The 113381-nt window shown below is 53.4% G+C and carries 114 protein-coding genes and 3 pseudogenes (2 of these 117 running past the window's edge); 66 read left to right on the top strand and 51 right to left on the bottom strand.

Annotation, left to right across the window (positions count from 1 at the left end):
• Positions 1 to 331 carry the 3' portion of a helix-turn-helix domain-containing protein gene (locus ACXI0A_RS24245; protein ID WP_476146546.1) on the top strand. It extends 452 nt beyond the left edge of the window, so 331 of the gene's 783 nt are visible here — the last part of the coding sequence; the start codon falls outside the window, past its left edge; its stop codon occupies positions 329 to 331.
• Positions 332 to 352: 21 nt separating this feature from the next.
• Here the strand turns inward: ACXI0A_RS24245 and ACXI0A_RS24240 are convergent, their stop codons facing one another.
• A complete protein-coding gene (locus ACXI0A_RS24240) occupies positions 353 to 1084 on the bottom strand; it encodes an SDR family NAD(P)-dependent oxidoreductase (RefSeq protein WP_476146548.1) in 732 nt (243 codons plus the stop codon).
• A 160-nt stretch (positions 1085 to 1244) separates the two neighbouring features.
• On the opposite strand from ACXI0A_RS24240, the gene ACXI0A_RS24235 reads away from it, so the two are divergent.
• Positions 1245 to 2177, top strand: coding sequence for an AraC family transcriptional regulator N-terminal domain-containing protein (locus ACXI0A_RS24235; protein ID WP_476146550.1), 933 nt, complete (start codon positions 1245 to 1247; stop codon positions 2175 to 2177).
• Position 2178: 1 nt separating this feature from the next.
• On the opposite strand, the gene ACXI0A_RS24230 is transcribed toward ACXI0A_RS24235, so the two are convergent.
• Complete coding sequence (locus ACXI0A_RS24230) at positions 2179 to 2310, bottom strand: hypothetical protein (protein WP_476146552.1); 132 nt, start codon at positions 2308 to 2310, stop codon at positions 2179 to 2181.
• A 194-nt stretch (positions 2311 to 2504) separates the two neighbouring features.
• Positions 2505 to 3209 (bottom strand): SDR family oxidoreductase, encoded by a 705-nt coding sequence (locus ACXI0A_RS24225; RefSeq protein WP_476146554.1) that lies wholly within the window; start codon positions 3207 to 3209, stop codon positions 2505 to 2507.
• A gap of 106 nt (positions 3210 to 3315) precedes the next feature.
• On the opposite strand from ACXI0A_RS24225, the gene ACXI0A_RS24220 reads away from it, so the two are divergent.
• The 19 genes and pseudogenes from ACXI0A_RS24220 (at position 3316) to ACXI0A_RS24130 (ending at position 21678) form a co-directional block, all read left to right on the top strand.
• The gene (locus ACXI0A_RS24220) at positions 3316 to 4209 is read left to right on the top strand and encodes a LysR substrate-binding domain-containing protein (RefSeq protein ID WP_476146556.1); all 894 of its coding nucleotides are present in this window, start codon (positions 3316 to 3318) and stop codon (positions 4207 to 4209) included.
• 270 nt (positions 4210 to 4479) lie between these two features.
• Positions 4480 to 5667 (top strand): amidohydrolase, encoded by a 1188-nt coding sequence (locus ACXI0A_RS24215; protein ID WP_476146557.1) that lies wholly within the window; start codon positions 4480 to 4482, stop codon positions 5665 to 5667.
• A gap of 21 nt (positions 5668 to 5688) precedes the next feature.
• Positions 5689 to 6537 carry a transporter substrate-binding domain-containing protein gene (locus ACXI0A_RS24210; RefSeq protein WP_476146559.1) on the top strand — a complete coding sequence of 283 codons (849 nt, stop codon included), beginning with the start codon at positions 5689 to 5691 and terminating at the stop codon, positions 6535 to 6537.
• A gap of 12 nt (positions 6538 to 6549) precedes the next feature.
• Positions 6550 to 7269, top strand: a complete 720-nt coding sequence (locus tag ACXI0A_RS24205) for an ABC transporter permease subunit (RefSeq protein WP_476146561.1) — start codon at positions 6550 to 6552, stop codon at positions 7267 to 7269.
• A gap of 9 nt (positions 7270 to 7278) precedes the next feature.
• Positions 7279 to 7965 (top strand): ABC transporter permease subunit, encoded by a 687-nt coding sequence (locus ACXI0A_RS24200; protein ID WP_476146563.1) that lies wholly within the window; start codon positions 7279 to 7281, stop codon positions 7963 to 7965.
• Positions 7962 to 8738 (top strand): ABC transporter ATP-binding protein, encoded by a 777-nt coding sequence (locus tag ACXI0A_RS24195; RefSeq protein WP_224932772.1) that lies wholly within the window; start codon positions 7962 to 7964, stop codon positions 8736 to 8738. Before ACXI0A_RS24200 ends, ACXI0A_RS24195 begins: the two co-directional genes overlap by 4 nt.
• A gap of 364 nt (positions 8739 to 9102) precedes the next feature.
• The gene (tssB, locus tag ACXI0A_RS24190) at positions 9103 to 9600 is read left to right on the top strand and encodes a type VI secretion system contractile sheath small subunit (protein WP_160866980.1); all 498 of its coding nucleotides are present in this window, start codon (positions 9103 to 9105) and stop codon (positions 9598 to 9600) included.
• 28 nt (positions 9601 to 9628) lie between these two features.
• Complete coding sequence (gene tssC, locus ACXI0A_RS24185; RefSeq protein WP_479485300.1) at positions 9629 to 11176, top strand: type VI secretion system contractile sheath large subunit; 1548 nt, start codon at positions 9629 to 9631, stop codon at positions 11174 to 11176.
• Between the two features lie 14 nt (positions 11177 to 11190).
• Positions 11191 to 12528 carry a type VI secretion system baseplate subunit TssK gene (gene tssK / locus ACXI0A_RS24180; protein ID WP_476146568.1) on the top strand — a complete coding sequence of 446 codons (1338 nt, stop codon included), beginning with the start codon at positions 11191 to 11193 and terminating at the stop codon, positions 12526 to 12528.
• Positions 12525 to 13175 (top strand): type VI secretion system protein TssL, short form, encoded by a 651-nt coding sequence (gene tssL, locus ACXI0A_RS24175; RefSeq protein ID WP_476146570.1) that lies wholly within the window; start codon positions 12525 to 12527, stop codon positions 13173 to 13175. Before tssK ends, tssL begins: the two co-directional genes overlap by 4 nt.
• A gap of 39 nt (positions 13176 to 13214) precedes the next feature.
• Positions 13215 to 13907 (top strand): annotated as a pseudogene (locus tag ACXI0A_RS24170) (type VI secretion IcmF C-terminal domain-containing protein); the annotation flags it as partial.
• Positions 13907 to 15487, top strand: a complete 1581-nt coding sequence (gene tssA, locus ACXI0A_RS24165) for a type VI secretion system protein TssA (RefSeq protein ID WP_476146571.1) — start codon at positions 13907 to 13909, stop codon at positions 15485 to 15487. The pseudogene ACXI0A_RS24170 and the gene tssA, both read left to right, overlap by 1 nt.
• A gap of 80 nt (positions 15488 to 15567) precedes the next feature.
• The gene (locus ACXI0A_RS24160) at positions 15568 to 15915 is read left to right on the top strand and encodes a hypothetical protein (protein ID WP_476146573.1); all 348 of its coding nucleotides are present in this window, start codon (positions 15568 to 15570) and stop codon (positions 15913 to 15915) included.
• Between the two features lie 191 nt (positions 15916 to 16106).
• Positions 16107 to 17870: a type VI secretion system baseplate subunit TssF gene (gene tssF / locus ACXI0A_RS24155; protein WP_476146575.1), complete on the top strand. Its 1764-nt coding sequence runs from the start codon at positions 16107 to 16109 to the stop codon at positions 17868 to 17870.
• Complete coding sequence (gene tssG, locus ACXI0A_RS24150) at positions 17825 to 18922, top strand: type VI secretion system baseplate subunit TssG (protein WP_476146577.1); 1098 nt, start codon at positions 17825 to 17827, stop codon at positions 18920 to 18922. Before tssF ends, tssG begins: the two co-directional genes overlap by 46 nt.
• Positions 18897 to 19436: a type VI secretion system lipoprotein TssJ gene (gene tssJ, locus ACXI0A_RS24145; protein ID WP_476146579.1), complete on the top strand. Its 540-nt coding sequence runs from the start codon at positions 18897 to 18899 to the stop codon at positions 19434 to 19436. Before tssG ends, tssJ begins: the two co-directional genes overlap by 26 nt.
• Complete coding sequence (gene tssE / locus ACXI0A_RS24140; protein ID WP_224932770.1) at positions 19436 to 19876, top strand: type VI secretion system baseplate subunit TssE; 441 nt, start codon at positions 19436 to 19438, stop codon at positions 19874 to 19876. The genes tssJ and tssE overlap by 1 nt, the downstream gene beginning before the upstream one ends.
• A 19-nt stretch (positions 19877 to 19895) precedes the next feature.
• Positions 19896 to 20987 carry a VasL domain-containing protein gene (locus tag ACXI0A_RS24135; RefSeq protein WP_476146581.1) on the top strand — a complete coding sequence of 364 codons (1092 nt, stop codon included), beginning with the start codon at positions 19896 to 19898 and terminating at the stop codon, positions 20985 to 20987.
• 301 nt (positions 20988 to 21288) lie between these two features.
• Positions 21289 to 21678: a response regulator gene (locus ACXI0A_RS24130; RefSeq protein ID WP_476146583.1), complete on the top strand. Its 390-nt coding sequence runs from the start codon at positions 21289 to 21291 to the stop codon at positions 21676 to 21678.
• 21 nt (positions 21679 to 21699) lie between these two features.
• Here the strand turns inward: ACXI0A_RS24130 and ACXI0A_RS24125 are convergent, their stop codons facing one another.
• From ACXI0A_RS24125 to ACXI0A_RS24115, 3 genes are all read right to left on the bottom strand, one after another.
• Positions 21700 to 22479: an ABC transporter permease subunit gene (locus ACXI0A_RS24125; protein ID WP_476146585.1), complete on the bottom strand. Its 780-nt coding sequence runs from the start codon at positions 22477 to 22479 to the stop codon at positions 21700 to 21702.
• Positions 22479 to 23402: a substrate-binding domain-containing protein gene (locus ACXI0A_RS24120; RefSeq protein ID WP_476146587.1), complete on the bottom strand. Its 924-nt coding sequence runs from the start codon at positions 23400 to 23402 to the stop codon at positions 22479 to 22481. Before ACXI0A_RS24120 ends, ACXI0A_RS24125 begins: the two co-directional genes overlap by 1 nt.
• A gap of 114 nt (positions 23403 to 23516) precedes the next feature.
• Positions 23517 to 24077, bottom strand: coding sequence for a thioredoxin (locus ACXI0A_RS24115; RefSeq protein WP_224932765.1), 561 nt, complete (start codon positions 24075 to 24077; stop codon positions 23517 to 23519).
• Positions 24078 to 24364: 287 nt separating this feature from the next.
• Between ACXI0A_RS24115 and ACXI0A_RS24110 the strand changes: the two genes are divergently transcribed.
• The 3 genes from ACXI0A_RS24110 (at position 24365) to ahr (ACXI0A_RS24100) (ending at position 26977) form a co-directional block, all read left to right on the top strand.
• The gene (locus tag ACXI0A_RS24110; RefSeq protein WP_476146589.1) at positions 24365 to 24634 is read left to right on the top strand and encodes a hypothetical protein; all 270 of its coding nucleotides are present in this window, start codon (positions 24365 to 24367) and stop codon (positions 24632 to 24634) included.
• 110 nt (positions 24635 to 24744) lie between these two features.
• Positions 24745 to 25761 carry an NADPH-dependent aldehyde reductase Ahr gene (gene ahr / locus ACXI0A_RS24105; protein ID WP_476146591.1) on the top strand — a complete coding sequence of 339 codons (1017 nt, stop codon included), beginning with the start codon at positions 24745 to 24747 and terminating at the stop codon, positions 25759 to 25761.
• 199 nt (positions 25762 to 25960) lie between these two features.
• Positions 25961 to 26977, top strand: a complete 1017-nt coding sequence (gene ahr, locus ACXI0A_RS24100) for an NADPH-dependent aldehyde reductase Ahr (RefSeq protein WP_476146593.1) — start codon at positions 25961 to 25963, stop codon at positions 26975 to 26977.
• A gap of 43 nt (positions 26978 to 27020) precedes the next feature.
• Here the strand turns inward: ahr (ACXI0A_RS24100) and ACXI0A_RS24095 are convergent, their stop codons facing one another.
• Complete coding sequence (locus ACXI0A_RS24095; RefSeq protein ID WP_476146594.1) at positions 27021 to 28784, bottom strand: DUF2534 family protein; 1764 nt, start codon at positions 28782 to 28784, stop codon at positions 27021 to 27023.
• 62 nt (positions 28785 to 28846) lie between these two features.
• A complete protein-coding gene (locus ACXI0A_RS24090) occupies positions 28847 to 29263 on the bottom strand; it encodes a DUF2946 family protein (protein ID WP_476147145.1) in 417 nt (138 codons plus the stop codon).
• A 186-nt stretch (positions 29264 to 29449) separates the two neighbouring features.
• Between ACXI0A_RS24090 and ACXI0A_RS24085 the strand changes: the two genes are divergently transcribed.
• The gene (locus ACXI0A_RS24085; RefSeq protein WP_476146595.1) at positions 29450 to 30391 is read left to right on the top strand and encodes an NAD(P)-dependent oxidoreductase; all 942 of its coding nucleotides are present in this window, start codon (positions 29450 to 29452) and stop codon (positions 30389 to 30391) included.
• Positions 30392 to 30395: 4 nt separating this feature from the next.
• Here ACXI0A_RS24085 and glsB read toward each other — a convergent pair whose 3' ends face one another.
• Positions 30396 to 31322: a glutaminase B gene (gene glsB, locus ACXI0A_RS24080; RefSeq protein ID WP_476147146.1), complete on the bottom strand. Its 927-nt coding sequence runs from the start codon at positions 31320 to 31322 to the stop codon at positions 30396 to 30398.
• Between the two features lie 264 nt (positions 31323 to 31586).
• Here glsB and ACXI0A_RS24075 point away from each other — a divergent pair, with 264 nt between their 5' ends.
• Positions 31587 to 31934, top strand: coding sequence for a cupin domain-containing protein (locus tag ACXI0A_RS24075; protein ID WP_476146597.1), 348 nt, complete (start codon positions 31587 to 31589; stop codon positions 31932 to 31934).
• A 100-nt stretch (positions 31935 to 32034) separates the two neighbouring features.
• Positions 32035 to 33438: a H(+)/Cl(-) exchange transporter ClcA gene (gene clcA, locus ACXI0A_RS24070; RefSeq protein WP_476146599.1), complete on the top strand. Its 1404-nt coding sequence runs from the start codon at positions 32035 to 32037 to the stop codon at positions 33436 to 33438.
• On the opposite strand, the gene ACXI0A_RS24065 is transcribed toward clcA, so the two are convergent.
• Positions 33435 to 34631 carry an L-talarate/galactarate dehydratase gene (locus ACXI0A_RS24065; RefSeq protein WP_476147147.1) on the bottom strand — a complete coding sequence of 399 codons (1197 nt, stop codon included), beginning with the start codon at positions 34629 to 34631 and terminating at the stop codon, positions 33435 to 33437. The two genes, clcA and ACXI0A_RS24065, sit on opposite strands and share 4 nt — an antisense overlap.
• A 200-nt stretch (positions 34632 to 34831) precedes the next feature.
• Between ACXI0A_RS24065 and ACXI0A_RS24060 the strand changes: the two genes are divergently transcribed.
• Positions 34832 to 35845: a substrate-binding domain-containing protein gene (locus tag ACXI0A_RS24060; protein WP_476146601.1), complete on the top strand. Its 1014-nt coding sequence runs from the start codon at positions 34832 to 34834 to the stop codon at positions 35843 to 35845.
• 93 nt (positions 35846 to 35938) lie between these two features.
• Positions 35939 to 36403 carry a heme-degrading domain-containing protein gene (locus ACXI0A_RS24055; protein ID WP_224932755.1) on the top strand — a complete coding sequence of 155 codons (465 nt, stop codon included), beginning with the start codon at positions 35939 to 35941 and terminating at the stop codon, positions 36401 to 36403.
• Between the two features lie 220 nt (positions 36404 to 36623).
• Here ACXI0A_RS24055 and ACXI0A_RS24050 read toward each other — a convergent pair whose 3' ends face one another.
• From ACXI0A_RS24050 to ACXI0A_RS24030, 5 genes are all read right to left on the bottom strand, one after another.
• Entirely contained in the window at positions 36624 to 37937 is a 1314-nt protein-coding gene (locus ACXI0A_RS24050; RefSeq protein ID WP_476146603.1) for a c-type cytochrome, read from the bottom strand.
• Positions 37938 to 37939: 2 nt separating this feature from the next.
• Positions 37940 to 39709: a GMC oxidoreductase gene (locus ACXI0A_RS24045; RefSeq protein ID WP_476146605.1), complete on the bottom strand. Its 1770-nt coding sequence runs from the start codon at positions 39707 to 39709 to the stop codon at positions 37940 to 37942.
• Positions 39710 to 39727: 18 nt separating this feature from the next.
• Complete coding sequence (locus ACXI0A_RS24040) at positions 39728 to 40456, bottom strand: gluconate 2-dehydrogenase subunit 3 family protein (RefSeq protein ID WP_476146607.1); 729 nt, start codon at positions 40454 to 40456, stop codon at positions 39728 to 39730.
• Positions 40457 to 40730: 274 nt separating this feature from the next.
• A complete protein-coding gene (locus ACXI0A_RS24035) occupies positions 40731 to 41555 on the bottom strand; it encodes a TIM barrel protein (protein ID WP_476146609.1) in 825 nt (274 codons plus the stop codon).
• A 17-nt stretch (positions 41556 to 41572) separates the two neighbouring features.
• Complete coding sequence (locus ACXI0A_RS24030) at positions 41573 to 42586, bottom strand: substrate-binding domain-containing protein (RefSeq protein ID WP_476146611.1); 1014 nt, start codon at positions 42584 to 42586, stop codon at positions 41573 to 41575.
• 456 nt (positions 42587 to 43042) lie between these two features.
• Between ACXI0A_RS24030 and ACXI0A_RS24025 the strand changes: the two genes are divergently transcribed.
• The 3 genes from ACXI0A_RS24025 to ACXI0A_RS24015 all read left to right on the top strand — a co-directional run bounded on the left by ACXI0A_RS24025 (position 43043) and on the right by ACXI0A_RS24015 (position 45609).
• Positions 43043 to 44221: a Gfo/Idh/MocA family oxidoreductase gene (locus tag ACXI0A_RS24025; RefSeq protein WP_476146612.1), complete on the top strand. Its 1179-nt coding sequence runs from the start codon at positions 43043 to 43045 to the stop codon at positions 44219 to 44221.
• A gap of 8 nt (positions 44222 to 44229) precedes the next feature.
• Complete coding sequence (locus ACXI0A_RS24020; protein ID WP_476146614.1) at positions 44230 to 45171, top strand: TIM barrel protein; 942 nt, start codon at positions 44230 to 44232, stop codon at positions 45169 to 45171.
• 87 nt (positions 45172 to 45258) lie between these two features.
• The gene (locus ACXI0A_RS24015; protein ID WP_476146616.1) at positions 45259 to 45609 is read left to right on the top strand and encodes a helix-turn-helix domain-containing protein; all 351 of its coding nucleotides are present in this window, start codon (positions 45259 to 45261) and stop codon (positions 45607 to 45609) included.
• On the opposite strand, the gene ACXI0A_RS24010 is transcribed toward ACXI0A_RS24015, so the two are convergent.
• Positions 45606 to 46451: an MBL fold metallo-hydrolase gene (locus tag ACXI0A_RS24010; protein ID WP_476146618.1), complete on the bottom strand. Its 846-nt coding sequence runs from the start codon at positions 46449 to 46451 to the stop codon at positions 45606 to 45608. The two genes, ACXI0A_RS24015 and ACXI0A_RS24010, sit on opposite strands and share 4 nt — an antisense overlap.
• Before the next feature lie 128 nt (positions 46452 to 46579).
• On the opposite strand from ACXI0A_RS24010, the gene ACXI0A_RS24005 reads away from it, so the two are divergent.
• Positions 46580 to 47473: a LysR substrate-binding domain-containing protein gene (locus ACXI0A_RS24005; RefSeq protein WP_476146620.1), complete on the top strand. Its 894-nt coding sequence runs from the start codon at positions 46580 to 46582 to the stop codon at positions 47471 to 47473.
• Here the strand turns inward: ACXI0A_RS24005 and ACXI0A_RS24000 are convergent.
• The gene (locus tag ACXI0A_RS24000; protein ID WP_476146621.1) at positions 47454 to 47906 is read right to left on the bottom strand and encodes a GNAT family N-acetyltransferase; all 453 of its coding nucleotides are present in this window, start codon (positions 47904 to 47906) and stop codon (positions 47454 to 47456) included. The genes ACXI0A_RS24005 and ACXI0A_RS24000 overlap by 20 nt on opposite strands.
• Before the next feature lie 218 nt (positions 47907 to 48124).
• Between ACXI0A_RS24000 and sfnG the strand changes: the two genes are divergently transcribed.
• Positions 48125 to 49213 (top strand): dimethylsulfone monooxygenase SfnG, encoded by a 1089-nt coding sequence (gene sfnG, locus ACXI0A_RS23995; protein WP_476146622.1) that lies wholly within the window; start codon positions 48125 to 48127, stop codon positions 49211 to 49213.
• Between the two features lie 2 nt (positions 49214 to 49215).
• Here the strand turns inward: sfnG and ACXI0A_RS23990 are convergent, their stop codons facing one another.
• From ACXI0A_RS23990 to ACXI0A_RS23980, 3 genes are all read right to left on the bottom strand, one after another.
• Entirely contained in the window at positions 49216 to 50406 is a 1191-nt protein-coding gene (locus tag ACXI0A_RS23990) for an MFS transporter (RefSeq protein ID WP_476146624.1), read from the bottom strand.
• A 130-nt stretch (positions 50407 to 50536) separates the two neighbouring features.
• Positions 50537 to 50845: a CcdB family protein gene (locus ACXI0A_RS23985; RefSeq protein ID WP_476146626.1), complete on the bottom strand. Its 309-nt coding sequence runs from the start codon at positions 50843 to 50845 to the stop codon at positions 50537 to 50539.
• Between the two features lie 2 nt (positions 50846 to 50847).
• Positions 50848 to 51087, bottom strand: coding sequence for a type II toxin-antitoxin system CcdA family antitoxin (locus tag ACXI0A_RS23980; protein ID WP_476146628.1), 240 nt, complete (start codon positions 51085 to 51087; stop codon positions 50848 to 50850).
• A 154-nt stretch (positions 51088 to 51241) separates the two neighbouring features.
• Here ACXI0A_RS23980 and ACXI0A_RS23975 point away from each other — a divergent pair, with 154 nt between their 5' ends.
• Complete coding sequence (locus tag ACXI0A_RS23975) at positions 51242 to 51772, top strand: sterol desaturase family protein (protein WP_224932739.1); 531 nt, start codon at positions 51242 to 51244, stop codon at positions 51770 to 51772.
• On the opposite strand, the gene crtB is transcribed toward ACXI0A_RS23975, so the two are convergent.
• Genes crtB through ACXI0A_RS23950 form a run of 5 tightly spaced genes read right to left on the bottom strand, consistent with a single transcriptional unit; the run spans position 51711 to position 57475 of the window.
• The gene (gene crtB / locus ACXI0A_RS23970; protein ID WP_224932738.1) at positions 51711 to 52640 is read right to left on the bottom strand and encodes a 15-cis-phytoene synthase CrtB; all 930 of its coding nucleotides are present in this window, start codon (positions 52638 to 52640) and stop codon (positions 51711 to 51713) included. The two genes, ACXI0A_RS23975 and crtB, sit on opposite strands and share 62 nt — an antisense overlap.
• Positions 52637 to 54118: a phytoene desaturase family protein gene (locus tag ACXI0A_RS23965; RefSeq protein ID WP_476146630.1), complete on the bottom strand. Its 1482-nt coding sequence runs from the start codon at positions 54116 to 54118 to the stop codon at positions 52637 to 52639. Before ACXI0A_RS23965 ends, crtB begins: the two co-directional genes overlap by 4 nt.
• On the bottom strand, positions 54118 to 55284 hold the full coding sequence (gene crtY, locus ACXI0A_RS23960; protein WP_476146631.1) for a lycopene beta-cyclase CrtY: 1167 nt from the start codon (positions 55282 to 55284) through the stop codon (positions 54118 to 54120). The genes ACXI0A_RS23965 and crtY overlap by 1 nt, the downstream gene beginning before the upstream one ends.
• Positions 55284 to 56555, bottom strand: coding sequence for a glycosyltransferase (locus ACXI0A_RS23955; protein WP_476146633.1), 1272 nt, complete (start codon positions 56553 to 56555; stop codon positions 55284 to 55286). The genes crtY and ACXI0A_RS23955 overlap by 1 nt, the downstream gene beginning before the upstream one ends.
• A 14-nt stretch (positions 56556 to 56569) precedes the next feature.
• Positions 56570 to 57475 (bottom strand): polyprenyl synthetase family protein, encoded by a 906-nt coding sequence (locus ACXI0A_RS23950; protein ID WP_476146635.1) that lies wholly within the window; start codon positions 57473 to 57475, stop codon positions 56570 to 56572.
• A gap of 242 nt (positions 57476 to 57717) precedes the next feature.
• Here ACXI0A_RS23950 and ACXI0A_RS23945 point away from each other — a divergent pair, with 242 nt between their 5' ends.
• The 5 genes from ACXI0A_RS23945 to ACXI0A_RS23925 all read left to right on the top strand — a co-directional run bounded on the left by ACXI0A_RS23945 (position 57718) and on the right by ACXI0A_RS23925 (position 62016).
• Positions 57718 to 58659: an NAD(P)-dependent oxidoreductase gene (locus ACXI0A_RS23945; protein ID WP_476146637.1), complete on the top strand. Its 942-nt coding sequence runs from the start codon at positions 57718 to 57720 to the stop codon at positions 58657 to 58659.
• 117 nt (positions 58660 to 58776) lie between these two features.
• The gene (locus tag ACXI0A_RS23940) at positions 58777 to 59958 is read left to right on the top strand and encodes an FAD-dependent oxidoreductase (RefSeq protein ID WP_476146638.1); all 1182 of its coding nucleotides are present in this window, start codon (positions 58777 to 58779) and stop codon (positions 59956 to 59958) included.
• A gap of 119 nt (positions 59959 to 60077) precedes the next feature.
• On the top strand, positions 60078 to 61103 hold the full coding sequence (locus tag ACXI0A_RS23935; RefSeq protein ID WP_476146639.1) for a Gfo/Idh/MocA family oxidoreductase: 1026 nt from the start codon (positions 60078 to 60080) through the stop codon (positions 61101 to 61103).
• Between the two features lie 101 nt (positions 61104 to 61204).
• On the top strand, positions 61205 to 61696 hold the full coding sequence (locus ACXI0A_RS23930; RefSeq protein ID WP_476146640.1) for a GNAT family N-acetyltransferase: 492 nt from the start codon (positions 61205 to 61207) through the stop codon (positions 61694 to 61696).
• Between the two features lie 101 nt (positions 61697 to 61797).
• A complete protein-coding gene (locus tag ACXI0A_RS23925) occupies positions 61798 to 62016 on the top strand; it encodes a hypothetical protein (RefSeq protein WP_476146641.1) in 219 nt (72 codons plus the stop codon).
• A gap of 96 nt (positions 62017 to 62112) precedes the next feature.
• Here ACXI0A_RS23925 and ACXI0A_RS23920 read toward each other — a convergent pair whose 3' ends face one another.
• Positions 62113 to 62883 carry a DeoR family transcriptional regulator gene (locus ACXI0A_RS23920; protein ID WP_476146642.1) on the bottom strand — a complete coding sequence of 257 codons (771 nt, stop codon included), beginning with the start codon at positions 62881 to 62883 and terminating at the stop codon, positions 62113 to 62115.
• A gap of 136 nt (positions 62884 to 63019) precedes the next feature.
• On the opposite strand from ACXI0A_RS23920, the gene ACXI0A_RS23915 reads away from it, so the two are divergent.
• Positions 63020 to 64180, top strand: a complete 1161-nt coding sequence (locus ACXI0A_RS23915) for an MFS transporter (protein ID WP_476146643.1) — start codon at positions 63020 to 63022, stop codon at positions 64178 to 64180.
• Positions 64177 to 64560, top strand: coding sequence for a VOC family protein (locus ACXI0A_RS23910; RefSeq protein ID WP_476146644.1), 384 nt, complete (start codon positions 64177 to 64179; stop codon positions 64558 to 64560). The genes ACXI0A_RS23915 and ACXI0A_RS23910 overlap by 4 nt, the downstream gene beginning before the upstream one ends.
• Before the next feature lie 165 nt (positions 64561 to 64725).
• On the opposite strand, the gene ACXI0A_RS23905 is transcribed toward ACXI0A_RS23910, so the two are convergent.
• The 6 genes from ACXI0A_RS23905 to ACXI0A_RS23880 form a co-directional block, all read right to left on the bottom strand.
• Positions 64726 to 65814, bottom strand: coding sequence for a mechanosensitive ion channel family protein (locus ACXI0A_RS23905; protein ID WP_224932723.1), 1089 nt, complete (start codon positions 65812 to 65814; stop codon positions 64726 to 64728).
• A gap of 292 nt (positions 65815 to 66106) precedes the next feature.
• Positions 66107 to 67615 (bottom strand): glycine betaine/L-proline transporter ProP, encoded by a 1509-nt coding sequence (gene proP / locus ACXI0A_RS23900; protein ID WP_224932722.1) that lies wholly within the window; start codon positions 67613 to 67615, stop codon positions 66107 to 66109.
• A gap of 302 nt (positions 67616 to 67917) precedes the next feature.
• Entirely contained in the window at positions 67918 to 68562 is a 645-nt protein-coding gene (locus tag ACXI0A_RS23895) for a Qnr family pentapeptide repeat protein (protein WP_476146646.1), read from the bottom strand.
• 176 nt (positions 68563 to 68738) lie between these two features.
• Positions 68739 to 69221 (bottom strand): glutathione peroxidase, encoded by a 483-nt coding sequence (locus tag ACXI0A_RS23890; protein WP_476146647.1) that lies wholly within the window; start codon positions 69219 to 69221, stop codon positions 68739 to 68741.
• An 84-nt stretch (positions 69222 to 69305) separates the two neighbouring features.
• A complete protein-coding gene (locus ACXI0A_RS23885) occupies positions 69306 to 69536 on the bottom strand; it encodes a hypothetical protein (RefSeq protein WP_224932719.1) in 231 nt (76 codons plus the stop codon).
• Positions 69537 to 69540: 4 nt separating this feature from the next.
• Entirely contained in the window at positions 69541 to 70341 is an 801-nt protein-coding gene (locus ACXI0A_RS23880; RefSeq protein WP_476146648.1) for a YggS family pyridoxal phosphate-dependent enzyme, read from the bottom strand.
• A gap of 70 nt (positions 70342 to 70411) precedes the next feature.
• Between ACXI0A_RS23880 and ptsJ the strand changes: the two genes are divergently transcribed.
• Both ptsJ and ACXI0A_RS23870 read left to right on the top strand, forming a co-directional pair.
• Positions 70412 to 71740: a MocR-like B6 salvage transcription factor PtsJ gene (ptsJ, locus tag ACXI0A_RS23875; protein ID WP_476146649.1), complete on the top strand. Its 1329-nt coding sequence runs from the start codon at positions 70412 to 70414 to the stop codon at positions 71738 to 71740.
• Positions 71741 to 71774: 34 nt separating this feature from the next.
• The gene (locus tag ACXI0A_RS23870; protein ID WP_476146650.1) at positions 71775 to 72494 is read left to right on the top strand and encodes a glutamine amidotransferase-related protein; all 720 of its coding nucleotides are present in this window, start codon (positions 71775 to 71777) and stop codon (positions 72492 to 72494) included.
• Positions 72495 to 72659: 165 nt separating this feature from the next.
• On the opposite strand, the gene pckA is transcribed toward ACXI0A_RS23870, so the two are convergent.
• Complete coding sequence (gene pckA, locus ACXI0A_RS23865) at positions 72660 to 74279, bottom strand: phosphoenolpyruvate carboxykinase (ATP) (RefSeq protein WP_476146651.1); 1620 nt, start codon at positions 74277 to 74279, stop codon at positions 72660 to 72662.
• Positions 74280 to 74435: 156 nt separating this feature from the next.
• On the opposite strand from pckA, the gene ACXI0A_RS23860 reads away from it, so the two are divergent.
• The gene (locus ACXI0A_RS23860) at positions 74436 to 75329 is read left to right on the top strand and encodes a LysR family transcriptional regulator (RefSeq protein WP_224932712.1); all 894 of its coding nucleotides are present in this window, start codon (positions 74436 to 74438) and stop codon (positions 75327 to 75329) included.
• 28 nt (positions 75330 to 75357) lie between these two features.
• Here the strand turns inward: ACXI0A_RS23860 and ACXI0A_RS23855 are convergent, their stop codons facing one another.
• Positions 75358 to 76110 carry a FadR/GntR family transcriptional regulator gene (locus ACXI0A_RS23855; RefSeq protein WP_224932711.1) on the bottom strand — a complete coding sequence of 251 codons (753 nt, stop codon included), beginning with the start codon at positions 76108 to 76110 and terminating at the stop codon, positions 75358 to 75360.
• Positions 76111 to 76305: 195 nt separating this feature from the next.
• Here ACXI0A_RS23855 and ACXI0A_RS23850 point away from each other — a divergent pair, with 195 nt between their 5' ends.
• From ACXI0A_RS23850 to fucP, 7 genes and pseudogenes are all read left to right on the top strand, one after another.
• Positions 76306 to 77046: an SDR family oxidoreductase gene (locus ACXI0A_RS23850; protein WP_476146653.1), complete on the top strand. Its 741-nt coding sequence runs from the start codon at positions 76306 to 76308 to the stop codon at positions 77044 to 77046.
• A gap of 13 nt (positions 77047 to 77059) precedes the next feature.
• A pseudogene (locus tag ACXI0A_RS23845) lies at positions 77060 to 77909 on the top strand (fumarylacetoacetate hydrolase family protein).
• The gene (locus ACXI0A_RS23840) at positions 77906 to 79192 is read left to right on the top strand and encodes an enolase C-terminal domain-like protein (RefSeq protein ID WP_476146657.1); all 1287 of its coding nucleotides are present in this window, start codon (positions 77906 to 77908) and stop codon (positions 79190 to 79192) included. The pseudogene ACXI0A_RS23845 and the gene ACXI0A_RS23840 overlap by 4 nt, the downstream one beginning before the upstream one ends.
• Before the next feature lies 1 nt (position 79193).
• Positions 79194 to 80048 carry an amidohydrolase family protein gene (locus tag ACXI0A_RS23835; RefSeq protein WP_476146659.1) on the top strand — a complete coding sequence of 285 codons (855 nt, stop codon included), beginning with the start codon at positions 79194 to 79196 and terminating at the stop codon, positions 80046 to 80048.
• Positions 80026 to 80802: an L-fucose dehydrogenase gene (locus ACXI0A_RS23830; protein ID WP_476146661.1), complete on the top strand. Its 777-nt coding sequence runs from the start codon at positions 80026 to 80028 to the stop codon at positions 80800 to 80802. Before ACXI0A_RS23835 ends, ACXI0A_RS23830 begins: the two co-directional genes overlap by 23 nt.
• Entirely contained in the window at positions 80799 to 81149 is a 351-nt protein-coding gene (locus ACXI0A_RS23825; RefSeq protein WP_476146663.1) for an L-rhamnose mutarotase, read from the top strand. The genes ACXI0A_RS23830 and ACXI0A_RS23825 overlap by 4 nt, the downstream gene beginning before the upstream one ends.
• A gap of 36 nt (positions 81150 to 81185) precedes the next feature.
• The gene (fucP, locus tag ACXI0A_RS23820; RefSeq protein ID WP_476146665.1) at positions 81186 to 82412 is read left to right on the top strand and encodes an L-fucose:H+ symporter permease; all 1227 of its coding nucleotides are present in this window, start codon (positions 81186 to 81188) and stop codon (positions 82410 to 82412) included.
• Between the two features lie 316 nt (positions 82413 to 82728).
• Here the strand turns inward: fucP and ACXI0A_RS23815 are convergent, their stop codons facing one another.
• Positions 82729 to 83082, bottom strand: coding sequence for a carboxymuconolactone decarboxylase family protein (locus ACXI0A_RS23815; RefSeq protein ID WP_476147148.1), 354 nt, complete (start codon positions 83080 to 83082; stop codon positions 82729 to 82731).
• Positions 83083 to 83166: 84 nt separating this feature from the next.
• Positions 83167 to 83424, bottom strand: a pseudogene (locus ACXI0A_RS23810) (carboxymuconolactone decarboxylase family protein); the annotation flags it as partial.
• Between the two features lie 173 nt (positions 83425 to 83597).
• Between ACXI0A_RS23810 and ACXI0A_RS23805 the strand changes: the two are divergent.
• Positions 83598 to 84491: a LysR substrate-binding domain-containing protein gene (locus ACXI0A_RS23805; protein WP_476146667.1), complete on the top strand. Its 894-nt coding sequence runs from the start codon at positions 83598 to 83600 to the stop codon at positions 84489 to 84491.
• 564 nt (positions 84492 to 85055) lie between these two features.
• Entirely contained in the window at positions 85056 to 85337 is a 282-nt protein-coding gene (locus tag ACXI0A_RS23800) for a hypothetical protein (RefSeq protein ID WP_476146669.1), read from the top strand.
• 423 nt (positions 85338 to 85760) lie between these two features.
• Here the strand turns inward: ACXI0A_RS23800 and ACXI0A_RS23795 are convergent, their stop codons facing one another.
• A complete protein-coding gene (locus tag ACXI0A_RS23795; protein ID WP_476146671.1) occupies positions 85761 to 86162 on the bottom strand; it encodes a winged helix-turn-helix transcriptional regulator in 402 nt (133 codons plus the stop codon).
• Positions 86163 to 86247: 85 nt separating this feature from the next.
• Here ACXI0A_RS23795 and ACXI0A_RS23790 point away from each other — a divergent pair, with 85 nt between their 5' ends.
• Positions 86248 to 87183 (top strand): NmrA family NAD(P)-binding protein, encoded by a 936-nt coding sequence (locus ACXI0A_RS23790; RefSeq protein ID WP_476146673.1) that lies wholly within the window; start codon positions 86248 to 86250, stop codon positions 87181 to 87183.
• Positions 87184 to 87506: 323 nt separating this feature from the next.
• Here the strand turns inward: ACXI0A_RS23790 and ACXI0A_RS23785 are convergent, their stop codons facing one another.
• Entirely contained in the window at positions 87507 to 88073 is a 567-nt protein-coding gene (locus ACXI0A_RS23785) for an NAD(P)H-dependent oxidoreductase (RefSeq protein WP_476146675.1), read from the bottom strand.
• Positions 88074 to 88442: 369 nt separating this feature from the next.
• Between ACXI0A_RS23785 and ACXI0A_RS23780 the strand changes: the two genes are divergently transcribed.
• Positions 88443 to 88964 (top strand): DJ-1/PfpI/YhbO family deglycase/protease, encoded by a 522-nt coding sequence (locus ACXI0A_RS23780; RefSeq protein ID WP_476146677.1) that lies wholly within the window; start codon positions 88443 to 88445, stop codon positions 88962 to 88964.
• A 99-nt stretch (positions 88965 to 89063) separates the two neighbouring features.
• On the opposite strand, the gene ACXI0A_RS23775 is transcribed toward ACXI0A_RS23780, so the two are convergent.
• Positions 89064 to 90071: a zinc-binding dehydrogenase gene (locus ACXI0A_RS23775; RefSeq protein WP_476146679.1), complete on the bottom strand. Its 1008-nt coding sequence runs from the start codon at positions 90069 to 90071 to the stop codon at positions 89064 to 89066.
• A 95-nt stretch (positions 90072 to 90166) separates the two neighbouring features.
• On the opposite strand from ACXI0A_RS23775, the gene ACXI0A_RS23770 reads away from it, so the two are divergent.
• A complete protein-coding gene (locus ACXI0A_RS23770) occupies positions 90167 to 91069 on the top strand; it encodes a LysR substrate-binding domain-containing protein (protein ID WP_476146681.1) in 903 nt (300 codons plus the stop codon).
• Between the two features lie 112 nt (positions 91070 to 91181).
• Here ACXI0A_RS23770 and ACXI0A_RS23765 read toward each other — a convergent pair whose 3' ends face one another.
• Positions 91182 to 92036, bottom strand: coding sequence for an MmyB family transcriptional regulator (locus ACXI0A_RS23765; RefSeq protein WP_476146683.1), 855 nt, complete (start codon positions 92034 to 92036; stop codon positions 91182 to 91184).
• 116 nt (positions 92037 to 92152) lie between these two features.
• On the opposite strand from ACXI0A_RS23765, the gene ACXI0A_RS23760 reads away from it, so the two are divergent.
• Together ACXI0A_RS23760 and bamA are read left to right on the top strand one after the other, a co-directional pair.
• Positions 92153 to 93562, top strand: a complete 1410-nt coding sequence (locus ACXI0A_RS23760; RefSeq protein ID WP_224932698.1) for an MFS transporter — start codon at positions 92153 to 92155, stop codon at positions 93560 to 93562.
• Positions 93563 to 93767: 205 nt separating this feature from the next.
• A complete protein-coding gene (gene bamA / locus ACXI0A_RS23755; protein ID WP_476146685.1) occupies positions 93768 to 96206 on the top strand; it encodes an outer membrane protein assembly factor BamA in 2439 nt (812 codons plus the stop codon).
• A gap of 189 nt (positions 96207 to 96395) precedes the next feature.
• Here bamA and ACXI0A_RS23750 read toward each other — a convergent pair whose 3' ends face one another.
• Genes ACXI0A_RS23750 through ACXI0A_RS23730 form a run of 5 tightly spaced genes read right to left on the bottom strand, consistent with a single transcriptional unit; the run spans position 96396 to position 101426 of the window.
• Positions 96396 to 97478, bottom strand: a complete 1083-nt coding sequence (locus ACXI0A_RS23750; RefSeq protein ID WP_476146686.1) for a sn-glycerol-3-phosphate ABC transporter ATP-binding protein UgpC — start codon at positions 97476 to 97478, stop codon at positions 96396 to 96398.
• A gap of 3 nt (positions 97479 to 97481) precedes the next feature.
• On the bottom strand, positions 97482 to 98423 hold the full coding sequence (locus tag ACXI0A_RS23745) for a PfkB family carbohydrate kinase (protein ID WP_476147149.1): 942 nt from the start codon (positions 98421 to 98423) through the stop codon (positions 97482 to 97484).
• An 8-nt stretch (positions 98424 to 98431) separates the two neighbouring features.
• On the bottom strand, positions 98432 to 99271 hold the full coding sequence (locus tag ACXI0A_RS23740; protein ID WP_476146688.1) for an ABC transporter permease subunit: 840 nt from the start codon (positions 99269 to 99271) through the stop codon (positions 98432 to 98434).
• On the bottom strand, positions 99261 to 100169 hold the full coding sequence (locus ACXI0A_RS23735) for a carbohydrate ABC transporter permease (protein WP_224932694.1): 909 nt from the start codon (positions 100167 to 100169) through the stop codon (positions 99261 to 99263). Before ACXI0A_RS23735 ends, ACXI0A_RS23740 begins: the two co-directional genes overlap by 11 nt.
• A 9-nt stretch (positions 100170 to 100178) precedes the next feature.
• On the bottom strand, positions 100179 to 101426 hold the full coding sequence (locus ACXI0A_RS23730) for an extracellular solute-binding protein (RefSeq protein WP_224932693.1): 1248 nt from the start codon (positions 101424 to 101426) through the stop codon (positions 100179 to 100181).
• A gap of 261 nt (positions 101427 to 101687) precedes the next feature.
• On the opposite strand from ACXI0A_RS23730, the gene ACXI0A_RS23725 reads away from it, so the two are divergent.
• On the top strand, positions 101688 to 102857 hold the full coding sequence (locus ACXI0A_RS23725; RefSeq protein WP_476146690.1) for an ROK family protein: 1170 nt from the start codon (positions 101688 to 101690) through the stop codon (positions 102855 to 102857).
• Between the two features lie 128 nt (positions 102858 to 102985).
• Here ACXI0A_RS23725 and ACXI0A_RS23720 read toward each other — a convergent pair whose 3' ends face one another.
• From ACXI0A_RS23720 to ACXI0A_RS23710, 3 genes are read right to left on the bottom strand one after another with little or no spacing between them, the layout of a single operon-like run.
• Positions 102986 to 103687 carry a GNAT family N-acetyltransferase gene (locus ACXI0A_RS23720; protein WP_476146691.1) on the bottom strand — a complete coding sequence of 234 codons (702 nt, stop codon included), beginning with the start codon at positions 103685 to 103687 and terminating at the stop codon, positions 102986 to 102988.
• Positions 103688 to 103746: 59 nt separating this feature from the next.
• Complete coding sequence (locus ACXI0A_RS23715; protein WP_476146693.1) at positions 103747 to 104121, bottom strand: hypothetical protein; 375 nt, start codon at positions 104119 to 104121, stop codon at positions 103747 to 103749.
• Positions 104093 to 104329, bottom strand: a complete 237-nt coding sequence (locus tag ACXI0A_RS23710) for a hypothetical protein (protein ID WP_476146695.1) — start codon at positions 104327 to 104329, stop codon at positions 104093 to 104095. The genes ACXI0A_RS23715 and ACXI0A_RS23710 overlap by 29 nt, the downstream gene beginning before the upstream one ends.
• A gap of 365 nt (positions 104330 to 104694) precedes the next feature.
• On the opposite strand from ACXI0A_RS23710, the gene ACXI0A_RS23705 reads away from it, so the two are divergent.
• The 3 genes from ACXI0A_RS23705 (at position 104695) to ACXI0A_RS23695 (ending at position 106298) form a co-directional block, all read left to right on the top strand.
• Positions 104695 to 105153 carry a DapH/DapD/GlmU-related protein gene (locus ACXI0A_RS23705; RefSeq protein ID WP_476146697.1) on the top strand — a complete coding sequence of 153 codons (459 nt, stop codon included), beginning with the start codon at positions 104695 to 104697 and terminating at the stop codon, positions 105151 to 105153.
• 108 nt (positions 105154 to 105261) lie between these two features.
• Positions 105262 to 105723 (top strand): helix-turn-helix domain-containing protein, encoded by a 462-nt coding sequence (locus tag ACXI0A_RS23700; RefSeq protein ID WP_097118777.1) that lies wholly within the window; start codon positions 105262 to 105264, stop codon positions 105721 to 105723.
• On the top strand, positions 105723 to 106298 hold the full coding sequence (locus ACXI0A_RS23695; RefSeq protein WP_476146699.1) for a VapC50 family PIN domain-containing toxin: 576 nt from the start codon (positions 105723 to 105725) through the stop codon (positions 106296 to 106298). The genes ACXI0A_RS23700 and ACXI0A_RS23695 overlap by 1 nt, the downstream gene beginning before the upstream one ends.
• Positions 106299 to 106340: 42 nt before the next feature.
• Here ACXI0A_RS23695 and ACXI0A_RS23690 read toward each other — a convergent pair whose 3' ends face one another.
• Genes ACXI0A_RS23690 through ACXI0A_RS23680 form a run of 3 tightly spaced genes read right to left on the bottom strand, consistent with a single transcriptional unit; the run spans position 106341 to position 110714 of the window.
• On the bottom strand, positions 106341 to 108131 hold the full coding sequence (locus ACXI0A_RS23690; protein ID WP_476146701.1) for a dipeptide ABC transporter ATP-binding protein: 1791 nt from the start codon (positions 108129 to 108131) through the stop codon (positions 106341 to 106343).
• The gene (locus tag ACXI0A_RS23685) at positions 108128 to 109570 is read right to left on the bottom strand and encodes a M81 family metallopeptidase (protein ID WP_476146703.1); all 1443 of its coding nucleotides are present in this window, start codon (positions 109568 to 109570) and stop codon (positions 108128 to 108130) included. The genes ACXI0A_RS23690 and ACXI0A_RS23685 overlap by 4 nt, the downstream gene beginning before the upstream one ends.
• A gap of 10 nt (positions 109571 to 109580) precedes the next feature.
• Positions 109581 to 110714: an ROK family protein gene (locus ACXI0A_RS23680; RefSeq protein ID WP_476146705.1), complete on the bottom strand. Its 1134-nt coding sequence runs from the start codon at positions 110712 to 110714 to the stop codon at positions 109581 to 109583.
• Positions 110715 to 110914: 200 nt separating this feature from the next.
• On the opposite strand from ACXI0A_RS23680, the gene ACXI0A_RS23675 reads away from it, so the two are divergent.
• The 3 genes in view from ACXI0A_RS23675 to ACXI0A_RS23665 are tightly spaced (at most 3 nt apart) and all read left to right on the top strand, a layout consistent with a single transcriptional unit that may run on beyond the window.
• Positions 110915 to 112450, top strand: coding sequence for an ABC transporter substrate-binding protein (locus tag ACXI0A_RS23675; RefSeq protein WP_476146707.1), 1536 nt, complete (start codon positions 110915 to 110917; stop codon positions 112448 to 112450).
• A gap of 3 nt (positions 112451 to 112453) precedes the next feature.
• Positions 112454 to 113374 carry an ABC transporter permease subunit gene (locus tag ACXI0A_RS23670; RefSeq protein WP_476146709.1) on the top strand — a complete coding sequence of 307 codons (921 nt, stop codon included), beginning with the start codon at positions 112454 to 112456 and terminating at the stop codon, positions 113372 to 113374.
• Positions 113374 to 113381, top strand: partial view of an ABC transporter permease subunit gene (locus ACXI0A_RS23665; protein WP_476146711.1) — the 5' portion only. Its footprint extends 859 nt past the window's final position; the window shows 8 of its 867 coding nt (coding positions 1–8); the start codon lies at positions 113374 to 113376; its stop codon lies off the right edge, out of view. Before ACXI0A_RS23670 ends, ACXI0A_RS23665 begins: the two co-directional genes overlap by 1 nt.

Genomic DNA, 113381 nt, shown 5'->3' with positions numbered 1-113381 from the left:
TCTGCCGCTACCCAGCGACCGCCGTTTACTCAACATTTGCCAGCAGCTGCTGGCGACGCCGGCCAGTGGCGATACGCTGGAAGAGTGGGGCCAGCGCGTGGGTGCCAGTTCACGTACGCTGGCGCGCTTGTTCCGCGAGCAAACCGGTATCACCTTTACGCAATGGCGTCAGCAGCTACGTTTATCCGAAGCGCTGGTGCAATTGGCGCAAGGGCAGACGGTTTTGCGCACCGCCAACCAACTCGGCTACCAAAGCCCCAGCGCATTTATCTCCATGTTCCGCCGTTTGATGGGGGAAACGCCGCAGCGTTTTTTGCGAATTTCAGCCTGAAATCGCCAGGGATATTTTCCCTCAATGCCCACTGGCAGTAGGGCGCACGGTGATTTCGTTAACGTCGACTTCGCCAGGCTGGTCGATGGCCCAACTGACTGCCATGGCGATAGCATCAGGCTTGAGTGCAATCTGTCGATAGCTTTTCATTGCCTCGCGCGCCACGCTGTCGCTAATGCTGTCTGCCAGTTCAGATTCCACCACACCGGGGTTGATAACTGTAACGCGCAGTTCGCGTGATTCCTGGCGCAGGCCATCGGAAATGGCGCGAACCGCATATTTGGTGGCGCAGTAAACCGCGGCAGTGGGGGAAACCGTCAGAGCACCCACAGAAGCGATATTTATAATGTGCCCCATGCGCTGTGCCTGCATGGTGGGCAGCACCGCAGCGATACCGTACAACACGCCGCGAACGTTGACGTCCAGCATTAAATCCCACTCTTCAACTTTCATTGAACTCATCGGCGAAAGCGGCATGACGCCTGCGTTGTTGATCATCACATCAATGCGTCCGTATTCCTCCAGCGCGAAATCCGCCAGCTTTTGCGTGTCACTTCGCTGTGTGACATCCGTTGCGAGAAAATCCACGCTGGCACCTTCACGGCGTAATTCATCGCACAAGCTTGCCAGTCGATCGGTACGGCGCGCACCCATTACCAGTTTGTGCCCTTGATGCGCCAGATGACGGGCAATGCCTTCACCAATTCCGCTGCTGGCACCGGTCAAAATAATCACTTTTGCATGCTGATTCATGGGTAATTCCTCGTGTAGTTGACGAGGTCATTGTTGAAAAATCCCACTTAACGCAACAGACCGATTCGTAGCTCATTATTGCCTGATTCTCTCGTTCCTCTTGTGCACGTCACAACGCCATCGTTATGCTTTGCCTGAACCTCTCTCTGGAGCGCTATCCATGTCAGACACGGTAAAACAGCAAACCTGCCACCTGTTGCGTCAACTGGCGCGCCAGGAAGGCTATACCGAATCCCTGCTGGAGGGCGTGCGCTTTATGCGTGCTGATCAACAGTGGGCGCGCACGCCGGTGCTGTATGAGCCCAGCATCATCATTATTTGTCAGGGTTCGAAGCGCGCCTTTCTCGCCGATAAGATGTATCGCTACGATGCGCAGCATTATCTTGTGCTGTCGGTGCCGTTGCCCTTTTCCGCCGAGACGGAAGCGACTTCTGAAGAGCCACTCCTGGGGATAGCAATCCGTCTGGATGCCACGATGATTGCGCGATTAGTGGCACAACTTTCCGAAGTTGATACAGCGGTCACAGCGCCACCGGCAGGGATTATCTCTACGCAAATTAATGTTGTGCTGGCAGAAAGCACGTTGCGATTACTGGAGGCGCTCAGTGATCCACTGGAGGCAAAAGTGCTGGGACCCGCGCGCGTAGAGGAGATTTGCTTCCGTATATTGATGGGCGAGCAGGGTGGGGCAGTGCGCGCGGCGCTGACCTATCAGGGCCATTTTGGCCGCATTGTTCGTGCACTGCAGCGTATCCATGCTGACTGGCAGCAGCCACTGGATGTACCTCACCTGGCAAACGAAGCGGGGATGAGCGTGCCGCGTTTCCATCTGCATTTTAAAACGGTGACGCAAACGTCTCCGATTCAATATCTTAAATCGCTGCGTTTGCATCAGGCTCGTTTGATGATGATTCGCGATAATCTCACCGCAGCCGGTGCCGCGGCGCGAGTCGGTTATGAAAGTGATTCCCAGTTTAATCGCGAGTTTAAACGCCTGTTTGGTCGCAGTCCGGCTGAAGAAGCGCGGGTGATGAAAAGGGCATTTGAACTGTTGCCGCCTGAGCAATTCACCGGGCGACTGCAGGCACATTAACTTAACGAATGCCCATCACGGCAATCACCGTCACAATCCAAAACAGCGCACAGCCTGCCAGCATCCACTGCCAAATTTGATGGCGTTCAGGATTGAAAAGCGCATGGATGCGCGCACGTAAAATCGTTTGCATAGTCACCTCGGGTCAAAATGTTTAATCGGATAATCAGTGGCTGCGTTCAGAAAGGTCTGGTAGCGGATAGGAACATTCTGACTATTTCTTAAACAGCGATCGACGAGACCAGTCTTGTTTATGCGAAGGACAAAGGCGGGAGAGGAGCCTCCAGCCGCGCAGAATGGGACTTCACGCGGCTGGAGACAACGATATTACACGCTGTGGGTGACACCTCCATCAACACGAATATTCTGAGCGGTGATGTAAGCCGCGCCGGGCGAGGCGAGAAACGCGATGGTGGCGGCGACTTCTTCTGCGGTGCCGTAGCGCTTGAGCGGTACGCTATCCTGGCGAGCATCGTTTTTAGGCAAGCTGTCGATCCAGCCCGGCAACACATTGTTGATACGAATATTATCCGCTGCGAAGGTATCTGCGAAAATTTTGGTGAATGAGGCGAGCCCGGCGCGGAACACGGCTGAAGTCGGGAACATATCGGTGGGTTCAAACGTCCAGGCGGATGAGATGTTGATGATGCTGCCACCGCCCTGTTTTTGCATAATTGGGGTGACCAGGCGCGCAGCTCGTACCACGTTCAGGAAATAGGTTTCCATGCCGACCTGCCAGTCATTATCAGTCAGTTCCAGAATCGGCGCGCGCGGCCCATGACCGGCACTGTTGACCAGCACATCAATGCGACCCCAGCGATCCATCGTGGCTTCAACCAGTTTATTCAAGTCATCCACTGACTGGTTTGATCCGGTGATACCCAATCCGCCCAGACGTTCAGCCAGCGCTTCCCCTTTGCCAGAAGAGGAAAGGATCGCAACTTTATAGCCATCGGCCGCCAGTTTTTCTGCGGCTGCTGCACCCATACCGCTGCCGCCAGCCATAATCACTGCTACTTTTTCTACTGTCATAATCCAGATCCTTTTTCTCTCAGAAGTCGATTTATAGCAGTATAGGGTCTAAATTCAGCTGCAGAGAGTCAGTCTGATTCGCAATTGACGATAGGAAAACTACAGGATGACTCAGGGATTTCCCACGTTACCGCCGCTTAACGCGCTCAAAGTCTTCGAAGCCGTGACGCGTCATCTCAATTTTCGCCTCGCCGCTGAAGAGCTTGGCGTGACGCAGGGCGCGGTGGCACAGCAAATTCGTGGACTCGAGAGTAGCCTTGGGCTGAAATTGTTCGATAGGCTACCGCGGACATTGGCGCTGACTGGGGCGGGAGCAGGATATGCGGTGAGCGTCCGCCAGGCGTTTGAGTTGATTGATGAGGCCACGCGTGCTCTGCGACCCGAACCGGATCGTTTGACCCTGAGCGTTACCCCAACTTTTGCCAGCCGTTGGATGTTGCCTCGCTTACCCGCTTTTACCGCCGCATGGCCGGATATTGATCTGCGCGTGCTGGCTTCAGAAAGATTGGTGCAGTTTCATCATGAAGGCGTTGATTTGGCCGTACGTTACGGGCGGCCGCCGTTCGGCGCCGGGCTGGACGCAACGCTGTTGTTCAGCCAAAGCGTAGTGGCTGTGGTCAGCCCGGAATTATTGGCTGAATCAGGCGATCCGCAGGATCGGGATAACTTCCAACGCTATGTTTTGCTGCATGACGGGCACCATTTGTGGTCGGCGTTTCTCTCGTATCTTTTCCCGCGCAGCACGCTACAACATCAACATCATTTGCGTTTTAACCAGACTGCGCTGGCCTTAGAAGCGGCAATCAGCGGGCAAGGCGTGGCGCTTACCAGTCCGCACTTTGTCGAGAACGATCTGGCCCGTGGCCGTTTAGTGCCAGCATTTCCCCAACAAATGAGCGTTGACGCAGGTTGGTATCTGGTTTCCCCGCAGCGTCCACGTGAGCAGGCGAGCGTCCAGGCCGTGCGTGCGTGGTTGCTGGAGCAAGTCAAAGAGCCTTAAATGTCTGAAGAAGTGGACGGATTTTGTTCAATTACAAAATCAGTAAAACTGATGATCCCGGAGAGATTATGAATGTTATAACTGACTGAAGATGCAATCACGGGCTTTTATCCTGCAAACGCAGTGGATTAGCAAAATATCACGATATTTCAGCAAGTAACATTGAGTATTGTGCGTTGCATTCCTGCTATGGCTGTGAATAAATACGAGGTCAATCTTCATAAAAATGCCATAAAGGCCAGGCTTCAGCCTGAAAAGATCATTGCCATCATGACCGACTTTAAAGATGTTTTAGCCAGGGACATCAGCGCCAAAAGCGAAAGCATGGAAGCGCACCTTATTGCCATTCGCCGTGATATTCACGCGCACCCCGAACTCGGATTCGACACCATTCGTACCGCGCACATTGTCGAGCAGGAACTGTTGCGCCTTGGCCTTTCGCCTCAAACGGGCATCGGCAAAACCGGCGTGGTGGTGGACATTGTGGGCGAACAGCCGGGCAAAACGATCCTGATCCGCGCCGATATGGACGCGCTGCCGATTCAGGAGCAGACCGGTTTACCGTTTAGCAGCACCTACACCGGCAAAATGCATGCCTGCGGCCACGATATCCATACGGCTACGCTGCTTGGCGTGGCGGCGATTGTTGCGCAATATCGCAGCCAGTTAAAAGGCACGGCGCGGCTGATCTTCCAGCCAGCCGAAGAGACGCCTGAGAGTGGCGCCGAAGCGATGATTGCTGATGGCGTGGCCGAGGGCGTGGATCTGGCGATTACTTTGCACAACAAACCCGAGTTGGCGGCAGGTGAAATTGCGTTGACGCGTGGCGCGAGCACGGCTTCCAGCGACGAATTTGACGTGGTGGTTCACGGCAAATCTACCCATGCTGCGCGCCCACACATGGGAACCGATCCGATAATTGCGGCGGTGAACCTTATTAGCCAACTGCAAACCATCATTTCACGTGAGCTCGATCCTTCGAATTCTGCCGTATTAACTATCGGCCATATTCACGGCGGCTCGACGCACAACATCATTTCTGATAGCTGCCTGATTCAGGGCACCTTTCGGGCGAAATCGCCTGAGTCACGCGCGCATATTGAGCACGCTTTTAAGCGTATCTGTGCCGGCGTGGCGCTGTCGCTGAACACACGCATTGAGGTCAATTATCAACGCGGCGTGCCCCCGTTGATGAATGATGATGCGTTGATTGATGCGCTCGAACCGATTCTATCGCACCAGTTTGGTAAGCCGATTGTGGCGAAACCGAGCGCCAGTTTTGGCGCGGAGGACTTCTCCCTGTTTACCGAGCGGGCGCCAGGTTGCCAGATCTACATAGGATCCGGTGCGCCAGGACGCGACGACCATCTGCATAATTCGGATTATCAACCCGACGAACGCAGCATTCATGCAGGCACTCAGGCATTAGCCCGTTTAGCCATCGATTTACTCTCCTAAAATAATGAACTCTGAGGTTTTATGATGATGCGTAAAGGGCTGTTTACTGCTTCTGCTGGCCTGTTGCTGCTGGCTGCTTCTGCACTGGTGCAGGCAAAAGATTTTGGCACACTGAAATTCGCGACTGAAGCGGCTTATCCTCCGTTCAACCAGTCTACGCCGAGTGGCAAAATTGTCGGCTATGAGCCTGATATGGTGGCGGAGCTGGCGAAACGTGCCGGTTTCAAATATGAAATCGTGGCGCAGAAATGGTCTGGCATGATCCCGGGCCTGGTCGATGGCAAATATGACGCGGTGATTGACGCTGTAACCGTCACACCTAAGCGTGAAGAAGTGGTGGATTTCACCCATCAGTACACCGTGAGCGTGTCTGGTTTTGTCACCCTAAAAGGCAGCGCGGTTGATACCTTACCGGGCAACGGTGAAGTTGTACTGGCAGGTGACGAGGCGGGTATGACCAAAGCCATCGACGCGCTGAAAGCGAAATTCAAAGGCAAAACCATCGCCGTGCAGGTCGCGACTATTCAGGCTGACTTCCTTAACAAATATCTGGCTGACGTTGCCACCATCCGCACCTATCAGGCTGGACCAGAAACTTTTGCTGATCTGCTGAACGGCCGCGTTGATGCGGTAATGGCGTCACGTACCAACCTGAATGCCTATGTGAAAAAACACACCGATACCGTGAACAGCACCGGTTACGGCTTTTCCGGCGGCGTGTTAGGGCAGGGTTCTGCGATTGCGATTCAGAAGAACAACCCGGAGCTGAAAGCGGCACTGGATACCGCGTTAGTTTCAATGATCAAAGATGGCACGCTGAAGCAGCTGTCAGAAAAATGGTTCGGCGAGAACGTCGCGCCTGCGGAGTAATGCTGAGCGCTTATGACTATTGACTGGCAACTGTTAGGTTTTGGTGACGAAGGCTGGGGCGGCGTGTTGCTTGACGCCGCCACGGTGACCGTCACCGTATCATTGTGTGCATGGCTGCTGGGCGCGGTGCTCGGCAGCCTGCTCTGTTGGATGCAAATTGGTGGTGCGCGCTGGCAACAGCGCCTCGCTAATGGCTACATCACGCTGTTTCGTGGCGTACCCGAACTGCTGGTGATCTACCTGTTTTACTTTGGCGGACGCCAGGTCGTTTCGTTCCTTGGGGAAGCGTTGGGCATGCAGGGACCGTTTGATGTTAACGGCTTTGTCGCCGGGGCTATTGCCATCGGTTTGATCTCCGGCGCTTACCAGAGTGGTGTCTTTCGTGGCGCATTTTACGCCATCCCGAAAGGCACGCTGGAAGCGGCTACGGTGACCGGTATGGGACGGCTGATGCTGTTTCGCCGCATGATCGTGCCGCAGGCGTTGCGCACGGCTCTTCCGGGGATGGGAAATCAGTGGCAATCGGTGATTAAAGAGTCGGCGCTGGTTTCTGTGACAGGATTAGTGGAAACCATGAACCAAATTTCCACCGCATCCAACTCTACACAAATGCCGTTTTTCTTCTACAGCGTCGGCGCGGTGATCTACCTGATCATCACCACCTGTTCCGATTTTGTTTTCCGCTGTGTGGAAAAAGTGGCCATGCGCGGGCAACAACGCGCGCGGTTGTAAGGAGCCACGATGGATTTCACTTTCTTACAGCATACGCTTGCCGCGTTGCTGCGCGGCTTGCCGCTGACACTCAATCTCGCCGTATTGTCACTGTTGGGTGGTGGGGTGCTGGCGCTGTTACTCAATCTGCTGCGTCAGAATCGTTATGGTAGCGTTTTTGCTCGCTTTTACGTCTGGCTGTTTCGCGGCACGCCGTTATTGATCCAGATTTTTATGATCTATTACGGACTGGGGAGTTTACCGGCAGTGCGTGAAAGTGTGCTGTGGCCGCTGCTGCGCGATCCTTACTGGTGCGGGTTGATTGCGCTGGTGCTTAACGACGCCGCTTACACCTCGGAAATTCTGCGTGGTGGTCTCAATGCCGTCAGCGTTCAGTCGCTTGAGGCCGCCAAGGTCAGCGGCATGTCGTGTTTTACGAAGCTGCGCCGCATCACCTTGCCGCTCGCCGTGCGCCAGGCGTTGCCAGCTTATAGCAATGAAATTATCTCGATGATCAAATCGACTTCACTGGTCAGCACCATCAGCCTGATGGAAATGACCGGTATCGCGGACTCGATAGTGTCGGAGACGTTCCGCGCGCTGGAAGTTTTTATCAGTGCGGCGATCATTTATCTGCTGCTGACCGTGCTGGTCAGTAAAGCTGTGGCGCTACTGGAGCGCCGTTTGTCCCCTTATCACGTTGGAGCACGTCAATGAGTAAACCCACTATCGCCCTGAGTCATCTCAGAAAAAGTTATAGCGGGCATGAAGTGCTTCATGACATCAGCCTGACGGCGCAGGATGGGGATGTGATATCGCTGATTGGCGCCAGCGGTTCCGGAAAAAGCACTTTGTTGCGCTGCATCCCGTTTCTTGAAGTGCCGCAGGGCGGGGAAATTGCAGTCGGAGATGAGGTAGTCACCATTGACAATCCCCACGAGAAACTCAGCCGTGAGCAGCAGCGTCGTATCAAACTGATGCGCATGCAATTGGGTTTTGTGTTCCAGAGTTTTAACCTTTGGCCGCATAAAACCGTGATGCAGAACATTATTGAAGCGCCGGTGCATGTGCAGAAACGCAGTCAAAAAGAGGTGGTTGAAGAAGCCGAAGCCCTGCTGCATAAAGTCGGGCTGTATGAAAAGCGCAACGCATGGCCATCGCAGCTTTCAGGCGGACAGCAACAGCGTGTAGCCATCGCGCGAGCGTTAGCGCAGCAGCCCAAAGCGATTCTTTTTGACGAGCCCACTTCCGCGCTCGACCCGGAACTGGTCGGGGAAGTGTTACGAGTGATCCGCAGCCTGGCTGAAGAGGGACGTACGATGATCATCGTCACCCACGAGATGGGCTTCGCGCGCGATGTTTCCAACAAAGCGGTGTTTCTGCATCAGGGCAAAATCGAAGAGTCAGGGCCACCGCAACAAGTGTTTAGCGATCCGCTCTCTGATCGCTGCCGGGCATTTGTCAGTAGCCACCTGCAGCGAAATAGCTAGCTTCCTTTCAAACCCGCTTTCAGCGGGTTTTTTGTTATCCAAACCCTCATTCAATTAATTTACTCAGTTAACAATTCCATCGGGAAATACATTAGCTTTTAGGATATTTCTTGCGATTTATCTTAACGAATTCAGCTAATCAAATGATGTATACAACATGAATTTTCAGACCCTTTCTGAGCCTTAACCGCGCATAACTTCAACGACTTAAACCAAAAAGTAAGAAATTTCCTATATAAATCAGATCACAAAGATCATCTTACCCTGTTGCTATCCTAATCCAGCCTAAGATATATTCGCGCAGAATCACACAAGGAAAGTGTGCTTAAAGCGTGCTTTCCGCGCTTAACTTACAGGAGTAAATATGAGTAATTCTTATCAAAATGAAATACCCAAAGCGCGCGTTAACATCAAACTTGACGTTCATACCGGCGGCGCTGCACGCAAAATGGAGTTGCCGCTCAAGCTGCTGGTGACCGGAGATTTCAGTAACGGCCAGGAAGATCGCGTCCTGAGCGAGCGCGAAAAAGTTAACGTCAATAAAAACAATTTCGACAGCGTGCTCGCTGACTTCTCGCCTTCAGTACGGCTCACCGTGCCGGATACCTTGTCAGCGGATGGCAGTGAACAGGCCATCAATCTTACCTTCAGCAACATCAAAGACTTCGAACCTGAACAGGTCGCCCGTCAAATCCCGCAACTCAAAGCAATGCTCGCGATGCGAAATCTGCTGCGCGATCTCAAATCCAATCTGCTTGATAACGTCACCTTCCGCAAAGAACTGGAAATCATCCTGAAAGACCCGGCACTGAGTGACGAACTGCGTTCCGAACTTTCTGCGCTTGCCAGCGATAACGGCTGAACCCCTTTAACGGACTAAATGAGAGAAGATGCTGATGTCAGTTCAGAATGAAACCCTGCCTTCCGGTGAAACCACCGTGCTTGAAAACCCTGCAGTGGAAGGCGTGTACGCCTCGCTGTTTGATAAAATTAATCTCCATCCGGTCTCCTCACTGAGCAATCTGAATGTCTGGCAAGACAATCAGGCGATGTCAGACGCCACCGCTGACGAGCGCGTCACGGCGGCGATGCAGGTGTTTCTTAATCGCTTAAAAATCAGCGGTGAGAAAGTCGAAAAACTGGATAAAAACCTGCTGGATCATCATATTGCCGAGCTGGATTATCAGATCAGCCGCCAGCTGGATGCGGTGATGCACCATGACGAATTCCAGAAGGTGGAATCGGTGTGGCGTGGATTGAAATCGCTGGTGGATAAGACCGATTTCCGCCAAAACGTCAAACTGGAAGTGCTTGATGTGTCGAAAGAAGACCTGCGTCAGGACTTCGAAGACGCGCCGGAAATAATCCAAAGCGGTCTCTATCTACAAACTTACGTTGCCGAGTACGACACGCCGGGTGGCGAGCCGATTGGCGCGGTGATTTCAGCCTATGAATTCGATGCCTCAGCACAGGATATGGCATTACTGCGAAACCTCTCCAAAGTCGCAGCTTCCGCCCATATGCCGTTTATTGGCTCGGCCGGCCCGGCGTTTTTCCTGAAAGAATCTATGGAAGAAGTGGCAGCCATCAAAGATATCGGCAACTACTTTGACCGTGCTGAATACATCAAGTGGAAATCCTTCCGCGACACCGATGATTCACGCTACATCGGCCTGACCATGCCGCGTGTGCTGGGCCGTTTGCCGTACGGACCTGATACCGTGCCGGTGCGCAGTTTCAACTATGTGGAAGAGGTGAAAGGGCCGGATCACGATAAGTATCTCTGGACCAATTCCTCCTTTGCCTTTGCCGCCAATATGGTGAAAAGCTTTATCAACAACGGCTGGTGCGTGCAGATTCGCGGACCACAAGCGGGCGGTGCGGTGCAGGATCTGCCCATTCACCTGTATGACCTCGGCACCGGTAATCAGGTGAAAATACCTTCTGAAGTGATGATCCCAGAAACCCGCGAGTTTGAATTCGCCAATCTTGGTTTCATTCCGCTGTCGTATTACAAAAACCGTGATTACGCCTGCTTCTTCTCCGCAAACTCCACGCAAAAACCGGCGCTGTATGACACCGCAGACGCCACCGCAAACAGCCGCATCAATGCGCGTTTGCCTTACATCTTCCTGCTTTCACGCATCGCGCATTATTTGAAGTTGATTCAACGCGAAAACATCGGCACCACCAAAGACCGCCGCTTACTGGAACTGGAGCTGAACACCTGGGTGCGCGGGTTGGTGACCGAAATGACCGATCCGGGCGATGAATTACAGGCTTCCCATCCGCTGCGCGATGCCAAAGTGGTGGTGGAAGATATCGAAGATAACCCGGGCTTCTTCCGCGTGAAGCTGTTCGCAGTGCCGCATTTCCAGGTGGAAGGCATGGACGTCAATCTGTCGCTGGTATCTCAGATGCCAAAAGCGAAAGCGTAAGGCGGTTATTCGGAATGAAAATTTACCGTCCGTTATGGGAAGACGGCGCTTTTCTGACGCCGCAACAGTTCCAGCAGCAGGCTATGTGGGACGCGCATGTGGCAGGTACCGTTGCTGGCATGGTGCTGGCACACCCCTGGGGCGTGCTATGTGCAGAGTTCGATGATAGTGCGCTGGCGCTGTCAAAGCTGAATGCGGCGCACATTGCCGTCCGCTTTGCGGATGGCTCACTGGTCGATACCCATCTGGCTGACACTCTGCCACCTGTCTGTGAGTTGACTGATGTGACAGACCGGGACAGCGTAGAGGTGGTACTGGCGCTGCCGCTGATCAACGCCAACGGCGGTAATCTGGAAAACGGTGCGGACAGCGAACGTCCGCGCCGCTGGTTCGCCACCCGGGAGCGCGTGCAGGAGCTGGCAGGTCACGAACGCACCGAGATTGCAGTACAGCGTTATGCGCTACGCCTGCGGCTGGCGCATCAGGAAAACGCGGCGTACCTGACCTGTCCGGTTGCCCGTCTGGTGCGCAACGCGCAGGGGCAGTGGATGCGCGACACTACGTTTATTCCCCCCATGCTGTCACTGGCGGCGAGTCCGGCACTGGTCGCGGCGCTGGGTGACCTGCTTCATCGCCTGCAGGCACGTCGTCAACGTCTGATGCAACTGCGCCGAGAAAGTAACGAACGCATGGCAGATTTTGCCGTGTCCGACGTTTCCCTGTTCTGGCTGCTCAATGCGCTGAACAGCGCTGAGCCGGTGCTGACAGAGTTGTATCAATCACCGTCGCGCCATCCTGAACTGCTTTATCGTGAGCTGGTACGCCTTGCGGGCAGTCTGCTGACGTTTTCTCTTGAGAACACGCCGGACGATATCCCGGCCTACCGGCACAACGCGCCAGAACAGGTATTCCCGCCGCTGTTCACGCTGCTGGATACGCTGCTGGAGGCAAGCCTGCCTTCCCGCGTGATCGCCATCGACCTGGAAAAACAGGGCGTGCTGTGGAAGGGCAGGCTACACGATGCGCGTCTGCGCGAAGGGGCGGATTTCTATCTGTCCGTACGCTCCTCTCTGCCGAATCATGAACTTCAGGCGCGCTTTCCGCTGCTGTGCAAGGCCGGCAGCCACGACGATGTGTCAGAGGTAGTGAATATCGCGCTGAGCGGCATGGCAATCCGCCCGCTGCCACATGTCCCTGCGGCCATCCCGTTACGCCTGGAAAATCAGTACTTCGCGCTGGATCTCTCAACGGATGCGGCCCGGGCGATGCTGGCCTCGGGCGGCTGTACCTTCTACACGCCGGAATCTCTCGGTGAGCTGAAACTGGAACTCTACGCGGTGCTGCGCTCATGAATAATCCCAACACGCTGACAGAGCGCCTGTTTTTTCAGGGCTGGCTGATGGTCAGCCAACTGCGCTGCGGACAGCAAATTGAAAACGGCGACGCGCTATACCGCCGTGCGGCGGGCTGGGTAAAGTCAGCTCGCGAGGCGCTGACAGAGGCTGGCTTCAGCGATGCCAGCCGTGACCACATGCTGTATGCCTTCTGCGTGCTACTTGATGAGGCGGTATTGAACAGAGGGAGTCAGGACGATGGCTGGCTGCGCTGGACTCGTGATCCGTTGCAGGTGCGCTTCTTTGGTTCACTGAACGGCGGTGAAGCACTCTGGGATCGCATCCGCACCGTGCTGAACGAGCCTGCAGCGGACATCACGGTGCTGACCTGCTTTTACCGCACCTTGCAACTGGGGTTCGTCGGGCATTACCGCGCTCAGGATGACGAACGCCGCGAAGATGTGGTGAATGCGCTGGCGGCCCGCGTGCCACCTTTTGCGCTGCCGGAAGATGCGCCGCTGGTAGTACGCCCCGCAGGTCCGCGCACCGGACGCCGCTTTTACTGGCTGAGCTGGGTGGCGGCAGTAGTGCTGCTGGGCGGGCTCTGGTTCCTGCTGGAATCAACGCTGGCAGAGATGGTGTCGCGCATGGCAGGTGCACAGTAATGGTTCGACCCGATTCACGTCAGGGCCTGACGCTGCTCGTATCCGTTCAAAAATGTCAGCAGTGAGGTGTCACTGCCACTGCTGGCAAAATACCTGAACGCGGACAATGGGCGCATCACCCGCTTCCTGCAGTCGCGTCTGAGCGGCGTACTGCATCGCGAAGGCACCCGCTGGGTACCGGACAGCATCAACGCCCAGGGACTGACCTTTAATCCGGCCTTTCTGCAGGCGCTTAATCAGCTGAGCCGCATTTCTGACGTGGTGTTCACCAGCGGCGAGGCCGGGCTGCACTTTGAGCTGCGCCCCGGTACGGCTGCAGACGTGATGCAGACTGACCTGATTATCGACAGTCAGAAGCTCACCTACATGAATCAGCAACCGGTGTGGAAACGCTTCACCTGGCCGGCTGACACTGAAGCGCCCGGCGCATCACTGAGCTGGATAAGCACGAAGGCCGGCACCCGCCAGTATGGTGACATGCCGGGGAGTTGGGGTCTGATTCGCCTGCTGGATAAGGCTCAGGTCAGCGCTAATCCGGGCATCAGCAGCAGCTGGCAGCTCACCTGGCAGGCTCCCGACGGTCGCCCGCTGAACTACATCCTGCGAACCGAAGCGGGTGAGGGACCGCTGGCGCTGCTGAAGCTGCGCAACTTTACGCTTCCGGCCGACATTTTCATTATCAATGACACACCGGACGTGCCGGATGAAACTTTTGTCAGCGAGGAAGACTAATGCCACTGCAATCTCTGATTAATGCGTGCGGTGCGGATGCGGACCATCTTCGCGCGCTGGCCACTGAGTCTGTTTCTCTGTGGGAGCCGTGGCTGAAGCCCCTGGCGGACACCCACGTAGCAGGCGAAGACCCGACCTACAACGATGCGTTCCAGCAGATGCAGGAAGAGATGAACCGTTTGTCTGGCGCGGATACGGCGCTTATCTGTGCGCTTGCGGAGCAGGTACTGACTACGGAAGCCAAAGACATCCGCGTGGCAGTCTGGTACTGCTGGGCGCGACTGCAACAGGACGGTGAAGAAGGGTTTGCCGACGGTCTGGCCCTGCTTGCCGGCCTGCTGCAGCGCTTCGGTGATGCTCTGCATCCACAGCGGGCGCGCAGTCGTGAGGCGGCGCTAGGATTTCCTGCCAGCGCACGCATGCTGGACACACTGACGCTTTATCCTGAAGTGATGACCGTAACGACACAGCGAACCGTGGCTGCGTTGCTGGCAATCGACGATGCCTGCAGAGCGCAGGGTGGGTCCAGCCTTGGGGGCCTTTACGGGGCGCTTGAGTCACGGTTGCTGAGAGCAGGCGGCCCTGATGCGGTGGTTCCCCAGACGGCGGCAGACGGCCCGGCACCCCAGTCGTCTTCAGCTTCCTGCGCCCCCGCACTGGCGGCTATCAGTTCCGGGCGTGACCTGCTGGACCAGGCGCGAACGCTGGCCGCTTATCTGCGTGATCAGCCAGGCGGATGGCTGGCCGCACACCGGCTGATGAAAACCATCCGTCATGACACGCTCAGCCAGCTGCCACCGTTGTCCGGCGACGGCAAAAGCCGCATTGAGCCACCTAAGCCGGACCAACGCGCTCAACTTAAGCGCCTGTGGCTGCAGCAGAGCTGGGCCGAACTGGCCGAGCAGGCTGACAATCTGTTCAGTCGGGGCGGCAACCACTTCTGGCTTGACTTGCAGTGGTATCAGCACCAGGCGCAATCGCGTTCGGGAAATGCGGCGCTGGCGGCGATTGTTCAGGACGATTTGAAGGGGCTGCTGTCCCGTCTGAACGGGCTGGAAACGCTGGCTTTCAGTGACGGAGTGCCGTTTGCGGATGAGGTCACTATGAGCTGGATCCAGCAGCACGTCCTGATGCCAGCTGGCGTATTTGGAACAGGATCTGCGTCAATGACCACCGGCGCAGACGATGGCGTGCTGGAGTTGGAGAGCGAAGCCACTGGCCTGGCTGACAGAGAAGGCATTGAGGCTGCGCTAACATGGCTGCAGCAGCGACCCGGCATCACGTCAACTCGCCAACAGTGGTTATTACGTTTGCTGATGGCCAGAATCGCGGAGCAATTTGGACGTCAGGAAATGGCACTTCATCTGCTATGTGCGCTCGATACGCAAGCGGAGAGCATGGTACTAAACGAATGGGAGCCGTCTCTGCTGTTTGAGGTGAAGTCTCGCAGACTCAAAATGCTGCGTGCACGAGCAGTTAGAGGGGGTACAGATAAGCTACAAACAAATAAGGAAATTGAGCTGTTGATTTCAGGTCTTATTAGACTTGATCCCGTAAAGTCTGTTGCAATTTGTGGATGAGTATTTCGTTAACGACTAAGTGTGGGAATTAAGCCATATTTACTCATGTCTAATATACTTTTAATAACTAAGGTGGATTTATGTTTTCATTAATTCGTGTTGTCAATTTTATGGTTTCAATCATGTTCCTTATTGGAGGTGTGTTGAGTTTTTTCCTTGGTGGGATGTTGATAGGTATATTCCCAGAGCTTGCTGCTTTTTCAATGCTCTTTGCAATCCTTCCAATAGCTTTAATCTTTATTTCAATTCTTGGCTTATATGGCGTGCTAAATAACAACATCAAAGTACAGATAGCTTTCGATATTTTATTGCTTCCGTTCTGGAATGTCGGAACTGTGGTGGGAGGTGTTTGTTTAATGTTATTCTTAGTCGAGCGATATAAAGTCGCTGGCAAATCGATTAGCTCCGACGCACCTGATAAGCCATGACATTGTTTCTCTTTTTTTAATTTCGGTTAAGATTGCTCGATCAAATCATTTAGCGAATTGTAGTGAGTAAAAGTCAAATTCATTTGAAAAATGGGTCGGCTTTATATCGCATAAAACATTCGGCTACATTGATTTAATTGCTCCACAATAACTTCCAGTTGATACAGTCTATTTACAGAAATAATTTTATTATGAAAGACTTAACCCTGCGTTATTACGATACCGAAATGCGCTATCTGCGCGACGCCGCAAGAGAATTCGCTGAAACCCACCCAGACCGCGCCGCCATGCTCAACCTGGATCGTGCAGGCACGCCCGATCCCTTTGTGGAGCGCCTGCTGGAGGGATTTGCTTTTTCCGTAGGTCGACTGCGTCAGAAGATTGATGATGACCTGCCGGAGCTGACCGAGGGCCTGGTCAGTATGCTCTGGCCGCACTATCTGCGCACTATCCCGTCACTGAGCATAGTGTCGCTCTCGCCTGACCTGCCGAAAATGAAAATGGCGGAGACCGCCCCCGCAGGGCTGGAGGTGTACTCTCGCCCTGTAGGCCCGAAAAATACTGTTTGCCACTACCGCACGACGAAGCCGGTTACACTTAATCCGCTGTCGGTATCCGGCGTGACCATGGGCACCGAGCCGGACGGACGTTCCGTAATGCGCGTGCGAATCGCCAGCAGCGGGCAGGCGGACTGGAGCCAGTGTGACCTGCGCCATCTTAGCCTGTGGCTGGGAGAAGATGTGCCCGTCGCGACGGCGCTGCATCAGAGGCTGACCCGCCGTCAGGCCGCGATATACGTCCGCCTGGACGGGCAGCAGGAGCGCATCGCCCTCAACGCCTGGTTCAGTCCGGGTGGATTCAATGAGGAAGACAGGCTGTGGCCAAAGGGTGACAGCGCCTTTAGCGGCTATCAGTTGTTGCTGGAGTATTTCACCTTCCCGGAGAAGTTTCGCTTTGTGACTCTGAACGGACTGGAAGCGGTCCGTCTTCCCCCCGGACTCGCGGGGTTCGATATTGAGGTGGTATTCAGTGAGGCGTGGCAGAGTGATTTGCCGGTAACCAATGCCTCACTGCGACTGCACTGCGTGCCGGTGATTAACCTGTTCACGCTGGAAGCGGACCCGCTGACCGTAAATGGACTGGAGAGCGAATACCTGCTGCGCGCGAAGCGCTTGCAGGACGGTCACACCGAAATTTACTCGGTGGATGCGGTCAGCGGTTCAGGGCTGACCGGCGCGGCTGAATATGTCCCGTTCACCAGTTTCCGACACCGGGGCGGCATGATGAGACGCCTGGCGCCCGAGCGATACTTCCACACCCGCGTGCGTCGGGGCGTCACCGGCCTGCATGATACCTGGCTCATCCTTGGCGGCCAGCAGTGGGAGGAGGGGCACGAGCTTTCCCGCGATACGCTATCGCTGCGCATCACAGGTACCAACGGCCAGCTTCCTCGTCGCGCGCTACAGAGCACCCTGCTGGACCGCTGCGAACAGGTGTTGCAGACGCCGGTGACGGTGCGCAATCTGACGCGTCCGACGTTGCCTGCTTATCCACCCGCTGAGGACCGCTTTCACTGGCGAGTGCTGAGCCACCTCGGTTCCGGTTTCATCAATATGATGAATAGCGCAGAAGTGCTGCGCGGCACGCTGGCGCTATACAACTGGCAGGATGACGAACTCTGCAACCGCAGGCTGGATGCGATCCTTGACGTACAGCACCACCGTCTGCAGCGGTTTGAGTCTGGTTACCTGCTGCGCGGTCTCGACGTTGAGGTGACGCTCGACAGCAGCGGCTTTAGCGGTGATGGCGACATACATCTGTTTGGCGAGATGCTTAACCGCTTTCTGTCGCTTTACGCGGACATGAACCAGTTCATTCAGCTCTCCCTGATTATCCGGCCTGAAGGAAAATGCATCCGGTGGAAAGAGAATCACAGTCAGCGACTGCCCGGTTAATCGCGGGGCTGGGCGACCGGCTGCCGTATATGAATTTTTACCGCTTCTGTCAGCTTCTGGAAAGGAGCGATCCCGATGCACCCGTGCCGGGCAGCAGCTGGCAAGTGCGGCACGAGCCGGTACGGTTCCGGCCTCATCCCGGCATGGGCTTCCCGGCGGGGGAAATTCGTGGTGCGGAGGAGCCCGCTTATCCGCATCTGCCGCCCACGGTACGCATTAATTTCATGGGGCTCTATGGTACGGCGTCTCCGCTGCCGTCTCATTACGTTGATGACGTGACACGTCGACGCGAGGGGCACGAGGCCACCCAGGATTTTCTGGATATTTTCAGCCACCGCCTGACCACGCAGTTTTACCGCATCTGGCGCAAATACACCTACCCGGCGACATTCACACCTGGTGGAACCGATGACACCTCTCAGTATCTGCTGGGGCTGGCGGGTCTGGGGATCAGGGGCTGTGCGCAGAATATCGCGACGCCGGTCTCCCGGTTCCTGGCGTTACTGCCGGTGATGCTGCTGCCTGGTCGAACGGCCGAAGGGGTCTCCTCGCTGGTGGGGTTGCTAGCACCGGACACGCACGCGCAGGTCGTGCCCTGGGATCCCCGTCGTATTGCCCAGTCTTCCATGCTGAATATGAGCACACGCCACCCGGTCAGTCTGACGCACCGCCCGGTGATGGGGACGCATGCCACCGACGTCAACGGGCAGGTGTTGCTGAGACTGTTCACTGATAACCCTGAGGAAGTCCGGGGCTGGCTCCCCGGCGGGCAACTGCACGGAGACCTGATGGCGCTGTTGCACGTCTATCTGGGGGCAAAGCTGGATGCGCGACTGGAACTCTGCGTTGATCGTGCTCTGTTACCTGATGCGCAGCTGAGCTGCCGGACGAATGAAGCGCAACAGCTGGGGCGCACGGCGGTGCTGCCTCTGACACAACCCCCGGGCTCCCGAGAGCCTGATTTGATAATCATACAGCTCGGTCGCTATCAGCGTGTCCGGGTACAACCTTCAAGGATCGAAACCGATGAACAGGGCGACTACCGCTGGTAAAACGCTGCTCCCTCTTATGCTGGCGCTGAGCGTCAGCGGCTGCGGTCTGACGCAGAAAGTATCAGAGGGCACCGTCTCCGTAACAAAATCCATTTTTTACAAACAAATACGCACACTGCATCTCGATTTTCGCGCCCGTGAAGGGGCAAACCGCAACGCGCAGGGCGCTGCGCTCTCGACCGTGGTGCGCATATGGCAGCTCAAGGACAGTAAAGCCTTTGAAGCCTCAGACTATGCTTCACTGTTTTCTGCTGACAGTCAGGTGCTGAAGGCGGATATCCTGGCACAAAAGGACATCCGCATACGCCCGGGTGAGTCAGTCAGTATTGATATGCCCATGGACGATAAGTCGGAATTCGTGGCGGTGGCCGGCCTGTTCCTGTCACCGGACACTCAGGATGATAAGTGGCGACTGCTGCTGACCCGCGATGACCTCGATCCGGACAAGGCGCGCGTGATTGAGCTGGGTGACGGTACCCTAACGCTGGTAGCGGAAAAGGCTAAGCGACCATAATGATGCCTTCACTTTACGAGATCCTTTACGGCAATTTCAGTGGTGGGTTGGACCTCGATGCGGTGAGCGAACGGGACCAGGTCATTCTCTCGGTGCTGGATAATCTGCAGCGTATCCTCAACACCCGCGCAGGATCAATTGCGCACATCCCCGATTACGGTCTTCCGGATATGACCCGCATTTTGCAGGGGATGCCAGGCACTGCGCATCAGCTGCTTTACACCTTTTCAAATGTGCTGCTGAAGTACGAGCCGCGCCTGAAGCGTGTTGATGTGGCATTGCTGGAGCAAACAATGCCTGGTGAATTGCGCTACGCCATTGATGCCGAACTCACCGATATCGGACTGGTGCGCTACGGCACGGAATTCAAACCAGAGGGCAGAGTGTTGCTGCGTCACTTAAAGCAACAGCAGTTAATAGGCAATGGTTTGACGCGATAAACAAGGAAGGTTGTTGAATATGAATCAGGTGATCAAAACCGGTGCAGATCCGCGCACATTATCCGGCTATACCCAGTTGCGGGATGAGATGAATAAGCTGACGCATCCCGCCCGGCCCGATGTCGATTGGGGCAAAGTAGAGACACTCACGCTGCGGTTGTTTGAACAGAATGGATTGGAATTGCAGAGTGCGGCCTGGTTTACCCTGGCGCGTGCTCAGAACTCGGGGTTGAGCGGTCTGAATGAAGGCCTGAACCTGATTAATGCATTAATAGTGCATCAGTGGGCGGTTTTCTGGCCGCTGGCGATTGATGCCCGCGCCGATATCCTCAGCGTGATGTTTCGACGTCTGCAAAGTCTCTATCGTGGGTGGCAGGTGGAGGGCCACGAAATGCTGACTCAGCTGATAGAAACGGAACGACTGCTGATATCCCTGCGTGAAGCATTGTTACGTTTTGGCATTCGGGAATTTGCGCAGGCCAATACGTTATTACATCAGGTCAAACACTCAATGACGCAGTTGCAGGAAGGCCTGCTCTCTCCGGTGCAGCTTATCCCAGCAGCGCTTAACCAGTCACAAGATAATACTCCCACCCGCGTTTATGTTGTCTACCCAGAAGCTGATGAGCAATCAGCGATGCATGCAACGCCGTCACCATTGAAATCATTTGTCAGTGGTGCCTGCTGTGCATTGCTGGCCGGTGCATTGGTGTTTGCCTGCGGAACGGGGTACAGGCATGTACATCAGCAGCAGTCAGCCGCAGCTCAGGCATTGCTTGAGCAACAGCGCAGAGAGAAACAAGCGATACCTTTGGAGCGGCTGGCAAGCTGGCACCGTGGTATGGCGCAGTTGGAAAATATGGCTGAGCAGCTTAACAGTCTGGACAAAACCAAAGGCAAGTATTTGACGGTAAGCGAATTGAAAACCGGCATATTTTCAGCCATGCAAGCTTTCAATGAACAGGTTCCGGTTGAAGAACAACTGCGGCGCTACGCGCAAAGTGAGAATGACCAACTGAATGAAGAAACTCAGACAGAACTGCGACTGAAGCAGCTCATGTTTCGCTTTCAACTTTTGCAGCAGCAAAAAGCGCAGCCCACGCTGGACTGATTTAGCAACCAGTCTAAATCAAAGTTGTCTTAGGTAGACGTCTGAAATCGCTGTTTGACCGGTAAAAGATATTGAATCGCAAGGATAATAAAGATAAAAGTTGCACACTGCATCAACAGGCCGAACAGCGATATTGATGACCCTCCAGTCAACGGAGGGCTTTTTTTTATTGTTTTCTAAACATTAAAAACCGCCTCAATTCTGCCAGCCATGATGTAAGAGAGTGCCACTGCCATGGCAAGCAATCTGCATCGATCACGATGCAAAAGTTAACTGAGTTTCACCGTTGGCGGAGTAGGGAATGAGCGCAAAAGTTTGGTTAGTGGATGAGGATTTGTCAGTGCGTGAATCACTGGGTTTTGTGCTAAAAGCCATTGAATATGAAGTGGCCGATTTTGCTGATATCGCATCGTTTGCTGCCGCTGTGCACAGCGATGAACCCTTGCAAGGCTGCTTGCTGGTGGATGTGCCAACCGCAGACGCAGATGAACTGAACGTCATGGTGAACTTAACTGCTCGTCATGCTTTGCTACCGATTGTCATCATGACCGATCAGGATAACGTTGAGACATGTCGCCATGCGTTTTCCGAAAGCATGTTTGCCATTTTCTCTAAGCCGCTGGAGATTGAACCGCTGCTTGAGACCTTGCATCAAGCCATGCAGGAAAGTGAGAAACGCGCCCAGCCATAACGGGCGCGTGATGCACTGAAATTAATTATGCGCGATGTGTTCGCCGCGCACTCGCCTTGATGCCACAAAGCACAGCAGAGGAACCGGCAACGTAAACAACAGCAGCAACCACAGCAGCACGTACACCGCGTCTACGCCGTCATTTTGCAGATTGTTATAAAGCTGAACCGGCATGCCCTGCGGGAAATAGGCGAAAATCATGACAATGCCGAACTCACCCATGGCACGCACCCACGCCAAAGCCGTTGCAGAGGCCAAGCCCGGCGCGGCCAGCGGAACCGACAAACGCCAAAATCCCTGCCAGGGTGAGGCACCTAAGGTACGACCGGCATCCAGAATATCCTGCGGAACGCCGGCAAAAGCAGAACGTGCGGTGGTAATGAAGTAGGGCAGTGCACCGTACCATTGCGCCAGAATAAACGCGGCAGGATTGTTAACCAGCGTCCAGCCAAATTTCCCCAGTAATTCCCCTGGAACACTGTAAGGTCCGTAAGTGCTCACCAGTAAAATTCCCATTGCCAGCGGAGGCGTCAGTAATGGAATCATCACCAACAGTTCCACAATGGCGCGCGCGCGCCCCTTCGCCTGCGACAGCCACCACGCTACTGGTAATCCGCTGATAAAAACCAACAGCAGCGCAATCGCACCCAAGCCTAATGAGGTGGTGATGGCACTGCCATCGCCCCAGGCAAGGTGCATATGCTGCCATTGCGTGACGCCAATCAGGGTGACGAATGGTACTGCCAGCAACAACAGTGCTGGCAATGACAACCAAAGCGCGGTGGCGTGACCGGTCTTCATTACTGATAAACAGCTCCGCCTTTCGGTGCGGCGTAACCATTCTGTTTAAACAGTGCCTGACCTGGCTGGCTCAACATGAAGTCGACAAAGGCTTTACCCGCTGCCGCACCGTGCGGGGCGTTTTTCAGCACTGCTGCGTAGTAAACCAGCGGCTGGGTATGCAGCACTTTATCTTTGCCCGCGCTATCTTTCACGCTGAAGCTGACGGTGTCATACCACTGTTTTGCCATGTCTGGATTGCTCAGATTGATCTCATCTGGCAGAGCCACGTAAGGCAGATGTGCGGAAATCACTTCACTCTCATAACCGGCAGCGGCATCCACCTGGCCGCTCTCCAGACGAGCCAGCAGGCCGCCTTCAAGGTGGGTCTGAGCAGGATTTTGGTAGCCACCGAGAATTTTATCGGCGATGCCTGGCTGCTTGTAATACTTCTCAGCCAGCAGCAGGGTAAAGATAATATTCTGGCCTTTTGGATCATTGATCGGATCGGTGCGCCCGAACTTAATCCCCGGTGTTGCCAGCACTTTCAGCCAGCTGGCGTCTGCGCCTTTGGCCTGTGCGAACTGCTGGGCAAATTTCCCTTTCGGGCTGTACGCCACCACCATGCTAGTGCTGGCAACCGGTACGGCATCATCAATCAATCCTGCATCTTTCAAAATCTGCATCGGGCCCGGCGTGATGGAGACGAACACGTCGGCGGTGATTTTTTTACTCGCGAGCAGACGTGCCATACCGTATGCACCCTGGCCTTGCCCTTCATATTTTCCATCGTTCTGTTTAGCAAAGGCTGGACCTAAAGACTGGTCCATCACTTTCCCCATCGAACCGGCATAAGTCACACGAATATCGGTATTGGCTTGTGCCTGCAAGCTGAGGCCAGCGGCTGCGGTTAACATCAATGCTGTGAGGTGTCTGACTTGCATTCCCTTTCTCGCTATATAATTAGGTAGATAACGATTATCGGAAATTGTGCAATCAGTGCAAGCTGAAATCTGTTGCGAAATATGGGGATAGCCCGCCGCAGCGGGCTGACAGCATCAGGCGAGAATGCGCTGAGCCCAGGACTCAATCTCATCACCGCTGCCAATGTCTAACTGCACCAGGCCGTTGGTGATAAAGGTGGGCGAGACGTGAATACCGTTCTGGCGCGAATACTTGCAGTGCCATTTGACTTCATTTTGCAGCTCGGCGCGCAGGAACGGCGCATGGGCATCCACACCGCTATATTGTTGCAAACGATCAAGAATTTGGTGCGGCGTGGCGTCCATATTGGGGCCATGACTGTGATCGGTGAACTCAAACTCCTCACGATGATCGGCGACCGCCTGCAGCACACGTTTCGCCGCGGCTTTGCCCTCTGGCAAAGTGGATGCTGCGAGGATGTAACGTACGATCAGCCCGGAATACATGTGCCACGGCTGGGATTGCAACCGGATCTTCAGCGTCATCTTATCTTCACCCACCAATGCCAGCAGCGCATCCAGTTTATTAAACGCACGGACTGAAAACGGGCAGGTGGGTTCCAGAAACACTTCAAACACTTTGGGGCCGTGACCCCAGATCAATGGATCGGCGTGTAAAGCGGTGGTTTGACTCATATTCATTCCCTGTTGCGAGGTTAAACGTTGCCCTACTTTGGCAAAGCGCGGCGACGACAGCCAGCGCAGGTTTATGCTTTTTTGTTACAAGGACATTCACGTTGTCAGCATCACGCAAAATAAAAATCATTTTATAGATCCGTTAACTACAAGAATGTCCGCTGTTCCCGCCGTTGCTCAGAAAATAAACGGCTATAGTTATGCCAGCTTTGTTCTCTTTTTGTGCGGTCATCGCCGCACGTTTGATTCATTTGCCTGGAGCCAATAGATAAGCAACGAGGTTCAATGTGTTTGCCGAAATATCCTGGAAAATCATCCATCAGGTCATTAACCAGACCATCGCGGAGATGGTGGATGCGCAGCAAACGTTGGATGTGATAACACTGCGCAGACGGTTGCGTGAAATGGCCGAAAACGAAACAGATGAAGCGATGGTGCTGTGTTACTGGCAGGCCAGTAAAGTGCTAACGCGATTGCCACCTACAGTGACAGCCAATCAGTTGGTTGAAGCGGCGCGCCATGCTTTTCGCAGCCCCCTCAATCACGATCCGCTTTAACCCTGAATGCTTTTCTGACAGTTTGCGGATAATCGTTTGATTTATCGTCATAATCCTGGCGTACGCTCTGCTAGACTAGTGAGTCGAAAACGCTGAAACAGAGGACAGTAATGAAAATCAAAAGTTATGCCGCGATGAATGCAGGCGAAGCGCTGGTGCCTTTTGAGTATGAGGCCGGTCCGCTGGCAGCTGAAGAGGTACAGGTTGAGGTCGATTATTGTGGCGTTTGCCACTCTGACCTGTCGATGATCGATAACGAGTGGGGCATCTCCTCGTTTCCAGTGATTGCTGGCCATGAAGTGATTGGCCGCATCAGCGCGTTGGGTGATGCCGCACAGAACAAAGGGCTGAAAGTTGGTCAGCGCGTGGGCATTGGCTGGACAGCGAAAAGCTGCCAGCACTGTAATGCCTGCATCAACGGCGAGCAGGTCAACTGCGAAAATGGTTCTGTACCCACCATCATGAACAAAGGTGGCTTCGCCAGCCATCTGCGTGCTGACTGGCAATGGGTGATCCCACTGCCAGAATCCATGGATATCTCCACTGCCGGCCCACTGCTGTGCGGCGGTATCACCGTGTTCAAACCGCTGCTGATGCACAACATCAATGCCACCAGTCGTGTGGGCGTGATTGGCATTGGCGGCCTTGGCCATATGGCGATCAAACTGCTGCGTGCCATGGGTGCGGAAGTGACCGCGTTCAGCTCCAACGCCAGCAAAACCGAATCTATCCTGGCGATGGGTGCGGATCGTGTAGTGAACAGCCGCGATCCGCAGGCACTGAATGCGCTGGCGGGTCAGTTTGATCTGATCATCAGCACCGTTGCAGTAGACCTCGACTGGCAGCCATACTTCCAGGCGCTGGCACCGCACGGTAAATTCCACACCGTGGGCGCGGTGATGAAGCCGTTTGAAGTGCCGGCTTTCAGCCTGATCATGGGTGACCGCGCGGTTACCGGTTCTTCCACCGGTTCACCGGGCCAATTGCGTACGCTGATGAAACTGGCTTCGCGCACTGATGTCGCACCCACCGTCGAAGCGTTCCCGATGTCGAAAATCAACGATGCGCTTGATCATGTTCGCGCCGGTAAAGCGAATTACCGCGTTGTGCTGAAAGCGGATTTCTAAGATCGCGACAAGGTCGGCAGCCATGCCGACCTGAAATTCTGCGGTGCGCATCCTGCGCACCGATTCTTTACCCTCCATTCTTAATCAGCATCATCCTTCCAAACAGCATTACCCTCACTAATAACCTGATTATTCAGCATTATATTGCACATCACTTTGCTACTCTGGTGCTCTATCGAGCAAAATCCCGAGGACAGCGATGAAGATTTCCAGCTATGCCGCTCTGCAAGCGGGTGAGGCGCTAGTGCCTTATGAATATGATGCCGGCCCGCTGGCAGCGGAAGACGTACAGGTTGAAGTCGATTACTGCGGCGTGTGCCATTCCGATTTGTCGATGATCGATAACGAGTGGGGCGGTTCACGTTATCCGTTGATTGCCGGACATGAAGTGATTGGTCGCGTGGTGGCGTTGGGAGAGGCGGCCCAGAACAAAGGGCTCAGCATCGGGCAACGCGTCGGTATCGGCTGGACGGCAAAAAGCTGCCATCACTGTGATGCCTGCATCGCAGGCGATCAGGTGAATTGCGAAAATGGCAAAGTCTCTACCATCAATAACCGCGGCGGTTTTGCCAGCCATCTGCGTGCCAACTGGCAATGGGTGATCCCACTGCCTGAGACGCTGGATCTGGCCTCTGCGGGTCCGCTGCTGTGCGGGGGTATTACCGTCTTCAAACCGTTATTGATGCATAACATCAATGCCACCAGTCGCGTGGGCGTGATTGGTATCGGTGGATTAGGGCACATGGCGATTAAGTTGCTGCGTGCGATGGGTGCGGAAGTCACGGCATTTAGCTCAAATGCCAGCAAAACTGACTCCATTCTGGCGATGGGCGCCAATCGGGTGGTTAACAGTCGTGATGTGGATGCGCTGAATGCTTTGACAGGGCAGTTTGATTTAATCATCAGCACGGTAGCCGTGGATTTAGACTGGAAACCTTACTACCAGGCGCTGGCGCGGCAAGGCAAGTTCCACACGGTGGGCGCGGTAATGAAGCCGTTTGAAGTGCCTGCGTTTAGTTTGATTGTCGGTGATCGTGCGCTAACGGGGTCTTCAACCGGGTCTCCTGCTCAGTTACGTACCTTGCTCAAGTTAGCTGCCCGCGTAGATATTGCTCCGCAGGTTGAGGAGTTTCCGATGTCGCAGGTGAATGCCGCGTTAGAACATGTGAGAGCGGGAAAAGCCCATTATCGCGTGGTGCTCAAAGCGGACTTTTAAGTCTTGCAGTCGAAATTAGGTGCGCATCCTTGCGCACCTTGCTTTATTTACCTTGTGGGTCGCTCTCGCCAAGGAAGAAATACCATAACGGAATCGACATCAGCGCGGTGAACACCGAGCTGTATAAGGCAATCATCAACCCTTGCGTGATGTACATCGTCAATGACCAGTGGCTAAACGGAATGCCGTACTGATCGATCACGCCACCAATCATGGCATTGCTCATCACCGAGACGACAATCACCGCCAGAATGCACACGCCGCGCAGGAAATAGCGCATCTCTTTACGCTTCACCGTAAAGCGTGCGCGAATAATGCCAAGCGGTGACTGCTGCGACGCCAGAATCTCCGCTTCGGTCATCGGAACACGTTGCTGTTTACGCCAGCGCAGAATGTCGATCAGCAGAAACGCCAGCAAACTCACGCCCATCACCGGCAGCGCATAACCCAGCGCTAACGCCACCATCAGGCAGGTGCCTTTGGTGTAGAGCGGTATGGCGAGCCAGGTTTCGGTTAAGGTTTTCGCCGGGCTGGCTTCCACCTGCTGTGGACGACGAGCCCACCACATGCGATAGCCCAGCACAATCATGCTGCATAAACCGAGACCAAAGAACGCCAGCAGCAGTTGGTTAGGCAAGCCAAACAGCACGCCCATATGCGCATCCACACCCCAGCGCGTCAGTTTTGCCACCAGAGGGAACTGGGCAAAATAGACGTGATCGACAACCGAGAAGTTTTGCGGATTAACGGAAACCGCATCAACGCGGGTCGGCCAGCTGCGATCGATTTCGGTCACTGCCCACGCTTTGTCAGCGCTTTTTGGCTGGCGTAACTCCAGCTTACTGGCGCTCAGTCCATCCTGACGGGCGGCGTTGAGTACACGATCCCAGTCGCCATCCGGCAGATTGTTGGGCATCTGTTTTGCGGGCTGCGCAACCGGTTTTGCCATCGATGACATCGACATTTTAGACATGTCCATATCCGACATATCCATATCAGGCATGCCCGGCATGCTGTGATGGTCAGCATGAGGATCGGCAGGTGTGGCCGCGGCATCACCACTGAGTGAGGTGTTGACCTGCGGTGTCAGCCAGTTCAACTCCGTACGCCAGCGGTCAATATTATTACCTGCCCACTGCGACCAGGTTAAACCGGTGACCGAGAAGAACACCAATCCCAGCACCAGCGTCAGACCCAGCGTGATATGCCAGTGGCGGCTAAAGGCGAACCCCGTACGCGCGGCTTTCAACTTACGTTTCGGGCGCGTGCCCAGCCACAGCACCACGCCGCCCAAAGCGGCCACCCACAACCACGATGCCGCCAGCTCGCTGTAGTTGCGGCCGAAATCACCTAACAGCAGACTGCTATGGAGCAAATCGAGCGTGGTCCGCAACGGAAGTACGCCGCTGGTGCCGTACACCGTCATGTCGCCTTTCACTTTCAGGCTGTAAGGGTCAATAAACACCGCGCGAGACTGCGAAGCACCCAATGAGGCATCGCTGAATTGCACGCGAGTGGTATCCGTTGCGCCTGGCGCAGGTCGCACAGCGTAAATATGCTGTTTCTCACCAGCGTAGGCACGTGCCGCGCTGATTTGCGCAGACAGCGGCTGGGCATGGCCATTAAGTTGCACCGTTAACGCATCGGAGTAGATGACGTTTTCCAGTTGTGGCGTCAGCACATAGAGCGTGCCGCTGAGCGCTGCCACAAAGATAAAGGGCGCTACAAACAGACCAATATAAAAATGTAAGCGACGAAGTAGATTAAGCACCGCACCACGCGGTGCTGCAGAGTGAGCAGCAGACAAAGCCGTCTTCCTTCCGGTTAGAGAATGCCGTGACGCAATAAGGTGCGTCGTTAATGATGTTATCAGCAGGAAAGAACAGCAGGCGGCGCGCGCGGGCGGTTTGTCGGGCTGAAGCGTCGGATCACCGGAGCCTGCAGACGCGGCAGCGGTGGGGCGCGAGAAATCACCATCATCAGCCAGATGAAGGGAACAAATATCCACATCATCAACGGCACGTGGACCAGTAGGTCACAGTAGCCGCAGGCGAATTCACCGTCCTCCATCATATGATGGTCCATGCCCGGCATCGCCATATCCATCATCATTTCGTGATGATGCATCGACATCTCAGATGTCATGCCTTGCGTGGGCATGTCCGTCATGCGGCTATGCCGTTCCATCAACGTCTTCGATACTATCGGCGCGACAAACAGCAGCAGCACCGCCAATATGGCGATACAGGCAGTCAGGCGCTGGCGAAGTTGATGTGAAAAGGTCATGGCGGCGACGAAATGATTCAACAAATGAGGCCGAAGTGTAACGCCATTGCCGCAGAAGGGTTACAGAAACTCAGGCTAATTAAGAAAAAATTCGCACCTTTTGAAAAAAGTCACTTTACGCGCTGCATTTGTTAACCTTAATGCAACCTGATGAGAACAGTACGGAAACATGTAAACGGAGATCTAATGAAAATTGTGATGCTGGATGGTGATACGCTGCCGCAACCGCCGATACGCCCGGAATGGTGCACGGTATGGGACTTTCGCGGAACAACTGCGCAGCACGAAATTGCCACCGCTTTGCGGGGTGCGCAGATTGCCATCACCAACAAAGTGCCGCTGCGTGCTGAAACACTGGAGCAGTTGCCAGATCTGCGCTACATCTGTGTTGCGGCAACGGGCTATGACTGTATCGATTTAGACGCTTGCCGTGAACGCGGCATCGTGGTCAGCAATGTGCCCGGCTACTCCACGCGCAGCGTCTCCGAAGGTGTGATTGCCTCATTATTCGCCCTGCGTCGCCATCTGGTGGATTACGCCAACAGCACGCGCGCGGCCTGGCCTGCATCGTCGCATTTCTGTGTGCATCGTCAGCCCATTCAGGACATTTTTGGTGCGACCTTAGGGATTGTCGGCAAAGGCGACATCGGCAGCGCGGTGGGGGCGATGGCAGAAGCGCTCGGTATGACAGTCCTGTACGCGGACCGCAAAGGTAGCGCCGCACCGCGCGCAGGTTATGTTCCGTTCGAAGAGGTGCTGGCACGCAGCGATGTGTTGACCTTACATTGTCCGTTAACGCCGGAAACTCAGCAGCTGATCAATTTGCAGGCGCTGGCGCAGATGAAACCGTCAGCCTGGCTGATCAACACTGCACGCGGAGGGTTGATCAATGAAACCGAACTGGCGCACGCGCTGCGTCAGGGAGTGATTGCCGGTGCGGCGCTGGATGTGCTCAGCAGTGAGCCACCGGCAGCCGATCACCCGCTGTTGCAAGCGGATGTCCCCAACCTGCTGCTGACCCCGCATATCGCCTGGGCCAGCCAGCAGGGAGTGACGAATCTGTTGCGCGGCATCGAAGCCAATTTGAACGGATTTGCTCAGGGCAATCCATCGCATGTGGTGAGCTAAGCGTTTAAAAAATCGAGCGACCCAGTCGCTCGGTAAGTTTCTCCAGCAGCGCGGTGCCCGCCAGAGAGTTGCCGGAGTGATCCAATGCGGGCGACCACACCGCGATACACATCTCCCCCGGAATGACCGCGACAATGCCGCCGCCCACGCCCGACTTCGCGGGCATTCCCACACGCCAGGCGAACTCGCCAGCACCGTCATACATGCCACTGGTCATCATCAACGCATTCACCTGACGCGCCTGACGCGGTGAAATCACGGCCCACTCATCGTGCTGGCTGCGGCCTTGATTGGCGAGATAGAGGAAGGTGCGCGCCAGCTCTTCACAACTCATCGAGAGTGAGCAGTAATGGAAATAGGTTTCCATCACTTTGCTGACATCATTGTTAAAATTGCCAAATGATTTCATCAGCCAGGCAATCGCGGCATTGCGGGCTGAATGCTCGTATTCAGAGCGCGCAACCACACGGTCATAGTGAATATCGTTTTGCTGTGCCAGACGACGCACAATCTCCAGCATGCGCTGACGTGGTGCGGTCAGGCGGCCTTCCAGCAAATCGCACATCACCAGCGCACCGGCGTTGATAAAAGGGTTACGCGGCTTGCCCTGTTCCAGCTCCAGCTGCACCAGCGAGTTAAACGCCTGTCCGGAAGGTTCTTTGCCCACGCGCTGCCAGATCTCGGCATCGTCATAGAGCGTCAGCGCGACGGTCAGCGACAACACTTTGGAGATCGACTGAATGGAAAAACGTGTGGAAGCATCACCGGCCTGGAAGTGCTGCCCATCCGGCGTGACAATCGCAATACCGAGTAGATCGGCGTCGACACTGGCCAGCGCAGGAATATAATCCGCCACTTTGCCCTGGCGCGTTAACGGCCGAACTTCAGCGACAATTTCTTCCAGCAATCCATTTGTGAGTTCTGACACCAGATGGCTCCAATTTTCTTGTTATTCCGTTTCAAATACGTTTGCGGCGTGTTTCATAGCGCGCATCTGCAGTCATGAAGCCGCTATCAGCTGCGCAATAAAGAGTATGGCAATCGAATTGCGGTAGTAGAGACAGCATGATCTTTAAGGCCAGGATCATGGTGATTTGCCCTTAACTCGTCAACGGGCGACGTAAAATTCTGTGAGCCTTCCGGGTGGAGCCTGCGTTACAGTGCATAAATCCAGCAAAAACATCGGGCTTACATCATGTTCACCAATCTGTTGCGTGATTTTCCGTCAGCGGCGCAAACCGGCAGCTCCGAAACCTTCGAAGCACTGCTGTCACAACCCAATGTACTGATTGAACGTATTGTTTCAACCGGACAGGCCAGTCCGCCGGATTTCTGGTACTGCCAGACGCAAGGTGAATGGGTGATGATTTTACAGGGATCGGCCGGATTACAGTTGGAAGGTGAAAGCGAAGAGCGCACACTGTTACCCGGCGATTTTATGGATATTCCAGCGGGCTGCCGCCATCGCGTTAACTGGACCGACATCCAGGGCCCCACGGTATGGCTGGCGGTGCATTACAGTGAACTGCCCACCCAACCGTAAAATTCTGTTGCTAATGATTGCGTTACGCGATGGCCAGCTTTGGCTATGCTGACGGCTTTTCGTCGCGGGAAATGCGGCGCTGATGTAATTGAGGATCTGCATGTCTGTTTCGCAAAATGCCACTCAGCCTGAGAATGCGATGCGCGCCGGGCGCTTTATGCTGCTGCAAAAGCTGTTGAGTCGCGATAAAACCCCCGTGGCTTTATTGTTGCTCGCCGCACTGGTCGGTGTGCTCACCGGTTTGGTTGGTGTGGCTTTTGACCGCTCGGTCAATTTCATCCTGCATTTACGCCTCAACTGGCTGGAAAGCGCCGTCACGCACCCGATTTTAAAAGTCCTGTGTGCTTTTCTGGTCGCCGCCATTCTCGGCGCCGTGGGCTACTTTCTGGTGCGGCGATTCGCGCCGGAAGCGGGCGGTTCAGGTATACCCGAAATCGAAGGGGCACTGGAAGAGCTGCGTCCTGTGCGCTGGTGGCGCGTGCTGCCGGTGAAGTTTATCGGCGGTATGGGCGCGCTGGGCTCGGGCATGGTGTTAGGGCGTGAAGGGCCAACCGTGCAGATAGGTGGCAATATTGGCGGCATGTGTCTGGATCTATTTCGCGTCAAATCATCTGAATCCCGTCACACCTTAATCGCTACCGGGGCGGCGGCAGGATTGTCGGCGGCGTTCAATGCGCCGCTGGCCGGCATCCTGTTTATTATCGAAGAGATGCGTCCGCAGTTTCGCTATAGCCTGATTTCAATTAAAGCGGTGTTTGTCGGCGTGATTGTCTCCAGCATCGTATTTCGGTTGTGCAACGGTAATGAAGCCATCATCAACATCGGCCAGTTACGCGATGCGCCAACCAACACGCTTTGGCTCTATTTGCTGCTCGGCATCCTTTTTGGCGGCTGCGGCGTGGCATTTAACCGCCTTATTTTTCTCGCGCAGGATCATTTTCAACGTTTGCATCAAGGTCGCATCACCGCCTGGGTAATGTGGGGCAGTGTGCTGGCGGGATTGTGCGGTGTGCTCGGGTTATTTCTGCCGGCGGCGGTGAATGGCGGTATCACGCTGATTCCCGACTTCTCCGCGGGAAGTTACAGCGCTTTGGCGTTATTCGGTCTGTTCGCTCTGCGCACGCTGGTGACGATCTGCTGCTTCTCTTCAGGCGCGCCGGGTGGGATCTTTGCGCCGATGCTGACGCTGGGCACCTTGCTCGGCACCTGTTTTGGTCAGCTGTGCATTCACTGGTTCCCAGGCTACCAATTGGAAGCTGCGACCTTTGCCGTGGCGGGCATGGGCGCACTGTTTGCCGCTTCAGTGCGCGCGCCTTTAACCGGCATTGTGCTGGTGTTGGAAATGACCAACAACTATCAGCTGATTCTGCCGATGATCATCACCTGTTTAGGCGCAACGCTTGCCGCGCAATTCTTTGGCGGCAAGCCGCTGTACTCTTCCATTCTGGCGCGCACGTTGGCTAAGGCTCAGCTCAGCGGTCACGCCAGCGCAAAGACACACTAAGGACGTTTACCTACGCTGTGTGTCAGCGTGGTCCAGCGTCGCGCCTGTTCGCTGAGACTGAAGCCCAGGCCGTGGCGATCGGAGATCAGCATGCGGCCTTCGCGCAATTCCAGTTGCTCATTGAACAGCGGGTTGAGCCACTCAAAATGCTCAAGCCAGGGTTCGATCGGATAGGCGGCGGCGAGATGAATGTGAATCTCCATCGCGAAGTGAGGAGCCAGTTTACGCCCATGACGTGCCGCCAGATCCATGATTTGCAGGAACGGCGTAATGCCGCCAACGCGCGGCGCATCCGGCTGCACAAAGTCGCTGGCATTACCCAAAATTAATTGCTCATGCTCGCGGAAACTGGTGAGCATCTCACCGGTGGCAATCGGTGTGTCCAGCGCGGCAGTCAGCGCAGCGTGGCCTTCCACGTCATAAGCATCCAGCGGTTCTTCAATCCACACCAGATTGAACTGTTCCATCTTACGGCCCATGCGAATCGCCGTTTCGCGATCCCATTGCTGATTTGCATCCACCATCAGCGGGAAATTATCACCCAGCGCCTGACGCACTGCCGTGAGGCGATGTAAGTCTTCTGCGGTATTCGGTTGGCCGACTTTGAGTTTGATGCCGCCAATGCCATTTTCACGCGAAATCCCCACGTTCTCGATCACCTGGTCAAGCGGCGTATGCAGGAACCCGCCCGAGGTGTTGTAGCACTGCACGGAATCACGATGTGCGCCGAACAGTTTCGCCAGCGGTAATTGGGCACGCCGCGCTTTCATATCCCACAGCGCAATATCAAAGGATGAAATCGCCTGCACCGCCATGCCGCTGCGGCCCACCGACGCGCCTGCCCACAGCAGTTTGGTGTAAATCTTGTCGATGTCATTTGGGTCTTCACCGATCAGCGCATCGGCAATTTCACAGGCATGGGCGTAAATGCCCTGGCCGCCAGCGCGTTTGGAGTAGCTAAAGCCGATACCCTGAAAGCCGTCACGCGTTTCGATCTCTGCTACGATGATCGCCACTTCGGTCAGCGGTTTCTGGCGCCCGGTCAGCACTTTGGCATCGCTAACCGGCGTGGCCAGCGGCAAAAATGCCAATGACAGATTGACCCAAACGATACGGTCACCGCTCTCAGTAGCGTTACCGGCTCCCGCTGTTTTGGCATAGCTTACGGCACTGGAATTCACACTCGACATGATGTTCTCCTATAAATGATTGCGCTAACATTTTTGGTTCGAAGCAGACTATGCGCCAATATCAAAGCTCAATAATGCATTCACGATCACAAATTGGACAATCAGTGAACTTAAATGATAGCCCTAACATTTATGACGTCCTGCGCTGGATTTGAGGTTACGGCCTGCTATGCTAGCGCTATCTGCCTCTATCCTGAGCCGCCATGAAACAACGCAATCCCGAGCGCAACGCTGCTCCCACGCTGGAAGATGTCGCCCGCGTCGCGGGAATCTCGCCGATGACGGTGAGTCGTGCGCTCAATTCCCCGCATCAGGTGCGACCAGCGACCGTCGCCAAAGTGAAGGCGGCTATCAGCGCCACAGGTTACATTCCAAACGCGCAGGCGGGCAGCCTGGCGAGCAATCGCAGTCGGCTGATTGCCATAGTGGTGCCGCAAATCAACAACAATATGTTCGTGGACACCATTCAAAGCCTGAACGACAGCCTGAGTGCGCGGGGCTATCACATGCTGTTGTGTGTCACCGGTTACGAGGCAGAAACAGAAGCCGAAACCGTCTCCACGCTGCTATCCCGCCGACCTGATGGCATTGTACTCACCGGTATTCATCACAGCGCGCAGCTGAAAAAAGTGTTGTTACAGGCCAACGTCCCGGTGGTTGAAATCTGGGATATGACGCCCACACCCATCGATATGCTGGTGGGTTTTTCCCATGAAAAGATCGGCGCCCGCGTTGCCGCTTACCTTGCCGAGCGCGGTTATCAAAAGCCGGGTCTGATATGGACGGATGACCGCCGCGCACTGCAACGTAAACAAGGCTTACTGGATGCGCTAACGGGATTGGACATTAACCCGCTGGTCGACATGCCCGTACAACTTCCGGCGCTGATGGCTCGTGGCCGTGAAGCCTGCTCGCAACTGCTTGATCAGCATCCAGAGGTCGACGTGCTGGTATGCAGTTCAGACACGCTGGCGCAGGGCGCGTTAATGGCGGCGCAGGCGCGTGGTTTAAACATTCCACAACAGGTGGCGGTGATCGGTTTCGGCGATCTGGATTTTGCCGCGGCAAATTATCCGGCGATTACAACAGTGCGTATCGATCGGCAGCGTATGGGCGAGCTTGCTGCAGAGCAATTGCTAAAGCGCCTGCAAAATCAAAGGGTAGAAAATCCGATTATTGATATGGGATTCACCATGGTGCCGCGCGATTCTGGTTAACCCACGTTGAACTGCGATCTTCATCACATGCGAAAAATATGTTCCATGTTATAAAAAGTGGAAAATAAATTTCATATTGAGAGGATCCTATCAATGTCTTCACTGCCTTCATTAGAAACTCTGCTACAACAAGAGGCTGAGCATCGTCTGCCACAGTTTGATTTCGATCTGGCGTGGCAAATTGGTCAGGGCATTCAACAGCGTGGCCGCGAAATAAATGCACCCATTGCTATCGAAGTCTATGCATTCGGGCAGGTGCTGTTTCTGGCCGCATTACCCGGTTCCGCTCCCGAAAACCTTGAGTGGATGCGCCGTAAACGCAACACGGTGCTGTTGACCGGCCACTCTTCGATGTACGTGGGGTTTGCTAATGAGCAGAAGGGCGAACGTATGGCGCAGCAGCGCAACATTCGCCAGGAAGATTACACTGACCACGGTGGCTCTTTCCCACTGCTCAGCCCGCAGGGCGCGATCATCGGTGCCGTCACTATCAGCGGGTTACCCTCCGAAGACGATCACGCATTAGCGCTGTGGGGAATTACCCAACTGCTGCGCTAATCCCGCCCCTATGAGTGACGTCAGCGTGCACAAAACTGGGAAGCCGGTTTATCGAAATTGCCTTCAGGTTTAATGACTGTTGGATGAGGGGAGTGATACAGAAAGCCTGCTGTAAGTGAACACCTGAGCGGCGCAAAAGTTGAAGTGAACCCCAAAATTTTGCGCCGCTATTCATCACACAGAAAGGAATAGCGGCGCATTTATCACCTACAAGAAGCCGTTACTTCATTGCCGGCACTTTAAGCTTGTCCCCCGCATCCGTGGCTTTGCGCAGCACGGCCACATCGCTGGCTTTTACCTCGGCTGCTTCGTTACCCCACGAATTACGCACATAGTTGAGTACATCGGCCATCTCTTGATCGTCCAACTTCCACGAGAAGGCGGGCATGCCAGCAGACGTGGGTCGTCCTTCAGTGTGCGGCGCGCGTGCGCCATCCAGCATTGCGTGAATCATGTTGGTCGGATCGTTCTGCATCGCGTTATTACCGGCAAAGGCCGGCACCATTCCGGTGATCCCTTCGCCCGACAATCCATGACAGGCTGAGCAATCCACCTCATAGCGAAGCTCGGCCCGATCGTGTTTCGCCTTATCCATCACGAACGCAGTCGGTCTGACCGTGGATGAGGCCGGCAGGCTGCGCAAATAGGTGGCAATGGCTTTGAGATCCGGCTCGCTGAAATACTGCGTGGAATGTTCGACCGCTTCGGCCATCGGACCGGCAGCCACACTTTCACCGTTGGAGCCGGTTTTCAGGTAATCCGCGATCTGTTCATCACTCCACTTGCCGATGCCTGCATGAGGATTGGGAGAGATGTCGGGTGCATACCAGGTGCCCAGGTTGCCGCCTTGCAGATACTGGCTGCTGATCTCTCCTCCCAACGCATTACGCGCGGTGTGGCAAACGCTACAGTGCGCGGGACCGTCCACAATGTATTTGCCTCGATTCCAGGCATCGTTCTGGGCGGTCTGGGGATTAAAGGCACTGTTATCAAAGAACAACAGGTTCCAGCCTGCCATTGCCAGACGAATGTTATACGGGAAATTCATGCCGGCATTTTCGTCGATGGCATTTTTAACGGGTTGTTGCGCGGAGAAGTAGGCCCAGAGATCGTGCATGTCTTCATCGCTCATCTGCGTATACGCGGTGTAAGGCATCGCTGGATAAAGGAAGCCGTGTTCGCCGCGCCCCTGGCGTACTGCATTAAAGAAATCGCGCTCCGTCATGTTACCGATGCCGGTTTCACGATCGGGGGAAATGTTGGAGGTTTGCAATGCACCAAACGGCGTGTCGATCTTGTAGCCGCCTGAGAAATCCGCATTGTGGCACGCCGCGCAGTCGGCGAGGCGCATCACATATTCGCCACGCTTGATGGCATCCGCATCACTGCTGTGAAAATCGGCCAGTTTGACCTTATCATCCGCCACATTGGAACGTGAGCTGTCCATCACCACCCACATTCTGCCGGTCACGCCAATTGCTGCAATCACGGCTAATGCGGCGAGGGTATAGGTGATTTTCTTTGCCTTCGCCATGATTATGCTCCCACCAGCGGTGCCGGATTATTGATGTACTTCTGGTGGATGGCTTGCGCCGCGCGCACCGCCAGCGCCCCCACAGTCACCGTGGGATTGTAACCGCCGTTATTGGGGAAGGCTGACGCACCGACCACAAACAGGTTGTGCGCATCCCAGCTTTGCAAATACGGGTTGAGTGCTGAGGTTCTGGGATCGGCACCCATCACCGCGCCGCCAATGGTGTGCGAACTGTGCTGCATATAGGGGTTCCAGCTTTTTTCGGCCTGGTTGTCGACCACGATGTGCTGGCCACCCACTTCTTTCATGATGTTGATCGCGCGGTCGGTCACGTACTTCGCCATGCGCTGGTCATTCTGGTTCCAGTCGAATGTCAGACGGAGGAGGGGTTGGCCGTGGCGATCTTTGTAGTTGGGATCGAGGTCGAGATAGGCTTCGCGCATTGGCATTGACGTGCCCTGGCAGAAGATGGTGCCCGCCGTTTGATAATCACGCGCATAACCGGCTTTCCATTCGCTGCCCCAGCGTTTTGTACCGGGACGCAAACCGTTCATATTCTGAATCGGGCGGCCATTGGTGGAGAAGCCCATGATGCCTGCGCCACCAATGAAATCGAGGTCGCTGTGATCGAAATTGTCGCCGTTAAAATCATCAATCTGCACCGCTAACGCGCCGCCACCGATAAACGGGTTCATGTATTCGTTATCGAAGAAGCCGGTAACGCTTGAACACGTCTGATAGTTGTAGTTTCGGCCAATGGTGCCGCGTCCGGTCAGCGGATCGTATTTCTCACCGACACCGGATAGCAGCATCAGGCGCACGTTGTCCATCTGGTAAGCGGTGAAGCAGACGACATCAGCAAGCTGGAAACCTTCTACGCCATCCTGAGTAATGAACTTCACGCCTTTCACCGTTTTGCCATCCTCATGCTTCACTGCATGCAGCACTTCGGTTTCGGTGAGCAGTGTGAAGTTAGGGCGGCGCATCAGTATCGGTAAAATGCAGGCCTGAGGTGACGATTTGGAGAAGTTGCCGCAGCCGTGAAAATCGCAGAAACCGCAATAGGTACAGGGGCCCATGCTGACGCCGAGCGGATTGACGTAAGCCTGAGACAGGTTACCAGCAGGCACGGTGAAAGGGTGATAACCCATGCTCTCGGTGGTTTTACGGTATTTGCTCATCCAGTGCGTGTCTTTAAGCGGCGGCGTCGGATAATCCCGTTTGCGTGCGCCCTCAAAAACGTTGCCGCCCGGGCGTTTGTCACCGTTCAGATTTCCAGCGTAGCCTGAGGTGCCAGCGATGCGCTCGAAGCGATCGTAAAACGGTTCCATCTCGTCGTAGGTTACGCCCCAGTCTTGCAGCTGCAAGCCGGCCATCTTTTTCGCGCCGTAACGTTCACGGGTCTGCGTTGCTACTTCAAAATCCCACGGGGTGAAACGCCACGACATCCCCGCCCAGTGGGTGCCTGCGCCCCCGACGTTCCAGCCAAATTGATACGCCGACCAGTTACGTACTGGCGCAGCAAGCTGGTCGCTGCGATTACGGAAGGTGGTGGTTTCCACGCTCATCGGCTGCAAAATTTTACGTCGCGTATGGAAACGAAGTTCATCGGCATCAATGGCCACCGGGAAATCGGTGGAGGTATCTCGCCATGCACCACGCTCAATGCCCACGACATTTAATCCGGCGCGGGTTAACTCTTCGGCCATCACCGAACCGGCCCAACCCATACCAACGATGACCACGTCAGCCTTGTTTCTTTCTAAAGTCATTGAATCAGCTCCGGCTCATTAATCGTTGGGGATCAGACTGACAGGAATAAGTGCCAGGTTTTCATTGCGACGTTCGATATAAGGACGATAATCATAGCGAGCGCCCGGGAAACCAATCATCTTCCAGCCCGCCATATTTTTATTGCCGCCGTAAATCGGATCCGCTAAATAACCTTCGCGAGCGTTTTGCAGCATTAATTCAAAAAAAGCCTGGCTGTTCACGTCTGTGCCTAAATCGATTTTTCCGTCTTCCATTTTCATGAGGAAGTCATCAACCTGCTCTGCATTTAATGCATGAAAGGAAGATTGATGATTTTTTTGTGCCCAGATTTCCAGTGCTTTCAGGCCGGTTAAATAACGTTCTTTTGGCGCAGAGAGGAACTGGGGGCTGCCCATCATTGCCTCTTCGTTTTCCGGATGTAACGGTGCCTGCAAATAGAGCGCAGCACCTGAGCCATAATCCCCCGCTAATTGGTTATCGAGGAACTCAATACAGCCTGCTTCACTGGCTGAAGGACCCAGTTTATCGGCAGGGATTAGACGATCAAAAATGGCTTGCAGATTCTGGCGATCCAGCGGGTTGGTGAGCACCTGGTAACCGTTTTGCCATGCGGGTTGTGGCAGATGGTCGGCACTGAGTCGGGTTTCCAGCGGCACATTGTGCAGCTCTTTGGCACGCAGTTGTGGTGCCACGGCAAGTGAGGCGACAATACCACTCAGCGAAAAGAGCGCTTCTCTTCGGTTCATACTTCTTTCCCTTAATCATTCCATCGATTGATGGACACGGCAGATTAATATTGACAGAGCACGACGTTCCGGACATTCAGACATAGGCCAACCACGCACCAAATAGCGCGCAGGCGTCCACGACGAATCCGCGTTCGTTATTATTGGTTCTCAGAAGGTATTCAAAGACGGTGCACGCCTATTGTTTATCAATATGCGCGCACCCAGGCTGGAGTTTTCCCGCCATTGCCAAATGTCTTCACGGATAACCCGTTATTCAGGTTTCCTTTATTATTTAATTAATATATTTATTCATATCATTGATACTGTGGCGTGCAATATCCCAGAGGTCATCTTCCCAGTTTTTGGGGCTGAGTAATTCCGGTGACCAGACGCCGTTATATCCTGTGGCTTTCACCGCGGCTACCCAAGCCGGAACATCGACATCGCCTTCACCTGGCGCGTAATTACGCTGCACCCATTCGTCCCAGGCTTCTCCCGGATGTGCCGCACGACCGTCACAGAAATGTACGCCGTAAATCAGATCTTTATCCATACGCGAGACCTCTTCTGGCGTGGTGCCGCCGCCAGCATGCAGATGCCAGAAGTCGACCACCACACCGAGATTGTCTTTGCCGCTTTGTTTGATCAGATCCAACGCGTGCTGCAGGGAATTGAAAGCGGTGAAAGCCACCACTTCGATCTGAAATTTGATGCCGTGTGGCTTGCCGATATCGGCGATAGCAGAGAGGTTCTCCAGCAGGATGGCATCGCGTGCGGCGTCTGGCAGATGATCTAATTCAGTCAGCGCCATAATTTGCACCACCGGACAGCGCAGTTCCACCGCCGATTGCACCACCTTTTCGGCTTCACGCAGCAGGGCGGCACGTTCTTCAGGATGGAAGCGACCAATACGTTTCAGGGCATTGATGCAGGTGATCTGAATCTGATACTTCGCCAGCAGCTCGCGGTATTTCGCGTAACTGCCGCCGTTGTCCAGATAGCGGTTCAAATGTTCAGGCAGAATCTCCAGTCCGCTGTAGCCTGTCTCATGGGCGATGCGCAACTGAGTAACGGCATTGCTGTACCAGACAGAAACACCATGCAATGACAACTTCATCTCTCCTCCTAGTTAACTCAGGGTTTCAGGTGAGAGCGTCGTATCCGCAATTCTCCCTGAGACCAAACACCACCTGGAGTGGCCTTTCCGTCAATCAGCCGGTTAAGGGCTTCAGTGACAATTAAATCCACGCGCTGACTGAATGTTGTCAGCTGCCAACTCGGTAAGCTGGCTTCGTCAATATCATCAAAGCCCACCACAGCCATAAAACGGTTACCCGCGTGCTCACGTAGCGCAGTCAATGCGCCGAGGGCGAGGATATCGTTCTCGCAAAACAGGGCATCAATCCGCTGCTGTGGCGCGTGTGAGTTGAGATAATCACTCAGCACCTCATAACTGCGCTCACGCGAATACACGCCCGTGGTGAGTAACAATTCCAGCGTCAATCCGGCCTGCTGGAGTGCCAGTTGCAGGCCATCCAGACGCTGAGTGTGATGGCTGCTGGTTTCCGGGCCCATCATATAGCCGATACGGGTGTAACCCTGTGCCAGCAGCAACTCGCCGAGCTGTTTTCCTGCGCGCAAGCCGTCAACGTTCACCACATCAATATCGGGCTCATCATTGTTTCGGCACACCTGCACCAGCGGAATTTGATGCATCTCTCGCGCCACGCCGATCAGTTCGTCCGTTAACACCGTGCCGAGAAACAGCAGGCCATCCACTTGTAGCTGATCGGCAAGTGTCAGCACGGCGCTGTAATTTTTTCCGCTACCAATATTCAGCAACAACGCCATATAGCCACGTTGCTGCAACTGCCGGGTTACCGTGTCAAGCATCAGCATGGAGTGAGGATTCTTCATCTCATCGATCACCACACCGATAATGTGCGTTTTCTTCTGCGACAGGCTGCGCGCCAACAGGTTGGGGCGATAGCCCAATTCTGCCGCAATCTTCACTATCTGCTCGCGCGCTTTATCAGAGATGGAGGCGCCCGGCGTGAAAGCGCGTGACACGGTCCATTTTGAGACGCCTGCAAGACGCGCGACATCACTCGCTGTGGCTTTGTGGGGCTTAATTGTTGGTTTACTCATAGCACCTGCGTAGGGATAAAAAGGCGGAGACCCTAGCATTGAACGTTAAAGCCAACTGAAAATAAACACCTAAGCGCAGAGATGTGATGCAAATGCCGTCAAATAACCCTGTTTTTATGATGTTACGATTATGTTTGATCTTTGCACCCGATTGCAATGAGTTTTGCAATCGGGTGCAAATTTAAGTGTATTTGTGATCTTTCTCGCTGAATTGCATTTTGCCACATTGACTAAAATGTCGGCATAGCTGACATTTTGCGCTATATAGCGCAAGAATCATCCTTGAATGGCTGGCTTCTTTAACTATTTGCACTCGGTTGCATCGTATCTGCCAGGGCTTTGCTGGCACAGCGATCCACCCTGGTGACCGGCAAAATAACAAGAATCAACAGTGACGGATCAGAACATCAACCCTCAACTCATTTTGCACCCGGGTGCAAAATTACAGGAATCTCTATGCTGAATGGTGAGAAAAGTATTCCGCGCCCACTTCGCTGGGCAATGATAGGCGGAGGTCGCCTGAGCCAGGTGGGTTATAAACACCGCTCCGGTGCCTTGCGAGATAATACGGCCTATCAGATGGTGGCTAGCGCATTTGATATTGATAGCGAGCGCGGGCGTGAATTTGGCGTCAATCTTGGCCTGGCACCCGAGCGCTGTTATGACAACTACCAGCAGCTGCTTAAGGAAGAGGCAAAGCGTGACGATGGGGTGGAAGTCGTCTCAATCGCTACCCCTAACGGCACTCATTTTGAAATCACTAAAGCGGCACTCAATGCCGGCATTCATGTGATTTGTGAAAAGCCGCTGTTCTTCACCAGCGCGGAGGCACAGGAGATTAAAGCGCTGGCAGAAGCGAAAAAGCTGATTGTCGGCGTGACATACGGCTTCTCCGGGCATCCTTTGCTGATGCAGATGCGAGCGATGATTGCCAACGGTGACATCGGTGAAGTCCGTATGGTGGAGTTGCAATACACCCACGGCTTCAGCGCCAATGACAGCGCCGATAAGTTTAGCGAAGCGCAGAAATGGCGTGTCGATCCGAAAATTGCCGGTCCCTCGTTTGTGCTGGGCGATATTTCGACTCACACCTTCTACATCTCGCAGCTGGTGCTGCCGCAGCTGAAAGTCAAATCGCTGCTGTGCGATCGTCAGAGCTTTATCCCCTCACGCGCGCCACTGGAAGACAACGCCATGGTGTTGATGCATTACGACAACGGCGCAGTAGGGCGCATGTGGGCATCATCGATCAATGCCGGTTCAATGGACAGCCAGAGCATTCGCATTATCGGTTCACACGCCAGTCTGGAGTGGAGTGATTACAACCCCGGCGAGCTGAAATACCAGGTACAAGGTCAGCCAAATCAAGTCATGCATCATGGTATGCCGTATCTACATGAAAGTGCACTGGCGGATGAGCGCCTTGGCGCACTGCACACCGAAGGTCTGGCCGAGTCATGGGCCAACATCTATCTGAAGTTTGCCATCGCCATTAGCGCGACGCAGCGTGGCGACCAGCACACGCTTGATAACCTGATCTATCCCGACATCAATGCCGGACTGGAAGGCGTGCGCTGGATCGAGAACTGCGTTCGTTCCGCCGACAACGGCGCGAGCTGGGTCAACTACCAATAAGGATTGCCATGAAACTCTCATTTTGTACCGATAGCCTGGGGCATCTGCCGTTTGAACAAATGCTGGATAAGCTGCTGGAATTGGGCGTATACGGCGTTGAGATGACGACGGGCGGTTGGTCTTCTGCGCCGCATTTACCGACAGAAGCGTTACTGGCCAGCGCCACGCAGCGTCAGAACCTGCTGAAAGCACTGGAAAGTCGCGGGATGTCGATTGCCGCCCTGAATGTATCGGGCAACCCGCTGGATCCCGGTGAACTTGGTCAAAAGCATAAACGCGATACTGAAAATGCCCTGGCGTTGGCGGGTGAGTTGGGGGTGAAGAAAATTGTCATGATGAGTGGGTTACCGCCTGCCAGCCCGCATGACACCATTCCTAACTGGATCACCTATACCGTGAGCTGGCCGCCGACACTGAAAAACTGCCTGGACTATCAATGGAATGAAGTGGCTATTCCTTACTGGCAAGGGCTGGTGGCGCGCGCGAAGCAGAGTGGGGTTGAGAAGTTTGCGCTGGAGAACTTCAGTTCCATGCTGGTGTGGAACCCGGAAACACTGTTCCGTCTGCGTAATGCGGTGGGAGACATGGTGGGACTGAACCTCGATCCTAGCCATTTATTGTGGATGGGTGCCGATCCGATCGCTGCAGCCCGGGCACTGGGCCCGGCGATTCATCACTGCCACGGCAAAGATGTACGAATGGAACGGGGTCTGGTCAATATCAACGGCCTGCTGGAGACCAAGCCGGTTGAAGATGTGGCAAACCGTGCCTGGAACTACGTGGCTGTAGGCTGCGGTCAGGATCTGCAGTGGTGGAAAGAGTTCTTCTCGGTGGTCCGTATGATGGGCTACAACGATTGGGTTTCACTGGAGATGGAAGATCTCACCATGTCGGTGGAAGCGGGCGTCACCTCATCAATTGCCGCGTTGAAACAGACCATCAGTCAGTAGGCGTTCAGCGCGGTGTGCCGCCGCGCTGTACATCCAGCATAAGCTGCCCGATACTTCGTATTTATACGAACTATCATGAGGCAGCTTATGCTGGAGAATCACCCGCAGCGCGATGAAATCCGTCTGGAAAATGTATTGGCCGCGCTCGGCAACCCGATGCGCATGAGCGTGGTTAATATCCTGGCGGATGGCGGTGATCATACCTGCGGATCGCTGCTCAAAGGCGTGTCCAAATCCACTTTAACCCATCACTGGCGCGTGCTGCGTGACAGTGGTGTCATCTGGCAGAAGCCTTCCGGCCGTGAAAATCTGTTATCACTGCGTCGTGACGATCTGAACGCGCGCTTCCCCGGGCTGCTGGAAGCCTTTCTTACAGCGACCACGCAGGATGATCTGACGCGTGGCACCGTCAACGACTTTCACAGCTCAGCGTCTTAATCAGTTTTTGGCCGCAGCAGATAACCGGAGTGCACATCACCCTCAATATAGCCAAATGCCGATGCGCCAAAATGCATGCCTGCTACCCGCGTTTTGTCCCTTGAAACCTGTTCGAGAATTGATTTGCGCGTGGCTTCGGCCAGTGCCGCATCGTTATCAAAGGAAATGGAAACCTCTGGTCGGGCTAACTGAATATGCGGGTAGTGCACAATATCGCCCCAGATCAGTAAACGCTCATCGCATGAATCAATCAGATATCCGGTATGGCCCGGAGTGTGGCCGGGTAAATTGATGGCCCGAATATCGGCATTGATGTTGTCCTGCTCAATCAGGTGCAGATTGGGCCGATAAGCATCCATCGTTCGACGCACCAGCAAGGCATTTCTTTGCGTTCGTTCGTTCATTGTTTCGAGTCTTTTGTCATCCAGCCAAAATGCCGCTTCAGCCGGAGGCAAATAGAGTTGCGCGTTCACGAAGGCGGGTTGCCCGTTGGCATTAAGTAAGCCACCAATATGATCGGGATGGCAATGCGTCAGCAACAGGGTATCAATGGCTTTGGGGTCAACACCCAATGCTATTAAGTTAGGCTGTAATTCCCCGCCAATATGATTGACGGCACCCATACCGCTATCGATCAGGATCGTGCGTCCTTCACCGCGAATCAGATAACAATAAATATGAATATCACCCGGCACATCGATACCCGATTGCTCTTGTATTGACTCTGCTACGGGGATATCAATGCCGGAGAGCAGCACCAGGCTGGCTTTCATAGTGCCGTCACTGATCGCCGTGATCAGATACTTGCCCACGCGCAGAGAGGAGGAGGGTTTACCCATCATTATCGCCTTGTTCATCATCGGAAGAGAAAACACTGTTTAATCATTAAGCTGCATTACCAATGAAATATTGCAGTGAACCGATGGGTGTGACTATCATCATTTTCGACTGAGTTGAGACCAAAATAGCTGTGGACATTAAATTACTGCGATCTTTCGCCACTGTGGCGCTGCTGGAACATGTCGGTCAGGCGGCGGAAAAACTGCATATCTCGGCATCCCCACTGAGCAGGCAAATCCAACAACTTGAGAGTGAGTTAGGTGTCACGCTGTTTCATCGTGAGAAAAAGCGCCTGCGGTTAACGGAAGCCGGGCGAAAATTTCTGGATGAGGTTACCCCTTTTCTGCAACACCACGCGCGTCTCGCCGATTACGGTCGCACCCTGACGCAGGTTGATATTGGACGATTGGATATCGGTTATGTTGAGGCGGCGATACACTCACGCATACTGCCAGAGGCGATTGCGCGGATTGATCAGATGAGAGGCATCGCGATACATCTGCACGCCATGCGTTCCAGACAACAGCGCGAACTGCTCGAGGAAAAGGCGCTGGATGTCACGCTGCTGCATACCCCTCCAGAAAAAGGCAACCTGTTTTCACAGAAACAAGTGCTGACAGAACCGATCCTGCTAGCGATGCCAAAAGCTCAGGCCATCGCAGCACCCACACCCGCTGATTTACAAAAACAACGCTGGATAGCCGATCACGCACAACTGAACCCAGCCGCCCGTGCACGATTGCTTGAGGCATGTGAACAAGCTGGTTTTCAGCCGGATATTACCTTCGAGGTGAGCGGGCCGATGGCTGCCCTGGCCTGCGTTGAAGCGGGGCTGGGTTTCACGTTCATTCAGCAAAGCCTAGCGAGTCGGGTGGCTGATACCGTTTCGCTGGTGATGCTGCCCTGGCTGCCGCTGGATATCACCTTATATGCCGTCTGGCGGAAGGACGATAACAGGCCGCTGATTCAGGATTTGATCTGCGCGTTAGAGAAGAGGAACACGCTCACTCAGCAGCGACAATGAGTTGTAGCCGATGCGTGCTGATCTCCTGATCCACTAAGCAATGAAAACCCGCCCGTTCATAAAATGAAAACGCTGTGCTGGGTGCATGGGAATTAATCAATGCAAAGTGGATTTCGGCATCCTTAATGATCTGTTGCAGTAACAACGTTCCCAGCTTCATACCGCGATAGCGTTGAGCCAGATAAAGATGACGAACCCTGCCAGCCCGACAATTCGCCATAAATGGGTCCTGGTTCAAGCCGCCAACGCCAATCAGTTCATTGTCTGAAAACAGCCCCAACAGCTTTTCGCCGGGAAGATCGAAACGATTAGTGCCGTTTCGCCAGTTGTCATCGAGCCTGCGAAGCATATTAAATCCCAGGTACATGCTCTCTGCTTTTAATTGCGAAAAGCCAGGGATATCCGGGGTGATTTTTTCAACGCGAAGATTCAATTTACACTCCTGCAACAGTTGCAATTGCAGCGGATGATCAACAACTGCTGTGGTATGTGCAACTTCTCGGCTGTTTAGTATCGCTCTCATCTTAATAAAATCAATCGATTAAGCATCACACAACTCTGGCACAGCTACTGCATGACCCTCTATATATCGAAAGGATTGGAACGAACAAAAATTCATGCTTTTAGGCTATATATCGACAGGAGAAGCCGATGTCTGAACAGAACCCCCTGCAGTTTGCTTACTGGGTGCCCAATGTGTCCGGTGGATTAGTGATCAGTCAGATTGAACAGCGCACGCGTTGGGACGCGGAGTATAACCGTGAACTGGCAAAAATCGCTGAGAAGGCAGGGTTCGACTATGCCCTGACGCAGATTCGATTTACCGCTGGTTACGGTGCTGATAACCAGCATGAATCGGTGACCTTTTCGCAGGATTTGCTGAGCCACACCTCAAAGCTCAAAGTGATTGCCGCGCTTCTGCCCGGCCCATGGAATCCCGTGCTGGCCGCCAAGCAGATTGCTACCATCAGCCATCTTTACGGTCCACGCATTGCCGTTAACATTGTCAGCGGCTGGTTCCGCGGAGAATTTAAAGCGATAGGCGAGCCCTGGCTCGATCATGAAGAGCGTTACTTAAGGTCAGAAGAGTTTATTCGTTGCCTTAAAGGTATCTGGCGCGAAGGCAGTTTCACCTTTGCAGGAGATTTTTATCGATTCCGCGACTACGCGTTAAAACCTAAACCCCTTTCACCCTTACCTGAAATCTTCCAGGGCGGCAGCTCACGTGCAGCGCGTGATATGGCGGCGCGCGTTTCGGACTGGTATTTCACTAACGGCAATACGCCTGAAGGTGTGCGACAGCAAGTTGATGACATTCAGGCGAAAACAGACACCAACGGACATCAGGTTAAAATCGGTTTAAACGGATTTGTCATCGCACGTGATACTGAGCAGGAAGCCCAGGCTGTATTGCAGGAAATCATCGCAAAAGCCAATCCGGATGCCGTTAAAGGTTTCCAGTATGAGGTGAAAAACGCAGGAAGTGCGTCACCAGAAGGTGAGGGCAACTGGGCAAAATCGTCGTTTGAAGATCTGGTGCAGTATAACGACGGCTTTAAGACCAATTTAATCGGCACCCCGCAACAGATCGCCGAGCGCATCATAGCGTTGAAGCGCGCAGGCGTCGATTTGCTGCTGCTGGCATTTCTGCACTTCCATGAGGACGTCGAGTTCTTCGGCCGCGAAGTGATTCCGCTAGTGCGTGAACTCGAACGTCAGGAGAGTCGGATATCGGCCTGACATCAAATATGGCGGGCGCGGCCCGCCAGTAGCGCCATCACCATCTGAACCACGGTGACCGCCAGCAGCATGATCAGCGGCACCAGCCAGTTGCCGCTGGCATCGTGCAGCATGCCGAAACACAGCGGGCCAAGTGCTGCTAGCCCGTAACCGACACATTGCGCCATGCCGGAGAGTTTCGATGCCTGGCGATGATCCTGGGTGCGCAGATTAAACAACGACAGGCTGATCACCAGCGATGCGCCCGCGCCAAGTCCAGCCAGAATCAACCACAAAAGCGACCATGACGGCAGCAAAAGCAAGCCGAGCACTGCAGTAAAAATCAAAGATGAAGCGACAAAGCCAATGGCACGCTGGTCACGCAGCCGCTTCAGGGCGCTCATGCAGGCGAGATTGGAGACAATGGCAACAATCTGATAGACGAACAGCATGCCGCCCGCTTCAATCTGACTGATGCCGTTGTCTTGCGCAAACGGCGTGAACCAGCCAATCAGGGTATAAAACAGCAGTGACTGACTGGCCATAAACAGCGAAACCTGCCAGCCCAATGCCGAACGCCAGGGCGAGCGCGTCACGCTGTGGGTTGCTGCCGCGTGAGTTTGCGGACCCGATTTTTTCAGATAAGGCAGCCAGGCGAACAAGGCGATAAACGCCGGCACTAACCACACCGCGAGCGACAGACGCCAACCCGCTGAGCTGGCCTCAGCCAAAGGCACCGCAATGCCCGATGCGATACTGGCTGAAATCCCCATCACCATCGCATACAACCCGATGTAGCGCGCTGTGTGCTCGGTAAAGTCACGCTTGATCAGTGGCGGCAGCAATACGTTGGCGGCAGCAATACCGGAGCTCAGAATCAGCGTGCCCGCCCACATGGCGTTTTCACTGCCGGAAATGCGCAGCAGCGACCCCAGCGTGATCAGCAGCAGTGAGCCCCACAAACTGCGTTCCAGACCAAAACGATTACCAAACCAGGCAGCAGGCGGTGCCAGCGTAGCAAACATCAGCAGCGGTAAGAAGTTGATCACGCCGGCAGCGCTGGCGCTCAGTCCAAAACTGGCGCGGATATTTTCCAGTATGGGTCCGGTGGCTGTAATTGGCGTGCGCAGATTGGCGGCAGTAAGCAGCAAAAGAAACAGGAAAAAACCCGCGCGTCGCAGGGCAGGATTTTGGGCAATAGCGGTATGGGACATATTTGCGCACCATAGAGTTGAGGCAGAACGATTCTGCATATGGTGCGTTGATTGACGTTAACGCTTACGCAGCAGTTCATTTCCGCTGAGAGGGGGGAATACTAGCGAGGGACGTTTGACATGTAAAGTTTCAAAATCCATCAAAGATAAAATCAATAGAATCTTTGATTCGCTGGCGGTAAGGGCGGGCATCCATCACTTGTTTCCCTAACAGAGACGCAGGCACGCTTGCCATTTCATGGGTCATGACGAGATAGCCTTCTCCCTCAATTTCGATAACAGGATTAAGCCGTTTTACCTGACCAGCCTGAAGTCTATTCATGGGATACAAGGGAATCACAATACGCGTCGTGAGCTCATCAATGATATCGCTTTGGACATCGACAAGGTAAGGGTAAGCACTTTTTTTACTGGTGTTGTTATAAATCATGTACTGCATTATTAGAACGTCCTGTATTCATCCGATAATAAACCATGCTCTTCGGTGATGCGGTTCAGTTCCTGTAAACCGGCACTATTTTCTTTTTTCCATTTTTCTGAAGCTGCTAACCGTATTTCTTGTCGCAACGCTTCAGTCAGAATCGCTGATAAGTTTAAACCGGCATCTCTGGCTTGTTGCAAAAGCATCGGTTCGACGGTAACGCTGACAGTTTTTTTCTGTTTAACACTGGTATTAGGCATAAATCCCCCGTGTTGAGTACACGTGTTGCAATGTGGGTGAGTATGTATGAAAACGCAATTGCCATCAATCTTACAAAAATAGGCGTTGGTGACTTGCCTCTCCCTCCATCCGCGTCCACCTTTAAAGCCTCCTTTCAACACAAATGGACGCACGATGCATTGGTTATGGAATACGCTGATTTTGCTGGCGTCAGTGGTGGTGATGGAAGTGGTGGCGGCGCTGTCGCATAAGTACATCATGCACAGTTGGGGCTGGGGCTGGCATTTGTCACACCATGAACCGCACGACGGTAAGTTTGAACTAAACGATCTCTATGCCGTGGTGTTTATGTTCATGGCGATTGCGCTGATTTACATCGGTGTAAACGGCTATTGGCCGCTACAGTGGATTGGCGCGGGCGTGACCTTGTACGGCGCACTCTATTTTATGGTGCACGATGGCCTGGTGCATCAGCGCTGGCCGTTCCGCTACATTCCGCGGAAAGGTTACCTTAAGCGCCTGTATATGGCGCACCGCATGCATCATGCGGTGCGGGGGCGCGAGGGGTGCGTCTCATTCGGCTTTCTCTATGCGCCGCCGTTGCATAAGTTGCAGGCGGCGCTTAGACAGCGCCACAAGTCTGTTAACGCGGACGCTGCCACAACCCCTCAGGACGTGACTCCGGACGAGTCAGCCGAGAAGTAAGCGCCAGTCCGGCACCTTTCACCAGCAGCGTCAGTTTTTCGCCGCTGCTGGTGCGTTGTCGCGTGTCCCAGGCGTGTTCACCCGCATGTTGCACCTTCACACCGATTTCACGATAGACGCCGCGCGCGGTGGCAATAGCCCACGCGGAGCGCAGCGGCAACCCAGGTAAACCAGAGCGTGCCGAGTGATAATAGGGTTCCGCCTCGCTCACCAGTCGCGCCGCCAGAGGCGCCAGGACGGCGCGATGTTGCGGATCGGCCAGGTTCTGGCCAGTTAAGCCCGCTTCATCCAGCCAGCTTTGCGGCAGGTAACAGCGTCCATTCTGCGCATCCTCAACGATATCACGCGCAATGTTGGTGAGCTGGAAGGCCAGCCCCAAATCGCAGGCGCGGTCCAGCACCGCTTCATCGCGAACTCCCATTACGCGGGCCATCATCAGGCCGACTACTCCCGCAACGTGATAGCAATAACGTAGGGTATCCTCGAACGTTACGTAGCGCGCCTCACGCGCATCCATCGCAAAGCCCTCCAGATGATCGAACGCCAGTTGGGGAGGTAACTGGTGGATCAAGGCCACTTCCTGGAACGCCTTAAAGGCCGGCTCATCCATGTGCGCACCGCTGTAGGCGCGGCGAGTTTCAATTTGCAGATGCAGCATGCGTGCTTCGGCATCTTCCACAACATGCTGTGTACCGCCTTCGCCCAGCGTTTGTCCGTCAATCACATCGTCACAGTGACGACACCACGCATACAACATCAGTGTGCTGCGGCGCGTGGGCGCATCGAATAATTTCGCGGCGGTGGCAAAGCTTTTCGAGCCGACCGCCATGGTCTGAGTCACTTGCTCAAGCAAGGGTTGGCGATTCATCCAGCAAGATCCTCCTTCATCAACTGCGCAGTAGCTTTCGCCGAGCCAATCACACCAGGTACGCCGGCGCCAGGGTGCGTGCCCGCGCCGACCAGATAGAGATTAGCAATATCTGCATCGCGGTTATGCGGGCGGAACCACGCGCTCTGCGTCAAAATCGGTTCCAGCGAAAACGCTGAACCCTGATGGGCGTGCAGCGTGTCGCGAAAATCAAACGGCGTAAACATGCGGTGCGTCACCAGTTGCTGACGTAGTCCCGGCATATAGTGCTCCTCCAGATAAGCAAAAATGCGATCGCGTAAACGCGGTCCTTCCTGTTGCCAGTCGATCGCCGCCGTGCCGAGATGCGGCACCGGTGCCAATACGTAAAAACTGCCACAGCCTGCCGGAGCCAGTGAGGGATCGCTGGAGCAGGGCGCATGCAGATAAAGCGAAAAATCGTCTGAAAGCTGGTCGCTATTGAAAATCTCGTCAATCAGTTCGCGATAGCGCGGGCCAAAACACACGGTGTGATGCGCCAACTGTGAATGCGGATGATTCAGACCGAAGTAAAGTACAAATAACGAGTTACTCATGCGTTTACGTTTCAGCGTGGCGGCGCGTTTACCGGCGGCGGGGTGCCCACGCAGCAACCGATCATAGGTATGCACCACATCAGCATTCGATGCCACGGCTTTAGCCGCAAAATGGCGACCGTCTTTCAGCTGCACTGCACTGATCCGATTGCCCTGCGTCTCAAGCTGGCTTACTTCAGCGTTAAGTAGCAGTTCGCCACCGAGGTCGGTAAACAGCTTTGCCATACCCTGCACCAGTGCGCCGGTACCGCCACGCGGAAACCATACGCCCCATTCGCGTTCCAGTGCATGAATCAAGGTATAAATCGAAGACGTTGCAAAAGGATTACCGCCAACCAGCAGCGAGTGAAAAGAGAATGCCTGGCGCAGGTGATCGTCCTGTATAAATTTCGCCACCATACTGTAAACGCTGCGCCAGGCCTGCAATCGGCCGAGCTGAGGCCCGGCGCGCAGCATGTCACGGAAATGCAAAAAAGGCACAGTGCCCAGTTTCAGGTAGCCCTCTTTAAACACCTCGCGTGAGTAGGCGAGGAACTGGCGATAACCTGCCACATCGGCCGGATTGAAGGCGGCAATCTGCTGCTCCAGTAGCGGTTGATTGTTGTCATAGTTTAGCTGCTTACCGTCCTCCCAGCACAAACGATAGAAGGGCGTAACCGGCATCAACTCGACATAATCGCTGAGTGATTTTCCGGCCAGCGTAAACAGCTCTTCAATCGCCGTGGGATCGGTGATCACCGTTGGCCCGGCATCAAAAGTAAAGCCCTGTTCCTGCCAGACATAGGCGCGTCCGCCGGGTTTATCGCGCTGCTCAAGTAGCGTGGTGGGAATACCTGCCGCCTGTAGCCGAATAGCCAGCGCCAGGCCGCCAAAACCGGCGCCAATCACATAGGTGCGTGTCATTATTTCTTCCCTGGTTTAGAAGAGGTCATCATCAGTGCGCGTACCGCTTCGCCGATCGGCACCGGCGGTTTGCCACATAAAATGCGCGCTTTGTCGCTGAGGCGGAGTTGCCCGGCGTAAAAGCGGCTGATTAATTCGGCATCGAGCCGGTAAAAGCGCTGCATCACACGCCAGCGCTGCTCCGGGCGTCCAGCCAGAAACAGCATCCGGTTGAGAAGACGGAAAAAACGCTGCGTTCGCCATTGCTCGCGCGCAAATTGTTCGATGGCGTGACTGAGCGTTGCCGCATCACAGGGCAGTAACCGGGCGACTCGCTCCGCCAGCGCCATGGCCGTGGGCAATGAGTAGCCGGTGGTGGCGTGAAACAAGCCTGCGCGTAACCCGCTGCACGGCTGACCACGCTGTTGCTGCCAGAAAGCATCAATATCGCCACTGAGCGTAATGGGTAGTGAACCTTGTTCCTCACGCACTAGAAGACTCAATGGCCAGTGGTGCGCTTTGGCGTAGTCGGCGATATTCTGCCGCGCGGTGTGCTCTGCCAGCGTGGGCTGATTGATGTAGTGTGTATCTTCAATTAAAAGACGATCCGCACTCAACGGTAAGGTGTAAACAAAACGGTAGCCTTGCTGCTGATCGACGGTGGCATCCATCAAGATTGGCTGCGTTAAACCGTGAGGCTTAGCCAGATGCCACTCCTGACCGACAAAGGCCTGATAGCCGAGTTGCAGATGCGGCGTGTGTTGCAGGCCACGACCGTCAATCACCACTGCAGCATGCAGCACGCGATCGTCTGCAAGGGTGACCTGTGTGGGTCGCACCTCATTCACCGGGGTATCGATCCACAGATCTTCCGTCATGACCTCATAAAGCCGTTGGGCAAAATCCGCAGAGGTGATTGAGCAATATTCCCCGCTGAGATTTCGGCGCAGTGCGGGGAAACGCACCTGATAACCCGGCCAGCGATAGGCAATCAACGGTTGTAACCAGTGAAGCTGTTCAGGGCTGAGATCGTCCTGATGGAAGGACCAGGTATGATTGCCTGCCGGATGCGTGTGGCTTTCCAGTAAAAGAATACGCAACTGCGGCTGGCTTTGACGTAGCTTCAATGCAATCAGTCCGTTAGCCAATCCAGCGCCCACTAAAATCACGTCATATTGTTCGGGCATCAGGTCGCCTCCGCCAGCACAACGCGTTGCTGGCCTAATGCCTGCTCCACAATGTCTGCGGCGCGCTCGCAACCACCGGCGCGCTGAAGCTGCGCCTGAATCGGCGAGATCCGCAGCCGATAGCCCTCATCCGCCAGAAGTTGCTGCAGGTGCAGCTCCAGTTGATGCACGCGGCTAAAGCGAGATGCGCGATGCCCGACGCCGTGCCAGGCAATACGTGACGCCACGCCGGGCTGGTCAAAAGCCAGCGGCAGCGCCAGCATCGGGGTGCCCCATTCCAGTGATTCTAATGTGCTGTTGAGTCCGGCATGAGTGATGAACAGTTGCGCATGTTGCAGCGCGGCCTGCTGATCAAGAAAATCGGTTACCCACGCGGCACCGGCGCGCTCCAGCTGGTGCACCTGATCGGCGTCCAGGCCGCCACAATGGGCGATGACTAACGAGAGTTGCTGATTGCGGCAAGCTTGCGCGAGATGCAGGAACAAGCGAAAACGATGGCCTTGCAAGGTACCAAAAGAGGCATAAACCACCGGCTGTCGCAACTCAGGCCAGGGGGCCGTGGCTGCGCGGGGCGGTTTTGATGCGCGCAGCAGTCCAACGGAATGAAAACAGTTGGGCAGATGCTGGCGCGTAAAATCAAATGCTGGAACGAGCTGGCTAATCTGCGCCAGCGGTGACAAACACTGATGCAGACTGTGGCGATCGGGCAATCCCCATTTTTGCGCATGGTGACTGATCACCGCGCCATGGCGCTGCATCAGACGATCATAAATATCCTGGCTGGCCTGAAAACGTTGCAGTGCTTTATCATCCTGGCCGAAACGAAACGGCATCACCGCCAGGGGAATGCCAGGTTCGCGATTGACCGGTAATGCACAGGCCACTGACACAAAGGGCAGTTGCAACGCTTCGGCCACTAATCCGCCTGCCGCCTCCATTTGATCGGCGATCACACCATCGACTTGCAACGAGGTTAAGCGCGCTGGCAGTTCACGACACAGCATATCGGTACTGTCCGCGATATCACCGATTACACGCCATAGAGAGAGTGGCGAGGCCAGATGCTGTAATACACGCGCTAAAGAGCCGGGCGGATGGGTGCGCTCACCGACAGTGCTGAAACCTACGCATCCATCGCTAAGCAGGTGGCGTGCATCGTCCTGTTGGACAAAGGTAATGCGGTGGCCACGCGCAATCAGCGTCTGCGACAACGCCTGCAGCGCGTGGAAGTGGCTGTACAGTGGTGGCGCAATCACGGCAAAGTGCCCCATTGGCAGCGCCGCGATCAGTGAAACATCGCCAGCTGTTGATTAAACAGGGCGTGCATATATTGGCGGGTAGCAATACCACGATGGCAGACGCAGGCAAGATGCGCATCCGCACTGCGCAAATGGTCACGCAAGCGGCGTTTAGCCCCTTCAGAACCGAGCATCTGTACCAGCGTCGATTTTCCCTGATCCTGATTGATGTCCTTACCGGTGTGTTTACTGCCATCTGCGAGATCGTCGAGCAACTGGAAAGCCTGACCCAAATCCTGCGCGAAGTAGCTGAGTTTCTGGCGCATAGCGGGGGTTGCTTCCGCGGCAATCGCCGCCATTTGCAAGGTGGCTCGGAACAGCACGCTGGTTTTGAGTTCATTAGTGAGTGCCACGGCTTCCGGACTACGCGATTGCGTGCCCTGGTGCAGATCCTGGAATTGGCCCTGCACCAAACCTTGTAAACCCACGGCAGAAGAGAGTTCGGCAATCGCCTCTGATTTCTGCAGGTCGGCTAAACCTGGCGCAACGGCGATCACTTCAAAGGCGCGGCTCAGCAGGGCAATCGCTGCCAGAATCGCCACGCTTTCGCCAAATTCGCGATGTACCGTTGGGCGACCGCGTCGCATCTGAGCATTATCCATGCAGGGAATATCATCGAGGATCAGCGACGCGGCATGCACCATTTCAACTGCGCAGGCGAGATCAAGAATGCCATGTTGCGATGCATTACAGCCCATATCCCGCGCAGCCAACAACAGCAGCAGCGGACGGATGCGTTTACCCGGCGCCAGCGCACCGGCGCGCATTGCGGCACGAACCTGATCGGTCGGCTGGCCCGCAGGCAGCAATTGCTCAAAATGCGCCTGCAATAATTGCTGCAAAGAGTGAAGTTCGTGTTCCTGGCTTGCTGTGATGTCGACATGGGCGGTCATAGCGGCTTTCCATGGTAAGTTGAATTGTTATGGTTTTTTTATTAACCGTAGACTGCGTAAGGTGAGTTCGCCAGCGTGCTCAACGCATTACGGTAAAGACAGATCCGAAATGACAACCGAATTATCTATCGAGATTCATCTCACTTTCCCCGTGATCTTATTAGCGAAAAAAGTAACAGGGGTGCCGTAACATAAATTCATCCGGTAGTCTGGAACGACATGCACATCCATTCGGGAAAATAATGATGTCTTCGCAACCCCATATTCTGATTATCCAGCCACTGATGCCGCAGCTGGACGAAAAACTCTCGCAACATTTTCATTGCCACCGTTTATATGATGAGCAGGACACTGCGCTATTTCTTCAGCGCCAGGGCAAAGAGATTCAGGGCATCGTGACGCGCGGTGACGTGGGTGTAGAAACGTCGATTCTGGAACAGTTGCCTGCCTGTAAAGCCATTGCGGTGTTTGGTGTGGGAACCGATCGTATCGATCTGAATTACACGGCTAAACATGATATTCAGGTCAGCATCACCAGCGATATTCTCACCGATGATGTCGCCGATTTAGCCATGACGCTGACATTAGCCTTTTCACGCAACCTGGTGGCCAATCATCAGTTCGCCCGCTCTGGGGCGTGGGAAAACACCGGCACTTCGCTTTCCAGTAAAGCCAGCGGGAAACGCATGGGCATCGCGGGCTTGGGTGCGATTGGTCAGGCGATTGCCCATCGTGCTGAGGCATTCGGTATGGAGATAGCTTATACCGCGCGTAGTCAAAAAGATGTGCCTTACCAACGCTGTGAGAACATTGAACAGCTGGCGGCATTCAGCGATTTCCTGGTGCTGGCGCTGCCAGGTAGTCCAGAGAATATCCAGCTGGTGGACGCAAAAGTGCTGGCGGCGTTGGGGAAATCGGGTGTGCTGATCAACATTGCACGCGGCACGGTCGTGAATGAAAGCGATCTCATCCAGGCATTGCAGCAGGGTGTGATAAAAGGCGCCGCGCTGGATGTTTTCCCGCAAGAACCGGTTATTCATCCTGCGCTGCGTGAATTAGATAATGTGTTATTAACCCCACATATTGCGAGTGCCACTCATGAAACCCGTGAAGGCATGGCAAATAATGTGCTGGAGAATTTGCTGGCCTATTTCTCAAATGGGAAAATGCTGACGACGGTATAAACTTATTCTCTGGCGTCAGAGGATTTTCTTATATCCTGCGCAATAAGCATTATATAGCGATTGCAATCTCTGCAGGTGAACGTTGTTATGATAGGGCTATTCATTCAGGAGCCATTCATGACAACTCAAAAGATTGCGATAGTGGGCGGCGGCGTCATCGGTTTAGCGGTGGCGCGCGCATTAGCTTTGCAGGGCGTACAGGTTACGATTTTTGAACAGCAGCATATTGGTGCTGGCACCAGCAGCACCACTTTCGCCTGGGTCAATTCCAACGGTAAACAACCCCTCAGTTATCACCAGCTCAATGCCCTCTCAATGGAAGAACACACTCGTTTGCAGCTCTCGCAAACCAATGGTCTGCGCTGGCTGGAAACCTGTGGCACCTGGGAGTGGGCGGCAGAAGGTGAGGCGCAGCAGAGGCTGCTACAACGCGCTACCTCACTGCAATCGCTGGGTTATCCCGCACATGAAGTGACACCGGATGCGCTGCAGCGTGAAGTGCCGGATCTGCGTTCACAGGCGGTAAGTGGAAGCGTTTGGCATTTCCCAACGGAATCGGTATTGCATCCGGCGCTGTACATGTCACGACTCTGGTCTGAAGCGCGTGCCAATGGGGCGATATTGCATCAACAACATGCGATTGAACGTCTTAGCGAACAAGCTGATGGCGTCACGCTGCATCTGGTAAACGGCGAGAAGTGGCAGGGCGATCGGGTGGTGATTGCCACCGGCCGCTGGGCGAATCAACTGCTTAACACCCTCAATGTTGATCTGGCGCTACTTGATACCAGCAAACCCAACGCGGTGGCCTGTAGCTTCCTCGCGCGCACTGCGCCACAGCCGCTGTCGCTGGCGGCTAATCTGATTTCGCCACAGCTTAATGTGCGCCCGGATGGCGGCGGGAGATTGCTGTTACAAGCACTGGAACTGGACGATCTTGCCGATCCTGCCTCGCCACCTGCCTTACACGGAGATATTGCGCAGCAGTTCCTCGAACGATATCACGCGTTGTTTGCCGGTGCTGGCGAATTGCAAATTGAGAACATTGTAATCGGGCAACGTGCACGGCCAGCAGACGGACTGCCCGCTATTGGTTTTGTCACGCCTCACCAGCGTGTTTATGTGGCAGTGACGCACAGCGGGATCACGCTGTCACCGTTGATAGGCAAGCTGGTAGCGCAGGAACTGGTGCATGAGCAGAGTAGCGATCTGCTGGCAGATTTCCGTCCTCAGCGTTTACTGGGCAAAAGCCTCAGTGATTTTGCACCCATAAAGCGCAATTTTCCTGCGGCACAATAAAGCCATTTTTCCTAAAAATGATATTTTTGTGCCATATTTGCTGGTGAGAGCCGTTTTAGTTGTTGCAATTATGTTATTACTGATTGCCTTACGACTTTTATCTATCACAAGGAGGCAGCATGAAAATCGGTATCGTGGGCTATGGAACGGGCGGAAAACATTTCCACGCGCCATTTATCAATGCGGCTGAAGGCGTGGAGTTAGCCGGCATCGTGGCGCGTGCGCCAGCAACTATCGCACGAGCGAAAGCGGATTTTCCCGACATCCCGATTTATGCCAGTTTAACCGAAATGCTGGCGGCAGGTGTGGAGGCGGTGACTATTACCACGCCACCGCAAACGCGACGAGAGTTGGTGCTGGAAGCGATTGCAGCCGGTGTGGCCGTTATTGCGGATAAACCCTTTGCGCCCGATGCGAAAACGGGCCGCGAACTGGCTGCAGCCGCAAAAGCAAAAGGGGTGGTGCTGAGCGTTTATCACAATCGACGTTTTGACCATGATGTACGCACGCTGAAAAAACTCATCGAGCAAAATCGTGTAGGGAAAGTGTGGCGATTGCACAACCGCATGGATTTTGACGATGCCAATACCCTTGAAGGGGGCGAAACCGGCGGTCTGTTGCGAGATTTAGGCAGTCATATTGTCGATCAGGCGTTGTTCCTGTTGGGGCCGGTAAAGTCGGTTTATGCGCAACTGGATATCATCGATCTGCCGGAAGGTCCGACCGACGCCAGTTTTGTGCTGACGCTTAAGCACCACAACGGAACCACGTCTTATCTCTCTGCCACCAAACTGAATCGCTTTGTTTGCCGTGAGTTTCGTGTGTATGGCGATGCCGGTAGCTTTGTTTCACAAGGTACGGATGTGCAGGCGCAGGCCATTTTTGCGGGCCAGCGCCCGGCGGACGATCGGGATGCATGGGGCTATGAGCAGCCTGAGCACTGGGGCACGCTCAATACGCCGCAAGGCTCAGAACGAGTGCCTTCCGAACAGGGCGCCTATCACGCTTATTACGAAGCCTTTACTCAAGCGGTGCGTGATGGCAGCGAACCTCCGGTGACGCCAGAGCAGGCGATTGAAGTCCTGGCGGTACTGGATGCTGCGTTTATTAGCGCACGTGAAAACCGGGTAGTGGAAGTTATTTAAAACAGTCGCGCTGCTGCGAAGCAGCGCTCTATTCTCTCAACCTTTCCCCATGACACCCTGCTAAAATGGCGTCCACGAGATGTTATGTTTAGAGGTCTGTTGTGTCGAATTTGATGTTCCGTAGTGCCACCTTAGCCGATGTTGATCGCTGCTATGCCATTGAAATTGATGCCTACGAAGGCGATGAGGCTGCCACGCGCGAAAAAATCGCGACCCGTATCGCGCAGTATCCGCAGGGGTTTATGTGTCTGGAAAGCGAGAGTCAGGTCATTGGCTTTATCAACGCGGGTTGTGCCTGGGACGTGGTGATGTCAGATGAGGAGTTCAAGGAGTTAATCGGGCATGACCCTGCTGCACCCAACGTGGTGATAATGTCAGTGGTGCTCGATCCGGCATATCAGGGTAAAGGTTACAGTACGCTGATGATGCAACAGTTCATCACTATCATGAAGCAAATGGATAAGCAGACCATTCATTTGATGTGCAAAACCCATCATGTTGATCTGTATAAAAAGTTTGGCTATCAGTACATCAAACCTTCGGCGTCCGATCATGGCGGTATGGCGTGGCACGAGATGCTGATGATGCTGTGATTATTTTTTAACCAAAAATAATTCATCACCTGATCGGGATCAAAAAATTTCGCTGAAAACTGCTCAACCATGTCAGTGAAATCACATGTAACGAGGAGGTTATGATGCGTACTTCACTGATGACCTTGCCGGAGGTGGCGCGCTATCTTGGCGTACCCTCCGCCACCTTAGCCTGTGCGATTTGCAATCGTGGCACGCTAGACAAAGTCCCACTGCCCGCCGCGGTCGACGACACCGCGCCTTTATCCTGCCGCTGCTGGACACCACAGGATGTCCGCCAGTTTCGGCTTGCGATGATGCAGGCGCGGCGTGGGCACTAAAGAATAACTGACGGCTTAGGGTCGTCAGTTTTTTGTTGCCCAGTTAGCACTTTTGCTCTGTAACAAGCCCCAGCATTTGCCCCGTTTTCCGAAGTATTAAACCGTCAAAATAGTCATATTCTCTGCCGCAAACGCGCTGTAAAAGTCTTTGTTGATGTTCTCTTCAACCACCAGGATGTCTATCTCTTCGCAGCTCGCCACCGAGAATCTCGCCACCCCTGGAATTTTTTCTGCAGTCAAACCGACAATAATCTGGCTACTTTGCGCTATGGCGGCTTTCTTAAACTCACAGTCATCGAAGTTGAAACCCGTCAAACCCGCCTCAGCGCTCATGGCACATCCACCAATAAATGCCTGATCAAACAGAATGTTTTTTAGTTGCTCTATGGCTGTATTCCCCACGCAACCGCCACTGTTTTTTTGCATGCGGCCACCCAGCATGATCACTTCAATCTGTGCATGCTTTAACAGTGCCGCGGCGATATCCGGGGCATTGGTGACCACAGTGAGACTGAGCGTTTCAGGCAATGCCATTGCCATGGCCAGATTGGTGCTTCCAGCATCAATTAAAATGCAGCTTTCACTTTTTACCAGGCTGGCGCACTTCTGCGCGATGATGTCTTTTGTTGATAGATTATGCTCTTTTCGCAAGGCCAAATTGCCAGCGTCGGGAAGCTGCAACACCGCCCCGCCATAGACCTTTTTACAGACCCCTTCTTTGCTCAGTTCATGAAGATCACGCCGTACAGTATGCTCTGATACGCCCATTTGTTGGGCAAGTTCAGTACATACAACCCGGCCCTGGTCGCGCAAAATTTGTCGAATCAGATCTTGTCGCTGGTCAGGGAAAGCAGCATAATCGAGCAAGTGATACCTCTTAAATAATCATAATCGAGCTTGATTGAGCATGCTCGCGCATGATGCACAGGTTGTCAATGGCTGCTGATGGGTCTGGACATGCGCTCAGCAAAATTAAGATCCCGCTTTCAACACGAGGAACGAAATGGTTCAACTCCCTATAATCTCTTCCAGCCTGGCGACCCGGCTCACTTTTTTCATTGCTGGATTTGTAACGGCAACCTGGGCCGTAATCGTGCCCTATGCGCGTGCCAATACTGGAGTGAATGAGGCTACCCTCGGCACATTATTATTATGTCTTGGCGTTGGTGCGCTAATCGCCATGCCGCTAACCGGTTCGCTGACCACCCGGTTTGGCTGCCGCCGGGTCATCGTCGCGGCACTTGCGCTGGTTATGCTCAGCACGCCTCTATTGGCAGCGATCTCTCACCCGGTATTGCTGGGTCTTGTGCTGCTAGTATTTGGTATCGGCGTAGGTGTGACGGACTGCGCGATGAACATTCAGGCAATCCTTGTAGAGAAAGCCTCACCGGCTCCGCTGATGTCCGGTTTTCACGGCATGTACAGTTTCGGAGGCATCGCAGGCGCGGGTCTGATGACTTTGCTACTAACGTTAGGCATCAACGTCATTGTCGCCACGATGCTGATTACGCTCACTGTGATTGTGTTAACCGCGCTGAGTTATCCCGGACTTTTAACCTATGCGAATCCCCGGGAAGGGGCTGCTTTCGCTATGCCACGCGGCATCGTCCTATTACTGGGGATGGTCTGCTTTTCCGTATTTCTTACAGAAGGGACGGTACTGGACTGGAGTGCGGTTTACCTGACGCAGGTCAGAGATATGCCCGAAACGCTGGGTGGCCTTGGGTACACATGCTTTGCCGTAGCGATGACGGCTGCCAGGATGACGGGCGACCGTGTTGTGGCAAATCTTGGCAGGTTGACGGTAGTGGTTGGCGGGGCGCTCACGGCAGCCGCCGGGCTGGCGTTGGTCATCTTCATCGCTTCCTGGCCTCTGTCATTGATTGGATACATCCTGATCGGGGCTGGTTGTGCGAATATCGTCCCCGTCATGTTCTCTGCCGTAGGCCAGCAAAGCGTGATGCCACAGTCTGTTGCTGTTCCGGCAATGACCACCATGGGGTATCTCGGCGTGTTGAGTGGTCCGGCGGTGATTGGATACGTCGCTCACTTCAGCTCACTCACTTTGGCTTTCTCATTCATCATGGCGCTGATGGTGTTTGTTGGCGCGGTCTCATTCACTCTAAATCTTGACCAAAGAAATTCTGCGAGGAACAACGCATGAAAATTGCCCATGTCGCTTTATGGACCTATCAACTCGAAGCACAAAAACAATTCTGGCAGGAATTTTTTGGTGGGATGGCGAATGAACTTTATATCAGTAAAAACCGCCCTGGTTTTCGTTCCTACTTTGTCAGTTTAACTGAAGGGCCAACGATTGAATTAATGAGCCTTGAAGGATTGAATAAAGGAGACAACGGAAAAGAACTGACGGGATGGGCTCATATTGCCATAACCCTTGGTAGCCGCCAGCATGTCGATGAGATGCTCGTAAAGGCTGCTGAGACTGATATTTTAGTCAGCCCGGCTCGCGTAACGGGCGATGGGTATTATGAGGCGATTATTCGAGATCCTGATGGGAACCTGATTGAGATCGTGGCTTGACGCGAGGTGGCTTAGTGTCTGTCGCGGTTCTTTTGATAGCAATAAGCATTGATTGATGTCGCTATCAGATTCAGAGCGAAGAGTGGAAGGACAGATTAAATTGCCTTTAAAGCACTTAACTAATCTGTCCTTTCTACCTTATAGCGCCAGAAAAGCAGGAGCGGCCTAAGAGTGACATTTCGTGTTATTAGATTCTGCAGGTTCGGTCAGGGTCGCACGCACTTTAGGAAGACTCTGCGGATAATTCTGTTGAATAAACTCAATCATCTTCTCGCGCACGTAGCAGCGCAAATCCCATGCCGTCGGGGAGTTCTGCGCGGTCATCAATAAACGAATCGTCATGGTTTTATCAGTGGTATCTGTCACCTGGAGCACTTGTGTCTGCTGATCCCAAAGTTTGGTTTCACTCAGGACTTTTTCAAAATGTTGACGCAGCGGTTCGAGTGGCATTGAGTAATCGAGATAAAGAAATACTGAACCTAATATTTGGGCATTATTGCGCGTCCAGTTCTGGAAGGCGTTCTCGGTAAAATAGGTAATCGGCAGCACCAGTCTGCGCAGGTCCCAGATACGCACCACAACATAGGTCAGGTTAATCTCCTCAATCCAACCCCATTCATTTTCAACCACAACCGCATCATCAATTTTGATCGGTTGTGTGAACGCGATCTGAATGCCGGCAAACAAATTAACCAGTGATTTTTGCAGCGCAAAACCAATGATGATGCCTGCTACCCCGGCGCCGGCGAGGATGGTCGTGCCGAATTTTCTCACGCCGGGAATACTGATAAGAATCAGAGAAAGGCAGAATGACACAAGGAGGACAATCGCGACTTTTTTGACATAGATAATCTGGGTCCGAATCTTCCTGGCGCGCAGGTTATTCGACAGATTAATGTCATAACGAATAAACAGCATGTCCTGTGCGACATTGGTCAATCTAATTAAGATCGAGCACAATGACAGTATTATAAAGACATTCAGCGTGGGGGTAATGAACGAAAGTGAATCAGGGTGAATATTAACATAATCGGCTCCGACATTGATTAACATCAGTGGAATGAACAGAAACATTGAACCACGTAGATGTTTTTCAAGTGATTTGAATAATTTTCTGTCGCGATTCTGCCAGTAACGTATAAATCGCAGCAGTAAGAATCGAGCCAGAAAACCCGCCACAAGCGAAAGGGTGACAAGTACCACAGCAGGCACCCATAATGGAGCGTCAGATAACTCATCAAATATCGATGGCATTATTTTCCCTTATTTTCAGCTGACAATCACCCGTTGTCAGGTAAATGAAACATTCAGTAACCGTGTCTGCCCGGTCATCTGTATATATTGCGTTCACTATAAATTATTGATTCACTGCCCATCAATTATCTTGATAAGGATATATTAAACATCATTTGTAAATTTAAATTTAACGTATATTTAAAACCAACATGCTGAAAGTATAGACGATTATGAGTGTTCTGCTTCAGATAGCGGGTAGGGCGATGAGTGCATTAAGAGAAAACCGCTGCCCTGAGGCAGCGGTTATTATTTATTGCGTTATTTCCGGGTGCTGAGCAACTAAATTGCGGCGTTTATTCTTCAACTCCTCAATTTGTTCATCAATATCCTCGATGCGCTGCTCGATGCCATCATGATGCTCCTGCAGCAACTCTTTAGCTTCCTCAAGCGAGGAGGCCGCAGGGGTATCGCCATAGAGCGGTTTGTTAGCGGTTTCTCTCACGGTAAAACCGGTCACCACGCCAATCGCACCCACCGCCATCAAATACCACGCGGGCATATAAAGGTTGCCCGTCACTTCCACTAACCAGGCCGTGAGGGTAGGGGTGATACCCGCAACCAAAATGGAGATGTTATACGTACTGGCCAAAGCGCTGTAACGCACTTCTGTCGGGAATAAGGCAGGAAGGGTGGAAGCCATTACGCCAATCAGGCAGTTGAGGATGACTGCCTGAATCAATAGTCCAAAGAAGAGCGCGACTAAACTGTGATGGGTAATCAACATGAAGGATGGAATGGATAACAGCACCATTGCCACGCTACCGATAATGATGAACGGACGGCGTCCAAATTTATCACTGAGCAATCCCATAACCGGTTGCACAAACAGCATCGCCAGCATGATAACGACAATGATCAAAACACCACGGTCTTCTGAATAGTGCAGATTGTGGGTCAGATAGCTCGGCACGTAAGTCAGCAGCATGTAGTAAGCCACGTTGGTGGTGATAACGATGCCGATGCAGGAGATCAGATTTCGCCAGTGCTTACGTGCGATCTCTTTGAAAGGTACGGAAGGGCCTTCGCTAAGACCTTGTTTGGAACCTTCTTCCAGTGAATCCACATGCTTCTGGAATGCCGGAGTTTCTTCGAGCGCATGACGCAGGTAGAGGCCGACTAAGCCCAGCGGCAAAGCCATAAAGAAGGGAATGCGCCAGCCCCAGTCATTGAAGGTTTCCTGGCCAAGGATCGTGGTGAGCAGCACAACGACTCCAGCGCCACAGACGAAGCCAACCAGCGAGCCGAAATCGAGCCAGCTACCTAAAAATCCGCGTTTACGGTCGGGTGAGTACTCCGCAACAAAGATGGAAGCGCCGGTATATTCTCCTCCCACCGAAAATCCTTGCACCATTTTCGCAATCAGCAGCAAGACCGGTGCCCAGAAGCCGATGGTGGCATAGGACGGAATGAGTCCTATGCTGAAGGTGCTGAAGGTCATCAATATGATGGTGATGGCGAGTATTTTCTGGCGGCCATATTTATCACCCAGAACACCAAAAAACATTCCTCCTAACGGACGAATAATGAACGGAACAGAAAATGTGCCCAGAGCAGCAATGATCTGAATACCGGGCGAGGCACCCGGGAAAAACACCTTACCTAATACGGCCGCGACATAACCGTAGACCCCAAAATCGAACCACTCCATGGCATTACCCAGAGCGGCGGCGGTAATCGCCTTCTTCAGACGCGCATCATCAATGATTGTCACGTCCTTCAGCCGCATCGGCTTAACCTTTTTACGTCTTATACTAAGCATTGCCCTTCCCTTAAAATCAAACACTTCTGGTTATAACAAACCGTAAATTGTTATGGAGAATCCAGCTGATAACTGCTGATTCAGATACAGCATAGACATAAATTTACAATTTGCCGGGCGAGTCTCTGATTTAGATGCCTTTTTTACAGGTGGGACTTTTTAAGGTAAGGGCAGGTATACGGAGATCGAGCGCGATTGACTCAATATTAGCGCTACCGAAAAAGGATGTTTATTGCCTGGCCAGGCTTCATTCACTCCGATCCTGCGATAACTTCTAAGGAGCATTTAAGTCATAGGGCTGATTAATTAACAACCGATATGCCAAGATGCTGCAGTATCAATGAGGCCTGGTAGTTGTCCAGCTTCACACCCTGCATATCAACTTCACGCACATCTATTTCACCTAGCTCCGAGTTAGTCAGATCGCAATAAGTGAAATTGGCAGAAGGCCAGTCAAATGAAGAAAACTCTCCGCCGGAGAGATCTGAACCACTGAATGTTGCGCCCAGAATATGAGTGCCAATCCAGCGGTTATCCCAGAGTTCACACTTCTCTAAAACCACCTTCGATAAATTGGCGTAGCTGAGGTTGGTTTTGGTGATGTATGCGCTACAGAACCAGGTGCGGGTTGTAATCATGTTCATAAAGCTGGCACCGCGAAAATCCGCCCCCTGAGCCATACAGCTGCGAATTTCGATACCCAGAGCACTGATGTTTCTGAAATCTGCCATAGACAGATCGCAACTATTGAAGATGGCATCTTTCAGCGTGGCGCGGCTGAAATTACATCCTTTCTGGTTTTCACGATCGTAAAAAGTGCAGCCGGTAAACTCAGTACCGCTAAGGTCACAAGCAGAAAAGTCACAGTTCAAAAAGGTACTGTTTTCAACTCTCTCGCCGGTGAACCGATTTTTGCCAATTTTCTCGCCAACCAAAGTTAGGGTCATGAAACTGAGCCTGTTTTTTTATACAGTGGTCGGGATGTTAAACTGATCTATAGCCGCGCGTCAAACGACATAATCTGACTCACCGGCAGCAAAACTAGAATTGACTGCGCTGAAAGAAGTAGGGAACGATATTATTCAGATTAAACTCTTTCAGCGTGAATGACGCTCAGGAATAATTAGATTTCAAGTGCCGCAATAATCTCAGGCTCCATTTTCTCTGGCGTGGTCATCGGTGCAAAACGCTTAATTGGTTTGCCGTCACGTCCAATAAGAAACTTGGTGAAATTCCACTTGATTCGCCCACCCAGCACGCCGGGCAATTCGTCTTTAAGGTAACCAAACACCGGGTGCGTAGCGGCTCCATTAACCTCCACTTTCTCGAACATCGGGAAGCTCACACCATAGTTGATGTGGCAGGTTTGCGAAATCTCATCGGCGCTTCCGGGTTCCTGCTTACCAAATTGGTTGCAAGGGAAACCCAGCACCATCAGACCCTGGGCAGCGTACTTTTTATAGAGCGCTTCAAGGCCTGCGTATTGTGGCGTGAAGCCACAATGGCTGGCGGTATTCACTATCAAAACCAGCTTGCCAGCGTAGTCGGCCATTGAGACAAGCTGGCCGCTCAAACTGGTGGCGGTAAGTTGGTGAAAGACTGTCATGTTGGCTTCCTTAAGCAGAAAACAGTTCGACGTCGACATTACCACGTTGCTTGAAGGCACAGCGCAAACATTGTCGCGATAGATTTATGCCTGGCGGAAAAGCTTTTCACTACTAATAACTTTTATACCCGCAGGGCTACTCTCAAGAATGCGTTTTTCCTGATCCGAAACCCATCTGACAGTAGACCATCCCTCTTCGGCAGACAGTGCGTTCTGAATTTTTGTGATAAGTGCTTCGGCCTGATGACTTTCGCAGTCAAGATTACCGATTAGGTTTTCATTGAGGTATACGCTGAGGCGGTGTGTAGCGATCATTGCCTTAATCTCCTGTCGGCCAGAAGTGATCATCAGGGAGCGTGCGGGCACCAAAAATGGCCTGACCTACGCGCACCACATTGGCGCCTTCTTCGATAGCGATTTCGAAGTCACCTGACATCCCCATCGACAGCTGCAAATTGCCATACACTTCCGCCAGCCGATCGCGTAGCGTCCTTAATCGGATGAAGCAGGCCCGCACGCGGTCGGCATCCGAGCTGAACTCTGCTAGCGTCATCAGCCCCTTAACATGCAGATTTTTAAGCGGACATAGCTGCGCCATAAAGTCCGCCACCTGTTCAGGAACCAAACCATATTTGCTTGGTTCAGCAGAGGTATTCACCTGCACAAAAACCTCCAGCGTGCGGCCTTCCAGCTGTAAACGTCGGTCAAGTATTTTTGCCGTGATAAGTGAATCCAGAGCCTGAAACTCACTGGCAAATTTGGCAACCAGTTTGGCTTTGTTCGACTGAAGATGCCCAATCACAGACCATTTCAGGTCGGTCAGATCGGACATGGACTGCGATTTACCCCAAGCCTCCTGCACTTTATTTTCACCCAGTAGCTTACATCCTGCCTGGTGAGCCAGCCGGATGTGGTTTTCATCCATGGTTTTACTCACCGGAAGCAGGCGAACGTCAGACGCGTTACGCCCCGCGCGCAGGCAGGCAGCATTGATACGCGATTGAACGTCTGCCAGGTTGTCGATGAAATCCTGAACGCTCTCAGCGCGTGGCCAGCGATTGTGCATGTCGTGGCGGGGCTGAGTGTCAGGATTTGAGATGTTCGATTCGGTGTTTTTCATGGGCGTATAGACAGGGGCTCTGCAGTGAATTAACATTGACCTAGGCTAAACTTTTATTTGTACCAGATCAATGAAGATAAATGGCAAAACAGCGGGTGATCTTTTCGATCAGATCCGCGCAATGATTCAGTCCGGTGAACTTGTTCCCGGCACAATGCTTCCCACACTGCGTGATTTAGCCGGTGAGCTGGGCATTAATCGCAATACGGTTGCACTGGCATACAAGCGTCTGACGGATGCAGGTTTTGTCTTATCGAGAGGCAGAAACGGCACCATTGTGCGTGAACCCATCGCGGCGATTGATATCGAAGGTAGCGCACCGGGTCTGGCGATACGCGATTTAGCCAGCGGCAATCCTGCGACTTCGGTTTTACCTGCAGTTTGCCAGCTTGTTGTGCATATCCGTAACACGCCAGGGTTATATGGCGAGTCCGAAATCCGTCCTGAACTTGCCGCAGCGGGTCTCAAATGGCTGCAGCCCGATCTCAACACTCCCTTTGATTTAAATCTGACTCACGGTGCGGTTGATGCTGTTGAAAGAGTTCTGGCGAGTTACCTGATCGCGGGCGATCGTGTGGCGGTTGAAGACCCCTGCTTCCTCAGCAGCATTAGCACGCTGCGGCACAACCGTCTTCAGGCTGCGCCTGTCGCCATGGATGCGGAAGGAATGCAGATTGAGGCGCTGTCACGCCAACTGTCTGCAGGGGTTCAGGCGGTGATCATTACCCCCCGCGCCCAAAATCCAACCGGCTTTGGCCTCAGTGCGGGACGAGCCGAGGGCATACGTACGCTGCTGGCAAGCTATCCGCAGGTTCTGGTGATCGTGGATGACCATTTTTCGCTGCTTTCAACACAGGATTATCACCACATTGTTCCGTCAAACACCCGTAACTGGGTGCTTATCCGCTCTCTGTCCAAGTTTCTGGGGCCTGATTTGCGTATGGCCTTTGTGGCTAGCGATGAAGAAACGTCACAGCGTCTGCGTCAGCGCCTGAATGCCGGGACTAACTGGGTCAGCCATATTCTGCAGGATATGGCTGCGGGCCATATGCGTTCGCCTGACTTTCAGCAATCCATTCTGGCCGCACGCGGGCGCTATTTGAGCCAACGAGAGTTGCTGGTTAGCGCGTTGAAACAGCACGCCGTCACCGTTTCAGAACATCACGATGGCTTAAACGTGTGGGTTCCTTTACCACACAATAGTGCGGCAACGGTGATGCAGATGGCGCAACGGGGCTGGCTGGTTCGGGGCGGAGAAGGATTCATGCTGGACAGTAAAAGTTCAGGGCTTCGGATCACCGTCTCTGAGCTTGAGGCACCGGAAACAGAGTTAATCGCTAAATCCCTCGCCGGGATTCTGTCACAGCAGCGTCAGATTCAGGCTACCAATAAGGCCTGAACAGGCCAGTACATCACTCATGGAGTTCTCAGCAATGCGCGTACATTTCATCGTACATGAAGATTTTGAAGCACCTGGCGCTTACGAAACCTGGGCCATCAATCACGGTCATGATGTGTCTTACTCGCGCGTTTATGCAGGCGACAGGCTGCCAGCAGACGCGGAAGGTATCGATTTTCTGATTGTGATGGGAGGACCACAGGATCCCTCCACCACACTTGAAGAGTGCCAGCACTTTGATGCGAAAGGTGAACAGGCGCTGATTGCTTCAGCGGTTCAAACCGGTAAAGCCGTTATCGGTATCTGCCTGGGATCACAGCTGATCGGTGAAGCGCTGGGCGCGCCATTCGCACACAGTCCTGAAAAGGAGATTGGCAAATTCCCGATCTCGCTGACGGAAGAGGGCCTTAAGGACGAAATGTTCTCTCACTTCGCCAGCACGCTTGAAGTTGGGCACTGGCATAACGATATGCCGGGATTGACGGCAGATGCAAAAATCATCGCTTACAGCGAAGGTTGCCCGCGCCAAATCGTGGCGTATTCAGATCGCGTATATGGTTTCCAGTGCCATATGGAATTAACGCTGGAAGTTGTAGAACTGCTGATCGCCCATTCAGAGAAAGATTTGAGCCGCGCCGCTGAATACCGCTTCGTCAACACGCCAGAAGAACTTCGTGCACACGATTACAGCGAGATGAATCAGGTGTTGTTTGGCTTTTTAGACAAATTAGAAGCTCGATATCAATCCGCATAAGAGTTGATAATGCCAGGCTAACTGAGTCTGGCCTTCTCTCTGAACTTATAATCAGTAACGCTGCCCGGCGGTTTCGCGCGGGCAGCGTCATTTCAGGCAGATATCAGTGCTTGATTAGCGGCGATGGAGTGCCATTAAATTGCACCCTGCTAAACCTTAGCGAAATTACAACTGCGGCCCTGCCTGTGCAATGCGCGCACCGGCTTCGTTGTTGCTGTACTGTTTGAAGTTATTGATAAACAGTTGTGCCAGTTTCTCGGCCGCTTCCTGCCACTCTGACGGTGATGCCCAGCCGTTACGCGGATCGAGTGTATTCACGTCCACGCCAGCAATCTCCTGAGGAATGGCGAGGCTAAAGATCGGCAGTGTTTCTTCACGCATTGCGCCCGTTTCTCCTTCCAGAATAGCGTTGACGATCTGGCGCGTATCTTTCAGCGACAAACGTTGGCCTGCACCGTTCCAGCCGGTATTCACCAGCCACACTTCAGCACCACTTTGTGCAACTTTCTCCTGTAACACGTCGGCGTACTGCGTTGGGTGCAGCATCAGGAAAGCCGCGCCATAGCAGGCTGAGAACGTCGGCGTTGGGGCAGTAATTCCGCGCTCGGTGCCCGCCAGCTTGGAGGTGAAGCCAGACAGGAAGTGATATTGCATCTGCTCTGGCGTCAAACGTGAAACAGGTGGAAGCACCCCGAATCCGTCCGCAGCAAGGAAGATGATGCGTGAAGGATGACCAGCACGAGACACTGGCTGCACGATATTCTCAATGTGCGACAGCGGATAGGAGACACGGGTGTTCTCAGTTTTGCTGCCATCGGCATAATCCACGCTGCCATCTTCAAGGACAACAACGTTTTCCAGCAGCGCGTTACGGCGGATGGCACCATAAATTTCCGGCTCAGATTCTGCTTTCAGATTGATGGTCTTGGCATAGCAGCCGCCTTCAAAATTGAAGACACCGTCTGCATCCCAACCGTGCTCATCATCGCCAATCAGCTGGCGGCGTGGATCGGTTGAGAGGGTGGTTTTACCGGTGCCCGAGAGGCCAAAGAACAACGCCACGTCGTTTTTTTCACCGCGGTTGGCTGAGCAGTGCATTGACGCAATACCTTTCAGCGGCAGCAGGTAGTTCATCACTGAGAACATCCCTTTTTTCATCTCGCCGCCGTACCAGGTCCCGCCAATCAGCTGGATATTCTCTGTCAGGTTGAAGGCAACAAAGTTCTCTGAGTTTAACCCTTGCTCCTGCCACTGCGGATTCACGCAACCGGCACCGTTGATCACCGTGAAGTCTGGGGTGAAGCTTGCCAGCTCTTCAGTGGTCGGTGCGATAAACATGTTTTTGACAAAGTGCGCCTGCCAGGCCACCTCAGTAACAAAACGCACTGCCAGACGGGTATCGGCGCTGGCGCCACACCAGGCATCAACGATATACAGTGATTGGCCCGACAGGTGATCGGCAACCAGACTTTTCAGGTGTGCCCACACTTCAGTGGACATCGGTTTATTATCGTTACGCCCCAGGCCAGCATCTGACCACCAAAGGGTATCGCGCGTCACATCGTCGCGAACGATGTACTTATCGCGTGGAGAACGGCCAGTAAACTCTCCGGTATCAACCGTCACTGCACCAGACGTCGTCAACATTCCGCGCGCCGGCCCTTTGAGTTCGGCTGACGTTTCATGCTCGAACAGTAATTCGTAATTCGGGTTGTAGACGATCTCGCTGACATCGTTGATGCCAAGGCTTGAGAGGTGTTGCATGACAGATTTAATTGCGCTCATAAAATACCCTGACTCATTGGATGATTGGCGAGACGGCAAAGGCCGACCCGAGTAGGGGATGGATAGTAGCACTGGCTTTTTGATGCAGAAATTGCATATAAATCATTTGTCATGTAAAAAATGCATAGAAATGGGGGCTGTAATTGGAGCGAAGGAGTGCTAAGTAACCTCGAAGTGAAGTGGTTCTATGATGTGATTGCCTTAGAAGAATGTCGCAGCTTTACGCTTGCGGCAGAAAGACGAAATATTTCGCAATCCTCGTTTAGCAGAAGGATTCAGGCACTCGAATCTAACCTGGGTTTCAGCGTCTTCAATCGTGAAGTGAATCCGCCACAGTTGACCCCACAGGGCAGAATCTTTGTCGGCTATGCCAGAAATATGCTGGACGATATGGACTTCCAAATCAGCCGAATTAAGGGTGAAGATAAATTAAAGCAAAGCATCCGTATTGATGCGGCGCCTTCGCTTTCCGTCCTGCTGCTGCCCGATATACTGGCGGATTACCGTGACAGCCCCGATAAGGTTTTCTTTGTTGAATCGATTAACGTCAACGATGCAGTCTTTAATCTGAAAGAAGGGAAAAGTGATTTTATCCTGTCTTTTTATAATGAAGAGCTGATGAACTACCCGTTTATCAATCACAAAATCTTCGATTCCGCGCTGCATCTGGTCTCACCCTGTGACCAGCACGGTAAGCCGATATTTTCAATCAATGGCGACACACTACCGCTGGTCAAGTATGCCAATGACAGCTACATGGGGCGTCAGGTCAATCAGGTGATTGATCGCATCCCGAACACCACCTTTATCCTGACCTTTGTCTCTTCGATGAGTGAGTTGCTGAAGAGAATGATCCTCAAAGGCGATGCCGTTGGCTGGCTGCCTGATTACTCGATTCAGCGTGAGCTGGAGGAGAGAAGGCTGGCGATTATGGATCACAGCCTTTCGCTGAAGATTTCGGCTTATGTTTATCGCTCCGGCGCGCGTTTAAATCTGACGGCGGAACGCTTCTGGCGTTATGTGAAGGAGCGAAAGCAAATGAATTCATGAGATTGAATCATTTGCCAGGCAAACAATCTCATTCCTGAGCACGCTCAAACGTCGCTATGACCCGATCAATATGCTTCTTCATCGCCGATCTCGCTGCCTTAGCATCACGATTCTCAAGCGCAGAAAGAATGTCCATATGCTCAGATTCCGAGACGAGCGGCATATCGCTCGGCGTGTAGTGCGCTTGCAACATGCGGAACATGCTGCCATAGCGATGACCGAGCAGGTGGCCGATGATAAATCCATAGGCCGGATTGCCGCTGGCTTGCGCAATGCGGATATGGAATAAGCGGTCGCCTGGATGGGTACGCGATTGCGCACGGTTATCTTCACAGTTTTGCTGATACGCCGCGCGGATCAACGCCAGTTCCTGTTCGCTGGCATGCAACGCGGCCAGCGCGGCGGCCTCTGGCTCGATCAGGCGCCGAGCTTGCAGCAGAGAGAACGGCGGCAGTTCGGTTGAAAAATCAAGATTAATACCCAGCTCATCATCCGGTTCGTTCCATTGATCGCGTCCGGCCTGCATCATTACCGGTTCCTGGGTATTGGAACGCGCTTTCACAATCACGCCATTGCCGACTTTGACATCCACCAGACCAATCACCTCCAACGCGATTAGCGCTTCACGTACCGATGCGCGACTGACCTGAAGCTGTTCAGCCAATTCTCGTTCCGCTGGCAGGCGACTTCCGGGAGGAAATTCGTTGTTGTCGATAAGCTTGATTAGCTGATCCGCTATTTGTCTGTAAAGCCTGGGGTTTTCCATCTTTTTTATCGGCATTACGCGGGTACCTGTCTAAAAAAATTAAGTGATCAGTTGCACAAATAATCATCAGGGCACTTGTCAATGTTACACAATTATCAATAAAACGTAATGCGTAAGCGAAAAAGTAGCCAGCGTTATTTTGCGCTCCCTAAAGGGAAAAATCCACCTTCAATGGCCTGACCATTAGATCTTTGGACCAGAGGAAATGCAATGAATTTACATGGAAAACGCGTGTTGATCACCGCCGCCGGACAAGGTATCGGGCTGGCCAGCGCGCGCTACTTTGCTCAGCAGGGCGCCGAAGTTATCGCCAGCGATATCAACCTCGCCGCGTTACAGGATTTACCCGGCATTCGCGCCTATCAGCTGGATGTGACCGATCGTCAGGCCATTAGCGCGGCGGCGCAGGAGCTTGGCACGCTTGATGTGTTGTTCAACTGTGCCGGTGTGGTTCACAGCGGCGACCTGCTGACATGCAGCGAAAAGGAGTGGCAGTTCGCGCTCGATCTCAACGTCACGGCAATGTTTCGCATGATCCAGGCGTTTTTGCCGGCGATGCTGCAGCAACAGAAAGGGTCGATTATCAACATGTCATCGGTGGCATCAAGCGTAAAGGGCGTGGTTAATCGCTTCGCCTACAGCGCCACCAAAGCGGCGGTGATTGGCCTGACGCGTTCGGTCGCAGCGGACTACATTGGTGATGGGATTCGCTGCAACGCCATCTGCCCCGGCACCATCGATTCGCCGTCGCTGCGCCAGCGTATTGCCGCGCAGGCAGAGGCGGAAGGGCGTAGCGAAGCGGAAGTCTATAACGCCTTTGTCGCGCGTCAGCCTATTGGCCGTATCGGGACGACAGAAGAGATCGCTTATCTGGCAGCGTATCTGGCCTCCGATGCCAGCGCTTATACCACCGGCACGGCTCAGATCATTGATGGCGGCTGGAGCAACTAACAGGAGTGGAAGAATGAAATTATTACGCGTAGGCGAAAAGGGCAAAGAGCGTCCGGCAATGCTGGATGAACAGGGTGAATTGCGTGATTTGTCGCATTTTATTGATGATGTCGCGGGCGAGGCACTTTTGCCGTCTGCGCTGGAGCGACTGCGCCAGCTGCCGCTCAGCGAACTGCCTAAAATCGGTGGGCAGCCGCGCATTGGCGCCTGCGTCGGGCATATTGGCAAATTTATCTGTATCGGCCTGAACTATGCCGATCATGCCGCGGAGACGGGTGCAGCCATCCCACAAGAGCCAGTGGTGTTCGGCAAATGGACCAGTTCCGTGGTCGGGCCCAATGACGCGGTGCGTATTCCACGCGGTTCAGTGAAAACCGATTGGGAAGTGGAACTGGGAGTGGTCATCGGCAAAGGCGGCAGCTACATCCTGGAAGAAGATGCGCTGTCACATGTTGCGGGCTACTGCGTGGTCAATGACGTCTCTGAACGTGAATATCAGATTGAACGCGGCGGCACTCTGGGACAAAGGCAAAGGCTGCGACACTTTTGGTCCGATTGGCCCATGGCTGGTGACCGCTGATGAAATTGCCGATCCGCAGCAGCTCGACCTGTGGCTCGAGGTAGATGGCAAGCGCTATCAAAATGGAAACACCCGCACCATGATCTTCTCGGTTGCACACATCATTAGCTACCTGAGCCGTTTTATGAGCTTACAGCCGGGCGATATCATCTCCACCGGAACACCGCCGGGCGTCGGCATGGGGCAGAAACCACCGGTCTACCTGCGTCCGGGGCAAGTTATCAGTTTGGGCATCGCCGGGCTTGGCGAGCAGCGTCAAATTACTGAGGGTAGCGAAGAATGACCAGACTGACCTCACTGCGTGTCGAAGACATCCGATTTCCCACCTCCGAACACCTGGACGGTTCGGATGCAATGAATCCTGACCCCGATTATTCAGCGGCTTACGTCATCATCGAGACGGATAACGCCGCTATCAGCGGCCACGGGCTGACCTTTACCATTGGACGCGGTAATGAAATTTGTTGTGCAGCTATACGCGCACTGGAACACCTGATCGTCGGGCGCAAGCTGGAGTCGATCACCGCCGATATGGGGCAATTCTGGCGCGACATCACCAGCGACAGCCAGCTGCGTTGGATAGGGCCGGATAAAGGCGCTATTCACCTGGCAACCGGCGCAGTGGTCAACGCGGTATGGGATTTGTGGGCGAAATCAGAAGAAAAACCGCTATGGCGGCTGGTGGCTGATATGTCGCCGCAAGAGCTGGTGCGCTGCATCGACTTTCGCTATCTCACCGACTGCATCACGCCGGATGAAGCACTCGCATTACTCACAGCGCAGCAAGCGGGCAAAGCAGAGCGCATCCGTCAGCTTGAGCAGCATGGTTATCCTTGCTACACCACCTCGGCGGGTTGGCTGGGCTACGACGACGACAAGCTGCGCCGTCTTTGCCAGCAGGCGGTCGACGCCGGATTCTCCCACATCAAACTGAAAGTCGGACGCGATCTCGAAGATGATATTCGCCGCGTGCGCATTGCGCGTGAGGTGCTGGGGCCGGACCGTCAGTTAATGATCGACGCCAACCAGGTATGGGAAGTGAATGATGCGGTGGAGTGGGTACAGAAGCTGGCGTTCGCGCGACCGTGGTTTATTGAAGAACCCACCAGCCCGGATGATATCGAAGGACATCGTAAGATTCGTCAGGGTGTTACGCCGGTCAAGGTCGCAACCGGTGAAATGTGCCAGAACCGCATCATCTTCAAGCAGCTGATTATGCGCGAAGCGATTGATGTCGTGCAGATCGATGCCTGTCGTCTCGGCGGCGTTAATGAAGTGCTGGCGGTGATGCTGATGGCAGCGAAATACCAGCTGCCGGTGTGCCCGCATGCTGGTGGGGTCGGACTGTGCGAATACGTTCAACACCTCTCGATGATCGATTTTGTTTGTATTGCCGGCAGCCATGAAGGCCGGGTTATCGAGTATGTCGACCATCTGCACGAACATTTCATCCATCCGTGTGAGATTCGCGGGGCTGCCTATATGCCGCCCACTGCGCCCGGCTTCTCAATCGAAATGTATCCCGCATCACGCGAGCAGTACCGCTATCGCGCGCAGGGAGGCTGAAGTGCGAATCGACGCTCATCAGCATTTTTGGCACTTTGACGCGGCTGAATACCCGTGGATCGCAGATTCAATGACCTGTCTGCAACAGGATTTTCTGCCAGACGACCTCGCACCGCTGCTGGCGCAACATCAGTTGCAGGGATCGATCGCGGTACAAGCTCGGCAGTGCGTGGGCGAAACGCAACAATTGTTGCAGTGGGCGCAGCAGCAACCCGCAACGCAGGTGATTGGCTGGATCGATATCTCGGCCACGGACCTGGCAGAGCAGTTACTGGCATTGCAGCATCCGCGACTTAGGGGTTTTCGCCATCTGGTGCAGGATGAGCGCGATCCCGCAGCATGGTTGCAGCAACCGTCTGTGTCCAGTGGCATCAGCCATCTGCAGCAACAAGATTACGTATGGGAAATGCTGGTGACCTGGCGGCATCTGGCAGACGCTACCCGGTTTGCCGCCCAGCACGATCGCCACTGGCTAGTGCTCGATCACCTGGGAAAACCGGATATGGCGCGCGGCGCTCAGGTGTGGGGCGAGCAGGTTGCGGAACTGGCTGCGATGCCGCACGTGGCCTGCAAATTGTCCGGACTGGTCACCGAGGTCTCACACGGCCAGTGGGATAGCACGCAACTTCGCCCCTTCATTGACGAGGCGCTGGCGCGTTTTGGTCCGCAACGGCTGATGTTTGGTTCAGACTGGCCAGTTTGCCTGCTGGCAGCGGAATATCACGCGGTGGCGCAATTGATAGACGACGCGATAGCGGAGTTATCCGCTGATGAACAGGCCGCCATTTGGGGTAACACGGCCGCGCAGGTCTACAGCCTGACAGGAGAGAATAATGAATCTGTTTTTGCAGGATAAAGTGATCATCGTCACCGGCGGTGGATCGGGCATCGGCGCTGCCATTTCACGTTTGCTGGCTGAAGAGGGGGCGATTCCCGTCATCGTCAGCAACGCGCAGCCAGATGAGATGTGGCTGGCTAGCCTGCGTGAACTACAACCGAAAACGGAAGTGCTGTTGGCCGATCTTTGCGACGAACAAAATTGTCAGCACGCGGTTGAGGCCGTACAGCAGCAGTTTGGTCGCATCGACGGGTTGGTGAATAACGCCGGGGTTAACGATGGCGTTGGACTGGAAGCGGGGCGCAGCGCATTTGTCTCCTCGCTGGAAAAGAACCTTATCCACTATTACCAGATGACGCACTTCTGCCAGCGTGCGCTGGAAAGCAGCCGTGGGGCGATCGTCAACATTGCTTCAAAAACCGCGCTGAGCGGGCAGGGTGGTACCAGCGGCTACTGCGCAGCCAAAGGGGCGATTCTGTCACTGACGCGCGAATGGGCAGTTTCACTGCGTCAGAGCGGCGTGCGAGTGAATGCCGTCATTCCCGCCGAAGTCATGACGCCGCTGTATGAACGCTGGATTAGCACTTTTGCCGATCCGCAAACCGAACTGGAGAAAATCACCCAGCGTATTCCGCTCGGTCAACGTATGACGACTCCGGAGGAGATCGCTAACACGGTGGTCTTTTTGCTGTCGGAGCGCGCTTCTCATACTACCGGCGAGTGGCTGAGCGTCGATGGTGGCTATCTGCATCTCGATCGGGCGCTGTTATGAGTGGCGCAATCGAGCGTTATTGTCAGGCGCTGGATCTGGTGGACGAGGCGGACAAAATTGCCGAATACCAGCGTCTGCATCAGCGCATCTGGCCGGAAGTGGCGCAGCATTTGCGCCAGCACGGCATCGTGAATATGGAGATTTACCGGCTTGGCACACGCCTTTTTATGGTGATGGAGGTGAATGATCGGTTTAACACGCAGGATTTTGCTCAGGCATCTGAACAGGATCCGCATATTCAGCGCTGGGAAGCGCTGATGTGGCAGTTCCAACAGCCAACGCCCTGGACGCCCGAAGGGGAAAAATGGGTGGCGATGGCGCGAATATTCTCTTTGCAGGACCAATAACAACACTTACCGACTGTACCCTACGAGGATATAACCATGTCAACACAACGCGTCGAGACGCCTGAAAATATGGGCGTCAGGGGATCTATTAGCCTGCGCTGGGCGTTTATGCTGATTACCACCCTGTTTTTTATGTGGGGCGTGTCATACGGCCTGCTGGATGTGCTGAATAAACACTTTCAGGAAACGTTAAACGTTACCAAAGCACAATCGGGATTATTACAGGCGGCTTATTTCGGTGCCTATTTTATTGTCGCGCTGCCCGCGGGTTATTTTATGCAGCGTCACGGCTATAAAGCTGGAATATTGGCGGGGTTATCACTGTATGCCATTGGTGCGTTGTTGTTTGTGCCAGCGGCGATGGTCAATAACTTCTCGGTATTCCTGTTTGCATTGTTCGTGCTGGCGTGCGGACTGGGCTGCCTTGAAACTGCCGCGAACCCGTATGCCACGGTGCTGGGCGATCCCAACGGTGCAGAACGTCGTCTCAATCTGGCGCAATCATTTAACGGGTTGGGGCAGTTTGTGGGGCCGATGATTGGTGGCTCGCTGTTCTTTACCCAGGCCAACCAGGATGCGGCACAGGACACCGTCAAAATCACTTATGTAGTGATTGCGTGCGTGGTCATCGCCATTGCGCTGTTATTTAAACGCACCGCCTTGCCGGACATTCGCGAATCCGCCAGCCAACATATTCAGCAGCCCGGCGCCACTTTATGGCAGCAAAAACATTTCGTCGGCGGCGTGATTGCGCAGTTCTTTTATGTTGCCGCTCAGGTTGGAGTGGGCGCTTTCTTCATTAACTACGCCACCGAGCACTGGCACGGCGTGACCAACCAAAGCGCGGCTTATATGCTTTCGGTCGCGATGATCTGCTTTATGCTGGGACGTTTCTTCTCTACCTGGCTGTTGGGCAGGGTGAAACCGGCAGCCATGCTAGCGGCTTATGCGCTGATCAATATTGTGCTGTGTGCCGTTGTGATGCTGGGCGCAGGCGATGTTTCCGTGATTGCATTGATCGCCATCTTTTTCTTTATGTCCACTATGTTCCCCACCATCTTTGCCATGGGCGTAAAAAACCTCGGGCAGGCGACTAAACAGGCCAGCTCATTTATGATCATGGCGATTGTGGGCGGCGCGATTATGCCCTATTTCATGGGACTGATTTCTGACAAAGTCAGTACTGCCGTGGCTTACAGTTTGCCACTGATGTGCTTTGTTGTGGTGTTGGCTTATGCGTTAAGACAGCGCAGACATTCATGAATTAGTGAGTCAGGGTATTATGGGCGATTCATTGGAATCGCCTTATGAATGAACATTACCTGCGAGGCAACAAGCTCCACCTTCTACCTGCCACAACTGTTTGAGGATCTAAAAACTGTTGTTGGTAAGGCACTTCGTATTTCCATTATGCTGGGAAGTCCAGGTCGGGTTGGAGGGATAAAGAACTCGCTGAACAACGGTATAAACCTTTTTACAGAGTCATTCTACGGGCACTAAATGATCCGGTTTGAGCGAGGAGCAGACCTTCAGGCCTTTCCCCGCAACAAAAAAACTGGTGCTAACTGGCTAAACCTAATTAAAGCAGGTTTCGATCATCGAAACTTTCTCTTGCGGAGAAAACACCATTCAACGCTGCCGGGAAACCTGCATAAATAGCCATCTGCTGGATAGCCTCGATAATCTCAACTTCTGTGACGCCTACATTCAAAGCAGCGCTGATATGCACTTTCAATTGAGGTTTGGCTGTTCCTAATGCTGTTAGCAAACTAATAATTGCCAGCTCTTTAGTACGATTATCAATTATCGATCTGGATAAGATATCCCCATATGAAAACTCGATAACGAATCGCGCAAGGTCAGGAGAAATCTCCATTAACTGCTGAGTAACTTGTCTTCCGGCACCAGCACTGATTTCTTCAAGCGCTACCATGCCTTTTTCATACCGATCGTCGGTGGGTGCCAGGACTTCAGGGTTAAACTTGATACCGCATTCAGCAAAGATTTCTTTTGTCAGCATTAAGGCATTACCCGCAGTGGGAAAGCCTGCGAAAACGGCACAGACCAAAATCACCTCAACGATAGCCGCTGGAGTGCATCCCACATTAAGGGCGCCATGGATATGGTATTTCAATTGAGGTATAGCATTCCCCATCCCTGTGAGTGCTGCCACAGTGCACAGCTGCCGAGTCGGTAAGTCCAGTTCCTTACGGGACATGATGTCTCCATAACAGAACTCAACGGTGCAACGAGCAAGGTCTGGTGCAATGGTCATTAACTGATTAAGAGGACCATCAAAATTGGTGCCTCCCACTTTTTTAAGAATTTCTAATCCTGAATCGAAGCGTATAGAAGTAGGCATCATTTTCTCCATTATTCGTTAAGTGGGTGAACTTTAAAATCTAATCAAAGTTAATTCGAATACCATTTTTGTGATACCTTTTCGGTATGAATACTTCAATCGACCTTCGACAATTTCGCTACTTCGTTGCTGTGTGTGATGAGCTAAACTTTGGGCGCGCCGCAAAGCGTTTAAACATATCTCAGCCACCTTTGAGCCGGCAGATTCGCCAACTTGAAGAGCAGTTAGGGGTACAACTATTTATCCGAACAGGCAGCGGGGTTTTGCTCACCAGTGCTGGTGAAGCATTCTTACCCGAGGTCAAAAGTGCATTGTCACAGGCTGAAAAAGCGATCGAAGTGGCAAGGTCAGCAAGAGAGATGGAACAAGGGACATTTGTTATTGGCTATACAACAGTCTTTGATAGAAGCGTTTTCCCTGAAGTTAATGCTCATTTTCAATCCCAATTCTCCGGTTGGAAATTAATCACTAAAGGTGATCACTCGGTGAATCTTGTCAGAGACATCAGGAAAGGAAAGGTAGATGTTGCATTCATTGGTTTGCATACAGAAACTTCTGGTCTTGAATCTGTAGTCATTCATGAGGAATCAATGGTCGTTGCCCTGCCTGCAAACCATCCCCTTGCTCTTAAGCGCAGCATCAGCTTCACCTCACTCAACAACGAAACGATGTTTTGGTTTGAGAGGCATATGAATCCTGGCTTTTATGATTACTGTAAGAACTTTTTCGAAGATATCGGTTTTCGGCCAGTTACTCTTCCCGAGCCTACAGATCATCATATTTTGCTGGGACTTATTTCTGAAGGGCAGGGGTTCGCATTAATACCTGCCTCATTGAAAAATATTAAACGAAAGGGAGTGGTCTTTAGGGAAATAAAGGATGATGCAGCTACGATAAAAATTGGCATCAGTGCTGCTTATCTGAAATCTAACACTTCACCGATTTTAGAGGGGTTACTGTCTTTGATAAAAAGTACGTAACATTTTTAACAATAAAAACTGTTAATTTTAATCTACTGACGTAATTCAGGAACCTGCCTAATTCGAAACAGCGATTAATATGGTGGGTTGTGACTTCTTATCCTGAAGGCCATTGCCCGTCATGATAAAACTCAATAACTTCCGCTCCCGGCAAATAGCTGTCATTCATTTTATAAAATTTTTAAACCCAGTCCCCGGCGAACCGGTTCGTAAGCCTGATTGATCTTACCGTAAATGGATGCGTTTCTTGCCAGAGGGCGTGGCTCTAAAGGCAAAGCAAAAGACCAGGCAGTGAAACGTTGCTAGATTCAGATATCTGCTAAATCTCGTCTTTTCAATATCACTTCTTTAACTCGATTCTTTGGATTCCCAATCTTGCTCCTCACCGGGTGAAATTTTAAATTCAATTCAGGTAACTCGTCCGCACATGAGCTTTCCTCTTGCCGTTATAGAGAGCCATTCTGGCGCTAATGGTGTATTGGGGCAGGAATGAGGGAAGGGGGCTAAAAATTTGACATGAAGGTGATAATTATTATCATTCAAGTAATTGTGAAAGGAGAACACGTGAAAATCTACTGGACCCTAAAAAGCATTCCCGAACTGGCAGGCCTTACCCTATGGGAGCGAGGAAGAAGGTGGCGGAGCGCTTATAAATCAGCTTTCCGTCACTGGCAGACCTGGGCGGGCCTCGCCGTCTGTGGGGCCTTAGGCTACATAGGAACATATTTTTTCGGTATTGCCGGCACCGTAATCCTGGCCGGGCTAGGCGGCTTTGTGTACGGTCAGATTGTGACACGCGTAGTCCTGAAACATTATCGTCATCGGCTGCGCGGCGAAGCCGGCTAATCGCTCAGCTGCAGCCACGTTTTTCCGTCTCTTAAGCGCGCTGTAATGATGAAACCCGTCCATGCATCGTCCTTTTGTGGGCTGAGTAATGAGCATTTACCTTACGTAAACAAAAAATATTCAATATGTAATTAGGGTACTGCTGATTGAACGCTAATTCTGGCAGGGAGCAGACCTGCAGTTTAACGATGTTCACTTTGAGCGAACAGCTTACTTATCCGCACCGAAAGTAAGCTGCAATCTCATAGTAGAGATTTAGTCTGCAGTGAACATTCTTTATCTCGTTAACCGCGTTAAGATATTAACAATAAAAAGCACCATTATATTCAGTGAGATAATAATTTTTAATTACCTGTCCAGGCTAGGTTTTATTTCCATCACACCTTATAGTTTTCTTCTGCCAGAATGTCGCCGCTTGAACATTCAATCACTGTCATATTCTGTTCTCGCTTCCCGGAAATAGCTGGCGGAAGTGATAATCCAGGACCATAAAGGTAACATCCGCAAGAGCATTTCTTTCCCCATATCTGTAATCGTATAAACCACCCGGGGCAATTTTTCCTCGTAATCGTGGCGGGATATGAGCCCGTCCCGCTCCAGATGACGCAGTGTTCGTGTCAGCATTCTTTGAGTGACATCCGTCAAGTAGCGGCGTAACTCTCCATAGCGAAGTGGACCGTTGGTCCCGAGAATATGCAACACGCCCAACGACCAGCGATTACCCGCATGCGCTAGAATCTCTCGTTTTAGGCCCTCATCATCATTACTTAATTCCTCACAGAATTCCTTTGAAAATTGCATCAACGCTTCACGTTCATACGCCATATCACCTCCGGTATCATGCGTGTGCCTAATTGTACCAGGCTATTTCAGCTGTCAGGATGACGTTTTAATACAACAGGAAGCAAGAATGAATACCGAAAAAAAAACTGTAGATACTGTTCTTATACTCGGTGCAGGAGAGCTTGGTCTTCAGGTATTAAGAGCGATGAGCAAGAAAGCGCAGCAAAATAACAATATAAAAATTAGCGTGTTACTCAGAGGCGAAGCCGCTCATGCCATTTCTGGCACACGGAGGTTACGGCTGGATGAACTGATGAAGTCTGGAATTGCTGTGGTCGAAGGCGATCTACAGGAAAACAGCATTGATGAGCTGAGTGAGATCTTTGCCTGTTTCGACACAGTTATCAACTGCAGTGGTTTTGTTGGCGGACCGGGAACGCAGTTAAAGATTACGCAGGCGGTTTTGAAAGCGGCTGTAACCCGCTACTTCCCATGGCAGTTTGGTGTTGATTATGACGTGGTCGGTAAAGGCAGCGGGCAACAAGTCTGGGATGAGCAACTCGAAGTGCGCCACCTTTTACGCCAGCAGAACGTAACAGGGTGGGTCATTGTTTCTACAGGTATTTTTACCAGCTATCTGTTTGAGCCCGGTTTTGGTGTGATTGATGCAAACAACAAAACTGTCTGTGCTCTGGGGGACTGGGAGTACGCAGTAACGTTGACCACTCCTGAAGATATCGGCCTGTTGACGGCGGAAATTTTCTTTCATCAGCCTACTTTCCGCAACGAGATTATTTATATAGCGGGGGATACGCTGACCTACAGTGAGCTCGCTGATTTAATGTGTACCCACTGGGAGACTGAAGTAAACAGAAAATTACTGGACAGGCAAAAGCTCCTGGATGATGTGCAGTACAATCCGCAAGATGTCGGTGCAAATTACCGACTCGCTTTTGCTCGGCCTGACGGAGTGGCCTGGGATAAAAGCAATACTTATAATCAACGTCAGGGAATTGCCACTACAACGGTCAGTCAATGGCTTGCAAATCAGCATAGCACATAGTATTTCGGCGCTGTAAGACTCCATCTGAATCGATGCATATCAATATCAGATACCGGCGCGGTTAATTTAAATTGCCCTTTTTTTAATCGCAAAAAATGACCTTGTCAGTTTTGCTGACAAGGTCATTTTCACATATAACTAATAAAGGCCAGAACTTATAGAAATAGCCCTGACTTACACAAGGGTGGGCCCTCGTCTTGGGTCAAAGTTTCAAAGTCCATTCCGGACATAAATCTGTCCCGAGTCTACAAGGACAGCTAACAGTAGTCATTTGCTTGCGTTCACAATGATTGCCAGTATGAGAATAAATGAGTCCATTTCTTTTACATATTTGATAGTTCATCGTTCTTTGTGATTACCAAATCAATGTTTCTCCATAACTCATTAATTCTTGAGCATATTTGTGAATTTTCAATTAGTGCAAATTCTGTCGAATCAGGAAGTATGTAAGGCGCATCAAGCGTTGCTCTGGGACAGCACTCTTCGCGCAGTACGGCGCCCATAACCCCTAATGTATCTGATAGCTGGGAGTGTGCCAGATGGGCTCGTACAGACAGATTAGGCAACGACAGAGGCTTATCCAGCAACTCACCACTGCTTACAATCCAGTCAAGTGCGTTTTTTATGACGCCGGTGACTCCATGTGCATATTCCGGGCTGGCTAGTAAGACCAGGTCTGCCCTGGAAAGCGCGTTTCTCCAGTGGTCAACAGCAGGCGTCGGTTTAGATTCATCATCAACATTAAAAAGGGGGATTTTGTCCAGTGAGTCGTATATTTCAAATCTGATTCCCACAGGACAAAGTAAAGACATAGCCCGTAAGAAGACGGTATTCAGCGAAGCAGCGCGAAGACTGCCGGATACGCCCAATACATGTTTGACCTTAATCATTCTAATGCGTCCTGAATATTTAAACTGTCTGCCCGGGCAGTTTGATGAGCAAGTATTATCATACTCTTCCAGTTGCTAAGCTCGGTGCTCGCTATAAGACACCATGACATGTTCACTGGAACTTCTGAACAGAATGGGGTAAGCCAGTGGTAAATATGCGACTTACTGTAAGCTGCCCATAACGACTAAAAGTTCATATCCATAATCATCAGTTACATTACTGAAGACGCATCCCCAGTGTCATCTGTTTCACTCCGTAACAATGCCATGACTACCTGCCGCCTGGCTTGCATTCTAAAACATGGCGACCAGACTTGTTGGGTTATCCAGGCCATAAACGCACCGCGTTTTCCCAGCAAGGAGAAGGAAATGAGTAAGAAGATCGCCGTCCTGATCACTGATGAATTTGAAGATTCAGAGTTCACCTCGCCCGCAGAAGCCTATACCAATGCGGGTCATGAGGTCGTGACGATTGAGATGCAAGCGGGAAAGATTGTGAAAGGGAAGCAAGGTAAAGCCGAAGTCACCATTGACAAGGATATTGATCACGTTAACGCCGCCGAATTCGATGCATTACTGCTGCCCGGGGGACACTCGCCTGATGCACTGCGCGGTGATGACCGATTTGTGAATTTCACCAAAGAATTTGTCGCGAGCGGCAAACCGGTATTCGCAATTTGTCACGGTCCGCAGTTGCTCATTAGCGCCAATGGTGTGCGCGGCCGCAAGATGACTTGCGTTAAAGCCATCGCCATTGATTTGCGGAACGCGGGGGCAGACTTTTATGATCAGGAAGTGGTCGTCGATGACGATAAGCTCATCACCAGCCGCACACCGGATGATCTTCCTGCGTTTAATCGCGAAGCGTTACGAATTCTAAACGCGTCCTGAGCGTGCAAACCAGTGTTAGCGCTGGCAAGTGGGTCGCCATAATGGCGACCTTGCTGTGATTTGTGAGACTTCAAGGGCGTTTACTGCGATCCCGAACAGTTACACATTTAAATCAATCACCACTTTCCCAACGTGCCCGGCAGATTGCAGGTAACGATAAGCCTGCTGCGTATCCTTAAAGCCAAACACACGATCAACCTCCGGCACAATCCCTGCAGTCTCAATCGCTCTCACCGCCGCCCGCAGATCCGCTGTTGAACCGGTATTATTCCCCACGATATTCAACATCTTCTGCATAATCGGCAGTACCGGCACAGTTAACTCTGCACCACCCATAAACCCAATCACAAAAATCGTTCCGTTATAGGCGGCAGCACTGATCGATTTTGCGAAAGTCGCCGCACCAACTGACTCCAGCACCAGATCCGCACCCTGACCGTGCGTCAGCTCCAGCACCCGTTTATCCCACTCGGGATCATCGCGGTAATTAATCGCTTCATCGGCACCCAGTGCTTTCACTCTCGCCAGTTTTTCATTGGAAGAGGAGAGCATAATCACCCGTGCGCCCGCAGCTTTGGCGTATTGCAGCGAAAACAGACTCACGCCACCCGTCCCGAGCAACAGCACGGTACTGCCGGGCTGAACCTTACCGCGAACGATGGCGTTCCAGGCCGTCGTCGCAGCTATCGGCAGCGTGGCGGCCTGCTGCCAGCTGAGAGAATCAGGGATGCGCACTAATGAAGCAGCCGGAACAACGGCATACTCCGCCAGCCCGCCATTATCGGTTACACCGCGCAGGGCGTGATGATGTTCAGCGCGAATCAAACCCGCATGCCAGCTTTGCATCATACCCGGCACAACGCGCTCACCGATTTGCCAGTCGCTCATATCCGGCCCCAATTCAACAATCTCACCTGCGCTGTCAGCACCCGGAATAATGGGCTGCGCGATGGCACCAAACTGACCCGTTGCTAGTGCCAAATCGAGGTAGTTGAGGCTCACCGCATGCTGACGTATTAACACCTCACCATGGCCTGGCTGTGGGCGCGGCAGTTCAGTGATATTCAGGGCATCGATGTTGAGCGCTGTTAGTTGGATAGCTCGCATAAAATTCTCCTGTTTTCAAAGTACAGCCAGTGTGGCGCAAAAACAGGCGCTATAATCGATGTCAAAACCAAATGACTGTTGCACAGGGAGCAATAATGCAGGATGACGATTTCCGCCAACGCGAAGCTTTTTTAGCGGTAGTGCGTGCAGGCACCTTCAGTGCTGGGGCGCGTGAGCTAGGACGGGATGTCTCGGTGGTGTCGCGCCGCATAGCTGCCCTGGAAAAACGGCTGGGCATTCGCCTGATCGAACGCACCACGCGACGCATACGTCCCACGGAAGAAGGGCAGCGCTATCGGCAGAAAATCGAACTTGCCGATGAGCTATTACGGGAAGCGGAAGAGGAAGCGCGGGCTTTGGCCGCACGTCCGGCGGGTACCATCCGCTTAACCGTGCCAGCCTCTTTTGGTCGCAGTTGGGTGGCACAGGCGTTGCCCGGTTTTTTGCAGGCCTATCCCGATATTCGCATCGTGCTGAATTGCAGCGACCGCTATGTCGATTTGCTGGGGGACAATTTTGATATGGCGATCCGCATCGGCGTGCTCACGGATAGCCGACTGATAGCGCGGAAGCTGGCGGACACCAGCCGGATGCTGTGTGTGGCGCCAGACTATCTGGAACGTCATCCTGCGCTAAGCCAGCCACAGGATCTCCGCCAGCACGACTGTCTGGGGTTTACCCCGATGCACAGTTGGCCGGAATGGCGCCTGGAGAAAGACGGTCATCAGATAGCCGTACCCGTGCAAACCCGGTTTGAGAGCGATGAGATGGATGCACTGGTGCTGGCTGCTCAGGCTGGCATGGGCGTATTACTGGCGGCCAACTGGCTGGTGCAAAAGGAGCTGGCTGAAGGATCGCTGGTGCCGGTGCTAGCTGACTGGCAGGCAGTTGGGGAAGATGGCGTCTGGCTGATGAAACCCTCCAGCCAACTGCAGTCGGCGAAAATCAGTGCCTTGACAGAATGGCTGGTGGCCTGGTTTGCGGAAAAGCGCTGGTAGTGTCAAATCCCTGGCGTAATTCTAAGGCGAAGTGGCTGCAGCGGCCTGAAGGCCGTTACTGCCGTTTGCCTCAGTGGATGCCGGGCATGGTGACGCTGGTGGTCAATAACCGCTATCCCTTCATCAATCTTTGCAGCGACGCCGCACTCTGCTCATCATCAGGCACATACACCAGCAGGCGGTCACCGTTGCGTGAAGCAGACCACCAGTTATTCTGGCGCAGCGTCATCTCTCCGACTTCCTGGCGATAAAAGCGCTTCAGGCGGTTCTCCACCTTGCCCAATTCGTAGCGCTGCCAGGTTTGCGCGAACTCATCAGAGCTATTCAGCAAACGTGCGAGAAAGCTTTCCCAGTGCGGATCGCCAAGGTGTTCGCCCATCTGACCACGAAACATCGCCACCATCTGCGGCATCACGTCGTCCCAGTCGCTCATCGCTTTTCGCCAGGCAGGATGATTGAACGCCAGCCAGATGCAGTTACGATTTTCCACTGCGATCCCGGCCAGATCCACATCCATCAGCGCACACCACGCCGCGTTGTAGCCGAGGATATCGAAACGAGGCGTCTCAATAATCGCAGGTAACTGGATGGCGTCCAGCATCTGCTGATTATGCGCCGCGATTTTGCAGCAGGCAGCAGCCACCCGCACCGAGGGCAACGAGTGTCCGGCAAGGGAAAACAGATGCTGTGTCTCGACATCATTGCACTGCAATGCCGTGGCAATGGCGGTTAGAGTTTTTGGCGAGGCTTTGATATCCCGCCCCTGTTCCAGCCACGTGTACCAGGTCACGCCGACATCCGCTAGCTGCGCCACTTCTTCACGGCGTAAACCGGGCGTGCGGCGGTGGCGCATATGCGGCAAACCCAGACGGTTTGGATCGAGGCTTTCACGACGCGTGCGTAAAAAAGTGCCAAGCAGTTTTCGATTGTTGTGTTCAGCCGTGACGGGGGCAATAGCCGTGCTCATAAGCAGATCTCCAAACGAGACGGGTAGTGTTTATACCATGATAAACAAGAACTGGTACCCGTTTAATAGTTAGGTGATGCTATGCCGTACTGCACTTAAAAACAAGGTTAAAACCGATGCACACATCGCAACTTCAACGCGCGGGACTGGTGGTCCTGCTGGCAGGGCAACTCCTGCCCATGATCGACTTTTCCATTGTCAATGTGGCGCTGGATGCCATGGCGCATACTTTGCGCGCCACATCGATTGAGCTGGCGCTGATTGTCGCCGTGTACGGCATTGCTTTCGCCATCTGCCTGGCGATGGGCGGACGCCTGGGGGACAATTACGGACGTCGTCGGGTTTTCCTGGCAGGAGTATGGATCTTCGGTATTGCATCTTTATTATGCGGCATCGCCAACAGCGTCGGCCTGTTGATGTTTGCTCGCGCATTGCAGGGGGTCGGCGCGGCATTCATTGTGCCGCAAATTCTCGCCACCATGCACGTGACCATGAAGGGCAGGGAGCACGCACGCGCCATTGGTCTCTACGGGGGCATTGGTGGGCTGGCGTTTATCATCGGCCAGGTGTTGGGTGGATTCCTGATCAAAGCAGATATCGGCGGCTACGGCTGGCGCAGCGTGTTCCTGATCAACCTGCCGATTTGCCTGTTTGTGCTGATCACGGCGCGTCGTTTTGTGCCTGAAACGCACAATAACCAGCGTGTGCCGGTGGATATCAGCGGCACCTTGCTGTTAGCGGGCGCGATTGGCTGTTTAATGCTGGCGCTCGCGCTCGGTCCGCTTCTGCACTGGTCATGGCCGTGCATTCTGCTGCTGGTGCTGTTCCCGGTGTTATTGCATCGCCTGCGTCAGAGTTCGCTGCGTCTGGAAGCGGAAGGCGGTTCGCCGTTGCTGCCACCTTCGCTGCTGCGTCTGCCAAGCGTCCGCTTTGGTTTAACCCTGGCGGTACTGTTCTTCTCCTGCTGGAGCGGCTTTATGTTTGCAGTGGCGCTGACGCTGCAGTCGGGCATCGGTTTAACCGCCTTTGAGTCTGGCAACGCATTCATCGCACTGGGCGCTGCCTACTTTATCGGCGCGATGCGTTCGACGCGCATGGTTGAGCGTTTTGGTAAACGCACCACGCTATTGATGGGCTGCGGTATCCAGATGGTCGGTTTGATCGCCCTGATCGCCACTTTCCAGTTTGCCTGGCCAGCTGTCGGCGTCTTTACTTTGATGCCCGCCACCATCCTGATTGGTTTTGGTCAGTCATTTATCGTCAGCACCTTCTACCGTATTGGCATGAGCGGTGTACCGCATCATCAGGCGGGCGCGGGTAGTGCGGTGTTATCCACCGTACAACAGTCGGCACTGGGTTTAGGGCCGATGCTATTGGGTGGTGTTTTCACACAGATTAACGTGCATGGCAATCATCTGGCAGCCATCTCCGGCACCCTGGGCGTGGAGCTGTTAATGATGGTGACGCTGGTGATTTTGACCAGTCTGAACCGTCGTACTTTTCAACCGGTGACGGCGGAAGGGTAATCCTTATGCAGTGATTTCTGCAGCGGCTTTTCAGCTTACTGTAAGGTAAGCGAAAATCCGTTGATTGCGCTGAATTTACCTTTGGCGCAGTGGTCTTTTTTCCGGAACATATCGCCGCAACTAACGGGCTGAACCGCGTGTTCAGCCCGTTTTTTTGTGGTGCGGCAGAAATGCGTTGAATGGAAAAACGGCAGGCTCATAGCAGATGAAAAAGATGTTAACCGGGTTACTTTTCATGGTAACCACCACAGCCTTTGGTGCAGACGATTTCACCCTCAGGGATATTCACTTTGACGGCTTGCAGCGCGTAGCACCGGGTGCGGCAATGCTGAGTATGCCGGTACGCGTGGGCGATCGCGTCTCGGATGACGATATTCGCAACACCATTCGAGCGCTCTTTGCCACTGGCAACTTCGAAGATGTACAAGTGCTGCGCGATGGCGATGCGCTGCTGATCCGCGTGAAAGAACGTCCGGCCATTGCCAATATTTCCTTCTCCGGCAACAAGGCGATCAAAGAAGATCAGTTGAAGCAAAATCTGGATGCTACCGGTGTGCGAGTCGGTGAAGCGCTGGATCGCACCACGCTCTCGGACATCGAAAAAGGGCTGGAAGATTTTTACTACAGCGCGGGAAAATACACTGCCAGCGTCAAAGCCGTGGTCACGCCGTTACCACGCAATCGTGTTGACCTGAAGTTCGTGTTTACCGAAGGTGTGTCAGCGAAGATTCAGCAGATCAATATTGTCGGCAATCACGCCTTCTCATCTGATGAATTAATTTCTCATTTCCAGCTGCGTGATGATGTGCCGTGGTGGAATTTAATTGCCGATCAGAAATATCAGAAACAAAAACTGTCCGGCGATTTAGAAACGCTGCGTAGCTATTATCTCGATCGCGGCTTCGCACGATTTAATATTGATTCCACGCAAGTGAGTTTAACGCCTGATAAGAAAAGTATTTATCTGACGGTCAATATTCATGAAGGGGATGTGTACCATATTTCCGATGTCATCCTGAACGGTGATATGGCGGGACACTCCGCTGAAATTGAGAAGCTGGCACATATACCGTCTGGTGCGTTGTACAGCGGTGCCAAAATTACCGAGAACGAAGGCGCGATCAAAGCGCTGCTCGGTCGCTACGGCTATGCCTTTCCGCAGGTCAGTTCTCAGCCTGAAATTAACGATGCAGACAAAACCGTCAAGCTACACGTCAATGTAGAAGCGGGGCATCGTTTCTACGTGCGTCAGGTGAAGTTCAGCGGCAATGACACCTCAAAGGATTCGGTGCTGCGCCGTGAGATGCGTCAGATGGAAGGCTCCTGGCTGGCCAGCGATGCGGTCGATCAAGGCAAGGCGCGCCTCAATCGCACCGGTTATTTCGAAAGTGTGGATGTCGATACTCAGCGTGTACCGGGCAGTCCGGATCAGGTCGACGTGGTGTACAAGGTCAAAGAGCGTAATACCGGTACCTTCAACGTCGGTCTCGGCTACGGCACCGACAGCGGTATCAGTTATCAGCTTGGCGTCAGCCAGGATAACTGGATGGGCACCGGCAATACCGTGAGTTTTAGCGGCACCAAAAACAGTTATCAAACCTATGTTGAGATTGCCGCCACCAATCCGTACTTCACCGTGGATGGCGTCAGCTTAGGCGGCAAGCTGTTCTACAACGATTACAGCGCTGAAGATAATGACCTGTCTGAATATACGCTGAAGAGTTTTGGTGCCAGCAGCACATTAAGCTTCCCGATCAGCGAAAACAGTAATCTGAGTTCAGGACTGGATTATAGCTACAACCGCGTCAGCAATATGGCACCACAGGTCTCGATGTGGCGCTATCTGGGATCGCAGGGCATCCATCCGAAAGTGATCACCACCAATGAAGATGATGACGACGATTACGCCACCAGCGATGAGAAGTTTGTCGCTAATGATTTCTTCTGGAACATTGGCTGGAACTACAACTCGTTGGATCGTGGTTTCTTCCCAACGTCGGGCGTCACGGCTGGATTTAATACCAAGGTGACGATCCCCGGATCAACCAACAGCTATTACAAAAGTACGCTGAGTGCCAATGCTTACTTACCGTTGAGTAATGACCATCGTTGGGTGCTGATGGGCCGAACTAAAGCGGGCTATGCGGATGGATTTGGTGGTAAAGAAGTGCCGTTCTATGACAACTTCTATGCCGGTGGATCCAGTTCCGTGCGTGGTTTCTCGTCGAATACCATTGGTCCAAAAGCGGCCTATTACAGCTGTGCTGGCATTGAAAGCAGCTACGGTAATTGTGCGGTGTCTAAATCAGATGACGCAGTAGGCGGTAACGCCATGGCAGTGGCGAGCGCGGAATTAATTGTTCCAACGCCGTTTGTCAGCGATCGCTATGCGGATTCACTGCGTACCTCGTTCTTTGTCGACGCCGGTACCGTCTGGGATACCAAATGGGAAAATACCGCGGCAACGCGCGCGGCTGGCATTCCGGATTATGGTGATCCAAGTGAAATTCGTGTTTCCAGCGGTCTGGCATTGCAATGGCAATCGCCGCTTGGTCCGCTGGTGTTCTCTTACGCCTTACCGATCAAGAAATATGAAGGCGATAAGTCCGAGCAGTTCCAGTTTAATATCGGGAAAACCTGGTAGCGGTTATTTGTTTGTTAAATAACGAAGTAAGATTTACGTTATCTTTAAACAGAGAGAACAGAATTAAATAGCCGTTTGCGTAAAATAGTCAGGGTACGGTGCTTAGGGAATGAGTGCCTGCCACCATCGTTGTTATGCATTTTCTGTCAATATATTTCGCCACCCATTTGGGTGGCTTTTTTATATTATTTAACCTTCGCTCAAACGTAATCCGGTTTCCGCATCAAACAGATGAATCTTCTCGGCATTTAATCCAAGACGAATCTGGTCGCCACTTACCGCAGTATGACGCCCGGCGATCTGCATATGCATCGCGTGGCCGTGCCATTCGAGATGCAACAACGTCGATTCACCGGTGATTTCAATCACTTTTACCGCAGCTTGTGCGCGAGTTTCGGCTTCCAGCAAATCGTGCGGACGCACGCCCAGCGTCACCTTAGCTCCTTCGCGATCGCGTGCCGCCGCTTGCCAGCGCAAAGGCAGCGGTTGCCAGAGATCCTGACACTGCACGCCGGGAATGCCATCGCGGGTGATCAATTGCGCCGGTAGCAGGTTCATCGGTGGTGAACCGATAAAACGGGCCACGAAGGTATCTGCCGGACGGTCATAAATTGCCAGCGGCGCACCCTGCTGCACAATACGACCCTCTTTCATCACCACAATCTGATCCGCCAGCGTCATGGCTTCTACCTGATCGTGCGTGACATACACCATGGTGGTTTTGAAGCGCTGGTGCAGCGATTTGATCTCCGCACGCAACTCCATCCTCAGCTGTGCATCGAGGTTAGACAACGGCTCATCAAACAGAAACACCTGCGGATTGCGCACCATCGCGCGGCCCATCGCCACACGCTGGCGCTGCCCGCCGGACAACGCACGCGGATAGCGCCCCAGTAACTTATCGATGCCGAGAATCCCGGCGATGCGCTCGATTTTGCTCTGCTGCTCTTCGCGCTTTACTTTCTTCACCTGCATATGAAACGCAAGGTTTTCCGCCACCGTCAGATGCGGATAGAGCGCATAGCTTTGAAACACCATGGCCATGTCACGATCGGCCGGATCGCGATCGTTGATTTGCACTTTATCCATCATAATCGCGCCGTCCGACAGACTCTCCAGACCGGCGAGCAGGCGTAATAAAGTGGATTTTCCACAGCCGGATGGGCCGACCAGCACGGTAAAACTGCCGTCGGGAATGGTGAGATCGAGCGGATGCAGAACCGATTGTTTGCCGTAGCGCTTAGCCACTTTTACGAGTTCAACACTGGCCATGATTTAGCGCTCCTGTGCGGAAAGTTGCAGTTGATGCCAGTCGGGATAGCGACGCGGCAGGGTACTGATTGCCAGTGAAGCCACCGCGATGCCCCATTGCAACGCGGTGGTAATATCTTGCTGATGCAACAGCGCGGTGAGGAAACCGGCGTTGAAGCTGTCGCCTGCACCAATAGTGTCCACCACGGTGACGGGCTTCGCGGGCTGATTGAGGTGCTGATGTGATTGCCAGCAACCCGCGCCCTGCGCACCGCACTTCACCACGCAGCCGCCGCGGCCGCTGAGTCGTTGTGCAAGTTGTGAGGCGGCCACGTTGAGATCCTCCGCGTCCATCAGGCCCAGCGTTTCGACCTCATTGAGCAGCAGCCAGTCACACAGCGGCAACCATTGCGCCATCTGCTGGCGAACCTCTTCGGTCCAACCCTGCGGCGGCCAGCCGGTGTCCACGGCGGTGATAAACCCGCGCTGCTGCAATTCACTCAGCAACAGCGGATATTCGTTGTACAGATGCAGGCACAAGAAGGTGCCGCACAGCAGCACGATATCGCCCTCGCTGGCGCGCAGCGGCAGTTGATTCAGCACATCCTCGGCGGTGAGTCGCACGATATGGCCGAGATTGCTGAGGAACGAACGCTCGTGATCGGAGTGCGTCACGCCGACGGTGAGTGAGGTTTCGCAGTGATAGCGCGTCCAATGTGCGACGCTGTGAGGGAAGTAACTACCCAGCCAGGCGCTCAGGCCGTCATCGCCCTGATTCGCCACCGCACGATGACGTACCTGCATCGCTTCCAGCGCTAGCGCGCAGTTGCCTGCCGATCCACCCGGACGCAGTTCGCTGTGATTCACCATCACTTCGGTGCCACGCTGTGGCCAGTGGTCGAGCGTACCCATAATCAAATCGACGTTAATATTGCCGACCACATACAGCGTGGCGGTAGAGTCCATGTTCATCTTCATCCTTTGCTCCCGCCACTGGCCAGGCCGCTCACCAGCGTTTTTTGCAGCCAGATAGCAATAAACAGCGGTGGCACGGATGCCAAAATCCCGACTGCCGCGATCAAACCATCATCGGTGGCGCGTCCGGCGGTAAAGCCCGCAATCGTCACCGGCAGGGTTTGTGCCGCGATGTTGCTAGTGAACAACAGCGCATAGAAAAATTCATCCCACGCCAGTAACCAGCCAAACAGCGCCGCTGCACCTAAAACCGGTTTTGCCAATGGCAAAGTAATGCGCAGCAGCACCTGCCAGACACGCAAACCATCCAGTCGTGCTGCTTGCTCGATATCCTGCGGTAAGGAATCAAATTGGTTCTTCAGCATCCAGGTCAGGAACGGCAGGATCAGCGAGCAATAGACGATGATCAGACCGGGACGCGTGTTAAGCAGGTCCAGCTGTTGCAGCAGGAAGTAGAGCGGCAGCACAAAGGCCACCGGCGGCACCATATAGATCGCAAGTGAGGCAAACAGCCAGCCATCACGACCAGGATAGCGGGAGAAACTGAACGCCGCCGGAATCGCCAGCAGCAGGCAGATAATGGTCGCCCCGGTTGCCACCAGCAGGCTGTTACCCAGGGCATGCAGGAACAGCGTGCCGGGTTGGCCGGGTTCCAGTGAAATCAATCTGCCGTAGCGGCTGAAATCCCACTGGCGCGGCAGCCACTCCAGCGGCACTCGGGTGAGATCGCTGGCGGCACTGACGCTCATCAAAAACAGCCAACCCATTGGTGCGAGCACAGAAATGGCCACCAGCAGTGCGGCGACGTATTTCGCCGCGACGCGCAACTTAACCTTCATAAGCGCTCCCTTTTCGGCGCTGACGCAGTAATAACATCATGTAAATCGTGATCAGCACCGCGCACAGTAACGTCATCAGCATGGCGTACGCCGCACCGCTGCCTGCGCGTAAATAGCTGAATGACTCCTGATAGACATAGAAACTCAGGGTTTTGGTGCTATCCACCGGGCCGCCACGCGTCATCACATAGATGATGTCAAAAATCTTGAAGGCATCGATGGTACGCAGCACCAGTGCGACGCTCAGCGCACCCACAATCGCCGGGAAGGTGATGGCACGGAAACGCCGCCAGGCGGATGCGCCATCGAGTCGCGCGGCTTCAAACAGATCGTCGGGAATGGATTGCAGCGCAGCCAGTACCAGCAACGTTACCAGCGGATAGTTCTTCCAGATGTCGGCGAACATCACCGCATTGAGCGCCGAATCAGGCGATCCCAGCCAACTGCGATAACCATCGATAATGCCCAGTTGCGTGAGCAGGGCGTTAATGCTGCCATAATCCGGATTGAAATTGAGGCGCCACATCATGGCGTTGACGATGGTCGGCAGCGCCCACGGCAGAATCACCAGCACGCGCAGGATGTTACGCCCGGCAAATTTCTGATTGAGCAGTAATGCCACCAACACGCCAATCACCCCCTCAAACGCCACCGAGACCACGGTGAAGTAGAGTGTGCGCCACAGCGAAGTTTGAAAATCGGGATCGGTGATGGCAAACAGATAGTTCTCCAGCCCAACCCAGGCCGGTGATTCACCACTGCCAATTAAGGCGGCATCGGTGAAACTTAGCCAGATAGTACGTAACAGCGGCCAGGCGGTGAGCAACAGCATCACCAGCAACATGGGTGCTAACAGCACCCATGCCTGCCGTTGTTCGCGTTGACGCAAACTCAGCATGCTGACCCCTTAACGTAAACGCGCAGCACTTTTATCCACCGTTTGCATCGCCGCATCTGGCGTGGCGCTGCCCACCAGCACTTGCTGCAACTGCTGCTGCAAGGTATTGGAGAGACGGGAGTAATCAGCGGTTTCCGGGCGCGATAACATCACATTCAGTGACTTGTCAGCCGCCGCAATCAGGCTCTCCTGGTTCTTCAGCACCGCTGGATCCTGATAAGAGCTTTTCCAGATCGGCAGGCTCAGAGTGGCATATTTGTTCTGCACCGGCTGTGAGGTCATGTAGCTGATGTATTGCCACGCCTGATCTCCGTGGGTGCTGCCTTTGGCGATACCGAGACCCATCGAACCGTTCACTGCACCAAATTTACCTGGCGCATCGCCCGGTGCCGGAACGATCCCGACCTGACCGGCCACTTTGCTCTGCTTCGGATCGTTGGCCATGTTGTACATGTAGGTCCAGTTCAGCGCGAAGGCGGCATCGCCATTGGAGAAGGATTTACGCACATCCTCTTCCAGATACTCACGTGATGCCGGATTGCTCAGCCCCTCATCCAGCGAACTCTTCATCAGCTTCACTGCCTGCAAGGATGCCGGGCTGGAGAAATCGAGCTTGCCGTTGTTGTAGAACTTGCCGCCAAAGCCCGACACCAGCGTGGTGTAATCGCACACCAGCGCTTCCGCCTGCGACCAGCTCCACACCAGCGGATATTTAACGATGTTTTTCTGCTTGATGATGCGCGAGTCATCGATCACCTGCTGCCAGGTTTGCGGCGGGGTGGTGATTCCGGCTTTCTCCAGCATCGCTTTGTTGTAATAGAGGTATTTGGTATCGAGGATCCACGGCATGCCGAGAGTTTTACCGTTGTAAACGACCGTGTTCATCGCGCCTGGGAAGATCTTCTCTTTCTCATCTGCCGCGATGCGGCTGCTAACGTCCTGCAGCAGATCAAACTTAGTGAATTCAGCAGGCCAGATGGCATCGAACAGCACCACGTCATAACCATTGCCGCCAGCGCCACGTGCCGCGACAATTTTGTCATGCAGCGCTTCGTACGGCACAAACTCCAGATTGACCTGTACGTCCGGATGCGCTTTCTGGAACTCCTGCGTCATGGCGCGAATATCATTTTCGCTGTAAGCCGCCTGAGTCATAAACAGCGCATTGAGGGTCGTTGCGGCTGCTGCATTACCTGCGCTGGCTAACATCACCGCGATGGCACAGCCTTTCAATGTGGTTGAGAACCGGATTTTCATAACTTTTTCCGCCTTGATGCGAGAAGAGGGTGTTTAATTAAATCAATTTGATTGATTTAATAACGCGCACAGGTTGTCAGGTTGCTGCAGCTGACATCAATGAGCTAAAGCAAGTGACATGCCAGGGCATAAATCTCGTTTGCCGCTGCACACTACTCTGCACAGATTTTTGCCGCTGTCAGGTAAACAGGTTGTAAAATGTGTAGCCGATCATAGATATTGATGCGCTGGCAGTCGCGGTCGTGAGAAGAGGGAAGCAGGATGAGAACATCAGGAACCAATCTGGAACATGCGCGCGCGCACAACCGTCGTGTGATCATCGAAGCGATCCGCCTGCACGGCGAGCTGACGCGGGCTGAGCTGGCGCGACTGACCGCTCTGACGCCACAAACCGTTTCCAACATTGTGGCGGAACTCGAAGGCGCTGAACTGCTCACCAGCCGCCAACCGCGCAAGCAGGGACGCGGCCAGCCGGCGATTCCGGTGATTCTTAATCCGGCCAGTGCGTTCTCCATTGGCATCCATCTCGATCATCAAACCTTGCTGATCGTGCTGGTGGATCTCACCGGTGAAATTCATTTCCGTCGCCTTATTCTGGTGCAAAAACCTCAGCCCGATGCCACTTTAGCGCGCATTGCGAAGGTGCTGGCGGAGATCAAAACGCAACTCGGTGCCCGCTGGCAGAAAGTTTTGGGGATCGGCGTGGTGATGCCGGGACCGTTTGGCGTGGAGGGGATTTCATCAGTGGGACCTACCACCTTGCACGGCTGGGAGACGGTTGATATCGAAGCCAGACTGGCGGAGATGAGCGGCGTACCGGTGACGCTGGAGAACGATGCCACGGTTGCGGCAATTGGGGAACGTTTCCACGGTGTCGCACGCCAACTCAACTCGTTTATCTATCTCTACATTGGAACAGGGTTGGGCGCTGGCATCATCATGGATGGCCATGTGTATAGCGGCCATGCGCACAATGCTGGTGAAATCGGACATGTGGTGGTGGAACCCGGTGGACGCGAATGTTACTGCGGCAATCACGGCTGCCTGGAGCGCTATGTCTCACTGCAGGCGGCCTATGAGTTCTGTGGGCTGGACCCGATGACGGCATTACCAGACGATTTGCTGGAGATCGATCCCGCGGTGTTCGACCGCTGGATTGATACGGTGCTGACGCCATTGCGCCAGGGCATCAATATGCTGGAGTGCATTTTCGATGCGGAGAGCGTGATCATCGGCGGCATGATGCCCGCAGCGCTACTGGATAAGATCATTCAGCGCCTGCCACCGCTTTATCAGTCGGTACGCGGGCGTTATCTCACTGGATCACGTTTGAAAACCGGCTTAACCGGCAGCGATACCGCGGCATTAGGGGCAGCGGCGTTGCCAATTTTTGACGAGTTTAATCCGCAGTTTCAGGTGTTGATGAAGTAAGGCCTTAAACGGTCAGGTTAGACCCGTTCCAGCTCTTGATTGACTCTGAAACAACAATCTTTGCTCGCCTCGCCACACGCGATGGGCATTTCCGGCCGCCTGCGCTGCGGTGGATAATCTGTTTGGATTTAGCGTGTGAAAAATACGCTTAACTTTTGCCGCTCGTGGCCGTGCGCATCCATATTATCGACCGCCAGCCAGGCCGATAACGCATGCTCCACCTGCGGCCATTCGCCATCAATCATCGACAGCCAGTCGGTATCGCGATTGCGCTGCTTGCGAGTCATTGCCTGGCGGAAACGCCCTTCATAGGTAAAGCCAAGGCGTTCCGCTGCCCGACGTGAGGCGAGGTTGGTGGAGTCGCAACGCCAGGCCACCCGGCGATAGCCCAATCCAAATGCCTGCTGTAGTAACAGGAAGATTGCTTCACTGCCTAATACGTTACGCTGCATCAGCGGTGACCAGGTGACATGACCGATCTCTATCGCACCGTTCTGGCCATCAATATTGGCGAAACATACCGCACCCGCGGCTAGCTGAGTGCGATGGTCGATCACCGCATAACACACCAATCCACCATCCTGGCATTTTCCACTGACCCAACTTTCCATCTCTGCCACCGAGGCGGGCTGCGTCGCGCCCAGCCAGGTCCAGTCACGATCGTCTAACGCCAGTGAAAAAGCGGCAAACAAAGCGTGACTGTGCGCAATATCTAACGGTTCAAGCGTACAGAAGCGGCCATTAAGCGGAATAGCAGGAGGCGAAGCCAGCGGCTGCCAATCAGGCAGAGCAAAACCCACTGGCTGACCATATTGATTTAGTTGCGTCATTGTCTTTCCCTGGCTGAGTAGCAAATTATGTGTAAGGGCACTGTTTCGCCATAATCCACTCAGTTTATAACAAGAAAATTATCGGGCGATTTAAAATCCTTTTTACGCATTACCGTAATGACATTTTGTACTACCCATAACTTACCGACTTGATTGTCATGGGTGATAGCACAGGGGAAATGCAAATGTGTTTTGTTGCATTTTAAAACAAAGCGCATGCCTTCATCATAATCAATTATCGTAGGAAGGTGAGTTTTAATGAATACCTGAAATACGTTATCCAACTCATGTAATGAAATAGGTGGTTTATTACGAGGATCGTTTAATCGTTCAAATGCGGCATGGAAAGTAAAATGAATTCTGGCGCAGTCTTCAGCGAGGATGTCATTAATATCAGCCTCCAAATCAAGAAGTTGTTGTTCCGTTATGGTCATAATGCTGCGCAGCAACCTCGCTCAGTTTGCGATTGAGCTCTTCATTTGAGAGTGCATGAACGGTCGCAACATGGGCGCTGTAGCCTAGCGTTCCCATCCGGACATCAAACTCTTCATTATCAAATGAATCGACAAAGACAGCGTTGCCGCTCTCAGCATCAAAGAATGAGGCGTAATTCTGCTCTATTTGCATGTCAAATTTGAACATACAGACTCCCAATCAAAAAATTCTCTTCGATTATAGATGACAGAAATTACACCTTTTATGCAGTTTTAGCGACAAGCCGATAAACAATTCGCGATGATTTTATCATCCGCTGAGCAATGTGCAATATTTAAATGGTCGAAGTGTTAAAATAATTTCTATTTAAATCATATTGTTAATGGTTTCGGTAACGAGAGTTAATACTGTTTTAAGGCCATATATGTCTCGATTTTTGATTATCAACTTGTTAGCTTTACAGTTTCCAAAACCGAGCATGCTTGTTGTTAGGATGTGTAAGTAGATTCAGTCACATATATTAAAAATATATCTCGGACGAGAATCTTCGGCACAAAACAAATGGAGCTAAAATGAAGCCTAACCTACGCGAAGTCGCAGTCAAAAACGTCGAAATTAGTAATAACGTTACGATCTACCAGCCTGCGAATGTCTATGGTTGCACACTGCGTGACGATGTATTCATTGGACCCTTTGTCGAAATCCAGGCGCATACGGTGGTAGGACGCGGCACGAAAGTGCAGTCGCACAGTTTCATCTGTGAATACGTTCGCATCGGTGAAAACTGTTTTATTGGTCACGGCGTGATGTTTGCCAACGACATGTTCCGGGATGGCAAACCGAATGCCGATCGAGAAAGCTGGGCGCGCATCACGCTCGGTAACAACGTCTCCATCGGCAGTGGGGCGACTATTCTGGCGGTGACTATCTGCGATGACGCAGTGATCGGCGCGGGCAGCGTAGTAACGAAAGACATCACGCAGAAGGGCGTTTACGCCGGAAACCCGGCGCGTTTACTGCGGTTGCTATAGCACAAGGAACAGACTGGTTGTTTCGTTTATTTCGTATGTTGTTTGTTTCGTTTGTTTCGATTAGTATTGGAGCGTTGTAACTCACGAACGAAGAAACTGGAAAAACTCATGACAAACTCAATTCTGGACAATGTCAGCCTTCCGGCTCAGAAGGAAATTGAGGCCGCTCTGCGTGGACAAAGAGAACTGGCGACTTTTCTCTCCACAAAGCTGGAGACACAAGTCATATCCATTCAGGATGCAAACGACGAAACTCACCAAATCGAATTGCCAACCTCAGCTTTAACGTTGCTAATGAAGGTGTTGGGAGAACTGGCAGTAGGAAATGCGGTGCAGGTCGTTCCGGTTCATGCTGAATTAACCACACAGGAAGCAGCCAATATCCTCAATGTCTCACGGCCTCACATGGTGAAACTATTGGAAGAAGGGAAGCTGCCATATCATAAAACTGGCCGCCATCGCCGTGTGCTTTTTGCAGATCTGATGCGCTATAAAGCTCAGCGCGAAAGTGAAAGCAATAATGCTATGCAGGAGTTGGCTGACTTAAGCCAGGGACTTGGTCTTTACTAATGACTCACTCGCCTTATCCGGTTGTACTTGATGCCTGTGTTATTTATCCAAACATGCTTCGTGACCTGCTTATGCGGCTTGGACTAAGTGGTTTATACATGCCAAAGTGGACCGCGACTATCCATGATGAATGGCAACGAAACTTGGTTAAAAATATGCCTGAAGTCACGCCGGACAAGGTTAAGCGTATAGAGGTGCTGATGGACAAAGCGCTTCCTGATGCTCTTGTGACTGGCTTTGAGCCGCTGATTTCTGGGTTGTCACTGCCTGATGAAAATGACAGGCATGTAGTTGCTGCGGCAATAAAATGTAATGCAGAAGTCATCGTCACGTTCAATTTAAAAGATTTCCCGGGCGAGAATTTGGATTCGCTGGAGATTGAGGCGATGCATCCGGATGAATTTATTTTAGATTTAATCGATCTGAATCGAGCGCTGGTTTTAAAGGCGGTGCGAGAGCAGCGTACAAGCCTTAAAAATCCAGCAATCGGTTCAGAAGAATACCTTACTTCATTGTTAAAGCTTGGATTGCCAATGACGGTGAGGGCTTTGGAAGCTTATAGCTTCATGATTTAACCCGCATCATACGGGCAGTTTTACTGATTTGTTGCGTCTGCTTTAACTCTCCATCACCCAATGCCCGGCACTGACCTCGCGATAGCGTCGTGTTTCTGGCACAAACCCTAATCCGCGCACCGGGCTTTTCAGCTCGCTGACCTCCATACGCCGTTTAAGGTGGCGTCGTGTCGGATCGGGCACTGGCACCGATGACAATAACTTACGCGTGTAGTCATGCTGCGGATTCTCAAAGATGGCGGCGCGTGGGCCGATCTCGACAATTTCGCCCAACAGCATCACCGCCACGCGATGGCTAATGCGTTCCACCACCGCCATATCGTGCGAGATAAACAGATACGACAGCCCGAGACTGGTTTGCAGATCCAACAGCAGATTAATAATCTGCGCCTTCACGGTCACATCCAGCGCAGAGACCGACTCATCAGCGATGATCATTTTGGGATCGAGCATCAACGCGCGCGCGATACAAATGCGCTGGCGCTGACCGCCGGAGAACTCATGCGGATAACGTTTCATCATCGCCGAAGACAAACCCACACGTTCCATCAAATCTGCCGCCTTGTCCCGCGCGGCCTGTTTGCTGCCAAGTTGATGTTGCAGATAAGGCTCAGTCAAGGCTTCAAGAATCGACATGCGCGGGTTGAGGCTGGCGAACGGGTCCTGGAAAATCATCTGCATCGCCCGACGTAACTGGCGCAGTTCGCTGGATGAGAGATTCAGTACGTCATAACCGTCGAAAGCGATCTCGCCCGCATCGGCTTTCACCAACCGGGTGAGGGAGCGCCCGGTAGTGGATTTCCCACAGCCGGATTCGCCGACCAGCGATAAGGTTTCGCCGGGCATCAGATCAAAAGAAATATTCTCCACCGCATGCACCGCACCGGTTTTGCGGCTTAACAAACCTTCGTGGATGCTGAAGCGGGTGCTGAGGTTTTTCACCGACAGCAGCGGCTGTTGCGAAGCGGGGCGATCAGGTTGCAGCACCACCACATCACCTTTCAGCGCAAACTTCTGCGGCCCGGTAATGCCACGCATCGCGCCGAGCTGCGGCACGGTAGCGATCAGCGTGCGGGTATAATCTGCCGCTGGCGCTGAGAAAATTTCCGCTGTGGTGCCGGTTTCCATTACATCACCCTGATACATCACCAGCGTGCGATCCGAGACTTCCGCCACCACGCCCATATCGTGGGTGATAAACAGCACCGCCGTGCCTTCTTCCTCCTGCAACGTCTTAATCAGATCAAGAATCTGACCCTGAATGGTGACATCAAGCGCCGTGGTGGGCTCATCGGCAATCAGAAGTTTGGGTCGCAGCGCCAGCGCCATGGCGATCATCACACGCTGGCGCATGCCGCCGGAAAAATGATGCGGATAATCATCGAAGCGTTTAGCGGCATTGGGAATGCGCACTTTCTCCAGCAGCTTTACCGTCTCTTCTCGCGCTGCACGTTTACTGATGTTGCGATGGTTGATCAGTACTTCAGCAATCTGGTGACCAATGGTAAACGAGGGATTGAGGCTGGTCATCGGCTCCTGAAAAATCATCGCCACAGCGTTACCACGAATATCGCGCATCGCCTTTTCACTCAGATTCAACAGATCCACGCCGTTCAGCAGCACTTTGCCGGTCACACGTGCGTGGCGCATATTCAGCAGGCGCATGATCGCCATCGACGTGACGCTTTTGCCCGATCCCGACTCACCCACTATCGCCAGCGTCTCACCGGCATTGATGGTCATCGAAACGTCCTTCACCACCTCACGCCACTGATCGTCGTGGCGAAAAGCGACGGTGAGGTTTTCTACCTGCAGCACCGGCTCGCGACTCATTTGGCCGCCACAAAGCGAGCCGAACGGGTGCTGACCGGCAGGAAAGCAAAATCAGTGTCAAAAGGATAAGCGGGTTGCAGTTTACGCTTGCGCTCCAGACGTTCGACGTACTGATCCACCACGCCTTCGGACAGCGCCATCAGGTTAGGATTAGCGAGCGGTGCCAGTTCCGGTGACAGATAGCCGGATTTCACCACCACAATTTTTGCCTGCGCGGGATGAAGCCCCAGCAATTCAAAATCCGCGATATTGTGATAAGGACGACGACGATCGGCGACTACCACGGTAATTCCGCCGGTTTTCAGCAATGCCTGTTTAGCCAGCGAACGCGCATCATCACTGACCCGCAGCACTTCAAATTCTGCGGTGACTTTGCCACCCGTGGGATCGAGCGTGGCGCCGACCGTCAACGTGAGCGTCGCCCCAACGCCTGCGGAGAAAGCAGCATCGGTGGCAGGTTTGTCGGTAATCCCGGCGACGATGACATCCTGCGCGCCCTGGCGAATCAATTCGGCTAGCAGATTGGCGCGATCGCCTACGCCGCCACCGGTCGGGTTATCGCCCGAATCGGCCAAAATCACCGGTGCAGTTTCGCTGGCGATGGCCATTTTCACGCACTCTTCGGTGCTGCCGGTGACGCAGCCAAAGACGAACTCATCACGCGCCTGCCAGTAGGCCAGTGCCAGTTTTGCGGCCTGTTCGGAGAGCACATCAGCATCGGTGCCGGTCATGATTGCCGCCGCCGTGGCGCGCGGTTCATCGGCCCAGACATAGCCGACCATCAACGACGCATCCCAGATGTGGTCAATTTCATTGATACCCGGCAAACGCGCGTACAAACTTTTTGCCGGTTCATCTTCGGTACTGGTGCGCTCACCGGGCAGCACCACCGGAACCGGTGCCCAAATCACACCGGGTTTCACGCCGGTCTGCAGGCTTTTCACCATCATTGACACGGATCGACGCATGGTCTCTTCCACATCGATGTGCGGAGCCGTGCGATAGGTGGAGAACATGTCGATGGCATCAATGATGCGCTGCGTCACGTTGCCGTGCAGATCGTAACTGACGGTGATCGGGCAATCCGGGCCGACCAGTTCGCGGGTCGCGGTAATCCAGTCACCCTCGGCATCTTCCATCCCTTCCACATACACCGCGCCGTGCATGGCAAGGTAGACGCCGTCCACCGGCAGTTGTGCTTGCAATCGGGTGAGAAAATCCTGCTTGAAGTCATCATAAGTGATCCGCGCGACTGGACCACCGGCGATGGCGCGCGCATGGAAGGTCGGCAGAAACTCCGCATCGTAATCCTGCAAAAAGGCAAAGTAGGGATTGGTCAGCAGATCGTTACCGCGCACGATGCGGAAGTCGTCGGCATAGTTCAGCACCGGGTTATATGTACTGCACTCCGTATGAATGCCACCAAAAGCAATGCGCATACAGCCTCCGCTAGTCAGGTAATTGAATGATAAATCGATATGCCGCCACGCTTGCCGCGGCGCGCGCCCAGCTCTGTTCGCTGATCACGATGTTGGAAATTGGGGTTTTGCCCATGATGGCGGGCAACACATGGCTGTCGATGGATTGCATCACCACGGTTTTCAGTAAGCCGTCGAAAGAATGGGGCTGATGCGCGATGACGATCAGCTCGGGATCGTTCATCTGAATGATATTGGCGATGGAGAGCCCCAGCGCATGGCCTGCCTGGTGCAAAATCGCAATCGCGGCGCTGTTGCCTTTGGCGGCCAGCGTCTCCAGTTCCGCGATAGATTGTGTCTCCAGCGCCTTATCGCGCACGCTCTCACGAATGGCCGTGAGCGAAGCAAGGGTATCGAGGCAACCGCGTTTGCCGCAGCGGCAAGGGCGTCCACCAGGTTCAATGGTGCAGTGGGCGATCTCACCGGCACCGCCGTGTGCGCCGCGATGCAGTTGACCCTGGAAGAAATGTGCGGAACCAATGCCGTCACCGTGTGAGATCAGTGTGAAGTTGCGCGCCTTTTTCGCCACGCCGAAAATCTTCTCGCTGACCGCCAGCGCTTTGGCATCGTTCTCCAGTGAGACGTCCAGCCCGGTTTGCTGTTTCAGCATCTCGGCCAGCGGCACGTTTTTCCAGCCCAGCAGTGCTGACTGCACGCAAACCGACTGATTTTCATCCACAAATCCAGAAAGCGTGACGCCTAAGCCAATTAGCTGGTCGGCTGAAATGCCTTTCTCAGCGATTAAGTCGGGGATTGCCGCCGCTAATGCCGTACTTAGCTGCTGCGGATCGAGGTTGAGCGCCATCTGCTTACTCGCCAGCACCAGGCCGTGCATATCGATCAACACTAAAACCACCTGCTCACCGAGCAGCGAGGCACCGAGGAAATAAGCACTGTCGGCGCGCATTTTTAATAACACCGATGGGCGACCCTGGCCGCTGGATTCCGGAACACTCTCTTCCAGCAATCCCGCGTTGAGCATCTCTTTCACCAGCGTGCTAATAGCGGCTTTGCTCAACTTCATATTTTCCGCAATAGCGGTACGGCTCATGCCGTGTGAGGCAATAAGCAGACGCAAAATTTGCTGCTGGTGGGCATTGAGCATGTCGGTTCTCACTGCAATAGCGATATGGCTTGACAATAATCAGGCCAGAAAACAAATACAACGTTATTTAGTTAATTTTTTGAACGCAGATCTAACTATAAGTAAAATATATGAACCAACGTATTGGCTTTTGTTTAGAGAGTGTGCCTTATATAGCGAGGTTATTTCACCGAACGTTCAATGATTCATTGAGGGCCTTCATGCAAAGCACATTCAAGCATTTCAAGGTACTGACGCTGGCCGGTTGTATTCTGGCGTCACTGGCAAGCTCGGCGGCATTGGCCAGCCAGCTGGTGATCATGCAAAACGAACCCCCGCGCAGCATGGATCCAGGCAACCAGACGGCGACGTTTACCGGCACGGTGCTGGACCCGATGTACGAAGGCCTGACGCGTTTGGGTGATGACGGCAAAATTATTCCTGCGCTGGCGCTGTCCTGGAGTGCGGACAGCAGTGGATTGAACTGGACCTTTAAGCTGCGCCCCAACGTAAAATTCCATGACGGCACGCCGTTTAATGCCGATGCGGTGGTGGAAAACTTCCAGCGCCATTTAGACACCAAACGTGGTCTGGCGGGCAGCGGTAAAGTTCGTACCTTTATTCAGGACGTGAAGAAAACCGATGATTTAACCGTTGAATTCCAGCTGAAGAAAATCAATCCGGCCTTTTTAACCGTATTGGCTTCAGGGCCGGGATTAATGGTTAGCCCCACTGCCGATAAAGCGGGCAGCATCAATAATAAAGCCGACGGCACCGGGCCGTATAAGCTGGAGCAATATAAATCCGGCGAATACGTGCTGGAGAAAAAGAACAGTGATTATTGGGGTAAATCAGCCGGTCCAGATGAAATTAAATGGACGTGGAGCAGTGAGCCCTCTGTGATGAATATGGCGCTACAATCGGGTCAGGTCGATATTATTAACCCGGTTCCGCCGCAATTTGCTGGCATGTTGAAAAACAATGCCAACGTTAATTTAAAGCAGTCGCCGGGCGCGGCAGTATTCTGGGTGGATCTCAATACCCAGAGTAAAGCGCTGAGTGACGTGCGCGTGCGTCAGGCGCTGAATTTCGCTACCGATCAGCAGGCGCTGGTGAAAGCAATCATGTTTGGTTATGCGCAACCTGCCAACTCCTCGCTGGCTCCGGTTGATGCCAACTACGACAAGAGCCTGAAGGATTACCCGTACGACGTGCAGAAAGCCAAAGACCTGCTGAAAGCGGCAGGCTACGCAGATGGCTTCAGCATGTCGATTGCCGTTCAGGCACCGGATGCGCGCACCGCGCAGGTGTTACAGGGGCTGTGGGCCAAAATCGGCGTGAAGCTCAACGTGCGTCAGATGGAGAGCGGGGTCTGGACCAAAGCCGCCTTCGCGGATGCCAAAGAGAAAGCCCAGCAGGGCACCGATGCGGTACTGGCGTCGTGGTCATCCGGTTTATACGGTTCTGATTTGCAACTGCGTCCTCTGTATCACAGCAGCAGCTTTGCGCCGGGCGGCGCGAATCTGGGCTTCTTCAGCGACAAGCAAACCGATGACCTGATCGATACCGCCGCCTCCACGCTCGACGATACCAAGCGTAAAGATCTCTACTTCCAGGCTCAGAAACAGATCAGTGGGCTGGCCCCTCAGGTGCTGCTGTTCTATCAGGATGATCTCTACGCCTCTCGCAAAAATATCAGCGGCGTCACCATGCAGCCTGGCGGACAGATTGTGGTTCGCGATGCAGTGAAGAACTGATAGATGAAAGCGTATGTCGCGAAAAAGGTGCTCTCGCTGCCGCTGATTATCTTTGGCGTCTCGATCATCATATTTATTGCCATCCGCGCGCTGCCGGGCGATCCGGCGCGCCTGATGGCGGGGCCGGAAGCGCCGCAGGAAGCGGTGGATAACATGCGCGTCCGGTTAGGGCTGGATCAACCGCTACCGGTGCAGTACGTCAAATTTGCTACCGAAGCACTGCACGGCAATCTGGGTGAATCTTTGCAGTCACAGCGCCCGGTGATCACCGAAATCAGCGAGCGTTTGCCCTACACCTTGTCGCTGGCGGCGCTGGCCTATCTGCTGGCGATTGCCATCGGCGTGCCTGCGGGCATGACCGGGGCGATCTATCGCCAGCGGATCCCCGATCAAATCGTGATGGTGCTGACCATTGCGGGCGCGTCGATAGCCAACTTCTGGCTGGCGCTGCTTGCGATGAACTATTTTGCGGTGGAACTCGGCTGGTTGCCGCTGTTGGGCGCGGACTCATGGAAAAACTACGTGATGCCCACCGTCACGCTGGCGATTTTGCCGATGGCGATGATTGCCCGCATGACACGCTCCAGCATGCTCGATGTATTGAGTCAGGACTATATCCGTACCGCCAAAGCCAAAGGCTTATCGTCAGCGAATATTCACTGGAAACACGCGCTGCGCAACGCCTTGATCCCGATTGTCACCATCGTCGCACTTAACTTCGGCAGCTTGATTGGTGGCGCCGTGGTCACGGAGTCGGTGTTTAACTGGCCAGGCATTGGGCGCCTGCTGGTGGACTCGGTGAAATACCGCGACTACCCGGTGATTCAGGGCGTGACGCTGGTGGCGGTCACCGGCGTGGTGCTGATGAACCTGGTGGGTGAAATATTGATTGGCCTGCTCAATCCAAAAATAAGGTTCGACTGATGAACAG

Source organism: Pantoea sp. C1E2, from assembly GCF_056491465.1.
This window is presented reverse-complemented; position numbering and strand designations above follow the sequence as displayed.

Bases quoted from the DNA above. Each gene is read 5' to 3' on its own strand.
- ACXI0A_RS24240 (WP_476146548.1), bottom strand. From the start codon at position 1,084: ATGAATCAGCATGCAAAAGTGATTATTTTGACCGGTGCCAGCAGCGGA.
- ACXI0A_RS24235 (WP_476146550.1), top strand. From the start codon at position 1,245: ATGTCAGACACGGTAAAACAGCAAACCTGCCACCTGTTGCGTCAACTG.
- ACXI0A_RS24230 (WP_476146552.1), bottom strand. From the start codon at position 2,310: ATGCAAACGATTTTACGTGCGCGCATCCATGCGCTTTTCAATCCTGAA.
- ACXI0A_RS24225 (WP_476146554.1), bottom strand. From the start codon at position 3,209: ATGACAGTAGAAAAAGTAGCAGTGATTATGGCTGGCGGCAGCGGTATG.
- ACXI0A_RS24220 (WP_476146556.1), top strand. From the start codon at position 3,316: ATGACTCAGGGATTTCCCACGTTACCGCCGCTTAACGCGCTCAAAGTC.
- ACXI0A_RS24215 (WP_476146557.1), top strand. From the start codon at position 4,480: ATGACCGACTTTAAAGATGTTTTAGCCAGGGACATCAGCGCCAAAAGC.
- ACXI0A_RS24210 (WP_476146559.1), top strand. From the start codon at position 5,689: ATGATGATGCGTAAAGGGCTGTTTACTGCTTCTGCTGGCCTGTTGCTG.
- ACXI0A_RS24205 (WP_476146561.1), top strand. From the start codon at position 6,550: ATGACTATTGACTGGCAACTGTTAGGTTTTGGTGACGAAGGCTGGGGC.
- ACXI0A_RS24200 (WP_476146563.1), top strand. From the start codon at position 7,279: ATGGATTTCACTTTCTTACAGCATACGCTTGCCGCGTTGCTGCGCGGC.
- ACXI0A_RS24195 (WP_224932772.1), top strand. From the start codon at position 7,962: ATGAGTAAACCCACTATCGCCCTGAGTCATCTCAGAAAAAGTTATAGC.
- tssB (WP_160866980.1), top strand. From the start codon at position 9,103: ATGAGTAATTCTTATCAAAATGAAATACCCAAAGCGCGCGTTAACATC.
- tssC (WP_479485300.1), top strand. From the start codon at position 9,629: ATGCTGATGTCAGTTCAGAATGAAACCCTGCCTTCCGGTGAAACCACC.
- tssK (WP_476146568.1), top strand. From the start codon at position 11,191: ATGAAAATTTACCGTCCGTTATGGGAAGACGGCGCTTTTCTGACGCCG.
- tssL (WP_476146570.1), top strand. From the start codon at position 12,525: ATGAATAATCCCAACACGCTGACAGAGCGCCTGTTTTTTCAGGGCTGG.
- tssA (WP_476146571.1), top strand. From the start codon at position 13,907: ATGCCACTGCAATCTCTGATTAATGCGTGCGGTGCGGATGCGGACCAT.
- ACXI0A_RS24160 (WP_476146573.1), top strand. From the start codon at position 15,568: ATGTTTTCATTAATTCGTGTTGTCAATTTTATGGTTTCAATCATGTTC.
- tssF (WP_476146575.1), top strand. From the start codon at position 16,107: ATGAAAGACTTAACCCTGCGTTATTACGATACCGAAATGCGCTATCTG.
- tssG (WP_476146577.1), top strand. From the start codon at position 17,825: ATGCATCCGGTGGAAAGAGAATCACAGTCAGCGACTGCCCGGTTAATC.
- tssJ (WP_476146579.1), top strand. From the start codon at position 18,897: ATGAACAGGGCGACTACCGCTGGTAAAACGCTGCTCCCTCTTATGCTG.
- tssE (WP_224932770.1), top strand. From the start codon at position 19,436: ATGATGCCTTCACTTTACGAGATCCTTTACGGCAATTTCAGTGGTGGG.
- ACXI0A_RS24135 (WP_476146581.1), top strand. From the start codon at position 19,896: ATGAATCAGGTGATCAAAACCGGTGCAGATCCGCGCACATTATCCGGC.
- ACXI0A_RS24130 (WP_476146583.1), top strand. From the start codon at position 21,289: ATGAGCGCAAAAGTTTGGTTAGTGGATGAGGATTTGTCAGTGCGTGAA.
- ACXI0A_RS24125 (WP_476146585.1), bottom strand. From the start codon at position 22,479: ATGAAGACCGGTCACGCCACCGCGCTTTGGTTGTCATTGCCAGCACTG.
- ACXI0A_RS24120 (WP_476146587.1), bottom strand. From the start codon at position 23,402: ATGCAAGTCAGACACCTCACAGCATTGATGTTAACCGCAGCCGCTGGC.
- ACXI0A_RS24115 (WP_224932765.1), bottom strand. From the start codon at position 24,077: ATGAGTCAAACCACCGCTTTACACGCCGATCCATTGATCTGGGGTCAC.
- ahr (WP_476146591.1), top strand. From the start codon at position 24,745: ATGAAAATCAAAAGTTATGCCGCGATGAATGCAGGCGAAGCGCTGGTG.
- ahr (WP_476146593.1), top strand. From the start codon at position 25,961: ATGAAGATTTCCAGCTATGCCGCTCTGCAAGCGGGTGAGGCGCTAGTG.
- ACXI0A_RS24090 (WP_476147145.1), bottom strand. From the start codon at position 29,263: ATGACCTTTTCACATCAACTTCGCCAGCGCCTGACTGCCTGTATCGCC.
- ACXI0A_RS24085 (WP_476146595.1), top strand. From the start codon at position 29,450: ATGAAAATTGTGATGCTGGATGGTGATACGCTGCCGCAACCGCCGATA.
- ACXI0A_RS24075 (WP_476146597.1), top strand. From the start codon at position 31,587: ATGTTCACCAATCTGTTGCGTGATTTTCCGTCAGCGGCGCAAACCGGC.
- clcA (WP_476146599.1), top strand. From the start codon at position 32,035: ATGTCTGTTTCGCAAAATGCCACTCAGCCTGAGAATGCGATGCGCGCC.
- ACXI0A_RS24060 (WP_476146601.1), top strand. From the start codon at position 34,832: ATGAAACAACGCAATCCCGAGCGCAACGCTGCTCCCACGCTGGAAGAT.
- ACXI0A_RS24055 (WP_224932755.1), top strand. From the start codon at position 35,939: ATGTCTTCACTGCCTTCATTAGAAACTCTGCTACAACAAGAGGCTGAG.
- ACXI0A_RS24050 (WP_476146603.1), bottom strand. From the start codon at position 37,937: ATGGCGAAGGCAAAGAAAATCACCTATACCCTCGCCGCATTAGCCGTG.
- ACXI0A_RS24045 (WP_476146605.1), bottom strand. From the start codon at position 39,709: ATGACTTTAGAAAGAAACAAGGCTGACGTGGTCATCGTTGGTATGGGT.
- ACXI0A_RS24040 (WP_476146607.1), bottom strand. From the start codon at position 40,456: ATGAACCGAAGAGAAGCGCTCTTTTCGCTGAGTGGTATTGTCGCCTCA.
- ACXI0A_RS24035 (WP_476146609.1), bottom strand. From the start codon at position 41,555: ATGAAGTTGTCATTGCATGGTGTTTCTGTCTGGTACAGCAATGCCGTT.
- ACXI0A_RS24030 (WP_476146611.1), bottom strand. From the start codon at position 42,586: ATGAGTAAACCAACAATTAAGCCCCACAAAGCCACAGCGAGTGATGTC.
- ACXI0A_RS24025 (WP_476146612.1), top strand. From the start codon at position 43,043: ATGCTGAATGGTGAGAAAAGTATTCCGCGCCCACTTCGCTGGGCAATG.
- ACXI0A_RS24020 (WP_476146614.1), top strand. From the start codon at position 44,230: ATGAAACTCTCATTTTGTACCGATAGCCTGGGGCATCTGCCGTTTGAA.
- ACXI0A_RS24015 (WP_476146616.1), top strand. From the start codon at position 45,259: ATGCTGGAGAATCACCCGCAGCGCGATGAAATCCGTCTGGAAAATGTA.
- ACXI0A_RS24010 (WP_476146618.1), bottom strand. From the start codon at position 46,451: ATGATGGGTAAACCCTCCTCCTCTCTGCGCGTGGGCAAGTATCTGATC.
- sfnG (WP_476146622.1), top strand. From the start codon at position 48,125: ATGTCTGAACAGAACCCCCTGCAGTTTGCTTACTGGGTGCCCAATGTG.
- ACXI0A_RS23990 (WP_476146624.1), bottom strand. From the start codon at position 50,406: ATGTCCCATACCGCTATTGCCCAAAATCCTGCCCTGCGACGCGCGGGT.
- ACXI0A_RS23985 (WP_476146626.1), bottom strand. From the start codon at position 50,845: ATGCAGTACATGATTTATAACAACACCAGTAAAAAAAGTGCTTACCCT.
- ACXI0A_RS23980 (WP_476146628.1), bottom strand. From the start codon at position 51,087: ATGCCTAATACCAGTGTTAAACAGAAAAAAACTGTCAGCGTTACCGTC.
- ACXI0A_RS23975 (WP_224932739.1), top strand. From the start codon at position 51,242: ATGCATTGGTTATGGAATACGCTGATTTTGCTGGCGTCAGTGGTGGTG.
- crtB (WP_224932738.1), bottom strand. From the start codon at position 52,640: ATGAATCGCCAACCCTTGCTTGAGCAAGTGACTCAGACCATGGCGGTC.
- ACXI0A_RS23965 (WP_476146630.1), bottom strand. From the start codon at position 54,118: ATGACACGCACCTATGTGATTGGCGCCGGTTTTGGCGGCCTGGCGCTG.
- crtY (WP_476146631.1), bottom strand. From the start codon at position 55,284: ATGCCCGAACAATATGACGTGATTTTAGTGGGCGCTGGATTGGCTAAC.
- ACXI0A_RS23955 (WP_476146633.1), bottom strand. From the start codon at position 56,555: ATGGGGCACTTTGCCGTGATTGCGCCACCACTGTACAGCCACTTCCAC.
- ACXI0A_RS23950 (WP_476146635.1), bottom strand. From the start codon at position 57,475: ATGACCGCCCATGTCGACATCACAGCAAGCCAGGAACACGAACTTCAC.
- ACXI0A_RS23945 (WP_476146637.1), top strand. From the start codon at position 57,718: ATGATGTCTTCGCAACCCCATATTCTGATTATCCAGCCACTGATGCCG.
- ACXI0A_RS23940 (WP_476146638.1), top strand. From the start codon at position 58,777: ATGACAACTCAAAAGATTGCGATAGTGGGCGGCGGCGTCATCGGTTTA.
- ACXI0A_RS23935 (WP_476146639.1), top strand. From the start codon at position 60,078: ATGAAAATCGGTATCGTGGGCTATGGAACGGGCGGAAAACATTTCCAC.
- ACXI0A_RS23925 (WP_476146641.1), top strand. From the start codon at position 61,798: ATGATGCGTACTTCACTGATGACCTTGCCGGAGGTGGCGCGCTATCTT.
- ACXI0A_RS23915 (WP_476146643.1), top strand. From the start codon at position 63,020: ATGGTTCAACTCCCTATAATCTCTTCCAGCCTGGCGACCCGGCTCACT.
- ACXI0A_RS23910 (WP_476146644.1), top strand. From the start codon at position 64,177: ATGAAAATTGCCCATGTCGCTTTATGGACCTATCAACTCGAAGCACAA.
- ACXI0A_RS23905 (WP_224932723.1), bottom strand. From the start codon at position 65,814: ATGCCATCGATATTTGATGAGTTATCTGACGCTCCATTATGGGTGCCT.
- proP (WP_224932722.1), bottom strand. From the start codon at position 67,615: ATGCTTAGTATAAGACGTAAAAAGGTTAAGCCGATGCGGCTGAAGGAC.
- ACXI0A_RS23895 (WP_476146646.1), bottom strand. From the start codon at position 68,562: ATGACCCTAACTTTGGTTGGCGAGAAAATTGGCAAAAATCGGTTCACC.
- ACXI0A_RS23890 (WP_476146647.1), bottom strand. From the start codon at position 69,221: ATGACAGTCTTTCACCAACTTACCGCCACCAGTTTGAGCGGCCAGCTT.
- ACXI0A_RS23885 (WP_224932719.1), bottom strand. From the start codon at position 69,536: ATGATCGCTACACACCGCCTCAGCGTATACCTCAATGAAAACCTAATC.
- ACXI0A_RS23880 (WP_476146648.1), bottom strand. From the start codon at position 70,341: ATGAAAAACACCGAATCGAACATCTCAAATCCTGACACTCAGCCCCGC.
- ptsJ (WP_476146649.1), top strand. From the start codon at position 70,412: ATGAAGATAAATGGCAAAACAGCGGGTGATCTTTTCGATCAGATCCGC.
- ACXI0A_RS23870 (WP_476146650.1), top strand. From the start codon at position 71,775: ATGCGCGTACATTTCATCGTACATGAAGATTTTGAAGCACCTGGCGCT.
- pckA (WP_476146651.1), bottom strand. From the start codon at position 74,279: ATGAGCGCAATTAAATCTGTCATGCAACACCTCTCAAGCCTTGGCATC.
- ACXI0A_RS23855 (WP_224932711.1), bottom strand. From the start codon at position 76,110: ATGCCGATAAAAAAGATGGAAAACCCCAGGCTTTACAGACAAATAGCG.
- ACXI0A_RS23850 (WP_476146653.1), top strand. From the start codon at position 76,306: ATGAATTTACATGGAAAACGCGTGTTGATCACCGCCGCCGGACAAGGT.
- ACXI0A_RS23840 (WP_476146657.1), top strand. From the start codon at position 77,906: ATGACCAGACTGACCTCACTGCGTGTCGAAGACATCCGATTTCCCACC.
- ACXI0A_RS23830 (WP_476146661.1), top strand. From the start codon at position 80,026: ATGAATCTGTTTTTGCAGGATAAAGTGATCATCGTCACCGGCGGTGGA.
- ACXI0A_RS23825 (WP_476146663.1), top strand. From the start codon at position 80,799: ATGAGTGGCGCAATCGAGCGTTATTGTCAGGCGCTGGATCTGGTGGAC.
- fucP (WP_476146665.1), top strand. From the start codon at position 81,186: ATGTCAACACAACGCGTCGAGACGCCTGAAAATATGGGCGTCAGGGGA.
- ACXI0A_RS23815 (WP_476147148.1), bottom strand. From the start codon at position 83,082: ATGGTAGCGCTTGAAGAAATCAGTGCTGGTGCCGGAAGACAAGTTACT.
- ACXI0A_RS23805 (WP_476146667.1), top strand. From the start codon at position 83,598: ATGAATACTTCAATCGACCTTCGACAATTTCGCTACTTCGTTGCTGTG.
- ACXI0A_RS23795 (WP_476146671.1), bottom strand. From the start codon at position 86,162: ATGGCGTATGAACGTGAAGCGTTGATGCAATTTTCAAAGGAATTCTGT.
- ACXI0A_RS23790 (WP_476146673.1), top strand. From the start codon at position 86,248: ATGAATACCGAAAAAAAAACTGTAGATACTGTTCTTATACTCGGTGCA.
- ACXI0A_RS23785 (WP_476146675.1), bottom strand. From the start codon at position 88,073: ATGATTAAGGTCAAACATGTATTGGGCGTATCCGGCAGTCTTCGCGCT.
- ACXI0A_RS23780 (WP_476146677.1), top strand. From the start codon at position 88,443: ATGAGTAAGAAGATCGCCGTCCTGATCACTGATGAATTTGAAGATTCA.
- ACXI0A_RS23775 (WP_476146679.1), bottom strand. From the start codon at position 90,071: ATGCGAGCTATCCAACTAACAGCGCTCAACATCGATGCCCTGAATATC.
- ACXI0A_RS23770 (WP_476146681.1), top strand. From the start codon at position 90,167: ATGCAGGATGACGATTTCCGCCAACGCGAAGCTTTTTTAGCGGTAGTG.
- ACXI0A_RS23765 (WP_476146683.1), bottom strand. From the start codon at position 92,036: ATGAGCACGGCTATTGCCCCCGTCACGGCTGAACACAACAATCGAAAA.
- ACXI0A_RS23760 (WP_224932698.1), top strand. From the start codon at position 92,153: ATGCACACATCGCAACTTCAACGCGCGGGACTGGTGGTCCTGCTGGCA.
- bamA (WP_476146685.1), top strand. From the start codon at position 93,768: ATGAAAAAGATGTTAACCGGGTTACTTTTCATGGTAACCACCACAGCC.
- ACXI0A_RS23750 (WP_476146686.1), bottom strand. From the start codon at position 97,478: ATGGCCAGTGTTGAACTCGTAAAAGTGGCTAAGCGCTACGGCAAACAA.
- ACXI0A_RS23745 (WP_476147149.1), bottom strand. From the start codon at position 98,423: ATGGACTCTACCGCCACGCTGTATGTGGTCGGCAATATTAACGTCGAT.
- ACXI0A_RS23740 (WP_476146688.1), bottom strand. From the start codon at position 99,271: ATGAAGGTTAAGTTGCGCGTCGCGGCGAAATACGTCGCCGCACTGCTG.
- ACXI0A_RS23735 (WP_224932694.1), bottom strand. From the start codon at position 100,169: ATGCTGAGTTTGCGTCAACGCGAACAACGGCAGGCATGGGTGCTGTTA.
- ACXI0A_RS23730 (WP_224932693.1), bottom strand. From the start codon at position 101,426: ATGAAAATCCGGTTCTCAACCACATTGAAAGGCTGTGCCATCGCGGTG.
- ACXI0A_RS23725 (WP_476146690.1), top strand. From the start codon at position 101,688: ATGAGAACATCAGGAACCAATCTGGAACATGCGCGCGCGCACAACCGT.
- ACXI0A_RS23720 (WP_476146691.1), bottom strand. From the start codon at position 103,687: ATGACGCAACTAAATCAATATGGTCAGCCAGTGGGTTTTGCTCTGCCT.
- ACXI0A_RS23715 (WP_476146693.1), bottom strand. From the start codon at position 104,121: ATGACCATAACGGAACAACAACTTCTTGATTTGGAGGCTGATATTAAT.
- ACXI0A_RS23710 (WP_476146695.1), bottom strand. From the start codon at position 104,329: ATGTTCAAATTTGACATGCAAATAGAGCAGAATTACGCCTCATTCTTT.
- ACXI0A_RS23705 (WP_476146697.1), top strand. From the start codon at position 104,695: ATGAAGCCTAACCTACGCGAAGTCGCAGTCAAAAACGTCGAAATTAGT.
- ACXI0A_RS23700 (WP_097118777.1), top strand. From the start codon at position 105,262: ATGACAAACTCAATTCTGGACAATGTCAGCCTTCCGGCTCAGAAGGAA.
- ACXI0A_RS23695 (WP_476146699.1), top strand. From the start codon at position 105,723: ATGACTCACTCGCCTTATCCGGTTGTACTTGATGCCTGTGTTATTTAT.
- ACXI0A_RS23690 (WP_476146701.1), bottom strand. From the start codon at position 108,131: ATGAGTCGCGAGCCGGTGCTGCAGGTAGAAAACCTCACCGTCGCTTTT.
- ACXI0A_RS23685 (WP_476146703.1), bottom strand. From the start codon at position 109,570: ATGCGCATTGCTTTTGGTGGCATTCATACGGAGTGCAGTACATATAAC.
- ACXI0A_RS23680 (WP_476146705.1), bottom strand. From the start codon at position 110,714: ATGCTCAATGCCCACCAGCAGCAAATTTTGCGTCTGCTTATTGCCTCA.
- ACXI0A_RS23675 (WP_476146707.1), top strand. From the start codon at position 110,915: ATGCAAAGCACATTCAAGCATTTCAAGGTACTGACGCTGGCCGGTTGT.
- ACXI0A_RS23670 (WP_476146709.1), top strand. From the start codon at position 112,454: ATGAAAGCGTATGTCGCGAAAAAGGTGCTCTCGCTGCCGCTGATTATC.